Source organism: Marinococcus sp. LNHM3E3-2.2, assembly GCF_056034385.1.
Genome location: NZ_JBQLIC010000001.1, coordinates 399,395 through 485,751 on the forward strand (window position 1 = coordinate 399,395; position 86,357 = coordinate 485,751).

The following is an 86,357-nucleotide window of genomic DNA, read 5'->3' on the forward strand; positions in this document are numbered from 1 at the left end:
GGCATACACAGCTGAATGTGCAGGCTGCAGCGGCATCACGGCAACTGGCGTTAACCTGAACAACGACCGTGACGCGAACGTTATCGCTGTGGACCCAGACGTTATCCCACTCGGTTCTACAGTGAAAATCGAAGGCATGGGTACGTATGAAGCAGCAGACACTGGCGGTGCGATTAATAACGACCGCATTGACATCCACGTGCCGACTAAATCTGACGCTTATTCCTTCGGCCGTCAGGACGTCGAAGTAACAGTAGTCGACTAATCAATAGCACTAAGCAGAAATCCTCTCCAGAGCTGGAGAGGATTTTTTTGTGTCACAGTTCAATAGGTTTGTATCATAGGAAATTTTTGTTAATAACAGTATAATATTTTATACCGAAAATATTATACTGGAGGCACGAATGTGAGTGATCTATGCAAAATAATGTGTGTAGTCGGAACCCGGCCGGAGGTTATAAAAATGGCTCCGCTCGTACATAAAATTTCAGGAAATGAGCAATTTGAATTGACCCTGGTAACGACCGGTCAGCATAAAGAAATGGTTGAGCAGGCGCTGGAGCTGTTTGAGCTGCAGGTGGATGTAGACCTGAAGGTGATGGAGAAAAGCCAGACACTTACAGGTATTACCTCCAAAGTACTGGAGCGTCTGGAGCCGGTCATGCAGCGCGAACAGCCTACTGTCGTTTTGGTGCACGGGGACACAACGACGACGTTAGCTGCCAGTCTGGCGGCTTTTTATCAAAAGGTAGATATCGGGCATATCGAGGCCGGGCTTCGTACATATGATAAATATGCGCCGTATCCGGAGGAAATGAACCGACAGCTGGTGTCGAGATTGGCGGATTGGCATTTTGCACCGACGGAATTAGCCAAACAAAATTTACTGGCGGAAAATATTGATGCTGCGGGCATACATGTGACCGGCAACACGGGCATTGACTGCTTAAGTTTCACATTAAAGAAGCAGTATAAGCATGAACTGCTGGAGCATATAAACGGGCATGATTTTATACTGGTTACCGTGCACCGCAGAGAAAACCTCGGCGTTAATATGAAGAATATTTTCCTGGCCCTGCACGATATTCTCGACTTTTTTCCGGATATTCATATCCTGTTTCCGGTTCATAAAAATCCTGCTGTTCGTGAGCTTGCTGAACAAATGCTTCAAAACCATCCGCGGATCCATTTAACAGAGCCGCTAAATACGGTTGATTTTCATAATATTGCCTCCCGTTCGATGCTTATTTTGACAGATTCCGGAGGCGTTCAGGAGGAAGCACCCTCCCTGAATAAGCCGGTGCTTGTGCTCAGGGATCAGACCGAGCGCCCGGAAGGGGTTGCTGCAGGCGTGTTAAAGCTTATTGGAACAAATCGTGAAGCCATTGTTCAGTGCGTCGTGAACCTTTTAACCGATGAACAAAGCTATCAGCAGATGGCAGGCGGCATTAACCCGTATGGCGATGGCAGAGCCGCAGAACGAATTATCAGCATGCTGGAAAAGCACTACGCTTCCGCGCAGGCTGCGGGGAGAGAATAATATGAGAATTATTCAGTCTATGGTGCTGTTGTCCGGTCTTATGGCTCTGTCTATGCTGGCGCTGATATGGTTCAGCAGCTCCGTGCTTAGTTTGATGGTGACATCTGTCATCGGCCTGCTGCTGGGGGTCGTAATTTTACTTCCCACACGGTTGATTTTTCCCGCTGCCCTCGTGTCAGTACTGGTGTATGGATTTTTTCTGACGGGGTGGAGCATGTTTTTTGCTGCAGCGCCTCCCCAGGAGGAATTAATTCTTCATCATATTCTTTTCAGCATCTTTGTTATTTCGTTCTGGCTGTTTTTCGTTTCGGTGAAAACAGCTGTGGAGGAAAACCATTCGCTGCGCCAGAAAGTAAGGGAGCTGGAAAAATACCAGGGTGAGCTGATGATGCTTTCCAACAGTGAATTTAACAATCAGGCGGAATTGTTTTTAACAGGTATGCAAAGGCGCCGGGAGCAGGGATTTCTCGTTGAAGTCATGCTCCGCAGCTCTGTCTACACGCAGGATGCACTGCAGGAGGTTATGAGCGGCGTGTTAATCGATTCGATCCGGAGCCGGTTTGATCTGGTAACCAATAACGGGGACCAAAGCTTTACGATGTTTTTGCAGAACACGGATGAAAAGGGGCTGCGCATTGTGCTCGAGCGGATTAACGAAAACTGCAAGGAAAAGGTATCAATGATAGAACCACCGTATGAGCTGCGTTACGCCGAAATACAGAGCTACAGTCTCGAAGCAACGCGGGAGCATTTACAACAGCAGAAGGCGGGGGCCTGAAGTGACAATATTTTTTATATGCGTGATGAGCTTTTTCTGGGCCCTTTTGCTGTATTATTCGTGGCTGGCGGTAGGCGGCGTTATTCACAGACGGCGGCTGTATCCTTATAAAGAACTGAATGACTATCCTTCCGTTTCGATATTTATCCCTGCCCATAATGAAGGTGTGGTTATGAAGGAAACGCTGAAGGCGATGAATGCGCTGGATTATCCCGGGGAGCTTCGGGTATTTCTGCTTGATGACAATTCATCTGATGAAACGGAAGAGATCGGCCTTGCTTACAGCCGGATGTTTTCCCGTATTCACTACATTCAGGTTCCCCCGGGGGAGCCGAAGGGAAAGTCGCGGGTGCTGAACTACGGCCTGAGCTTTATCGACACGAAATATTTTCTTGTGTATGATGCCGATAATCAGCCGGAGCCCGGGGCGGTTAAACAGCTGGTGGAGGCTGCGGAACAAACCGACAGGGCAGTAGGAGCGGTAGGCTATGTGAAAACGATCAATGCCAGGAAAAATTTACTGACGCGGATGATCGCCCTTGAGTTTCAGGTGTTTCAGCTGCTGATGCAGAGCGGCCGCTGGTACTGGTGGAAAATGGGGTCCCTGGCTGGTACGAATATGCTGCTTGAAGTAGACGCGATGAAACAGCTTGGCGGCTACGATGAATATGCTCTCGCCGAGGATGCGGAATTAACCATCCGGGTGGCGGCGAAAGGATGGAGACTCCCGGTAGTGCCGGAGGCTAAGACGTGGGAACAGGAGCCGGAAACGATCTCCATTTTTCTGCGTCAGCGCACGCGCTGGTTAATTGGCAACATTTATCTGCTCGAAAAATCGTTCAAGGATTTTTCGTTCTGGAACAGAACGACCATGCTGCATTCGGTTCAGCATATTATCACCTACCTGTTTTTTGTGCTCCTGTTGTTTTTATCCAATATTTTATTTGTGCTCAGTCTTTTTGATGTTTTTACCACAGCGATTACAGTTCCGCTTTTGATGATCTGGTTTATGAGCTATATTGTTTACACGAGCCAGATTTTCAGCGCCCAGGTGCTGGAGCGGGATGTGACGACCAGGCAGGTCGCCGTAGGAAGCGTGATGTATTTCACCTACGCTCAGCTGTTTTTGATTTTGCTCGCTAAAAGCTTTTATGCCTATGTGGGAAGCCGTCTGCGCCATAAAGTGATTAAATGGGACAAAACGGAACGGTTTAAAGGCGGGAGCTCGTGACACGTAAACAATTAATGATAGGGATAGCCAGTATTATGATGGCTGCAGCGGTGTTTGCTTTCATCAACGCGTACAATCAGACGGATACGGTAGTAAGTACGGTGGAGGAGCAGTATCGGGGCGACAATGGCTTAATTCAGAATTACCCGAAGACCGGCGGGGCGGAGTATTTATCTGAAGCGGAGGGTCTGTATTTGGAGTATCTGCTGCTGACCGGCCGGGAGGAACTTTTTCAGGACGAAGCAGAACGGCTGGAACCGCTTCTGCAAAAGGTTCCTTCCGGGAAGCTGGTTCAGTGGAAGAAGGGGAGCAATACATTCACCAATGCGTTGATTGATGACGTTCGTATTGCCTCCGTGCTCGATCAGGCTGGCGCCGAGTTTAATAATAGCAGCTATACGGAGCTGTCCAGGGCGATTCAGGACGGCCTGAGAGCCAGTAATTTTTCGGAGGGAAGCTGGCGGGATTATTACGACTGGCAGGAGCACCAGGTATCACCGGAAATTCATTTTAGTTATTTTTCCATTGAAATATGGAAGCAGTTCGGGTGGCCGCTGAAGGAACTTCAGATCATTCAGCGTGCGGAGGACAGCGGCAGCGTGTTTTATCTGGAATCGTATAATGCTGTAGAGCAGCAGCCGGAGGCGTACAACCTGGAGGAAGTGAATATGATTGACCAGGTGCTGATTATGCAGCAGATGAACCCGGAAGCACCTGAAAAGGAAGCGCTGGCACAGTGGATTGATGAAAAGTACGAAGAGGAAGGTAAAATTTACGGCCGTTACGACCGGACCTCAGAGGAACCATCCGTTAATTATGAGGCGGCAAGCGTGTATGCCCTGCTTTTAATCCAGGAAATTGATAATGGCAGCATTCAGGAAGCAGAAAAATGGGAGAAGCCGTTGAGAGAGCTTTACGAGGCTTCAAGCCCAGCAGAGGATACCCATTTTTTCGATTACATGCTGGCAGCAATTGCGCTCGAACGGCTGGAGCAGGCACAGGACAGTAGATAAAAAGAAAATATTACCAACTGCCTCTGACGGATGCTTTACCGTCGGAGGTTTATCTTTAGTAATGACTCAGGGCACCTGCTGCTAATCTTTCCCTTGTAACATATATTAAAAAGCAGGAAAAACGTTTAGAATATGATAGAGACCAAAAGAAAAGCTTTAATAAAATCGTTATGCCGGAGGAAAAAGATGATACATATCAAACAGGCCGGACCCTCACATGTCTCCGGCATTATTTCTGTCTGTACGAAAGCGACCTGGGCGACGTACCGAAAGCTGTGCAGCGATGATTATCTCGATCGGGTGTGCCGGGAGTTTTATAATGAAGCCAGAGTGCTCGATGAGGTGAAGCATACAAGCCTCGACTGGGGCGGCTATTTTACAGCTTTGGAAAATGAAACAGTAGTAGGGGCTGCGGGCGGTGGCATGACTGGGGAGAAGGAATCCGAACTGTATGTGCTGTATCTGGACCCGGCCCGCCGGAATGAGGGTATCGGCACGAAACTGCTCGGCGCGGTAACCCGCCAGCAGCAGAAATGGGGATCGGCCGAGCAGTGGGTGTCGGTGCAGAAGGACAACCAGCTGGCGATTCCCTTTTATGAAGCCAGAGGCTTTACGTACGAAGGAGAGCGTATCGGGTATGCGAACACGGAAGACGAAGATTATGTATCGCTCCGGTACAGGCGCGCTATTTAAATAGAAGAAAAACAGCTGCGAACCGGGCAGCCCAAGGAGGAAGAACATGCTTATCATGCTCATGGTGCTGGGCTTCGCCGGTGTATTGACAGCGGTCAGCTTTATTCCCAACAGCCGGGTGAGGAAAATTGCCGTTTACAGCAGCTATGCGTTGTTTCTTACAGCGCTCGCGATTTTAACGCTGGGATAGCTGTGGCGAAATTTAAAAAGACAGTCGTTTTGTTGTACTATATGTAACTGTTTTGGTTATAATTAACAATAGAAATGGAGGAATGACAAATGAAAGCACTAGTAACCGGAGCAACAGGCAAATTAGGATCCCAGGTGATGCAGTCGCTGCTGAAAAAGATGCCGGCTGATCAGCTGGCCGTCAGCGTACGGAACCCGGACAAGGCCCAAGATTTGAAGGAAGCAGGGGTGGACGTGCGCCGCGGCGATTTTGACGATCCGCAAAGTCTGGACGAAGCGTTTGCCGGCGTGGACCGGCTGCTGATTATTTCAACAGACGGAGATAATGATACAAGAATCCGACAGCATACGAACGCGGTGGAAGCTGCGGCGCGGGCGGGTGTTTCCTTTATTGCCTACACAAGCATCGGCCATGCAGAAAGCAGCACGATGTTTTTGGCTCCGCCGCATCGAGCAGCCGAAAATGCAATCATTGAAACCGGCATTCCGTACGCATTTCTTCGCAACAACTGGTACCTTGAGAATGAAGTGCCGGGTATTCAGGGAGCCATGAACGGGGCGCCGTGGGTTACTGCTGCCGGGACCGGCCGGACAGGATGGGCGCTGCAGCTCGATTACGCAGAAGCAGCGGCTGCGGCTCTCGCTGGAGAAGGTGTACAGCAGTCGGTTTACGAGCTTTCCGGCCGCCCGCACACCCAGGACGAACTCGTAAGCGTACTCGGAAAAGAAATTCCAGTGCAGCATGTGGATGACGATGAATACGCGGAAATCATGAAGGAAGCCGGGATGCCGGAGGCGGTTGTACCAATGCTTGTAAGCATCCAGCAGGGCATCCGCAGCGGATCGCTCGACATTGAAAGCAATGATTTTGAAAAGCTGCTCGGCCGTCCGGCCACGCCGATGCATGACGCGCTTGAACATCTCGTGCGGACACTTCCAGCCGAGTCTTAATTACGACAACGCCTCAAGCTGTACGCTTTTGGAGCGCGGGAGCTGATAGCAGCCTCCCGCGTTTTTTCGTGAAAAGGGAAAACGCGGTGCATCCGCCGATGACGATGGCGCTGCCTGCCGCCTGCGCCCAGGTGAGGTGTTCGCCAAAAAGGATAAAGGCAAGCAGGGCGGTAAACAGCGGATTAAAGTTTAAAAACAGCCCGGAGGTTGTCGCTCCCAGATGCTTCACACCTATTCCCCACAGCACCATACAGACAATCGTGGCAATGATGCTTAAAAACAGCATCGATCCGATAAATGCGGCATCGATCTGATGGACGGGAATCTGAAAGCCGTTGACTGGAAGCAGCAGGAGTACGCCGAACAATCCGGAGTAGCAGACCGACATCATCGGAGACACCATGGTGGTCGCCCAGCGGCTGCAGATTGAGTAGAGCCCAAAAACCAGAACTGCCGCAAGCATCCACACATCGCCGGAGGCAAAAGAGAAGCCAGTGAGACTTCCGCCGCTCACGACGAGCAGTACGCCGGCGGTGGAAATGAGCATGGCCATGATCTGTGCGCCGCGCAGCCGTTCACGGAGAAGAAGCGCTGAAAACAGTGCGATCGACAGCGTATTCATCGTCGAGATAATGCTTACGCTGGTGGCATTGGATGAATCAAGCGCGGTAAACTGCAGAATATTAAATAGTGCGACGCCTGTAATTCCCATCAGAAGCAGTGGTACAATCGCTTTTCTGTCAGGAAGCAGGCGTTTTTCTGTGAACAGAATGATGGGGAGCAGGCAGAAAACAGCAATGCCGTAGCGCAGAATCGTCAGCGTCACGGGAGAAGCGTAGGCGGTCAAGCCTTCGCCAACGATGAAATTGCTCCCCCAGCATAGGCTTGCGAGCAGCAGCAGTGCGGTGTATTTCATGATTGTTCCCTCCCGTAATATTGTACGAAATAAATGTATCATGTAAAATGATTGTATAAAATATTATTTTGTATAAATTGATAAATACAAAATATTTATTAATAAAACGATCATGAAAAAGAATTTATTTTTGTTTAAGGAGAAGAAAGCACTTGATAAACGAATATTATTAAGGAGGAAAACGCATGTTAGACGATGTGGACGTACATATTCTTGATTTACTGCAGACGGAAACGAGGCTCAGCAACCTGGAGCTGTCCCAGCGGGTGAGCCTTTCGGCGCCGGCGACTCACGCCCGGGTCAAACGGCTGGAGCAGGAAGGATATATTGATTCGTATACGGCGATCCTCAACCAGGAAAAGCTCGGGTATGATCTTTTGTGCACGGTATTTATGAGTACGAGCATTCACCAGACGCAGGAGTTAAACGAGCTCGAACATCGTTTATCGGAAATGCCGGAGGTGATGGAGTGCTACTGCATGACCGGCTCGTTTGATTATATGCTGAAAACGATCCACCGCAGCCGCAAGGAGCTAGAGGCGTTTATCCGGGAGCTGAACCAGCTCGGCGTCTCCCAGCTGCAGACGAGCATCGTGCTTAGGGAGGTCAAGGCTTCGACGGTGCTGCCGCTCAGGAAATAAAAATAGATTCAGAGATTAATATAGAAAAAACGGAATAGCCAAAACCGAGCAATTAATACGTTAAAATGCCTTTAAAAAAAGCGGATATGTTTTCGTAGTGGGGCTGCATAGAGCGGAGGAGAATAGCAATGATACCGGATGGTTTTCGAGAGTATGATCCGATTAAATACGCTTCAACAATTCGAGCAATTCAAAAAGGCTTTTCAGGAAATGGGAAGTTTATTCTGGATGATAAATATTTGCTGAAGACTTTTCCGGTCGGGAGGCTTGAGGAACGAAAGCATGTATTCAAAGTGTTGAATACGCTTGAAAATTATTCTTCCTTTATTCCACGTGCAATAGATATCGGAAAACGGAAGTTAGATGATGGAAATGAACAGGCGTTTATGCTGATGACATATCTGCCGGGAGTTGATGCAGAAGCAGTGCTTTCTTCTCTTTCCCAAAAAGATCAGTACAAAGCAGGTTTTGAAGCATCCAAAGAGCTTGCAAGGCTGCATGAGCTTGAAGCACCACCTGAATATCCTGATTGGAAAACGGTGAAAACAAAAAAGATCGACCGGTACTTCGAGCAGTTGAATAAAACAGGGGTGGATCAGGAAACGGGGCATCTGCTGTATACTTATATCAAAAAGCACGAACATTTAATGGCAGACCGCCCAAATAGATTCCAGCACGATGATTTTCATCCCTCCAATCTGTTAATAGCAGGAGGGCGGTTCCAGGGAATTATAGATTTCGACCGGATGGATTGGGGTGACCCGGTGCATGATCTGCAAAAAACCGGCTTTTTCACGAAAAATGTAAGTCATGCGTTCAGTAGGGGAAGTATCGATGGTTATATTCAAGCAACAGAATTTGATGAAAACCTTTTTTGGAGGCTGTATGCATTGTATTCAGCCGTTCATGTCGTATCAGCGATAGTATGGGCATACCGGGAAAGTAACGTGCAGCATGACAAGCTGCTCAGGTACAGTAAAGAAGTTATTCAGGACCACCATTATTTTGATAGAAATATACCGGAATGGTATTGGAAATAGAGCTTATAAAGTTACTCGCTTTAACTGTTCTTTTTAAATCCATCAGTCAACGGAGGAATTCAGATGCATACCGAAGATTTTATCAGCATTATGATCCATCAGACCGATTTGAAATTAACGAGCTTTATTAAAGAAGAACTGCAGGCGTTTAATCTTACTCCGGAGCAGAACCTTATCATGATGCTTTTGTGGGAAGAAGACGGCCGCACCCAGAACGATATCGCCCGCAAGCTGCAGAAGGATAAAACCAACGTTGCCCGGATGGCTGCCCAGCTTGAAAAAAAGCAGTTCGTACGGCGGGCGGCGGGGACTGAGGACCAGCGGGCCATGCAGCTGTTTGTGACAGAAGAAGGAAGGCATCTTCAGGAAAAGGTACGCCCGGCGGCCGAGCGTTTCAACGCTGCCGTGACGAAGGGAATCAGCATAGAAGAGCTCAAAGCGCTTGAACAGACGCTTGCCAAAATAAATAAAAATGTTTCGGGGAGTCTCTGGGGGGAGTAGGGGCTCTCGGAGTAGATTCTTTGCAGGAGCCAGAAAAATATGTTGTACTAAAGATGCAGATTAAATGAATTGAATATATTTTTTGAGTAAATAGTTGCTATGCATACTAAATTGAAAGTGAGGGATTATTCATGGCGCATCAACAGCATTTGTTTCAGCGCCGGATCCGTGATAAATGGACGGTACAGTACGAGGAATTCGGTTTTCCTTCCATTCAGAAGGGGTGGGTGCTGCCGGTGGACCGGTGGAAGGAGTTTGATCCGTTCATTTTAATGGCCGAGGACTGGTTCAAGAAGGGCACGTTCCCGGATCATCCGCACCGTGGCTTTCAAACTGTTACGTATGTGGTGGACGGAAGGCTTGAGCACATTGACAACGGCGGCGGCCGCGATATTCTCGAGCCCGGCGACGTGCAGTATATGAATGCCGGCTGGGCGGCCCGCCATGCAGAGGACGGGGTGGAAAATGATATCGCCCATACCCTGCAGCTGTGGCTGAACCTGCCGAAGGACCAGCGAAATACCGATACCATCTACCAGAATGTATACGGAGAAGAGGCTCCGACCGTACAGATTGACGGCGGAAATTTAAAGGTTTTTTCCGGGACCGTCGCCGGGGAAGAAGGGCCGCTGAACTCGCTCGTCCCCATCACGCTGACCGAAATTAATTTATCGGAGGGGGCGGAATACGTGCATCATCTGCCGGAAAACCATAATGCCTTTTTATACACGCTCTCCGGCAGTGCCGATGTGGCGGATGGTACCGTCAACAAGCATGACGTGGCGACGCTCACCTTCGAGGATAACGGAGATCCGGAAGCGCTCTCGACGCTCCGCATTAAAGCCCATAAGCGCCGGACGAGACTGCTCGTGTATTCCGGTGAACCTATCCGTGAAGAGATTGTACCGTACGGTCCGTTTGTGATGAGCAGTATGGAAGAAATCAGGCAGGCGTACCGGGACTTTCACGAGGGAAAATTCGGCCCGCCCGCAGAGTAAGCTGAACAGAGTGTCATTCAATATGAAGGAGATGGAGCAGAATGGATGTACTGACAGCAATTCATTCACGCCGCAGTAACGGACTCGTAGAAGAAACTGAAGTACCGGAGGATATCATTGCGCAGGTGCTCGAAGCCGGCACCTGGGCGCCGTCTCACCACAAAACGGAGCCGTGGCAGTATTTCGTCATGACCGGTGACGGGCGCAGGCAGCTCGGGGAAGCGATGGCCGCCATTGCCGCGGAAGGTATGACGCCGGAAGAAAAAATGGAAAAGCAAAAGAATCTCGAAAAGCAGAAGGAAAAGCCGATGCGTGCACCGGTCGTGATTGCAGTGGCAGCCGAGCCGTCTGAGGAAGAGCGGGTGGATACGCTTGAAGAGTACGGCGCAGTATACGCCTCGATCCAGAACATGCTGCTCGCTGCGCATGCCCTCGGGCTGGCGGCCTTCTGGCGCACCGGGGCGCACTGCTATCATCCGAAAATGAACGATCTGTTCGGCCTGGGGCGGCGGGGAAAAGTACTCGGACTGATTTATATCGGCTATCCGATGCGGGAGATGAAGAAAGGGCACCGGAAGCCGGTGGAACAGGTGACCACCTGGATAACGGAATAATAGCGGCATATAAAAAGCAGGCAGCGGCTTCCTCCCGCTGCCTGCTTTTTGTTATTTTTCATCGTGCCTTTTGTTCAGCTGCTGACGCAGATTCAAACGCTGCTGTAAGTATTCCCGAAGAGAAATTTCTTTTTGGACCCATTGCTGTTTTAGAGCATTAAGCTGGTTTAAAAGATGATGTTTGTTCATGCGATCCTCCTGCAACCATATTTCAATTATATTGTATCCGCTTAACAATTATTTAAAACCTCGAATTATATGTGAAAATGAATGAAAATTATAAAAACACAATATTTTTAGTTTGAGTATTGAAACCGCCTGGGAATATGGTAACAAATACAAGCCATAGCGGCGGAAATGTCGGGAATCCATAAGCCTGCAACATAAGCCAAAAAGTACTAAAGGGAGACCTCTGTGCTTTTTGGCTTTTATTTTATAAAAATTTAAGAGGTGAAATGGATTGAAACAATACAGCCATATCCTGGCAGCGCTTGATGTGCTCAGTAACCCTAATGTTGATGCCTTTGACGAAGCGTGCCGTGTCGCGGTTAAGCACGATGCCGACCTGACGCTCGCCTATGTGTTTCATTATAATGAATATTCCTCGCTCGGATGGATGGACCCGATCGGTATCAGGCGGCTGCACGCAGAAGCAGAATACCGGCTTGAAGCGTACCGGAAAAACGCCGAAGAAAAAGGCGTACCGCGGGTAAAGACCGTCCTGGACAATGGAGTGCCGAAAAAACGTCTCGTGAACCAGCTCTGTGAAAGGGTTGACCCGGATCTTATCATTCTCGGGCAGTCCGGCGGCAATGCCCTCGGCCAGGCGATACAGGGAAACACCACCACAAAAACGGTGGTGAAGCACGCTCCCTGCGACGTTCATGTCGTTGACCCGGCGATCGCTTCGATCCAGCGAGCGCACACCGCACCGCTTCAGTAAAACAAAAGATCCCCGGGGGGAGTAATCCCGCCGGGGATCTTTGTGCGTCATTAAAGAGTGTATTGGTTTTTATCGTCCCATTTTTGTTTAATCACTGGAAGGTCACTAACGGTAGTGATGATAAGCTCTTCATCGCGAAAGGCGTTTAAGCTGGCGAGCAGTTCATCCTCGGAACAAAAATAAACGGGTTCCGAGCTGCCGAAGCGTGAGCGGATATCGGCGGCTGTTCCTATGTATACCTGGTTTTTGGGACGTTGAAGTACATATGCAAAATGGTCGATGGCAATGACCTCCTTTATAGGGACTTATAGTAAGAATAGCACGTCAGGGGTGAAACAGAAAGCAGAATGCCTGGAATTTAAATAGAATATGAACAGTAAAGAAAACGGCTTGAGCCTGGCGGGAGCCATAATCAAGCCGTTTTTGAGTTGTTTCAGGGATTTACGTTTCATTGGGCCTTGGAGAAATAAAGCAGAAAATGCCTAAAAGAAGGGCGGAAACCGCTATAGCCCAGTACGTAAACAATAAGCTGACGAGAGTGAGAGTACCGAACCAGATTTGAAAAAAACGGCGTTCGTTCATAGCTTCACCTCTTATGTGGAATTTAGAGCCCGGGATTCATAAGCTGCAGGGCCGCTGAAACAACCTCCGGGCGGCTTCTTTTCCCGTCGGGGTCTGGGCAAGCCCTCCTTCAGCAGTCTCTTTCAGGCTGCCCGGCATGTCGCGGCCGATCGTATGCATCGTCTGAATAACTTCATCGCAGGGGATGCGGCTGGTTATGCCCGCTAAAGCCATATCGGCCGCTGAAAAAGCGATGGAGGTGCCGATGACGTTTCTTTTCACGCACGGCACTTCGACGAGCCCGGCAACCGGATCACATACGAGTCCGAGAAGGGACTTCATTGCTATTGCGGTGGCGTGGGCTGCCTGCTCCGGGGAGCCATGCTGCAGCTCCGTAATCGTGCCCGCAGCCATGGCCGTCGCTGAGCCAATTTCCGCCTGACAGCCGCCTGCCGCGCCGGAAATAAAGGCGTGATTCGCAAATACGTAACCGATGGCACTTGCTGTGAACAGCCCCATCGTCAGGGTGTCATCATCGATGCTGCGGTTATCCTGGAGAGAGACCAGAATGCCCGGTAGTATACCTGCGGACCCGGCCGTGGGAGTTGCGACGATAAGGCCCATTTTTGCGTTGCTTTCCGACGTGGCCATCGCTGCTTCCATCGCCGTGCTGATGACCGGTCCGGATAACGGGTCGGTGTTTTGATTATACTGATGCATCCGGTAAGCATCACCGCCCGAGAGCCTGCTCTCTGTTTCCGTAATGTCACTCACTCCGTCCCGGACCGCCTGCTTCATTACCTGCAGCCGCTCCTGCATGCGTCCGAAAATCTGCTCCCGGGAAAAATTGGAGCGGCGAACCTCACGGCGCAGCATCCACTCGCCAATGGAAATGTCCTGAGCCATGCATTCCTGTACAATACTTTCAATGGTATCGTTCATATAAATGACGCCTCCTTTTTCGTGCGGGCTGCAATCGATAAAATATCCGGACCCGTTCCCAAATTAATGCTGGTGTCATGACCGTTAATTCCATAAATGCAGGCCACTCCGCCGCCGATGGAGGCGCCGGATACGCGGACGGTTTCTATGCCGGACGATGCCTGAAGATGTACAGTGTTCGGGTGGCATCCGCCTGGAGTGCCCGGACAGAACTGGAAGTCGTAACGAAGGCCTTCGTCTTTGGCCAGCGCATACGCACTCCGGACGTTGGTGTCGTGGGCGGATAATCCGAGCAGGCCGCCGATTATGGCTTTGTCCGAGCCGTGTCCCTGATAGGTGGAGGCGAGAGAGCCGTAGAACGTGATTGTCACATCTGTGACCTCTCCCAGCCAGTCGTGCACAAATTTCCCGATCGATACGACCCCCGCTGTGTGAGAGCTCGAGGGACCGACCATAATCGGGCCGATAATATCAAAACAGCTGTCAAACTCCATAGCGATTCCTCCAAATTTGAATTGAAAACGATTACATTAATGCAAAAAAAGACAGAGAAACGGCCTGAATCGCCGTTTCTCTGTCTGTGTGCCTGAAAGATTTCATTCTTTGACAAGAATTTTCTTCTTCGGCAGGTACGCATACCTTCTCCAGAGGTGCATCCTGTACTGGTCCTGGTACCTGAGAGTTTTTTCTTCCCGGCTGGTGGGAAGAATTGCTCCTTCGGTGCTGTAATATTCTACAGGCTCTCCCAATACATTCATCTGCAAAACCAATATTTTGTTACTTTTAGTGTAAACATCCGGTCTGGAAAAGTAAACCTATTTTTTGACAGCTGGCATGAGAGCGATATACTGGATGCAGCCTGTTAGCCTGGAATAATAAACCAATTTACCGAAAGAAATGAAGGGATGCGACTATGAGCGAACAAATTATTCTGCGCCCCGTCATGGCAGAAGATGAAAAAGACATTAATATTCTCCGGCGCCAGCCTTCTGTCATGCATTATACGCTGGGACTCCCTTCGGAGCGAAGAACCTCCAGCCAGTCATTTATTGAAGGGCTGACGGCGAACGATCATGTGATTGTTGCCGAGTACGGCGGCCGGGTCGTCGGTATCGGCTCTCTGGAGGTGCTGAGCGGTAAGCTGCATTACTACGGCATGACTGCCATGGCGGTGCACGATGAGTTTCAGAACCGGGGGATCGGCAGCCGTCTGCTTGATCATCTGCTGGATATCGCCGATAATTATTTAGGCTTATTCCGGCTGGAGCTCGATGTGGTGGAAGAAAACACGCGCGCAGTACAGCTGTATAAAAGCCGCGGGTTTGAACCAGAAGGTACGCTCCGTAAAGCCCATTTTGCCCGTGGCGCGTTTTACAATGTGCTGGTGATGGGCCGGCTGAACACTGCGTTGTTCCCGACAGACTGAGAACCTCGTTGGAAAATTAAGGAACCAGGGAGATTGTCACTTCCAAAAATTAGATTATTATGAAAAAATAGAAAAGAAGAGCTTACAACAAGAGTGATTAAAGGAGTGTATGTATGCAACAGGAACCTGCCGGTTTTGGCAGCAGGCTGCTCGCTATTGTTATTGACGGCCTCCTGCTTTCTTTCCCCATTCTTCTCATTAGTATGCTGGCCATGCTATGGATCAACCCCGATGAAGTGAATGTCGATATATTTTCCGGTGCCGGATCGCTTCTATATTCCATGATTCTGCCGATAGTATGGCAGGGCCAGACGGTCGGGAAGTATGCCATGGGCATTCAGATTGTGAAAATGGACGGAAGGAAGCTTGGCATCGGGGCAATGCTGATGCGCGTGCTCGTAGCTAATATTTTGTACGGAATTACTCTATACATACTGATGATCACGAGTATAATTATGGTGCTTGTCCGTAAGGACAAACGGGCCCTGCACGATTTTCTTGCGGGCACCCGGGTGGTGAAAAAAAGCCGGTAGCTTTACTATCGGGATGGTAACGCCAATCATGCGAGCGGAGGAAATACATGATAAAAAAGATCTTTTCTGCCGGGGCAGCTGGCATATTCATCCTTTTAAGCGCCTGTTCCGTACCTTCTTACTATACGGAGGAAGAGGAAGAGGTCCCTGGAAATATAGAAACGGAATGGGGAGAAGAAGTGCCGCTTCCGTTGTTGAACGATGCACCGGTTTCGAGGGCGCAGATTAACGAGAATGAAGAGGGGGAGCCCGAGGAAGTGGAGATTTGGTACAGCGAGGAAGAAGAGGACGAGCTTCTTCCTTATTTTCAGGACGCGGGCAACCGGCACCGGTATGAAGAGGACTACAGTACACGGCTTGTGTACGGCATCAACAGCAACGACATTCACATTATTTTAAATTACGAAGCGGGCGATCAGATGGTATTCGGCGCTCACGATGACGTGCTCAGTATTGGGGGACGTCCGGTGGGCCGGGATATCCAGAGTGGGCCGATTACGTACACGTTTTACGCGAAGGGAGGCACCTATTCCCTCTCCTATTCAGAAGAGGCCAGGGCGGACACCGACGCGCACCGTGAACAAATTAAAGCCTTTTTACAGAACAGCGGCTAGGTTGAAGTCACGTTGTCTTGAGGAGGGAAGAGCCGTGGACTTGCTTATGGATATGCTGATCGTCGGCGCTCTGCTGATGATTGCTTTCAACATAAAAGCATTTGGTAAACGTTTGCTTCGTGTAAAGAAGAAACAGATGGATGAAGCCGCATATGAGCAGTTGAAAGCCGAAATCAAAGAAGAGCTGAAAAACGAATGGGAAAAATAAGGCAGGGACCTCCGGGTGTCTGCCTTTGTGTTGCTGGCGGCGTTAGTCTGTTTTTACAAAAAGGTACGGCGCGGGCTTTTCTTTTAAGCAGTTATGGTTCATGATTTATAAGAGAGAGATTGAACACTTTGCAAGTTCACGGAGAAAGAAGGAAGGATTTATGCGCCGGAGGACAAAAAACATATTAAGCATGCCGCAGGAATACAATAATCAGTCGCTGAAAAAGGATATGGCTGCGGGCTTTACGATTTTTATTATGATTGTGCCGCAGGGAATGGCCTACGCCGTTCTCGCCGGCCTGCCGCCGGTGATGGGGCTGTATGCCTCGCTGCTTCCGCTTTTAATCTACGCCCTGTTCGGCGGATCAAAGCATCTGGCTATCGGGCCGGTGGCGATGGCGTCGATTCTTGTTTTTTCCGGGGTGTCGCTGTACGCTGAGCCGGCGACGCCGGATTACGTGGCACTCGTGCTGCTGCTGACGGTCATGGTCGGGGTGATGCAGGTAGCGCTTGGCCTGCTGAATGCCGCCGCGTTTGTGAAATTTATTTCGCCGAACGTAATCAGCGGTTTCACCTCGGCGGTGGCGATTGCGATCGGCATGAGCCAGCTCGGGCAGTTTATGGGGATCAGTGTCGGCAGCCAGACGCAGATTATCCCGCTTTTGCGGGATGTGATCGTTCATCTGCCCCAGGTACATATCCCGACCCTGCTCGTTGGAACCTTGAGCCTGCTGGTTCTGATCGGGGGCCGGAAAGTAAAACGCAATCTCCCGGTTTCTCTGATTGTCGTCGTACTAAGCATTGCGGCAGTCGGGATTTTCCGCCTCGACAACCAGGGAGTGAGTGTCGTCGGGGAAGTGCCCCAGGGCCTTCCGGATTTTACCGTGCCGGGCTTTAACCTTGCGGATGTGCAGGTGTTAATCCCGACTGCCCTGACGATTGCATTGATTGCGATGATGGAGACGCTTGCGATCACAAAAACGCTGAGCGATAAAAACGATTTTGGTGTGAACCTGAACAAAGAGATCCGGGCGATCGGGTATGCCAATATTGCCGGTCCGTTTTTTTCCTCCTACGCGGTGACCGGAAGCTTTTCAAGAAGTGCCATCAGCTACCGTACAGGAGCAGCTTCGCAGGCGGCGATGATTATTACCGCTGCCGGGGTGCTTGTCACGCTTCTCTTTTTCACGTCTTTATTCTACTTTCTGCCGTACGCGGTACTTGCAGCCATTATTCTCGTTTCGGTCGCCGGGCTGATTAACATCCGGTCACTAAAGGACGCCTTCCGGGTGAAGCCGGAGGACGGATGGATATGGGTGGTGACGTTTGCTGCGACGCTTCTCGTCGGCATTCAGTGGGGGTTGTTAATCGGTATCGGTTTTTCCATCCTGCTGCTGCTGCGCCACATTTCCCGGCCGAACATCGTGGAGATCGGCTATGAGGAGGATACCCACAGCTATCTGGACCTGCAGCGGTTCCCGAATGCTAAGCGGGTGCCGGGTACGGTGCTCGTCCGGGCGGACACGCGTATTCATTTTTCGAACGTCGGCTATTTTGTGAAAATGGTGGAAAAAACGATTCAGGACCGCCGTAAAACAGAGAGCGGCGGGCTGAAGGCCGCGATTGATATGTCCGGGGTGAATGACATTGACACGACCGGCATCGGCGCTCTCGAACAGATCATTGAAATGTTCCGCCGGGAGCCGGACGTGCAGGTATGGTTTGTCGAGCTCAAGGGACCTGTCCGGGATCTGCTGCTGCGGGCCGGATGGGATGAAAAATACGCTGAAGCAATTAAATACCAGACCCTCGAAGGCTTTCTGGAACACGAGGGCAACGTCCCGTTTAAAACACCCGCGGAGCCGAAGCAGGACTCCTGGGACTACATGATTTAACAAAGAACGAGGCCGGCAGGGAAGAGGATCCTGCCGGCCTCGTTCTGGTCTCAGGAATATTATATACTCCTTGAAAGACTGCTGTGTTAGGGTATATAGCTATATACCTTGAATTTAAAAAATTCAAAAAAATCGTTTAAATCATAATAACCCCGGGTAAAAATCAATAGATTTATAAAGGAGGTATATACATTGAGTAAAGATCGCGATAATGAACGCGAACAAGACGAAGAAAAAAACAACGATAAGCAGAATACAAATGAAGACGGAACACTCACGACCAGGCAGGGTCATCCTGTCCGGGACAACCAAAACTCGAAAACCGTCGGTAATCGCGGGCCAACAACGCTTGAAAACTATGAATTCCTTGAAAAAATCAGCCATTTTGACCGCGAACGTGTACCGGAGCGGGTAGTGCACGCCCGTGGCGCAGGCGCCCACGGCTATTTTGAAGCGTACGGTTCCTTTGGCGATGAACCGATTTCCAAATATACACGCGCAAAAATCTTCCAGGAGGAAGGCAAGCGGACACCTGCGTTTGTACGCTTTTCCACTGTTATCCACGGCGGGACTTCCCCAGAAACACTCCGTGATCCGCGCGGATTTGCCGTGAAATTTTATACAGAGGACGGCAACTGGGACCTCGTCGGCAACAACCTGAAGGTCTTTTTTATCCGGGACGCTATCAAATTTCCAGACGTCATTCACGCATTAAAGCCCGATCCGGTAACGAACGTGCAGGACAGCGAGCGGATCTTCGACTTTATGTCGCAGACGCCGGAATCAATGCACATGCTGACGTTTTTATTCTCCCCGTGGGGCATTCCGGCCAACTACCGGCAGATGCAGGGCTCCGGGGTGAACACGTACAAATGGGTGAACGAAGACGGAGAAGCGGTGCTCGTGAAATATCACTTTGAACCGGTTCAGGGCATCCGCAACCTGACCCAGGAAGAAGCGGACAGCATCCAGAGCAAAAACTTCAACCACGCCACCCAGGATCTGTACGAAGCGATCGAGGAAGGCAATTATCCGGAATGGGAGCTTCGCGTGCAGGTAATGAGCGACGACGATCATCCGGAGCTCGACTTTGACCCGCTCGACGATACGAAGCTGTGGCCGAAGGAGCAGTTCCCGTGGATCCCGGTCGGCAAGCTCGTGCTTGACCGCAATCCGGAGGACTATTTCAACGAAGTGGAACAGGTGGCATTCGGTACCGGGGTCCTTGTCGACGGCATGGATTTCTCCGATGACAAAATGCTGCAGGGACGTACGTTCTCATACTCCGATACGCAGCGGTACCGCGTCGGTGCGAACTATCTGCAGCTGCCAATCAACCAGGCGAAGAAAAAAGTCGCCACCAACCAGCGCGGCGGACAGATGTCGTATAAAGTCGATAATGACGAAGGACAGAATCCGCACGTGAACTACGAGCCTTCCACGCTGAATAATCTGAAGGAAGCGGAGATGAGCGGCAAGCCGCACACTCCTTATACCGAAGGAGAAGTGAAAAAAGAAGCCATCGACCGCCAGAATCCTTACCGGCAGGCGGGAGAAACATTCCGTAAGTTTAAGGAATGGGAAAAAGATGAATTAATCAAAAACCTCGTTGATAACCTGATTCCGTGTAAAAAGGAAATTCAGGAGGAAATGATTGCCCACTTTAAAAAGTGCGATGAGGATTACGGCCGCCGGGTCGAAGAAGGGCTGAAAAACAGCAGCTCCTCTGACGGCGCTGACCAGGACGCCACGCACGGAGGACCGGCAGGCGCCACGAAAACAGAAGAAGGCGTCAAGCAGGCTGAAGAGCATGGTATTCCGTCGGACCCTTACTAAGAGGGAAGCCTAAAAACAATAAAAGAGCTGAAGCTGGAGATCATCCTCCGGCTTCAGCTCTTTATTAATTTTCCGTTATTTATTCGAAAAGCGGCTGGCCGTTATCGTCGTCAAACGTATGGAAGCATGGCGGCGTCTTCGTGTTGTGGCTTAGATCATATGAGGCCCACGGGGCTTTCAACACACGGGCATCAGACAGAAAACATACAGGAGTCCCGTTCACCGCGAATGGATGAAGCGCCTGAAACAATTTGTCGATGCTTTCAAACATGTGTACTTCCTGTCCGTGAAGGTAAGGATCCAGGCTCACCGCTGTCCCGATGATCAGCTCCTGTTCATAAAAAGTATAACCGAATACGATGGAAGACATATTTTAAATAACTCCTTTAATAAAGTGAAAAGGGCGTTCCAATCCATAGAATGGAAACCCTAAAAAGCATTTTTTCTTTTACCTGAATCAGGTGCAGAGAAAAATGAATATTATTCAGTCAGCTGTAACTATAAGCAATTCTATACAGGGTTAATCCCCGTATCTGAAGAAATACCCCTTTTTTATAATAATTACTCATGCCAAAAGTGCTAATTTAAAACGATGTAGGCTGTAAGCTTTGTCCTAAGTAGTAATCGAATACACTGCAGAATTTATTAAAGACGTACCGTCAGCGGACCGTTCATCATTTTTAAATATGCCGTCCAACTGAAAGCCGGCCTTCTCAAGCAGGGCGGTGCTTGGATAATTCCGCTCATCTGTCCAGGCTTCGATCCGGTTCATTCCCAGATCCTCCAAAGCGTAACGGACAGCTTCCATGACAGTCTCGAGTGCAAATCCTCTGCGCTGATAAGGGTCCAGGATCCAGTAGCCAAGCTCACAGCGCGGAATGTGCCAGTCAATTTCCTGAATAACAACGCTTCCGACGAAGGAACAGTGCTGTTTTTCGAATAAAAGATAGCGCAGCTTCTGCTTTTTGGAAAATTGTGCGCAGGCTTCCGTTAAAAAGGCTTCAGTACCCGCAGGCGTTGGAGGCTCCTGAAAGGCGCTCATCCAGGTTTTAAGACTGGAATGGGACTGCCGGATGCCCTGGAAAACAGTGTCTGTATCCCTGGAAGGATCCGGAATTCTCATCAGCAGCCGTCCGGTCTCCAGTTTTTCCTTCATAATGTCACCTCCTAAAACGCGGCAATGCAAACTTTTAATCCAATAAAAGGAAATTAAATAAAATCATACCATAGAAGCGAGTGTAAAGCATCAAAAGCTGAAGCATTTTATCCTGGTCTGAATTTAAAAAGTATTCGTTTACAAATGTTTGCAGAAAAATCATTCAAGGTATAAGAACAAAGTAATTGAAAGTACAGAAGGTGACCGGACAGTCAGAGGAATGATTTAACACACAGGAGGCTTTAACTATGGAATATATTTATCTTGGAAACTCTGGCCTGCGCGTGCCGAAGTATATACTCGGAACCATTCCCTTCAGCGGAACGAACGGCTTTGAAGCGACCGGAAGCATTAATGAAAAGGACGCCCGCCGTATCGTGGATATATCGCTTGAGGCAGGCATGAACATGTTTGATACCGCGAATCTGTATTCGAAGGGCGATGCCGAGCGCGTTTTGGGGTCTGCCATTAAAGGCCGGCGGAACGAAGTGCTTCTGACATCCAAAACCGGCTTTCATTTTGATAATGATCCGAACGCTTTCGGTGCATCCCGAAGCAACATTCAAGCGTCCATCGATCGGACGCTGGAACGGCTGGGCACCGATCATCTGGATGTATATTTTGTCCACCTCTGGGACGGCCGCACGCCGGTGGAGGAAACCGTGGAAACAATGACCAACCTCGTGAAATCCGGAAAAATCCGGTACTGGGGCGTTTCTAACTACAGCGGATGGGCGCTGGCAAGAACGTTTACCGTCGCAGAGCGTCCGGGCTACATTCCGCCGGTCACTCAGCAGATCTACTACACGCCGGAGGCTCGTGAAGCGGAATATGAGCTGCTGCCGGCAGGCCGGGAGCTTGGCGTGAGTTCAATGATCTGGAGCCCGCTTGGGGAAGGACTGCTGACGGGGAAAATCGGGCGGAACAAAAAAGCACCGGCGAATACCCGCCAGGGCGGCGGGTGGCCGGAGCCGTGGATTCAGGATGAAGAACGCCTGTATCAGGTGATTGACGCGCTCGAGGAAGTAGCCGAAGGGCGAAACGCCACCGTGCCGCAAATCGCCTACGCGTGGGTGAAGCATCGCCCGAATGTCGGCCCGATCGTGATCGCAGCCCGCAACGAAGAGCAGCTGCGCGAAAATCTGGCTTCGGCAGATATGTATTTAACGCAGGATGAGCATGACCGGATCGAATCCGTCGCGCGTCCGGCACCGATTTACCCGTTGTGGCACCGGACAATGGGCGGCTTTGAGATGGGGAGCCCTTCCGAAATGCCGTATCTGGAAGGATACAAGAAGTCGATGGGGATGGATGAACAATAAAAAAATGTACCGGCATTAGAATATCCGATGCCGGTACATTTTTTTTATTGTGCTTTAAATTACTTAAGCTTGAATATCTTTTAGGGAAGAAAATCTATCGGGCGGTTACAGAAAATCCGCTATTTTTAACAGAAAAGATGAATTATTGATATTTTATGAATTATAATTAATAGATTATGAACGCGAAATGTAGTATGTTTATAAGGACAGACTAATACATAAGACAAAGGAACATCTGCGATGAGCATGAATTATGAACGGTTCCGTTCGCTGTATGATCGGGAGATAGAGAAAATGGAACAGGCTGAAAACGAAGATCTGGTGCAGCTGTATATGGCACAGAACCGCTTTTTCGACTGCATCTTCCGCAGCCGCAAAAACGAGGCCAAAAAAGAACTGGCAGCCATTTACCGGATCATTTTGCTGGAGCCGGAGGACGACAAACGCCTGCTGGTGCTGAAGCAGTATTACTTCTTTCTGATTGGCGGCTTTCTGGACCGGTACACCCAGACATTTTCTTATAATAAAAAGGCGCTTGCCGCCTCGGTAGCCCTGATCAATGTCATGGAAGAATGGGAGCGGGAAGAGGATTTTTATGAAGGAATCAACGTGCTGGTAGACGGTATGCTTGATACGACCTGGAACGATGATTTCCAGTCCTACAATAACCCGATTATTTCAAGGTTTATTACACTCGTAAATCAGCAGATCTACCAGGAATTGAACACGGAGATACTGGCCAATCAGCTCGGCATCTCCCATAGTCATATTTCCCGGCTGGTCAACGAAGAACTGGGGACGTCTATTCCGAACTACGTGACTTATAAACGGACCGAGGAGGCGGCATACCTTCTGCAGGCGACCGCCCAACCGGTGAAATCAATCGCTGAGCGCCTGCGGTTTTCGAGCGCCAGCTATTTTGGGGTGTGCTTTAAAAGCATTCATGGCTGCACGCCAAGGCAGTATCGTATATTTGCAGCCCAGCGGTAAAAAAGGTTAACGCAGCTAATAAGGATAAAGATAGGAGCGGTCAGCCGCTTCTGGCAAAGAAAGAGAAAGAGGGAAAATGAATGCGCACGCAGGATTTAAAACAGGCGGTCATTACCTGCCTGGAAGCAAATGATGGTGAAATGGAAATGTCTGCGCTGGTGAGGCAGGTAACCCGCAAGCTGTCATTTCCCGTACACGCCAAGGAACTAGACGATTGTGTCAATGGATTAGAGCAGACTGGTGCTGTCAAAAAACTGAGATCTTCGTCAGGGTCAGCAGCGGTAGTTTTACGAAAAGACGCATCCAGCATCGCTGGTTATTTTATAGAAAGCATACATAAGAGCCGTCTCTAACTAATAGAGGTGGCTTTTTTATATTATTGTCATCTAAGTATTTAACTTTCTAAGGAAGGAAGTTCCTTCGTCTTAATAAAGTCGGTTTGCTTCTCATAGTTCATATAGAAGGAGCGGCACAGGTTTGAACGCATCCGAGCTTCATGCAGCAGACGAGGAATTGCTTGCCCATTTTTCCATTGCGCTTAACTATACTATATGATTTGTTTTATTTTGCAACTGTTTTTTGAATTTTTGTATTTTCAGTTGAAAAAATAATCGATATGTTTTATATTTCAACATGTAAGCGCTATTATATATACTGTTGCAAATTGCAAAAATAAAAAGGAGGTTGTATAATGCGTATTAAAGCGAATATGGAGAAAATTCCTGGAGGCATGATGGTAGTTCCTTTGTTACTTGGGGCCCTGATTAACACCTTTTTCCCTGGTATGCTGCGTATCGGAGGTTTTACTCAAGAACTTTTTGTTGACGGCGCGTTAGTGCTAATTGCATTATTTTTACTTTGTGCGGGAGCGCAAATAAACGTAAGGAACGTAGGAACCACGATAGGTAAAGGTGTCACGTTATTGACAGTCAAATGGGCGGTAGGGGCTGCTTTCGGCTTGATTGCTTATGCTTTTGCCGGTACGGATGGTTTATTTCTAGGGCTTGCCCCTTTAGCTATTATCGCAGCCATGACAAATAGTAATGGTGGATTGTATGTAGCGCTTGTCGGGCAGTACGGCAAAGGAGACGACAGGGCGGCCTACTCCATACTGGCGCTTAATGACGGCCCTTTTCTTACGATGGTGGCGTTATCGATTTTTGGTGCAATGGGCTTTGTAGACGGTTTATTTTCGGTCATTGATTTCGTTGCGGTGCTTTTGCCAATTGTGATTGGGGCGGTTTTAGGAAATCTGGATGAAGAAATGAGAGACTTTCTGGACTCTGGGAGCAACATGCTGATTCCGTTTTTCGCCTTCGCGCTGGGTATGGGAATTAACTTTGCGGACATTTTAGCGGGGGGACTCGGCGGCATCGTCCTTGGATTTATGACTGTATTTCTAACCGGAACCGCTGGCTACTGGGTGTTCAAGCTGTTCAACTGGAACCCGATTGTAGGGGCTTCGGAGGGCTCCTCAGCAGGTAACTCAGTTGCGACTCCGGCAGCGATAGCTTCCGCCAATGCCGCCTTCGCCAGTGTGGAATCCGTGGCTACCGTCCAGGTGGCAGCCAGTGTCGTGACTACTGCTATACTATTGCCTATTTATGTAGGCTTTCTTGTAAAGCGTTTGGAGAAAAAAGGAAAGCTTCAAACGTATCTTCAATGATATTTAACGTAAAATGAGAGGATTTCAAAACATGAAGTCCTCTTATTTTTGCCAGACGAGGTGATCTTAATATGGATATATGTATAATCGCTGATGATCTAACGGGAGCGAATGACTCGGGGGTACAGTGCGTTCAATACGGTTACCGCCCCTCTGTTGCCATTAAGGCAAGCGATACAAGTGATTTTGTGAATAAAGAAGCACTTATCATTGACACAGATTCGAGGGAAATAACCTCCGAAGAAGCCTACCGGACGGTTAAAGAATCTGTCGGGCCAATTACTGTGAATCCCCCGGCATTAATGTATAAAAAAATTGACTCTACGATGAGAGGGAACATTGGACATGAATTGGACGCGCTGTATGATGCGTTTTTACCGGATTTTATCCTGCTCAACCCTGCTTATCCCGAGAATGGAAGAACAGTTAGAAATGGAAATTTATATGTAAATGACAAAGCTTTAAAGGAAACCGGCATATCTACTTTTCCTAATCAGAGCGTCAGTTCTTCAAAAGTTACTGCTCTTCTTCAATTGCAAAGCAGTTATAAAGCTTATCATCTAAATGAAGATGATCTATACTCCGGTGAACTTGCAGAGCTGCTTAAACGTCTGAAAGGGGAGGGCGTGGTATATCTTAGCTTCGACGGGGAAACGGAGGAGCTGATGTTAAGCCAGAGCCGGGCGCTTGCAGCCACCGGGAACGATTTTATCTGGGCTGGTTCTGCCGGCCTCATGAAATTTTTACCTGATGTTTACGGATTAAGCGGGAGCGAAGCCTCCTCTGAAAAAGCAGAAAGGTTAAATGAGTGTGAGTCCGTTTTGGTTGTAGCTGGAAGCCGCAGCGGTATAACTCAAAAACAGAAAGCCCGCCTGGAGGCGGATTACCCCGGGTGGTCGGTACCACCGGAAATTTTTTTGGATCCCGGATGGCAGTATGATCCTTCCATCAAAGAAATTCTTCGGGCTGTTTCAGAGCGTAGTCATCCAGTAATGCTTATTTCCACGGATACAACTCAAACGGCTGTAGAGAATGTTAAAGAAAAAGCGGAAGAAATAAATATACCGATGGCGGAAGCCACGAAAAAAATTGCTGAAGGATTGGGCAGGTTAACACGCATGATTTTCGATATTGAAACGTTTGATTCGATCTTAATGACGGGCGGGGACGTAGCCAGATCGGTGTGCCTTTCACTGGAAAGCATAGAATTTGAATTGTTTCAGGAATTTGAACCTGGTATCCCCCTGGGAAGACTGCGCGGATATTATAATCCTATAGCCATTACGAAAGCAGGGGCTTTTGGTACGGAAAATACGTTCATTCATGCGATCGAAACACTGAGAGGAGAAATTTTAAAATGACAAAGCCAGTTATTGGGATTACGATGGGAGATGCTGCAGGAGTAGGACCAGAAATTATTGTAAAAGCTCTGGCAGGTGCTTCTGTTTATGAATATTGCACGCCAGTGGTCATCGGTGACACCGGACGTCTAGAGGACGTAATAAAAATTACGAATACCGGCCAGACAGTAGTGTCCATATCGGATCCTTCAGAGGCGAAAGTGGATCCTTCAGTAATTAATTGCCTCCAGGTAGGGGATTTAGACCCTGATCTTCCCTTTGGTCAGTTATCGTTCGAGGCGGGCAAGCATGCATTTTTATATTTGGAAAAAGCAGTGCAGCTTGCCATGGAGAAGCGTATTGATGCTATCTGTACGGCTCCGTTAAATAAGGAAGCTCTTCAGGGAGCAGGATACAATTATCCGGGACATACAGAAATTCTTGCTGATTTGACAGGCACGAAGGATTATTCCATGATGCTTTCTGCTCCCAATCTGAAGGTTATTCATCTCACAACCCATCTGGGGTTGAAGGATGCCATTGAAGCAATAACGCCCGAACGCACGTATAACGTCATTCGTCTCGCTCACAGCACACTCTCAAAGGCCGGCTTTTCCAATCCTAAAATTGCTGTATGCGGTATTAACCCACATGCTGGGGAGAACGGTTTGTTTGGATATGGAGAAGAAGAAAAGCAGCTGCTCCCTGGCATTCAGAAGGCTCAGGAGGAAAATATCAACGTGGAAGGGCCTTATCCGGCAGATACGCTGTTTTTTCGTGCAGGCCGGGGCGATTTTGACGTTGTCGTAGCATGCTATCACGACCAGGGCCACGCTCCAGTGAAGGTTCTTGGACTTGAAGCTGGAGTGAATATTACGGTTGGTTTAAATTACGGGGTCATACGAACCTCGGTCGATCATGGGACAGCTTTTGACATAGCCGGAAAAAATATCGCGGATGAGCGGAGTCTTCTTGAAGCGCTCACTATCGCTGCGGAGCTGGCACCTAAATAACTTGTTCTCCGAATCTTGCATTTTCATGTAAAATATGAAGAAATTGCATTAAAGGGAGTAAGAAAATGTTGAAAATAGGGATTATAGCTCCGTATCAAGGCTTAAAAGAAGTAGCAAACAAGGTCAGTGAAGCTCACCAGGAAGTGATTATAGACGTACAGTTAGCTGATCTGGAAGAAGCTGTAGAACCTGCCCGCCAGTTTGAGGAGCAAAACTACCATGTATTGATCAGCCGGGGCGGAACGGCACAAATTTTGCGTGAACGAACTTCTCTTCCAGTAGTTGAAATAGATGTTTCCGGCTACGATATACTGCGTACGCTGCTGCTCTTCAAAGACTCTAAAGAGCCTATAGAATTAATCGGGTTTCCCAACGTCTGCCATGGGGTGAATCAGGTGGCGGAACTATTGGGTATATCCATTTCCTATCAGGTTATTCACAGCTCTTTAGAGGTGCATCAGGCAGTAGAAAATGCTATCAGCCGAAACATACAAGTTATTATTGGAGATACAGTAACTTTGACGACAGCCCGGCGTTTTGGACTGGAGGGGATTATGATAACCTCTGGGCCGGAGTCTGTGGAACAGGCTGTCTTTCAGGCAAAAGAAGTTGGAAGGCTAATGCTTTATCAGGACTCGATGAACAGAAGCTATCATCATTTACTGGAGCATTTACCGGAAAATATTGCTTTAATCAAAGATACCGGGGAATTAATATTTGCCAATCAGTCATTTTTAAATCTCTTTCGATTGACCTCGTATGTAAATCAAAATGCTGAGAAGAGCAATACATTGCAGAGCTTGCATCAAAAAATGCTGAATTATTCTTTTCTTCAGGAGACGTTCGTTTTTGAGGGACGCAGTGTAATTGTAGAAGGAGAATTTTTAGTTGAAGGAAAAGAACGACTGTATTTTTTGAAAATCAGTGATGAAAACAGATACAAAATAGAACAAAATGGTTTATCCATTCAGCCGTTACAATCAGACATTGTTTCCTTTGGCCAAATTTCTACAGCTGATGAACGAGTACGTTCCGTGGTGGAAAAGGCGAAAAAGTTTACTGAATCCGTATATTTTATCCAAGGGGAAAATGGGACGGGTAAGCGTTCCATTGCTACCGCGCTGCATCATTACCGTAATAACTATATTGAAAATCAATGGGAAGTAAGACTGGACGAAGATTTCGGCGAAATTGCGATGAAGCGGCTCGAAGCTATGATTGTATCGGGAAGTGGCACATTTTACATTAAAAGTTGGGAGGCTCTTTCAAAAGATAGGCTTGAACAACTTTTTCAAATTGCCTCTGCTTCCGCCTCTGTAATTATATTTGCTGCCAGGCAAACTGAGCTGCCTTTGCTTCAAGAGAAATTTCAAAAAGAAAGCCTGGTGCTTTCACTGCCTCCTTTACGTGAGAGAATCGAGCACTTACCGGAATATATACGCACATTCATTGCCAGAAACAATTCAAAACACGGGAAACAGATTGTGGGAGTGGAAAGCGGCCTTTTGTTAGAATGGAAAGCCTATCACTGGCCGAGGAATCTGCATGAACTGCAGGAACTGGTTGAAGTGGGTGTACGGAACTCCGACGGTCCGTATATTTCCAGAGAAGCCATTCTGACTAATGCTGAATCCACTGATGGAAGGGGTGAAGTGCTGGATCTGAATCAGCCACTGGATAACATTGAGAAACAAGTGATCAACTTAGTGCTTCAGGAAGAAAACATGAACCAGACCCGGGCTGCCAAACGATTGAACATTAACCGATCAACATTATGGCGTAAGCTCAAAAGCTGAAGATTAAATGGAACGAAATAAGAATAAGTAAAACACCTCTAACGTCGTTTTCCAAGTGAAATCGGCAGATGGAGGTGTTTTTTTATGGAAATGAAATGACAGGAAGATTATGACGTAAAGAAGGGTAACCCCTTTTTCTTGCTTTAAATCCCGCTTCCCGGGTTACACTGTACGCATCACTCATCTATAAATTTTAGAGAAGTGAGAATAAGAGAAAACATATTTATGACAAGGTGGGAATCAGCTATGAAAGCAAATATCATGTACGAAGCGGGCGATGTCCGTGTGGAAGACGTACCGAAGCCAGAGGTGCAGGAGCCGACGGACAGCGTGTTGAAGGTTGTTGCTGCGTGCATCTGCGGAAGTGATCTGCATCCGTACCGTCACATGCATGCCCATGATCACGGGGAAGGCGAGCCGATGGGCCACGAAGTAATTGGCCGCATCGATGAAATGGGCTCCGGCGTCACAGGTTTTAAGCAGGGCGATCTTGTCGTCGTGCCATTCGCGTATGGGGACAATACGTGCCCGTACTGCCAGGAAGGGCTGCAGACGTCGTGCGTGAACGGCGGATTTATGAGCGGCTGCCAGGCAGAATATGTACGCATCCCGCAGGCGCAGGGGAGCATGTTTAAGCTGCCGGACCACATCGATGACGATTCACCGCTGCTTCCTTCCCTGTTGACCATTTCGGACGTTTACGGCACCGGCTACCATGCAGCCGTTATGGGCGGTGTGAATGAAAACACGACCGTCACCGTGGTGGGTGACGGAGCCGTCGGACTGCTTGCTGTGCTGTCTGCGAAAAAGCTCGGCGCACCGAAAATTATTTTAATGGGACGCCATAAGGAACGCACCGACCTCGGAGTGGAATTCGGTGCCACAGACGTCGTTTCAGAGCGCGGGGAGGAAGGCATTGCCAAAGTCCGTGAGCTGACAGACGGTGAAGGGACCCACGTCGTACTGGAGTGTGTCGGGCTGATGCCGGCCTATGACATGAGCGTGGGCGCTGTCCGTCCGGGCGGTGTGATCAGCCGTGTAGGCGCGCCGCAGTATGAAGAGGCGCCGGTCGGGTTTACAAGTCTTTTCCGTCACAATATCACATTGACGGGAGGCCCAGCTCCGACCCGTGCCTACATGGACGAGCTGCTGCCGGACATTCTCGACGGCACCCTCAATCCGGGCCGCGTGTTTGATGTCACCATGGGAATCGAAGACGTTCCGGAAGGCTACCGGGCGATGAATGACCGTGAAGCACTTAAAGTACTGGTGAAGCCGTAAGATAAGCGAATAACCGCTAAAGGGGAGACACATTCATTTGTGTTTCCCCTTTAATTGTTCTATGAAGAGCTATTTTTTTGCATCACTGGTATTAAACATATATTTCATCATTGGAACATAAAACGTTACCCGGCCAGTAAATATACGCCTGGGGATTTATATTAAGGAAGCAGCATTATAGTCCTTGGATACAAGTATAAACAAGATAGTTATTTTCAAATTAATCATCTTCACGTTTTCTTTACATGTTGGTGTCATTATATAGGTACGTCTAGATTAATTTTTAATCCGTTCACGAATTGGTAAAAATTCATTGATTTTAAAGTATTTCTATATACCCTATTAGGGTATATAATAAAAATAGGAGGAGGGGTAACTATGATGAATGGAAGCATGGCGGTAATGTCTCTTGGCATGTGGATTTGGATGCTTTTTCTCATCGTGCTTGCAGCTGTGGGTATCTATGTTATCGTTCGATTAGCAGTAAAATCGCAAAACAGCAGCAACGATACTTCATTAAGTACACTTCGACAGCGTTTTGCCAACGGGGAGCTGACGGAAGAAGAATTTGAGCAAAAAAAGCGTGTTCTTCAAAACAATAAATGAATGCCGCCTGGGAGCCTTTTTCATCATGGAAGAGGGCTCCCCCTCATTTCGCTTCGGGATATTGTTATACCTGGACCGGACGCATGGCCCGTTACATAGGGAAGGGATGTGAAAATTTGCGCAGGATGCTTCGAATGTTTTCCGGACATATTACCATAAAATTAGCAGCTATTTTGTTTTCATTGTTTTTAGTAGTATTGATCCCTCTCGCTTTCGTCATCCATGAAGTGATTTCCGGTTTTTTCTTCGAGCATGAAGTGGAAGAAATGAAGCAGAGCGTTTCTCATTACGAATCCATGTACGAAGAAAATGGCACGATTGCGACCGGAGTGCTGAAAACGTTAACGAAAGACCACCAGGACGCCTATGTGTTAAATAACTCCTTTCAACCAAGCCGTCATGTTGGAGAAAATACCGGTGATTTTACTTCCGGTATTCCGGACGGGGAACGGGAAGAAATACGTGCTGGCGGGACGGTCGAACGGGAATATACCGACGAAGCGACGGGGGAAAAGTATTTTGTAGTCGGCAGTGCCCTGCAGGACGGTGGCGCTGAGTCAGAAAGCATTTATCTTTTCTCATCCCAGTCTGCGATAGAAGGGGAAATCCAGGAGGTCCAGCGTCTTATTACGCTCGCAGTCATCGGAGCTTTCCTTCTTGCGTTTGCCTGTATCATTATTCTTGTGCGGCGGCTCACACTTCCTTTATTGCAGATGGAACAAGCAACCCGGAAAATCGCAAAAGGGGAACTGGAGGTAAGGGTCCACCATCCGCCTAAAGACGAGGTAGGATCACTTGGTACAGCAATTAATGATCTGGCTGAAGATTTAAAACAGTACCGGGATGCCCGGAGAGCTTTTTTAGCGGATATCTCCCATGAGCTACGGACGCCGGTCACATATATTAAAGGCTATTCCCACATTCTGAAGGAAAAACTTTACGATCAGGAGGAAGAGGAAGATGCATACCTTACGATTCTCTCCGAAGAAGCTGAGCGGTTAAATCGTTTGGTGGAAGAATTGTTCGATTTGGCGCAAATGGATGACGGACATATGAAATTAACCAAAAAGGATTTGGCGTTAGCCCCAATGCTTGAACGGATTGTTAAAGGCTTTGCTCTGCCGGCCCGCCAGCAGGGACTGGAATTGGACATGGACGTAGAGGAAGGACTGATCGTCCACGGAGATGAACTGCGATTGGAGCAGGTGTTCATGAATCTGATGACAAATGCCCTGCGTTATACGGAAAAAGGAAGTATCTCAATTCATGGCGGCCGCAGCTCCACTCATCAGCCGGTCATCACAGTCACAGATACAGGAATAGGAATCCCAAAAAAGGAGCTGCCATTTATTTTCGACCGGTTTTATCGTGTAGACAAGTCCCGTTCCCGTGAAGGCGGGGGCACAGGCCTGGGACTTGCGATTGTGAAGCAGTTAATGCATGCTCATGATGGAGATATTCAGGTTTCGAGTGTCCCGGGGGAAGGCACGTCATTTATATTAACGTTTGCCCGGCCCGGAAAAAATGAGCAGTAAAGAAAAAATTCAATGCTCTTCACAGTTTCTTCACATTAAGCGGGCACAATGAAAACAGGCAGGCGGGAGAGGGAAAATCAAAAAGAGAGGATGGTTTCAATGACCTACGAAGAATGCGTACAAGAATGTCTTCGATGCATGGAGCAATGCAACCGCTGTTTTGATGACTGCCTGAAAGAAGACGATGTGAAGATGATGGCAGAATGTATCCGTCTCGATCGTGAATGTGCAGATATGTGTGCCTTTGCAGCAAAAGCGATGCAAAGCAATAGTCCATTTGCGAAAGAAATCTGCGCCCTTTGCGCAAAAATCTGCCGCGCCTGCGGGGATGAATGCGCGAAGCACGGCGATCATCATCAGCACTGTAAAGATTGCGCGGATGCGTGCTACCGCTGTGCAGAAGCATGCGAACAAATGGCAAAATAGCATTAAGGAACGGGGAACCGTTGGACCACGTCCAGCGGTTTTCTTCTATTATTATATCAACAATGTACATAGAGTGCTGAAGGTAAAAGGAAGTGAAAAAATGAAGCATAAGGAAACCTACCGCATTCTGGTAGTGGATGATGAGTTTCCAATGAGACAGATGCTGCGGATCTACTTGCAGCACGGAGGCTATCAGGTTACAGAGGCAGCCGGAGGAGAAGAAGCGTTAAACCAGTGGCGAAAGCAGTCATATGACCTGTTAATATTAGATCTTATGATGCCTGGCACTGATGGCTGGGCGGTTTGTGAAACTATCCGGTCCTCCAGTGCGGTGCCGATTTTGATGCTCACAGCCCGGGCAGGGCTTGAAGACAGAGTGGAAGGTCTGGAGCTGGGGGCGGATGATTATCTGGCCAAACCATTTGAAGCCAAAGAGCTGCTTGCCCGCGTGCAGGCGCTGCTCCGTCGTTCGTATGATTTTCCCTTCTCATATGAATCGTCACAGGAAATTGAACGGGGGTCGCTGCGGGTGGATCCGGAGAAACGGTCGGTGTTTGTCTCGGATGAAGAAGTCGTATTGACCCCGAAGGAATTTGACCTGCTTCATACACTGATTGTGAAGCCGGGGAGGGTGTTCAGCCGGGAATTGCTGCTCCAGCAGATTTGGGGCATGGATTACATGGGGGATGTGCGTACAGTAGATACACATATGAAAAATCTCCGGCTCAAGCTAAACGCCTTCTATCACGAAAAAAATCCTGTTCACACTGTCTGGGGCGTCGGATATAAGTTTGAAGAATCATAGCACAGCTGTGCCAGAGCACTCAGAAGAGGGAAGGGGGAAAGGACAATGAAGTGGTTGGAATGGATAACGGCAGGAGTATTAATCATTGTTGGCCTGGGCTGCTTGACGATGTCTGCAGCATGGGCTGCGCCTTTTACGAACGTGCATACGTTTATGCATCAATTGTTTCTGGTGTGCTCCTGGGTGTTTCTGCCGCTTGGTGCTTTCCTGCTTATTTATTACACGCTGATGAAAAAATGAGGAATTTAGAAAGAGGACTGCGTGTATTAAAGCGGATCTATCCATTGGCTGATCTGTACGGTTTGATCGACAGGAAGGTAATAGGTTTCATGTGTTCGAATGTCTCTCACAAGCGGCAGGGTGGGAAGAGCTTCATCAATATCGACGATAACTGCCGTGGCACCGTTCGTTAATTGGACGGCGGCGCCTTTAGGAAAGATCCCGAGAAATTCGCAGAAAATGCGAATATATTCAGGATCCAGCGGCCCGGCTTCCTTTCGTAATAGATGCACTGCCTGAAGCGGGGATACAGCTCGAAGGTAAGGCCGGTCCAGCGATAGAGCGGAATAGACGTCGAGCACAGATAACAACCGGACAGCATCTGCAAGTTTGGATGCCGAGGTTCCACTCGGATAGCCGCTCCCGTCCAGGCGTTCGTGATGCCGGAAAGCCATGGAAGAAATAGATTCAGAAAATCCGCGGTCTTTTAATATGTTATACCCTTGTCTGGCATGATTTTTTAACATTTTCCATTCGGCCAGGGTAGGGGCTTTTTGTTTTGTTAAGACAGTACGGGGAATAGCAGTTTTGCCAATATCATGAAGCAGCAGCCCGCAAGCTATTTCACGTATATTTGGCCATTCCAGCTGACGGGCAGCCAAAGAACCGAGAAGAAAGACGTCAAACGAGTGGCGGTAGGTATACATATCCCAGGCTGCCAGCTGTTGAAATAACTGCCGAACACCCTGGTCCTTCATCAGCGAATGGAAAAGATGCTCCAGCCAATAATAATGGGAGGGCTGTTGTAATTTTCCGCCTAAACGAAAGCCGTCATCGAGGCCTGATGTATTTTTCAAAAACAAGCGGCGGTCTTCAGGACTGATCGGCATATCTATCTCACCTCATTTTCTGTGGGGTATAAGTATTACTGGAGCCTCGTTCGGCGGTTTAAATAAACCAAAAGCCCTTGGCTGAAGGGGCTTTTGGTCTGACAGCGATGCCACTTTCTGCAAAACGCCGGTTAGTGGCTGCTTAGTTCACTTTCCGTAAGCCATTTGTGATTTGTTACTTCTTCACCGTCCGTCGTGGTAAAGTCGACCATATAAACAGTAGTGCTTTCAGCTCTGTCAATATTGGCGGTGGCTCCGTTCATTCCCTCCATATGAGTGGCTTCAATTTCCGCTGTGTCTTCCGGCTGTAGCGATCCTTCTCCTGCGTTACTTAATTCTTCATAAATGATCCATTTATGATTTTCCACAGGTTCTCCGCCATCTGTGGGCTGAAAGGTAACTGCATAGGCGGTGGTGTCGTAAGCACCGGCGATAGTGGCGGTGGCACCTTCCATGCCTTTCATATGGCTGGCTTTAATTACTGCTTTATCGCCTTCCTCGAATTTAGGGTTTTTCGCCTGCTGCAGATCCTCCGGCACCTCTCCCGAACTGGAATGATTCATACCGCTGTGTCCTTCCATGGAGTCCCTCATTCGGTGATGAGAATCGTTCCGGTCATTGTTCATCATGCCCCTCATTTGCTGATGGCCTTGATGATCCATGTTTTCCATCATGTGCCCCTTAGTTTCCGGGCCGACGATACCATCAACCTGGAGGTTGTGCTCCTGCTGGTAGTGATTAATGTTCTCTTGTGTTTCCGGACCAAATATCCCGTCTGTTTCAGTTTCAATGTTCTGATTGGTTAATAGGCGCTGAACATGGTATACGTGCATGCTGGTATCTCCAGTGCGTAAAAGCTGCGTGTTTTCGGTCATGTGGCTTTGAAACGCCATCATGGTTTGGGGGCCTACAATGCCGTCCGTTTCGATACCCGCCTGTTCTTGAAAGCTTTTTACGCTTTGTTTCGTTTCATGGCCAAACAGGCCGTCCGCTTTGGTGGAAATCCCGTAATCCTGCAGCGTTTGCTGGAGCACGTGCACCATTGGTCCCTGCATGCCTTCCTCCATCATGCCGGAAGAAGACATCTCTTCATGGTGGTTAGACATGGAAGTGTCAGCATCCGGGGAATCACTTTGAGAAGCGTCGATCGTTACCGGGGCAAGCAAAAGGCCAAAAGTAACTGCCGTAGCCGCCCATTTTGTGTGTGTTTTCATGTATTGTTTTCCTCCCTGGTGTATAAAAGTGGGTACGCTAATAGTTGTACCTCTCAGGTATGGAGAAACTGTGAAGATCCCGTAAAAATCTTTATTTCAAGTTTTTTCTCTTCCTGTAATTGTGCGCGGCCGGTTTTCTGCAAATCACTATGTGCCAGGCCTGCAGGCAAAGCGTAAATGTACTGCAGTGTTGTTATTAAAGCAAAGCTGCTTCCATGATTATCTGGAAGCAGTTTTTTATGTTTTTAGTTGTTGGCAGGTATCAGGAACGGAAGTCCTGATCGCGATGGGGACGTTTGCGAATTATCGGCACCCATTTCATGTGTGTGCCGGTCCGCCAAATCCACTCCAAGGGGCCGTAGTAGAAATACTTCAGCCACAGCGGGCTGACGAGCATCTGTGCTGCAAACACCAGCATTCCGATGATGAACGCGAATACGTAGCCTGGAGGCTCCCATATGCCCATACCATTAAAAAACGTGCGGCCGCTCTCCCGGAACAGGCTCACAAAAATGACCGACTGCAGAAGATAGTGGGTGAATGTGATTTTCCCGACAGCGGCAAACGACGTCAGCACAGTAAAGGTGCCTTTGCTGCTTGTGCTTATCAAAAGCAGGCCCTGAGCAATTCCCACACTTACGAGGAAGGCATAAAAATCGTCCAGATGCTGAAGCAGGGGGGTGCCGGCACCGATATACATGCCGGTTTTTCCGATAATGCCGATAAGAAGAGATCCCAGGGTGAACAGCCATTTGCGGTCCCGGTTCTCCTGCGTACGTGAAAAGATGCCGTTTTGGTAGGCGTACATTCCAAAAAAGAAATAGCCAAGATGATCGATCATCGATGACCATTCAATCAACAGATATTCGACGCCGGTCGGATAAGTCCGGTCTGTGGGCAGGGCGTCCTTCAACCATTGCGCCGGGTTCATCTGCACAGACGTGTAGCCGTCCAGCAGGTCGATGCCGGTGGAGTAGCCGAGCCAGAACAAAAACGCGAGCCCGAGCAGCCGTATAAGGGTAGGATAGGGGTTCGTACCCTTCGTATGCAGTCGTCTGTAAATAAGCACGAGACTGATGCCAAACATCATTGCAAACAGCGGCCGGGCGCTGTCCTTAAATACGATGGCGACAGTTGTGTCAATGGAGGTACCTAGCCAGGTCGGATTTGCGGGGTTCACTAGCGCAAGCCCAAAGATATTGACGATAAAAATTGCGAACAAGGCAAAGCCGCGTATTTGATCGAGTGTGCTGATGCGTTGGGTTTGCTTATTAGGATATGTGGTAGTCACTGAAGATCCTTCTTTCTTATAAGGAAAATTTTTCTCTAAGAAGCCGGTAAGATACAAAACGTTTACATCAAGCCCTTAATATCGTAAGAGAAAAATGTGAAGAAAGTATGAAGCCCTGTACTTTAACGCTCAAAGGCAAAAATAATGTAAATGCGCTTGGAAGCGATTCCATATTATGGGATGATAAACGAAATGATGGATAAAGGGGAGGGGCATCTATTGACTGCTGATACTATATTTTTACGCTTTTTGCTGTTGCTTTTATCAATTTTTATTGTCATTGGAGTATTGGTTCCCTGGCTCGCCCGCAGATGGTATACCCGGCGAAACGGACATCCGAGAGAGAAAAGGCACGCCAATGATACTCATCGAAAATTGACATTTGGGATTGTCACAGCAAACCTTTTGATTTTGATATTTGCGAATGTCTCTGATTTGCTGCCCTGGGTTTTGGTTTTAATTCTGCTTCTTGGCTGCTTGGTCATTTACATTACAGGGAGCGCGTATTTATGGAAAAAAGAGAGCGCCAATAAAGACGATTACCGCTACGAGATGCTGGTTAACGGGGGATCAGTGATCGGGGGAGGCCTGCTTATACTGGTATGGACCGTATTTATATTTTGACGTGGCTGTTTACGTATATTATCCAGAAGCACGTACCAGCAAAGGAGAGTATGCATGGTTACTATTATATTGCTCTGTATCATGTCTGCGGGAGCAGGGCTGTGGGTTCGCGGCCGAAAGAAAGGATCACGGAGGAGAGTGTTTGTCGGAGCCCTGGGCACAGTAGCTCCGCTGCTGTACTTAGCCGGAGGCGGACTGCTTCTGCCGCTGGTCCCGCTGATTGCGTTAGGGGCTGTTTATCGGACGGGGAGCGCATCGAGTAGTTAGTGCCAATACCTCAAACTTAATAAAGAAGAGGGCGTTATTATACTGGAGAAGCTGGCTTACGCTTTTACTGCTTATCATGCCATTTATTACCTTAGGAGTCTAAATGCTGCAGGAAATGTCTGATAAATATCCAGCTATAACAAACGTTCAGTTTACTGCATAAAAAATTTAATTATTCCATTTCCTGGCGAACTTCTTCCAGTTTTTATCGGTTGCGGATATTTTTCAAATGTGCATTGTTGAAATCACTAATAAACCTGTGAGAGTATATAAAAATACTAAGCAGCCAAGCTTCTCACCCGGCATATTATTCCAGTAAACTCCCTGCCTGTCACTGAATAAACACGCTATCATAATTATCATGTTTACTTATATTCATCAGAGGTTATATATAAAGATATTAAAGTGAGCAGACAACGGAGCTGGAAGACGAAGGAAATTAAGCAGGCGCGCATTATACAAATATGACGATGGGGGAGCGGAAAAGACATTACGTAAAAAGTAATGGGAAACAAAGAAGCATGCGAATCGTGCTATAGCTTTGTGCTATGGAAAGGGGTATTTTTTATGCAGGAGCAATGCGAAAATATCACGCTGGACGACATTATGTTAACGTGTGACGGATACTTACATGTAGTAATGGAAGGAGAGCGGTCACTGCACTTGAAGGACAATGACGGCTTCCGCTATTACTACGATAAAAAAACGCAATGGATTTATGCAGATAACGGCCGGGGCGGCTGGAATTTTCTGAGCGTTGTTGAAAAACCACAAACCGCTTCATATAGAAGCAACCTGCTCGAGCGGGTGAAGCTAAGACTTAAAAAGTGGAAGTGGGCTTTTGATAATTAATAAAAATAGAACGAAGTATTTAAATGAAGATTAATGATAGACAGGCAGAGGCTTCCTTCCGGGGGCCTCTGCTTTTTATATGCGCAAAAAAGCGGCCCCCGTTTTGGAGGCCGCTTCCTGAAAAGGTGAGTTATTTCATTGCCTGCTGCATGGCGTCAAATACTTCCGTGTTCTGCAGGTTTCCGGAGAACGCTTCCTCGCCCGGGCCTTCAGCATAAACGGTAATATCCACCGCGGTATGGTCCTTGCTCGTCCAGTCGAAGCCGGCGCGTTCGCTCAATACGTGGTTAAATCCGGTCTCGAGCGTTTCGGCTTCCTCCACAATGGTTTGTTCCTCGCCGGTCAAGGTCATGCCGGTATGCTCTTCAAATACTTCGGAAGGAGTCTCCTCACCGAGAAGCACCTGCTCCTGCATGTCTGCGCCGGTGGCCTCCACGTTATTCAGAAGCGACGGATGGTTATCCTCCGTAGCCTCGCTGGCGCTTCCCCCTGTGTCGTGGTCACTCGCGACGATCACGAGAGTGTCCTCGTGCTCCTCGGAGTAAGCCGTCGCTTCTTCGACCGCCTGTTCAAAAGCTTCGGTATCAGACATCATCCATGCCGGATCGTTGGCATGCCCGGCCCAGTCAATCTGGCTTCCCTCCACCATGAGAAAGAAGCCATCTTCATCCTGGGACAGGTGGTCAATCGCCGAGGAGGTCATTTCTGAAAGGGATGGCTGAACGGGGCTCTGCTCCAGAGAAGTGTTTATGGCATCATCGGCGAACAGCCCGAGGATCCGGTCACCGTCTGCATCATTCATGGCGCGCTCGGTTTCCACATATTCAAAACCGGCGTCCGTGGCGTGGTCAATGTAGTTTTCGCCGTCCTCCCGGATGCCGCCCTCCGATTCCGGCAGAAAGTGCTCACGGCCGCCACCGTACATTAAGTCCAGGTTATCATTTTCAGTCATCTGCTTCGCGATTTCGGTGTAGTTGTTCCGGTCATCCACCGAGGAAGCAAACACAGCCGGAGTTGCGTGGGTAATTGTCGAGGTCGCTACGAGCCCGGTGGATTTCCCCATGTCGGCCGCCTCATCCAGAATTGAGGATTTGGATTCGCCGTCCGGTGTCATGCCAACCATTCCGTTATTCGTCCGTTCGCCGATGGCATAAGCCGTACCGGCAGCCGCAGAGTCCGTCACGACAGCGTCAGCAGAAGAGGTATCCACCTTGCCGGTCGTCATGTCCCGCTCTTCCCACACCGGCTCGCCGTCCTTATAAAGACTGTAGTTTTTCGATACGCTGTCCGAGAATCCGTCGGGAATCATGAGAATAACGTTTTGTGCCTGCGCTTCTTCAGCAGCCGGCTTCGTACTCCCTGCTGAATCGTCTTTTTTGTCGTTTTCCGATGCCATCGCGGTGCTTGCAACCAGTCCGCTTGCCCCCAGCAGTAAGGCTGCTTTCGTCGGACGCTTCCACTTCATCATTCAATGACCCCCTAAATAGTTTTAGCCGTGGATAACTCCACGTCCCCCACTATAGGGTTATTTTATGAAGCGGGTGTTAGCGGTGTTTAAACTTCCTGTAAAGGAAATAATGGAAATGTGTTAAATAATTTACATTTGAAATTTATTGCTTCAATTAAACAGATGTTTGACTGTTTGATCAAAGAAGTATAAGATTCAATTAAACAAACATTTAATTGTAAGAATGAAAGGAAGATTTGTATGGCTAAAACTAACGATCAGTGTGAAATATACTGCTTTGATCCGGAAAAGGTGGCCCGCGTCCAGAATCAGGTCGGGCAGGTGGATGCGCGCAGCGCTTCGCAGTGGTTTAAAGTGCTTGCCGACGAAACCCGGTACAAGGTAGCCTACGCCCTCAGCGTCGAAGGCGAGCTTTGCGGCTGTGATCTGGCCAATATCCTGGGAACCTCGACGGCCACGGTCTCTCATCATCTGCGGATCCTCCGCCAGGCAGGCGCCGTCACCTACCGCCGGGAGGGGAAGCTGGTGTTCTACACACTCGCCGGAAATCAGATTACTCACCTGCTCGGAGGCATGGCACCGGGAATGGAGGAGAAGCCGCTTGGCATCTAAAGAAGAAACCCTTGAACGAAAATCAGAGGAGAAAGGATGCTCGTGCTGCAGCGAAGAAAATACTAGTTCCTCATCAGCAACGGGCACTGGCTCCCGCAGCTTTTCGATCAATTTAACCCCGGTCGAAGAAACGTCCTGCTGCAGCTCGGATGATGCAAACGAAGAGGGAAGCTGCTGCACCCCAGAAGAGCACACAGACCAGAGGGAGCCAGGCAAAAATGCTCCAGCGAACGAATACACCTTTCAGGTGGAGGGGATGGACTGTCCTTCATGTGCGTCCACACTGCAAAAGGGCGTGTACCGTCTGCCCGGGGTGCAGGAGGCAAAGGTTCAGTACACGACCGGCAGCATGCAGGTGTCCACCGACGGGACGCTGGCTCCGGCAATGATCAGGCAAACGGTGCAGCGGCTCGGATATAATACCCAGCTGCCGGCAGCAGATACAGGAGAAGCCTATAACATTTACGGCATGGACTGCGGCTCGTGCGCCGCGACCGTCAGCAAACACTTTGCGCAGCTCGACGGCGTGAGGGACGTGCAGGTGCAGTTCGCGACGGGAAAAATGACGCTCGATCACGAGCTGCCTCAGGAAACGGTGAAAAAGGAAGTCCGCCGGCTCGGATTTGAAGCGGAGCCAGTCAACGACCGCAGCTCGCCTGCGAGCCGGCCGGAAGCCTCTCCGCTGCGCGGAATGACGAATACGATCGTCTCCGGCGTGCTCCTGCTGGCCGGTATTGCCAGCTCGCTGATGCCGGTCCCGGCGATCATTTCAATCATGCTGTATCTTTCTGTTATTGTCGTCGGAGGCTACAAGCCGGCGAAAAGCGCGTATTTTGCCATTAAAAGCCGGTCGCTTGATATGAACGTGCTCATGATGGGAGCTGCGATCGGAGCTCCGCTCATCGGGGAATACTTTGAAGGGGCGCTCGTCGTCTGGCTGTTTGCGCTCGGCAACGCCCTGCAGCAGTACTCGGTTGCTAAAACGCGCAAATCGATCAGCCATCTGATGGATCTGGCGCCGGCGGAGGCCTGGGTGAAGGCTGGGGACACATGGGCCCGGCGCCCGGTGGAGGAGGTCCGGCTTGGCCAGACGATGCTCATTAAGCCGGGAGAAAAGATCCCTCTGGACGGCACGATTCGCGAAGGACAATCGATGGTCGACCAGTCCCCGATTACCGGGGAATCGCTCCCGATCGATAAAGCATCCGGAGATAAAGTATATGCCGGTACGCTGAATGACTTCGGCAGCCTGGAGGTCGAGGTGACCGCACGTCCGGAGGATACGACGCTTGCACGGATTATTCATTTAGTGGAAGAGGCGCAGGAGCAGCAGGCACCGACCCAGAGCTTCGTGGACCGGTTTGCCGCCGTGTACACGCCGATTGTGTTTGCCGCTGCGATCGCCGTTATTGTCGTACCGCCTGTAATTGGCTTTGGCGGGTGGGCGGACTGGGTATACCGCGGACTGGCGCTGCTAGTTGTGGCCTGCCCGTGTGCGCTCGTTATTTCGACTCCTGTCGCCATCGTGTCTGCTATCGGCAATGCGGCCAAGCAGGGCGTGCTGATTAAAGGCGGAGCCTTTCTCGAGGCGGCCGGCACGCTGAATGCCCTCGCCTTTGATAAGACGGGGACGCTCACCGAAGGCAGGCCTGTCGTGGAAAAAGTATACGCCAAAGACGGCGATGCTGACCGGCTGCTGTCGGTTGCGTCGACCCTGGAGGCATACTCCAACCACCCGATCGCCCGCGCGATTACGACGCACGCCAAGGAACAAAAGGTGTCTTCCCTTGAAGGGGTGAACTTCTACGCTGAGCCTGGGAAAGGTGTATCTGGAACGATCCAGGGCAAAGCGTATGCTGCCGGGAAGCCCGAGTGGCTGAAGGAACAGGGCATTCAGACAGAGCAGCTCCAGGAGGAAATCCAGAAACTGCAGAACGAAGGCATGACCGTCGTTTTAATCGGAAACGGGGAGAGCGTTTTAGGCTACGTGGGCGTCGCCGACAAAATCCGGCCCGTGTCCTCGGAAGCGGTACGGTCGCTTCACAAAAACGGCATCCGTGAATTGACTGTCCTCACCGGTGACAATGAAGGCACCGCCGCTAAAATTGCCGGCCAGGCGAACATTGACCGGTATATGGCCGGGCTGCTGCCGGAGGACAAAGCAAAAGCAGTGCGAACGCTGCAGCAGGAAGGACGGAGAGTCGGCATGGTGGGCGACGGCATCAATGACGCGCCGGCGCTTGCCACTGCGGACATCGGTATTGCCATGGGAGGAGCCGGGGCGGATACGTCGATGGAGGCGGCCGACATTGTTCTGATGGCGGATAATCTCGAGAAGCTGCCGTATACGATCCGCCTCAGCCGCAAGGCGCTGCGCATCATAAAGCAGAATATCTGGTTTGCGGTACTAATTAAGGTGGCCGCCCTGGCGCTGATTGTGCCGGACATGTTAACGCTCTGGATGGCAGTACTCAGTGACACCGGAGCGGCACTCATCGTTGTCGCGAACAGTCTGAGGCTGTTCCGGCTGCGGGGATAAATGATTGTAATATAGGTACAAAAGCCAGGCGGACGCCCGCCTGGCTTTTTGCTGTCTACTGATTTAACGCCTGCTCGAGGCTTTCAATATTATCCTGCATTAAAGATACATAGGTGGCGTCGTTTTCAATGTCTTCTTCCATTACGGTTGAAAGGTTGTGCAGGTAGGCTACGTCTGCGCCAATTTCTTCCTGTACGGTTTCAGCCGTTTTGGACGGGATGTTTTGCTCCAGCAGCACCGTGTGAATATCGTTTTCCTCCGCGACGGCGACAATATCGTTGATTTCCTGGACGGAAGGCTCATCCTGGGCATTGATGCCGCTGACCGGGATTTGTTCGAAGCCGTACCGCTCCTCCCAATAGCCGTAAGCCGCATGGGACACAATAAACTGGTTGTTGTCACTGGTTTCAGCGACGTCTGCGAATCCCTGGTCAATATCCTCAAGATCAGATACAAGTGCCTCATAGTTTTCCTCAAACGTTTCCTGCTGCTCCGGCATTTGCTCGACTAACTCGTTTTTAATACTTTCCGCAGCCTCCTGGGCACGGACCGGATCGAGCCATACGTGCGGATCGACGCCGCCGTGGCTGTGATCATGATCTTCCTCGTGGCCGTGGTCATGGTCTTCATCATGACTATGATCGTGGTCCTCGTCACCGTGGTCATGATCGTGGCTTTCTTCCTCATGGCTGTGATTGTGTTCCTCCGACGTTTCCAGCAGGTCCATGTTATTTGTGAGCTCGAGCACCTTCACATTTTCGCCGTCTACGGTGCTTTTCGCTTCATCCGCGAAGCCTTCCATCCCACTGCCGGTCATAATAAACATATCGCCCTCGGCAATACTGGTCAGGGTCTGGGGTGTCGGGTCAAAGGAATGGGCATTGGAGCCGGGAGGGACTACGTTTTCCACGTTTACATAGTCACCGCCGATTTGCTTCGTAAAATCCTCCCAGGCAAACAGGGTCGTATAGACGTCGAGCTTTTCGTTTTGCGCCTGCTGATCTTCATTACTATCGCCGGAGGCGTTTTGCTGGTTATTGTCACTTGTACTGCAGGCCTGAAGAAGAAAAGCTCCTGCTATAATAGAAGTACTCAAAGATATTTGCTTCATCATTTATATTCGTTCCTTTCGTAAGCAGTATGCTGGCTGGGGGAATGATTAATGCGCGATCATTTCATGAGCAATTTCTTCGCCGTCCATGTCTGAGGGATAGTAGGTTGGCCAGTTTTCCACCTCCTCGAGCAGTTCGTCGTTGTCATCGCCCCAGTAGAGGTGATAGTGGCCGGCATCGGTCGGGTTGATATCGTGGTCGCTGAACTGGATATACTGAGGCATGCCTTCGTCGCCTTCATCGAGTTCAAAGATGTACCGGACCCCGCGGTTGCCCGCTTCATACTCTAAAATTTCATGGCCGCCCGAAACGTATTCGCCGCTCATTTCCTCGCCGTCCTTAAAGAAGGTAACGGTGCCGTTCTCAATCGTAATGCGGTCGACATCCGTCTGATAGCCTTCCTCGTAGTAGTCCTTATATTCTTCCTCCGACATTTCTTCGTCTTCCTCTGCCTTATGGGCGAACACGTCATCGAGGGTTCCGTCCTCCAAATACGGGTGAACGGACTGCCAGTCACCTTCCCAGTCGGATAAGGAACGATCCTCTACTTCATCATTGTAAAAAAAGCCGTCGTAAATGCGCTCGGATTCGGCGTCCTGGCCGTGACTGTGATCATGGCTGTGGCTTTTTTCCTCATCGTGACTGTGATCATGGCTGTGGTCGTGATCATGTTCCCCGCTGCCTGCGTCCTCATCGTCATTTTCCTGGTTCTGCTCCTCGGACTCCGCAGCATTTTCGCTACCGGAGCCTTCCTCCGAGGCGTTACCGCATCCTGTAATAATCATCGCGCTGACAGTCAGGGCGCTCAACCCTTTTAATGGAAATTTTTTCATAAATATCACTCCCTGTATTTAATCGGAATCATTACGATTTATTGGTTAAAAAATATACATGTATTAAAGGGAATTCGGAGAAACAAGCCAGGGGAAAGGATCGTAAAAGGTGCTTCCGTCCAGCTGCTGTTCCTCGTTCGTTAACAAACACGCCGTAAGCTCCCGGGTCACTTTCTGCTGATCCAGATGCTGGCCGATAATCACCAGCTCGGTGCCCTTGTCACCGACGACCGGGTCCCAATTGTGCTTTAACTCCAGCTGCTCCTCGAGCACGCGCTGCTGATCACCGGCAGGAAGGGAGGAGACCCAGTACGACACCGGCTCGAGCTGTATGGAGGTGCCGGCCTGCGAAAGTAAAAGCGCTGTCTCATTGCGGGTGACGCACCAGATTATGCCTTTGGCCCGGATCACCTGGTGGGGGAAGGCCTCCAAATATTCCAGCAGCCGCTCAGAATGAAAGGGGACCCGGCTCCGGAAAACGAAGGAGGAGATATGATATTCCTCCGTTTCCGGCTCGTGCTGCTGTTCGAGCTCCTGCAGCCAGCCCGGGGCCTGGAGAGCTTCATCAAATGAAAATTTCCCTGTCCCCAGGACCCTGGAGGGATCGACGCGGCCATACGCCGTTTCAATAATCTCTGCTTTCGGCTGAAGAGCCCGAAGCATGCCTGTTAAATGCTCGATCTGCTTTTGGGTCAGCAGGTCTGTTTTGTTTAAAATCAGCACATCGCAAAACTCGATCTGCTCAATCAGCAGGTCGGCAATTTCACGCTCATCATCGTCTCCGGTGCTCTGCCTGCGCTCCTGCAGCGTTTCGCCCGATGTATAATCGGCCCAAAAGCGGGCTGCATCGACCATGGTGACCATTGTGTCGAGCCGGCAGCTGCCGGTAAGGTCGATCCCCGACGCCTCATCCTGATATGTAAACGTCTGGGCGACAGGAATAGGCTCGCTGATGCCGGTGGATTCGATCAAAATATAATCCACGCCGCCGCGCTCCGCAATCTGGTGAACCTCCTGAAGCAGGTCATCCCGAAGCGTGCAGCAGATGCAGCCGTTCGACATTTCCACCAGGTTTTCCTCAGTGCGGGAGAGAGAAGTGCCGCGTTCAATCAAATCGGCATCGATATTGATTTCGCTCATATCGTTGACGATTACGGCTGCTTTCCAATCCGACTGCTCGTGAAGCAGGTGATTCAACAGGGTCGTTTTGCCTGAGCCCAAATAGCCGCTCAGGACAGTTACCGGGATGGGTGAAGACATAGCTGACGCCTCCTTATGTGTAATATAAATCGTAATTGTTACGATTTGTGTGCTTCAATTACTTTATAAAATATTTTTCGAGATGTCAACGGCGGTTTATGCATTTTTTTACAGAAGACTATCAGTGCAAAAAGAAAAACCCCTGTACAAAAGGGGTTCACCAGAAACTTGTGCAGAATCAAATTTTTAATCAATGGAGAGGGCTTCATCATTCTGGCTGATGCTGATTCCGCACGACTAAAACATCACAGGAAGCGCGGCGGACGGTGTTTTCAGAAACGCTGCCGAGAATAAAACGCTGCGTGCGACCCATTCCCGAAGCTCCGGCGACAATCAGATCCGTCTGATATTTGCCGGGAGCTTCGCTTGGGATCACTGTTTTCGGGGTGCCGTATTCGACGGAGTAGTGCACAGACTGAAGGTCATGGATTTCCGCCTGACTTAACGTCTGGTACTCCTCGAGCAGCTCATTGGCCCGCGCTTTATACTCGCTGATGATGTCTTTGGTGTAGGGCTCAAGCGATGAGAGGGACTGGGTATTCAGGACGTAAATGACCTGCGTGCGGCTCTCGTGTTTCTGTGCCATGTTCAGTCCGGCAAAAAAGGCGCTTTTAGAAACGTCGGAGCCATCGACAGCAATTAATACCGAACGGTACACCGCGGAAGTATCGCTGTTTTTTACAATCCATACATCACAGGAAGCACGCCGGACGATGCCGGCAGAGACGCTGCCGAACCGCTTTTTTTCAGAGGTGCCGGCACCCGAGCCGCCGGAGATGATGAGGTCCGGCTGAAACGACTTTGCGATATCTCCGGTGATGATCGTTTTGGGTATGCCTTCTTTTATAAAGATGCGTACATTTTCGATGCCTGCGTTTTCAGCTGTTTCCTTCCCCTCGGTGATGATCGCGCTTCCCTGTTTATTCAGGGCATGAAGCATTAAATCCGGGTACTGCTTCCGCAGTTCTTTGATGCTGTGGTAGTCGACGATATGACAGAGGGCGAGCGTACTGCCGTACGCCAGGGCAGTCTCAATGCCTTTGGCGAGGCCAGCTTTCGATTCCTCCGAGCCGTCAAGAGCGACAAGTATCCGCTGGTAAGGGAGGGACATAAGGCTTCTTCCTTTCTTGCATCCATCATCTGTGAATTGGTGGAAAGGGCTGCTTATTTTCCGTTACTGCCGGTACACATTTTGCGAAAGGTAGTGTACAGAATATAAATGAAGGAGGTTAGGGCAGTGCTCTGTATAAAACAAAGCCTGGAGCGGAGAGGCCGTGCGTACACTATACCGGTCCAGAGACCGATCGCAAACAAGCATATTTTTAAAACGCCAAAATCCAGAACAGAATACGTGCGGGCGGCCTTATGCACACGTTCGATCAGCTGTTTCATTATTCTCCCCCTTTTTCAAAGTATAGAGAAGCATTGACGCGGGTTAAATCACATGAGAGGGAAATCCTCCGAGGCCAAATAGTACGTAATCAATTTTTCATCCGCCGAGTATGAAGGACAGGAGGAAAGAGGCACGGCTTCAATAGCCACCACGCGCATCACCAGTTGCCGGAAACGAATTTCCTCTCCCAATTCGAAGCTGACCTCTGTGTAATGCTCGAGAAAAAGCTCCTCCTGCAATTCCAGGGCGCTGCCGATAAACCACAGTTTATTCGGCTGTTCTGCATTCTCTGCAAGATAGACGAATCGGACGAGCGAGTACCGTTCTGCCTGAAAGGGCTCAGGCGGATGTTTTTGTTCCGAGAGATTCATACGAAGTACTCCTTCCGGTGGTTGATTAGCGGCTTAGGCGAGCCAGGATAAAAAAATCATATAGGTTATGTAAAAAGCAGTAATAAGTGCCAGGGTCTTAATACCTCTGTAATTACCAGTATACACTGAAAATAGGGAATTGCATCGATAAAAAGTCCCTCAGCAATTACTCACGACTAAATGCACAGATAAAATAATTACTTTACCGAATGTATGCTTTAATGCAAAGGTGAATTTTATTCAATGAAGGCCCGTGGCAAAAGAAATAAGAAGAAGTTATGGCACTGAAAGCGTCTAATAAAGATTGGATTCTGTGTAAAAATAATGGCAGTATGGAACAGTTTACTGGCTGAGCCAGACGTGGTACATCAAGAGAAACGGCGGCCTGAGAAAGAAAAGCTATGCGAACAGGATGCACGTTGTCATCAGGTACACCTTCTCCGCTTTGTTTCTGGCGGGAACCGTCCTGGTAAACGTCTTCCAGGAGTTTTTTGAGCCTTCCATTTATATCATCTTTTTACTGTTTTACGCCATTTATACGGGGATAAGCGTACATATGTGGAAGCGGGAAAGCGATAATCCCGATGATTACCGGTACGAGTGGTTCGTGCAGGGAGGGACACTGGCCGCCGCAGCCATTGGTCTTACTGCGGTCCTGCTGGCTCTGGAATACGTGTAAAATGCAGCAGAAAAAATTAAAAAGAAAGCCCGGCTGCGCAATGCTGCAGAGGCTTTCCTGTCGACTGGGAAAAGCGTGGAGTAAAGCTGGTGGAGCTGCGGAGGTGTTAGGACTCCTGCTTTTCCGGATGGTATTTGCGGTCATATTCTCTTCCGTAATGCTTCCGGGCATGGAATTCATGGATCAGCCGGATGGACGGCCGAATAAGAAATTGAAAGCTCGCCACCACAAACAGGGTCACCCCAAGAATGCGCCACGGGCCTTCAAAATAAAAGCAGATACTGCCGATAAAAAACCATAAGCCTAAAAGAAAATCGTTGATCGTATAGAGCGTGTGGTAGATTTTTTTGAAAAAAGGAGTATGGTTTTTCATTCGGCTTTCCACATACGCCTCGCGGGACGAGTTTTCCTGCACGTTGTTATGCTCTGTTTCTTCCATGTGCACTAAAAGCCCTCCTTTTTATTTTTTAATGCATCCAATATGGATATTAACGAATTCCCGGGGAACGAAACGTTTTTATTTTAAAAAAGGCATTGCACATAAGGTGGGCACAAAAGGTTTTCCAATAAAAAAGTTTATTTTTTCTGCAGTGTCCGGCAGTGACGCCGGTGGGATCGAAGCGGAGTATCTCAGGGCCAGTCCAATGACTTTCTGGACAGGTCCTGAGAGCATGAGGAAACCCAGACACATGCCTGCTGTACCTATACAGCAGGCATGGGAAACAGCTGAAGACGAGCAGGCAAGCTTCCGCCGGTAAACGAAGGAGAAAATAAAAGGAATAGAATAAATATGCTTATTTACTTAATCAACACTCTGAATTCTTATAAGCATGAAATTGATTCTATGAAGTAGCTGATTAATTTATCTGTTATAATAGCACTGCTGGCGTAAGCGCTTTATTTTTTAAGGGAATGAGGAATAGTGATGAAAAAAGTTGTAGTAACAGGTGGAAGCGGCCTGCTCGGCACATGGGTGTTAAAAGAATTTGTATCTCATGGCTATCAAGTACTGAATGCGGACGTGAAAAAGCCGGAGGGAAATATCTGTGATACGGTAATCGTAGATCTGACCGATCTCGGGGAAGTATACGGGGCGCTTCAAGGTGCTGACGCAGTGGTGCATCTTGCAGCAATTCCAGTCGCCTATTCGCATCCAAATGAAGTAACGTTCCGCAACAATACCTTGGCTACTTATAACGTGCTGGAAGCAGCAGCAGGGCTCGGGGTAAAAAATGCGGTTCTGGCTTCCAGTGAATCTTCTTACGGCATATGCTTTGCGAAAGAACGATTCGATCCGCAATATGTGCCTATTGACGAGGCGCATCCGCAGCTTCCGGAGGATTCTTATGGTCTTTCTAAGATAGTGAATGAAGAAACAGCCAAAATGATGCACCGCCGCACTGGCATGCAGGTAGTAAGTTTCCGTCTCGGAAACGTGATTGCTCCTCCTATGTATCAGAATTTCCCTTCCTTTATCCATGATGCTTCCCAGCGGGACCGTATTCTTTGGAGTTACATTGATACACGAGATGCTGCTGTAGCATGCCGCCTGGCGGTAGAGAAGCAGGGACTTGGTGCAGTTGAGCTGAATCTTGCCGGTGACGACACAAGTATGGATATTCCTAGCCGTGATTTAATGAAAGCAGAATTTCCAAACGTGCCGATCAAAGAAAATCTCGGCGAATTTGAAAGTTTACTGAACAGCGATAAAGCAAAAGAACTGCTGGGCTGGAAGCCGGTTCATTTTTGGCGTGACAACGTGAAAATTAAGTGAAACACTCATATCACGCTGTGTAATTACAAATCAGGCTGTTGATATTTTGGAGATGCTTCTGGTAATAATAGTAAATCAACACTCTATAGAACGAAAAGGGGCTGCCCTATTTTTGGGACAGCCCCTTTTTCTATGCGCAAATAAAGAAAGAGATGATCCCTTAATGATATGGTTAAGTCACGACAGCCTCCATACGAAAAGAATGATCTCTTATGTTTCCAGATGATAGACACACCGATGGCCACCATTCCAACCTCCCTGGAAGCCAGAATCCCCGACGGTGATCTGGTACGGATCGTTAATGATACGATTGACCGCCTGGCCGAGTGGTTGGAGAGCCCTCCGGAAACCTCCCAGGGGCGGCCGGCCTGCCAGCCTCCAACCATGACGAAAATCGTCATCTATGCTTACGCCCTGGAGTGGTATTTGGCCCGGGCGATCGCCCGACGGGCGTTAACAAGCGAGGAGGGAGCATCGACCTATGCCCGGCGCAAGATCGAAGCGGAAAGTGTGTTTGGGCACCTGAAAGCGAACCGCCGCTTTCGCCGGTTTGCGCTAAGGGGCACCGCCAAGGTGACCACAGAATTTGGGCTGTTAGCCGTCGCCCATAATCTGCAAAAGAAAGCGGAAACCATGAAAAAAGAAGCCGAAGAGTATTCTCCAGCTTCCGCTTAAACGAGCTATCGTTCAATTTTTGGGACAGCCCCGTCCCGAAATCGATCGAAGGATATCAGAAGACTGTACAACTCGGCGACGGTGCTTACGATCGGGTTCGGGGTAATATGCTACTACTGTATCCTGTTTGTGCTGTTTTTCCTGGTTGCATTTTTGTTTATTCCGACGTCGATGCTGCAGTCCAATTTAGGTGTAGGCCAAAACGTCGAATTCCCGTACTATCTGTCGCTTGCCTGGCTGGCAGCATCGCTTGCGACATGCATCGGGGCGCTCGGAGCAGGACTTGAAAACGAGGAAACGGTGCTTACGGGGACGTACGGCCACCGGCAGCTGCAGCGGAAAAAAGAAGTGCAGCGGGAAGAGGAAGAAAAGCAAAAACAGAACCGGGAACGTTAAATGGTGAAAAAGAAGCTGCCAGCTCAGCCGGCAGCTTCTTCATTAACATAGCGGATGTATTTGGTCAGCGTCAGCATGGACTGCAGCCCGAGCCGGTCCATCAGCGCTTCCGGCGTGACGCCGTTCTCCAGTTCACGCACGATATAGCTGTTGCGGAAATGAGTGGCGGAAATCGCCCGCTCGATGCCTGCGCGCTTTCGTTCCTCGCGGATCATTTTCTGAATCGCGACCTCGGTTAAATTTTTCGGCTGATCGTTCTCATAGCTCCAGCGGTACGTCTGGCGCTGAAAGTCGAACGCCACAAACAGCGGCTCCCCGTCAAAGGACGGCCGCACCGCCTGCGGAATCACGTCGAGGTAATAGTACAGCTGCTTCTGCAGCTCCTTCGTCAGCTGGAGCGTCCGCGGGTTGCCCTCGGTAATGTCGAGCTCCCCGCGGGTCAGGTGCAGGTGCTCGATCCGGATTGAGGCAAGCTCGTGCATGCGGAGGCCGTAGTCGTAAAACAGCCTTAAAATCACGATGTTTCGCGGGGCAAGCATCGGGCGCACGGCCTGCTGCTTATCCGACAGCCCGGAATCAGACTCGAGCGTGTCCATGAGCCGCTTCATTTCCTTCGGGGCAATCAGCTCTTCCTCCTTTAACACGTTCCAGACGCTGTCATCGACCGGAAGCTCCGCCATCGGGTTGGAGGCGATCCGTTTTGTATCGCGGAGAAAGCGGAAGTAGCGGACGAGCACAGTCTGGATGCGCTTCAGCGTCCGGAGCTGGTAGTGGCGCTCCTCGGCCAGTATATGAAAATAGGTGGTAATGTCGTCGGGTTTGACGGCCGCTTCCTCGCCGTCGAGCACTACATCGATGAACCGGTGAAAGTCGGCCAGGTCGTATTCGTAGCGCTTCAGCGTGCTCGGTTTGCGCCCCCGGGACTGCAGGAAGGAAAGAAAGGCCTGCATGCCGTCCGGAAGAAGCTCGGGTTGCAAATTCATCATCATTCCTCCTGCTTTGTCTGTCGATCAAGCATCGCGGCTTGTTTGTTTGGCACTTAACCCATATTATAGTATGTAGAGGACAGGAAAAACAGGAGGATCTAAACTATTGCAGGAATTTGAGAACCAACAGGTAGATAAAGAACGTGTTGTACTAATTGCCGTCCATAAGGATGATACTGATCAGGAAACATTTGAAGCGTCCCTTACCGAGCTTGAACAGCTCGTGGAAACGGCAGGGGGAACGGTCACGGCTGTGCTGACGCAGAACCGGCGTTCGCTCGATTCGAAAACGTACGTCGGCAAAGGCAAGCTCGAGGAAGCGGTGGCGACCGCTGAAGAGCAGGAGGCGGATCTTTTGATCTTCAACGATGAGCTCTCGCCCGGCCAGATTTCCACGATTACAAACCAGACCGGACTATACATTATTGACCGCACCCAGCTGATACTCGATATTTTCGCCGGACGTGCGGCGTCGAACGAAGGGAAAATGCAGGTGGAGCTTGCGCAGCTGAACTACATGCTGCCGCGCATCCGCGGGCAGGGCGAATCGCTCTCCCGGCTCGGCGGCGGAATCGGTACACGCGGACCGGGGGAGACGAAGCTTGAGACCGACCGGCGTCACATCCAGAAGCGGATGGACGACGTGCGAAGCAAGCTCAAGCAGGTGAAAAACCGCCGCGAGCAGTACCGCGAACGACGCAAGGAAAAGAACGTGCTGCAGTTTGCACTCGTCGGCTACACGAACGCCGGCAAATCCACGATTTTAAACGCGCTCACCGAAGCGGATACGCTCGAAGAAAACGCGCTGTTCGCGACGCTTGACCCGTTAACGCGCCGGGTGGAGCTGCCGTCCGGTCTGGAGGTGCTCGTCACCGATACGGTCGGGTTCATTCAGGACCTGCCGACGGCGCTGATTGCGGCGTTTCAGGCGACCCTTGAGGAAGTAAAGGAAGCAGACGTGCTGCTTCATGTGATTGACGGCTCGCACCCGAGGGCTGCCGAACAGGCGGCCACGGTGCGCCGGCTCTTAAAGGAGCTCGAGGCAAGCCACATTCCGGCGCTTACGGTCGTTAACAAGCGCGACGCCGCCGAGGACGGCCCGGTCGTCGCGGTGGACAAGCCGTCGATCTCCATTTCGGCCCGTAAGGACGAAGACGTGGAGCTGCTGCGGGAGTCGATGGAGAACGTGCTGCTCGAGCAGCTTCAGCCGTACCACGTGAAAATTCCGCTCGCCGACGGCCACGTGATGCAGCGGTTTAAGCATGAAACCGTCGTGCGCGAGGAAACGCTCGATGAAGAAAACGAAAGCTGGATTCTTTCCGGGTACGTGCAGAGTGACCAGGCGATCCACCGGGAGATCAAGCAGTATGCTAAAGGAGATGCAGGGGCAAAATGACACGCGATACGATGGAAAAAAAACAGCTGCAGCGGGCCGAGCACCGGATTGCGCCGCAGCTTGAAGCCATTGCGGAACGCGAGCTTGTGAACCAGCAGCGGGTGCTCGATATTTTCCGTGCGCACAACGTGTCGGCGTTTCATTTTCAGCACTCGACCGGGTACGGCTATGACGATACGGGGCGCGAGGTGCTCGACCGGGTCTACGCCGATGTGTTCGGCACCGAAGCAGCTATGGTGCGCCAGCAGTTTATTTCCGGTACGCATGCGATCAGTACGGCGCTGTTTGCGGCGCTCCGTCCGGGTGGACGGCTTTTGTACGCAACCGGCACGCCGTATGACACGCTGAACACGGTGATCGGCCTCGACGGCAGCGAAGCAGGGACGATGAACGAATGGGGCATCGGCTGCGACGTGGTGCCGCTCGGCGGCGGCCGGGTGGACATGGGCGCCGTGCACAAGGCGGTGACGCCAGACACGCAGGTGATTGCGTTTCAGCGCTCGCGCGGCTACGAAGATCGTCCGTCGATCGGCCTCGGGGAAATGAAGGAGTACATGGCGGAGCTCAAAGCGGCGTATCCTAACATTGTGCTGTTTGTGGACAACTGCTACGGAGAGTTCGTGGAAACGACCGAGCCGGGCCATATTGGCGCGGACCTGATGGCGGGCTCGCTCATTAAAAACCCGGGCGGCGGTATTACCCGTACCGGCGGCTACATTGCCGGCCGAAGCGATTTGATTGAAAGGGCGGGCGCAAGCTTTGCCGCTCCCGGCATCGGCCTTGAAGGCGGCGCGACGCTCGGCATGCTCCAGGAAATGTTTCAGGGGCTGTTTCTCGCGCCGCACGTCGTAGCGGAGGCCCATAAGGGAGCGGTGCTGACCGCAGCGCTGATGGAGGACGCCGGCCTGCAGGCATCACCGTCCTCCGGGGAGGAGCGGACCGACCTGATACAGTCCGTGCAGTTTGGCGACCGGGAGAAAATGATCCGGTTCTGCCAGGCGGTGCAGAAGTATTCCCCGGTCGACTCCGGCGTGACCCCGCAGCCGAGCGCCATGCCCGGCTACAGCGATGAAGTGATCATGGCTGCCGGCGCGTTCATTCAGGGCTCGAGCATCGAGCTTTCTGCCGATGGCCCGATCCGGCCGCCGTATACGGCCTTCGTTCAGGGCGGATTAACGTATACGCACGTGAAAATTGCCGTAAGTGAAGCGTTAAAAGCGATACAATAACGATAGAAGGACAGGTTCTCCGTGAGAGGGCCTGTTTTTTCTGTACATTTGCCGGAAAATAGGTGAAAATGTAAAAGATACAATAAGTTCTGAAAATTTTGATGTAAAAATAGCTTACATGAACTTGACGGAAAAGCTTACATCATGTAGGATATACTTAGTTTCAACGAAAGGGGGCGTAACGCATGAATGATCATGTACGCCGAAATACCCCTTTATTTCCGATTGGTATCGTCCAGAAACTGACGGAACTCACCCCAAGGCAGATTCGTTATTATGAAGAACACGGCCTGGTGTTTCCGACACGGACCGAAGGCAACCAGCGGTTGTTTTCCTTCCGCGACGTGGACCGTCTGCTTGAAATCAAAGCGATGATGGAGCGGGGCGTAAACCTTTCAGGCATCAAGGAAATCTATGAGTTAAAAACGTATTCAGAGGAACCGAAGCAGCCCTCAGCACCCAGAAATCACGATATGACCGACCGTGAACTGCGCAAGCACCTCCGCAAGGAAGTGATGATGGCAGGCAAATACTCACGGCCGTCGATGATTCAGGGACAGCTGTCGCGGTTTTTCGACTAACAGCAGGATTAACTTTTTTCCGGCTGCGGCCGGGGGAAAGATATAATAATTCACTATTCTAGTTTTTTAGAGAGGAGTCACAATTAACATGGCAAACACGAGAAAAGACATTTTAAAGTTTGCAGAAGAGGAAAACGTTAAGTTTATCCGTCTTCAGTTTACTGACTTGCAAGGAATTATTAAAAACGTAGAGATTCCGGTGGACCAGCTTGATAAAGCCCTGGACAACCTGATGATGTTCGACGGTTCTTCCATCGAAGGTTTTGTTCGTATTGAAGAATCCGACATGTACCTCTTTCCGGATCTTGATACCTGGATCGTCTTCCCATGGACCCCGGAAAAAGGCAAAGTCGCACGTTTAATTTGTGACATATATGAGCCGGGCAAGCCTGGCGAAGATCCAACACCATTTGCGGGTGACCCGCGCGGTATTTTGAAGCGTGTACTTAAAGACGCAGAGAAATTAGGCTTCAACGCCTTCAATATCGGGCCTGAGCCTGAATTCTTCCTTTTCAAAAACGATGAAAAAGGCGAGCCGACCACAACCCTGAACGACAAAGGCGGTTACTTTGACCTTGCGCCGACAGACCTCGGTGAAAACTGCCGCCGCGACATCGTACTTGAGCTTGAAGACATGGGATTTGAAATCGAAGCTTCCCACCACGAAGTGGCACCGGGACAGCACGAAATCGACTTCAAATACGCAGATGCTGTAACGGCGTGCGACAACATTCAGACGTTTAAGCTCGTTGTTAAAACGATCGCTCGTAAGCACGGCCTGCACGCCACCTTTATGCCGAAGCCATTGTTCGGTGTGAACGGCTCCGGTATGCACTGCAACATGTCCCTGTTCAAAGGCAAAGAGAACGCGTTCTACGACAAGAAGACCGATTCTCAGCTGAGCACAACGGCCATGCAGTTCTTGGCAGGTACACTCGAGCACGCGAAGGCGTTCACAGCGCTCACAAACCCAATCATCAACTCCTACAAGCGTCTTGTGCCAGGCTACGAAGCACCAGTATACGTTGCATGGTCCCTGCGTAACCGCAGCCCGCTCGTACGTATTCCGTCCTCCCGTGGCATGAGCACGCGTATTGAAACGCGCAGCCCGGATCCATCTGCGAACCCGTATCTTGCTATCGCAGCAATGCTTGCAGCTGGCCTGGACGGCATCAAGCGGAAGCTCGACGCTCCAGAGCCGACAGACCGCAACATCTACGTGATGGAAAAAGCAGAACGTGAAGAACTCGGCATCGAGGACCTTCCAGCAGACTTGAACGAAGCGCTTCAGCACCTGCTGAACGACGAAGTTCTCGTCAATGCGATCGGCCCTCACGCCATCGAGCACTTCGCCGAAGCAAAAGAAATCGAGTGGGACATGTTCCGCAGCCAGGTTCACCCTTGGGAAAGAGAGCAATACCTCTCCACTTATTAATCATCAGAAGTCCTGCAACCATAGGGTTGTGGGGCTTTTTTTGTGTTTGATAAAGAATAGTATTTTTCGGGCTGATCCAACGAATTTGCTCCGACTGCCGCAAAACTGCCCTAAAAATTTTTAGGACGATTCAAAGTAACGTATCGATGCAACTGGAACCTCGAACGAGCAGTGACAGAACCGATTCGAAATAAAAACAGGGGAACTGCTCCGTTTCCACAATGTATTAAGAAGGAAGAACATAGTGGTAAAAGCATTGACACAGTGTCAAAAGAATATGACGTCGAATCAAGTCTTATGCGGGATATATGGCGGTATTATGTATGAAAAAAAGCAGTGTTAACGAATATACACTTACCTGATTAAAGGGAGAATGGGGGAATGCATAAGGACTGGAATGGTATTATGCGAAATTCACGGCAATTCGCTCCGGCCGGCTGTACTTGAGTGAGATCTGTGGACCAGGCGAATTGTTTGCGGATTATTGGGATCAGTATAAGATAAGGCAAATTTAGGTTTTTATTTTTTTAAATTGTATTGTTTTTTATACTCTTTTAATGGTGGGTTCTTACGAAATAAAAAATAATCATAAAAGTGTTTTCGCATTGCTGAATTGAAGGTCACTATAGCCGTATCGAAATTTCTTTTATCCACAAATATTATGTCTAGAACCAAACTAGAATGAGCTTTTATTGTAAAAGCATCACTTGGAGGGAGACGAATGAGCTCTTGTTGCCCTGACATTGGTTTTTTAAATATTAAACGATTATTTTCAACTTCAGAAGGTTCGATCGTTTCTTGAGTATAAATTTTCACTGGTATATTATTTTTAAAAACTTTTAAATCGAATACCCCAATATCGATACTGCTAGGATTAGTAATTTGTACTTGAGTTTTCCAACTAGCTTCAAAAATAATATTTCTGCCGTCAGATTCTATAAAATCATAGAATATCTCTCCTTTTTGTACGTCTTGCACATAATCGCTAAAAGCAACATTTAATGTTTTTCTTGTTCGTGCTAGAGAAAGTATTGAAATGAATAGAGCGGTCAGGGCGAGAAAAGAATCGAAATTATTATTTATAAGCTCAGTCAAAATGAAAATCCTTTCACATTTTTTCTGGATTTATTTTAGCACAAGGAGACATTTTGATTAACAAACGAATGAGAGAAATCACAAAATCACATAGGATAAACATATAGAGTAGTTAAATTTTGATATACTGAAAGCAGAAGAACCGATGGTGTTAGTGGTCGGGCAGGGACGTGTACGCTGCCGGCTCATGGCAAGACCAGAATTGTCACACACCAAGGGAAAGTCAAACGGGTGGAATGGGATGAGGGGGAAGAGTTTTGAGTGAGTTCGCCGTAATTACTAAAGATTTAGAAAAAGAGTATATAAAATTGATCGAAAGAAACATGGAGAATTATAAAAACTTAATAAATTTTTCTAGGTATCAAAATAACCATCACTCAAGGATAACTTTTGCTGAAGCAGATGAAAATGACAAAAGTGTTTTAGCTGAAATCATATTCTTTGATTGCCTGGAAGAAATAATAACCTCCTTGAGTTACGCAAATGCAGCTTTTCAAAATAAGGATTTAAGCATCTCATTTTCTCTAATAAGAAAGCCATTTCGAGATTTACTCGCATGTATAGAATATCTAAGTTTTAATGCTGTAGAAGTAGTAGAAGCAATGATCTCTAATGACCTTAATGTTATAGACCCTTCAAAGAAAAAAGTGAAAGAAAAAATAAGAGATAACATGATACAACTAGTGGAAGCCAATCAAGATACATTTAACGGGATAACTGGAGAGGAAGTTAAAATTCTGCATAAACAGAGGTACGCTCTTGATAATGAGCCTGATACACTTTCTACTTATTTGAATCAATCTTTGCATTTAATTACTACGCGAGAAGCCTATAGAACGAAAAAAAATCAAATGAATTATTTGCCATCTTTGACCAGTCAAAAGGATGCTGATATTAGTAAAACAATCTATGTGGCCTTTGTCCCTTTCATTGTGAATTATATTAATCGGTTATTATATTTTAATATAATAAATAAATTTAATTATAGACAAAATATGATCGTAAACGAAGTTAAAAAAATTAGTGAATTAGAAAAAGAACAAGCTATTTTCATAAACAAAGTAATTCATTAATAAGTTTTACCAGCCCACTGGAGGATACTGAATGACGGAACAACGCTGTGGTTTGGTGTCCTATTTTTTGTTTTATCGTACTTAATTATAAGATTTATTTCAGCAACTTTGCTTTTTCTGTTTCAAATTCCTTTTCCGATAGAATTCCTTTCTCTTTGAGGTTGTAGATGCGCTCAATTTCGTCGTATTTATCGTAACTTGTGTCTTTTTCCTCGGAGTCGCCAAAATCTAGTTGGGCGGATGTTTTAAACTCAGATAATTTGCTGAACTTTTTACTGTCGCACTTGGCAATAACCACATGCTTCTCTTTCGTTTCTTTATTAACGAGAAAGAGGGCAGCAGTGGATAAATCTTCACCTGCTGTGGAACCAATAGCCATGGCATTAGCCCCTCGCTCTCCGCGAAGAAAAAGCCCTAAATCAGCGCTCTGAAGCGCTTTGTACTGTGATCTTTTAATATTCTTAGTGCGATCATAGTCATAAAATTCAAAAAAGCTAGTGGCGTTTCTCCCTAACTCTTTAAAATAAACATCCCCAGTTTCCAGTTGAATCAATTTAGCTGCTTTACCATAGAGACCAACCTCTTTATGTCCATTTACGCATTCTAACGATACTTTTTTAGATATTTTACTCTCAGGAAGTTCAGAAGCAGGAGCTGCCAAATTTTCTTCTATGTTTTTATCTGTTTCATTCGCTATAATTTGAGCAGCCTGGTAGTTCGATTCATTCTTGGGAAAGTGCAAAACCATTTCTTCATTTGCACCATTAAAAACAAACTTAATCTTTTTTGAATCAAAATGAATATTAGCGAATATCCCTTCGGAAGTAGAATAATTAATTACTTTTGGTTTTTTGATCCCTGTAGTAAAAATATAAACAAATCGAGAATTTGTTAAAGCGAGCAATTTAAAATCGTCCATCATTTTTGAAGATACACATAGAGCAATTAATTTTTCATCATTCTCTAACTCTTCCGATAGAAGTTTTGCTTCTTTTTCTAATGTCTTAAAAGCGAATTTCCCATGTTTCTTTAGCTCTGTATCTACTGCCTCGTAGTTATTCACAGCTATTCACCCCGGCTCTTTCTGGAATATTAATACTTTGAAACATACTCAGATTCAAAATATTTATAGGATTAGAATAAAACCCCTGCCGTAAAGCAGGGGAGTGGATATTTTATTCAAATGTAATGGTCTGTTCGATCGATTCCCCAACTTCATTAAAATCTTCATCGGTGGGTGCACCTATGCGGACAGTGATTTCTTCAATCTCTTCTGCCTCTGAGTTTTCAAGCACATACACGTTATATCCTTCTTGCGTCACTGCATCCAGGAATTCTCCATTAATGTGTTCGCCAAAAAAGGCATCTGGATCCAGCTGTTCACCGCTATTTGTCGTAATAGTAGCCTGGGACGGATAAAAATTAACAGGTTCTTCCTGAGTGTTTTCGACAGACATATCTAACTGGATGTAAGTAAGATCTTCGCTGTCAGTCTCTAAGATATCCTGGTATTCTTCTGTTAACTCACCATCAATCACTTTTGCAGATTCAAAAGTAGCTTCAAGGGGACCTGTCTCAACCGTGCCAATATCGTCAGTGCGTTTAACCATATTGAACGACCCAGCTTCACTTTCTACGGTATCGCCTGGCTGTGCTTCTTGATTCTCGTTCTCTTCTTCGCTCATGGTTTCGCCTTCGCTGTCATCGCTATCAGAAGATTCATCCCCCGATGATTCTTCCTGGTTGTTCTCTTCGTCGCTTCCGCTCTCTTCATTAGAAGAATCCTCGTTTCCATTTTCTGAGCCAGAATCCTCACCACCGCCACAGGCGCTTAGCGCAATCGTCGTAGTAGCAATCCCCGCCATTAATAAATACTTCTTCATGGAATTTCCCCCCTGTATATGTAATTTATTGAATCTATTTCATTTTAACAGCAAACGTACGTACCCTCAAAGTATTTCCTGCATCATAAGTCCTTGATTTTAAATTAAAATTATTTGATCTTAATGGTGGGCAAAGCTATAAAAAGATATTTTCTAACACTTCTCTGCATGACTTTCATACTGAAGTTGAATTAAGACGTTTGCTTCCCCTTTATAAAAAGGTAAAGAACCATAATTAAAAAATAAGGAATGATAAAAATGAATAAAGCCCATTTAATTACGGAGAAACTGGCGCTGGAGGAGGAGTACGATAAAGGCGAGGTTCCGCACGATGAATACACCGAGCGTGTGGAGGAGCTGCAGCAGCTGGAGCAGCCAAACTTTGTAAAATAAATGTAATGATAAAAAGGTAGAATACTATGATAATGTGTAGGCAGAAGGTGATAAAATGAGTAACTTTGCTTACACTAAGCGTGGAAAAACCAATGAAATTCTCATTGGAGCGTACAAGGAAATCGTCAATGCGTATTACGGGGAAGAAATTTATTCATTTAAAACCGAAGAGGAATTATTTTACAGCATTCAAACGTACCGCCAAAAAGAATATATTATCACCCGCCTGAGTGAATTACCCATCATCGACGCGATGTGGAAGAAGGAAGGGGCTGCCCGCTACGATACCGAGTAGCGGGTTTTTTCATGCTTAAATGAAGGCCGGGTTGAACCAGGGCTTCCACGTGAGGCAGGTATAGAAAAAATTCCTCTTACATAATATTTTTTTATCCCCCGAAACGAACAATCCATACAATATACAACATGGGGAAGATGAAAAATAAACTCGTTGTTTTCTCTAACATTCACAAAGAGGTGAAAAGCGTGAGCAAGCATCAGGAACTGCGGGCCATCATAAAAAAATGAGCGGACAGGATCATATTATCACGGTGCCGCGTATCTTTATCGAATATTTGGACGGGGATTTGAATACGGCGCTGGTTTTAAATCAGCTCGTGTTCTACGCCGACAAAACAAAGCGCACCGACGGCTTCTTTTATAAAAGCTACGGAGAATGGGAGGCGGAGACTGGATTAACCCGGCGCAAAATCAAAGGGTCGATCGATAAGCTGATCAACAAAGAGCTGGTCACCACCAGGCTGAAAAAAGCGAACGGGGCGCCGACGCTTCACTACGCACTGGATTACGACAAAATGTTGAATTCTATTATGACAAAGTGCTCTATTGCATCCGAACAATCTGTCACTAAACCGGATTTGGACAAAGTGTCGGATTCCATAACAGATGATTTGCAGTTGAATTCGACAGATGAATTAAACAGTAGTCCCCGCGCCGTCGGCACTGTTGTCCGGTTTTACGAAGAGAGTTTTGGCGGGACGATGACGGCCTATCACCGGGAGCGGCTGGGTGACTGGTGCGAGGCTATGTCCCCGGAGATCGTTCTTCGGGCATCGGAGACTACCATTCTTCAGGGCGGCCGCAGCCTGAAATACGCCGAGCGGATCCTGAATGATTGGCAGCGGTTCAGCTGCCGCACGCTTGATGATGTAGAGGAATACGAAGAAACGAAAAAACAGCAGAAGGAGGCACGCCGACATGGACGGAACAGCCAGAGGCATGCAGGAGGTACTCGACAGTCTCGAAAAGAAAGCAGCGGAAGTGAAAAGCAATCCGCTCTCGGCCGCGGATGGCACCGACCGGGAGGATGATTACCAGTGCCCGGTATGCAAGGACCAGACCGAGTGGCTGGAAAAGGTGGATGGAGTGGAAAAATGGGTCATATGCCCATGTATTCGCGAGCGCCGGACACAGCGGCTGCTCCAGTTCAGTGAAATTACTGAAAGCTTTCGGAACGTTACCTTCGGGCAGTTTCAGACCGACAACGTGGATCCGCAGGTAGCGAGTATGAAGGAAGCTGCGCTCGCCTATTACAGCAATTATCAGGATCTCCGGAAGCAGCGGGAGAACAGCATGCTGATTATGGGGGCTCCGGGCTGCGGAAAAACGCATATTCTGACGGCGCTCAGCAATAATCTCATGCAGCGTAAAAAGATCGAGGACGGGGACGAACAGCAGCAGGGTGTATCCGTCCAGTATTTTCCGTACGTTGAAGGGTTCAACGATCTGAGGGACGACTTTAATCTTTTGGAGCGGAAAATGGAGCGTATGAAAAAAGCGGATGTGCTGTTTATCGATGATTTGTTCAAGCCGGTGAAGCAGTGGACGAAGGACGGGTATCAGCGAATTCCCCGGGCCACTGCCTGGCAGATCGAGCAGATGTACGCCGTGATTAATCACCGGTATCTGAATCACCTGCCGATTCTCGTTTCCACGGAGCTGATCATGGAAGAGCTCGTGGATGTGGACGACGCGCTTGCATCCCGGATCGTGCAGATGTGCAAATCCTTCCTGGTGACGATCACCGGACCGAAGAATGACTTAAACTACCGACTGAGAGGGGTGTATTAAATGGTGCCAGCGTGTGGGATAGTAATGCAGGGAAGAAAGCTAAATGAAGCGGAGGAGCAGCTGAGGCGGGAAAGGGTGCGGAGGAACATGGAGCGCTTTAAAGAAGCGGAACGGAACTTTGAAAAGCAAAACTTGCAGCGAAGTAATGAAGCACCCAAATTAGTATTATTATGAGCTACATATTCAATGGAGAGCTGGATAAAACGTTTGTTACCGGCCAGACAATCGGGGGCATTACCATCGGGTTATTTATAGCCCCACACTTTCGGCAGGATCCTGAGGAAAAGGCCCACAGGATGATACGCATTAACAGGATTATCACAAACACGATATATATTTTTCTCGTAATATTTTTAATTATGTTCAGCCTGTATTATATTTCGGATTCTATCGATGGGAGAGCGCTGTCGTTCTTTGCGATTCCTTTAATCCTAACGTTAATAATCAAACTTATTTATCGGTGGCGGGTGAAGAAAATTTCAGGGTAGAAAAAACTGCAGCATGTATTCGCTCAAATTAACTGGCGCATACTGCATTAACCCCCGAGCACCTCTGGCCATCCACATTCATTTAATCCGACGATTCGAGTTCAACATCCTGATGCGGTTCGTTTTCAATCTCAATATCGCTATCCTCCGCGATGTCCCCTAAAACCAATGGAACTTCCGTAATTTGGGGCAAATCCATCGAAGCCGCCGTACAAAGCTATTTGGATTTTCATGCTTTTGCGCAGCTTCTTTTGTTTGTAGGGCAAAAAACCTTAAGAAATTTGTTAGGACTTTTGCATTCATATGTTTGGGAATAGAACGTGCGCTGCCACTACAAAATTCTTCGGCACTCCTGCGATCGTCCTTTTTTATGAATTAATGTAAGGAAATAGAAGGAAATCCTCCGGAATTGGCGAAAGGTATGTAGTGACACTACTATTTTAGGGGGATTGAAATGACAAAGACGATACAGGTAGGAGACACGTACCGCGATAGGAACAGTGGAAAGGAGTATAAGGTCACGAGTTATAATGGCAATTCAGTCCTGCTCACCAAAGAAGAAACGTCATTGGCTGTGATACCAGTTATCGACGAAGAGGTTCTTTTACCAGGATTTATCAAGGTATAAGCTGCTAATATTTTCGACGCTTTGGCGCTCTGCCAGGAGCGCTTTTTTATGTGTCCAAAGAAAAGATGCATATTTTTTAATCTGACCCCGGCCGGTGACAATGAGTACGTATTAGAAAATTAAAAAAACAAAAGGTTTCTTCCGGCCGGTTAAAGGCAATAGTGACCACTACTAGTAGTGGGAGGGATTTATATGAAAGAGGAAGAAATAACTGCAAAGATAGAGGAACTCGAAATGGGACTGGATCGTTCAAGTGATACGCTGGAAAACGATCACGACGTGCCTGTGAATAAAACAAAGGCGGAGAGCGGAGCGTCTGTAGTTTATGAATACGGCAGCAGGGACAAAACCAATGCCACCCAGGAGCCGACCAATCTTCGCGTGGAATTTGACAGGGCACAGAGCGAGGAATTTAATGCAAAAGCTGTTTTTCAGACAAACAGGCATAACAAGGAAATTGCAGGCGGGGAAAAGCCGTTTGACACGCTGTATTTATCGAATGGAAACGAAGGCACGTGGAGAATTGATGCAGCTGACGGAAAAGAGCTGGAACAGAATGATCTGGAAAAAATCATCGCCTATACCTTTCAAAGCTATTTACTGGAGTAAGTCACTGAAGCCGGTTTTCTGCTTAGTAAGCTTTCCTGCATAAAAACGAAAAAGACCCTGTGCGTACACAGGGCAAACTGAGGGAATATACCTTTGCAAATTCCAGTCGTATCTTTCATCCAGGGAGATGTTAGAGAAGTGGTACAATTTTAATTTTAAAGCGCTTACATTTTAAAATCACGAGGCAATAGTCCTTTTTTTGCAGATTGAGGCTTTTCTGTTGATAAAAAAGCCCCGCGGGGAACACGGGGCTGGTCTCAGGAGCGGGATGAAACGTTCATCCCACAAGTACTTTATCGGATGAACTGTATTCATTAATGAGTCCTTGGATAGAAATAATGTCAAAAATATTAAAAGAGCGGACTTCCTGCTGTTAACGGTTGCTCGCTTTTTGAACGGCCCGCTCCACCTCTTTTTCGGAAACGTCAAATTTGTCGGCGGTAGTTTCTACCGGGCTGGTACCCGTGCTTTCGTCGTATGCAGGCCCCGCCCAATAAAAGTACATGTCCAGCTGTTTTTTGGTCGGGTATTCCTCCCGCTGCTTCGGCAGCCCTTCATTGTTCATGGAGCCATAAAACGTGTTGATCTCGTGGTCGCTGTAATCGCCAGGTTCGTAATTTTCTGCCGCCGCGATTTCCCCGTTAGGGAAGTAATCCGTTTTTCCGTAAATGTAGCTGCCGTAATCCATCGCTTTTTCGGCATCCACAAAATTGATTGTCAGCAGGTGAAATTCTTCCTGGTCTTTTATATCCATGATCACTTCGTCACTGATGGTATCAATGTCCGTTTCATCAATCGACACAGGATCTGCGTCCGGGATTACATAATAATTCAGGTAAACGCCATGATCGTACGTGGCGTTTTCACCTGCGTGCACTGTGTACGAAGGCACTTCTGCTTCAGGAGCCCCGCCGGTCTGTTCTTTTTCATAAGCCGTGAATTCATCGTTCATGTCTTCGGACAGTACTGCGCAGGGTACGCCGTCGTTATTAGCATCAAGACCGCCGGGATCATTTTCAGAGCTGAACTCGTGCTCCGTCCAGTAGTCATATAAGTGTTGGTCATCTTCAAAATCGCTGCAGCTTTTTAACGCTGCTTCTTCATCCGCCGCTTCTGTTTCTTCTTCACGGAGGTTCTCTTCCGTGTTGCTTGCCGGTTCTCCCCCTAATACAGCGGCGATGACGCCGACAAGAAGAAGAGCGTAAACCAGTGAGGCTGTGACAAGCTTCCACCTCGTGCCTGTCCGGAGCCCGGGCAGGCGCCGCCATTTTCTTTTTTTCTGCATGAAACTCCCCCTGGATAAACTGCTTATCCCAATGTCACTATAGGCGGTTCGTCTGTTTAATAATTTTTAAGAAATGTTCTTCTTTCGATTTGAATTCAAGCTCGCTGACTTTGCTTAAAATAAAATGGTATTTAGAGATTTCGCCGCTGATTTTTAAGCCCCTTAAAAAGGCATCCGCCACCTGTCTGATTTCTGCTGTCTCCCGGGAGCTTTCAAACACGATGACGTTCCGGGTAACCTGTCTTGCGTTGTCGTTTGAGGCCAAGTGCGTAATTAAATCAAGCAGATTGTCGTAGTTGCTGGTTTTGGTGTTGTTGATTAAATCGACACTAATCAGAAAAACGCCCACTAAGCATCCCCCCTCGAAAGAATGAGCAGGCACATCTATGCCGTTTTAGTGCCGGCCCGCAGAAAACCCCGTTTCCCCTCCAACGGGGTCAGTCCTGCTTTGCCTGTTTCTTTTTCGCGTAAGCTGTCCAGCCGAGGTATATAACAATTAAAGCGGCAATTATGGAAGCCATTGCATTCCGCCTCCCGTCATTTGTTAAGCCTATTGTACCACAGGAAAATAGAGGAGGGGGTTGTCAAATACGCCTGCGGAGTGCCTTTTGAACGTACAGCTAAAATGAAGAAGGCAAAGGGGCGGTTACTGTGAATTACGAACCAGGTATGCGCTTGTTCAGCGAGACGAGGAAGCAGTGGGGTGTAATGATGCTTCAGAATCACCATCAGGGACCGGAGTGGTACTATGTTAAATTTACGCCGGTCCGCTCGGGGTGGCATCATGAAAGCGATCTGTGGGAGGCAGGGGAGGTGTTCGCCTGCAGCTGGATGCGTCACCGGGCCGGACAAATCTGATTGCGGCGGCGCCATTTTTTCTTAATTGGTGGTCGTTTTTCCTGATTAAATGTAAAATGGATGGCGGCGTTAAAAATTTGGGAGGGATCGTTATGTACACATCTATTATCTTTTTCATCGAAGACGGGGACCGGCTGATTGTGCCGAAGTCCAACGAGACCCCGAGCGTGGATGAAATTATTGAAAAGCTGAAAAAAGGAAAAAAGCAGGACCTGAAAATGTCCGAAGCATTCAGCGAATGGTTCAACACCGAAGTGGAATGCAAAAAAGTAACAAGCGTCAGCGTCAATTTCATTTAAGTGCGAGCATCTGCCTGCGGGCGGATGCTTTTTTCAATCGATTAAAAAAATTTCGGCGGATGGTTGTAAAAAAGAGCATCCGGACTCCTTTACTGTGTAGGACGGCAAAAAGCCGGCACCTACTCGCTTCAGGAAAGGATGATGAGCATTGGCACAAACATTGGGGCATCAGCTGATTACGTACGGGGAGGATCATCTCGGCACGCCATATGAATTCGGCGGCGACGGCACGGACACCTTTGACTGCAGCGGCTTTGTCCGCTACGTGATTGAGTACGTCACCGGCGAGATTATTCCGAGGACCGCAGCCAGCCAGTCGGAAACAGGCACGCCGATTTCAGACGAAGATCTGCGAACGGGAGATCTGCTGTTCTGGAAGGATACCCGCTCGGAGGATCTGAACCATAACGACGTGACCCATGTCGGCTTCTATGTGGATGGACAGACGTTTCTGGGCGCGCAGGGCTCCACCGGAGTGGCATTCGCCGATTCCACGCGGGACTACTGGCAGTCGCGCTACGTCGGGGCCCGCCGTGTCGTCGACAGTACAGCGGGGCCGCTCACCAACGTCGGCGGAAAGGGAGACCTGCTCCGGGTGATTGCCAGCCAGGTGAATTACCGCAGCGAACCGTCCTGGGACAGCGAAGCCGTTGCGGGTAAAGTTACCGAAGGAGAGGCGTTTACGATTGAGCGCCGCGTGCCGATGGAGGAACGCTCGGATCTGTTTGAGCTCCTGTCCGGCACGTATATTACGACGCATGAAAACTATGTGGAGGTACTGCCTCAGAGTTAAGGGAGGCCGTTTCCACAAATAGAAAGCAGGCCCGGCATATGCTGCCGGGACCTGCTTTCTATTTTTACTTTATTTACGTTTCACAGCCGACGCCGTCCCCGTCACGGTCCAGGTGGCCGCCGTAGCCCGGGTCGCCTTCGCGCACAGGGGCAGCTCCGGCTTCACGGGCAGCGTCGCAGTTTTCATAATACACGTCTTCAGAGGAGCTTTCGCTGTCGGAGGACCCGGACTCTTCCGCAGAGCCGGAATCCCCGGAGGACTCCTGTGATTCCTCGTCCTGTTCCTCGTACCCGTCGTCGGTCACATAATCCTCGAGCGACCAGATGCCGATGCCGGCCGACCGGGCTTCCTCCTCCGCGGCTTCAAATTCGTCAAGATATTCGGTGTTTGGCGGATAGACGGCTACCCGGGCAAGGCCTTCCTCAATCAGCTGCTGGTTGAAGTTTTCACCATCGACGAATACGTAGGCAAGCAGCCGGCCGTAGTAGTCCCGTTCTTCGACGCCGAGCTCAAGCCGCACGTCTTCACCGTCCAGCTCGCTTGTCGTAAATTCTGTAGCTTCCGGGCCGAATGGCTGCACGCCCATCTGTGGATGCTTCGTCTCCGGTGTGTCGACGAGAATGAGACGAATGCGCTCCTCGCCTCCTTCGTAATCCACATCGATGGTGTCGCCGTCGACAACGTTGGTTACTGTCGCGTTGGTATCTTCTTCAGCAGAGTCGGACTCGGTGTCTGATGCTGCTTCCTCATCGTTGCTTTCACTGTTATCAGAGGAATTACCGTTAGATGCTTCTTCGGTGTCGCTGGCGTCCTCTTCATTCGAAGCGTCCTCCGGCTGTTCTTCTTCCGCTGTTTCGTCGTTTTCACTGCCGGAAGCGGCCCCGTCCTCCGCACTCTCGTCATTTTCTTCTGCCTGCTCTCCGGCGTCTGCAGCACCTTCCTCTTCTGCTGCTTGTTCGCTCGTCTGTTCTTCCGATTCGTTACCGCCGCTCTCCTGGCCGGGCTCTTCGCTGCATGCAGTAAGAAAGAGCGTCAGCGCCAGGGTAAAGGACAAAAGCCTGACTGGTTTTTTCAATAGAATCACCCCGCTGCATAATTGGTTAGCATATAGATAGGAAATAGATGGACGTAATCTGCGTAAAAAGTAGCGGTTATTAGAGTTATTAACAGTGTACAAGAAAGCATGTGAAAAGAAAATAACTAATCCAGCAGTGCTTTTCGTTGCCTGTAGGCAACAGAATATAACTACAATAAAAAATACACGTTTTATATAGGGAAGGGGCTTTTTCCTTTGAGGCTGGAAGAGAACAAAAAGAACCCTGCGCCTGTGCAGCGCAGGGTTCGTCACCGATATTATTTCGGCAGGTAGTCGTTTCGCACAATCAGCACGTCGCAGGTGACCCGCCGCACAAGGCTCTCCGAGACGCTTCCGAGAAACAGGCGCTCAGCGCGCCCCATCCCGGAGGAGCCGGCAACGATCAGGTCCGCTTCGAATTTTTTGGCTGCCTCGGTTGGAATCACTACCTTCGGCGCTCCGTATTCGACGGAAAAATCAATCGCCGAAATGTCTTCTGCGGCACTTAAATTCCGGTATTCCTCAAGCAGTTCTTTTCCGCGTTCCCTGTACATCTGAACAATATCCTCGGTATGGTATTCGGCTGACGAAATAAACGGCGTATTCAGCACGTACACAACCTGCACGCGGCTTTTTTCCCGTTTAGCAATGTCGAGCCCGGCATACAAAGCGCTGGTTGAGACCTCGGAGCCGTCGACAGCGATCAGAATAGAGCTGTACGGCTTTGGCGGCTCTTCGTTTTTGACAATCCAGACGTCGCACGAGGCGTGGCGCACGATGCTTGCGGCAACGCTTCCAAAAACCCTTTTTTCAAACGTACCGGCTCCCGAACCCCCGGAAAGAATCAGGTCGGCTCCGAACTCATGAGCTATTTCGCCGGGAATTAACGCTTTGGGAGGCCCTTCCTTCATAAATGTCAGAACGTTTTTCACGCCCTGATCCTCCGCGCTTTTTTTAGCACGGTCCAGAATGTCGGTGCCAATACGTTCTGACGCGCTTAACAGATCCGGGGACTCCCGGCGGAGCTCGCGGATATTGTGGTAATCGATAATATAGCAGAACGCGAGCGCGCTTCCATAGGTGAGGGCGGTTTCAATCCCTTTTTGAAGTGCGTATTCTGCTTCGTCCGAACCGTCGAGAGCGACGAGGATGCGTTCGTAGTGCAGTGCCATTGCAATCAGTCCCTTCTGGCTTTTGGTGGTGTGTCTATAGTTTAGCTCATTTTTTTCTTCCTGCGTGTGAGGAACCTCACATCCAACGGAGACTTTTCAATTTATACTGGCCTCGTAAGCAGCTATAAGTGAAAACTATTCCAGCCTGAAGGGGCGTTGAAAATAAAGCACAAAGGAGTTTCGGTATGATGGATGGATTAAAGCAGATTGTCTGGAAGGAAATGCTGAATGAATGCGGCGGGGCCATTCCGCAAACCCTGCCGGAATTAAACGGAAGAGCGGAGCGAAACCAGGAAATCGCCTGCCTGCTTCCGTTTTATGTGTACTATTTTCATACGTATGAATGGCAGGAATACTCGTTAATGACAGAGCATGCGCTTCCGGGGACGCTGAACCACGCTGCCTTTATAGCGATCGACACGCCGTCGCTGCAGGCTTCGGCACAAATGAAGCGGTACTTTTACGGGCTGTCGTTTATCAGCAGGCTCCCGGCGGACGGGGAGACGGCGTTTACCCTGGAGGAATGGACGCTGCATGTATTCCGGAAATACTATTACTTAACAACAAAAGCAGCCCTTCCGGCCGGGGATGCGGCCGTAAAACAGAGGCGGACCGGCACGTGGACCTTCCGGGTTATGTAGGTACTGACGGCAAAAATGAGAGCGTTTGCGAAGCGTACAAGTAATAAAGGAGGACTGCTTGAATATGCAGAAGCACTACTACGGATATGCGGGAGAAAGCACGGCAGAAGTGAGGGAGGAGGAGTATATACGGTTTGTGTATATTTTTGACGAACCGGACCGGCGGGAGGAAGTGCTCTACATCGGCACGAGGGAAAATGTTCGAAAATGTGCCCGGGGGATAGACCTTTTAAATATCGAACTGGAGCTTGCGGACGCTGTCACGGTGGGAAGCCGGACGTTTAAAATTATCGGAATTGAACGGGTGCCTCCGTGTGAAACGGTGGAGCGCACGTTCCAGGGCGGCATGGTGACGTATTATTTTTCGGAAGCGGATCTGCCGTTGTCCTGAAGGGTGAAAAAACGGGCAGAAAATAAACATACAAAGGAGATGCGATATGTATAAAACAATTCTTGCTGCTGTGGATCCATCCGAGGAAGCGAAACGGGCTGCCCGGACGGCTATGCTGCTTGCCGGCAGGTTTGAGGCCACGCTCGTTTTCGCACATGTGGTTAATGAACGGGATTTCAGTGCGTTTCAGTATTACGTGCCGTCAGCATGGGACGAGACGAAAAAAAAGAACGAAGCAATGCTGCAGCAGTACGCATCCGAAGCCGAACATGCGGGAGTGGCGAAGGTGGAGACGGTGCTGCGCTCCGGGGCCCCCAAGTCGACAGTTCCAGCGGAGCTCGCCCCTGATTTCGGGGCCGACCTGATCGTTACCGGAGCTTCCGGCATGGGCACGGTGGAAAAATTAGTGATGGGGAGCGTATCGAGCGGTGTTCTCCGCCGGGCCAGGGAGGATGTGCTTATCGTCCGGAAGGAAAGCGAGGGCGGACATAAAAAAATTCTGATAGCCGTGGACGGCTCCGAGGAAGCGGCCCTGGCATTTGAAAAGGGCGTCCAGCTCGCGCTGCAGACGGAGGCGGAATTGTTTATCGTGCACGTGTACAACTCCAACCTTCTGTATTCTACCGTACTAAATACTGATGTGCAGAAGTTCATGGAGGACGATGACCGGAAAATGCTGGAGGATTACAAAACCCAGGCGGAGCGTCTCGGCGTCGCAAACGTAACGACGTCTCTGCTGTACGGCTCGGCAAAGCTGATTATTCCTCAGGAATACGCCGTGCAGCATGAAATTGATCTGATTGTGAGCGGGGCGTCCGGCAGAAACAGGACGGAGCGGCTGCTGCTTGGAAGTGTGGCGGAGGGCATTGCCCACCGGGCGATCTGTGATGTGCTGATTGTGCGGCAGCCGCTCGAGCATAGAGAGCAGTAGAATTATTTTCTGGAGTGAATCAGCCCGGTTTGATAGGCGTACTCCACCAGCTCCCTCCGGGTTTTCATCGCGAGCTTTTCCATTAAATTAGTGCGGTGGGCCTCGACGGTTTTCACGCTGATCACGAGCGTCTCGGCAATTTCTTTATTGGCGTAGCCAAGCGTTATATAATAGAGCACCTCCCATTCCCTCGGGGAGAGCCTCCTCGGATTGCCGAAGGCAGGAGGCGTGTTATGGGCCTGCACCAGGGCCTGGAAGGAAGCAGAGGCGTAGCGGTTATGCCGGGCGGCCGCCCGGATGGCCCCGTATAAATCGTCCAGGGGATCGGTATGCAGCAGGCACCCGGTGGAGGCGCGTTCGTACACCTGCTGCAGGAAAGCAGGCGTTTCCTCCCCGGAGACTAGAAAAACGGACGGAAGCAGAGGGCGTTCGAAGATAGCTGCTTCCGGTGAAAGCGTGCCCGCATCAATGACATAGACGGGCTTGCGGCCTCCGGTTGGTAAAGCCTCTGCAGACGGCCATCCGGCTGTTTCCTTAATGACGGTACAGTCAGGAGCTTCTTCGAGCAGTATTTTTAACGCTTTCTGGTAGATCGGACGTCTGCTTACTAAAACGATCGAAATCATGCGCTCACCTTCTTACGCTGGGGTTAGACGTTCATGCACAGAGCCTTTCGGGAATACATGCCTATAGCATTAACCATCAAGTGTAAAAAAAACAGGAGAAAATAATTAAGGGTTTTCCCTTATATTTTTTAGAAAACTCCTTTGATAGTATCATGGTAATACTATCGAAGGAGATGGAAATAATGAGCAGGCCCCTTCAAAGTCTCCCCGTGAACGAGAAGCCGAGCGGATCTTTTGCAAGTATGCTTTCTCCTGAAGAGTTTGACCGTTTTCAGGAGCGCACGCAGCTGGCGCACAAACGGGCCGGAACGTACCTGTATTTAGAAGGAGACCCTTCTGATTATTTCTATTTTCTCTACGAAGGAACCGTGAAAATTCAAAAAAGCACAAGTGACGGAAAAGAATTAACAATTACGCTGCTTGGAAGCGGGGACCTGGCCGGTGAATATGGCAATCTGAATGCGGTGCGCCATGATTTTTCGGCGAAGGTGTCAGCCGCCAGTACGATAGGTGTGATTAAAAAAACAGAAATGGAGGCATTGATTAAAGAATCCGGCGCCTTCTCCCTCAAGATGATGCAGTGGATGGGCAGCAACACGTTAAAGGAGCAGTCAAAATTCCGGGATCTGCTGCTGTACGGAAAAAACGGCGCCCTGGCCTCAACCCTGATCCGCCTCAGCACAACGCACGGCAGGGAGGTGGAGAGCGGCACCATCCTGCAGCTGAAGCTGACCAACACTGAGCTCGGAGAATACATCGGCTTATCCCGGGAGGGCGTGAACCGCTGCCTGAACGAGTGGAAAAAGGCCGGCGTCATTTCCTATGAGAACGGCCTCATTGTTATTCATAACATGCTCTATCTGCGCAGGCTGTGCAACTGCCCGCTTGACAACCTTTGCTCCAGCGAAATATGCCGTCTTTAGCCACGCCTAACGTCATAAAACCATGGTCCCCCGGTGCCTTTTTCAGGCGCCGGGTTTTTGGCGTTTTCCGGGATTATAACCGTACGACCATTACACTGCAGTCGGCATTTTTTGTAATATGCTCGGAAACGCTGCCAAGGAAAATTTTCTCGACGGCATTTAACCCGGTAGCGCCCGTGATAATCAAATCAACGTTGTATTTTGGCACAAGATCGCGCGGAATAGCTGTTTTTGGCGATCCGTATTCGATATCAGCCACCACATTCGTGATACCAAACTCCTCCGCCTGCTTTTTGTACTTGTCGAGGAGCTGGCGCGCTTCGTCCTCCACTTCACCGATGAGTGAGGAGTCATAGTTACTCATCGGGCGGTAGGAGTTACGGTTGATGACGTGGGTGATTACAAGCTGCGACCCCTGTGATTTGGCAAGCGGAAGAGCTGTTTCAAATGCGTAATCTGCCTCTTCAGAGCCGTCCACAGCAACTAAAATAACGTCCATTGTATGCATGATATGCCTCCTAAAGAAATTATTGTGTTTTCACTGCGTACTTCTAGCTGGTAAGCATATTTTCCTTTTAACGAACGCAAAAATTGTCCTGGGACCGATTAAGAGACGGTGCTGCCGGGAATTAAAACAAATAAAAGCTCGCTGGAGGTGCGTTAACGTGCTGACCGTTATTTCGGCAGAAACAGGCCATATGATCGAGATGGAAATCAGCGGAAAGATAACAGAGGACGATTATGAAACGTTCGGGAAATCGTTTGACGCCGTGAAGCAGGACGACACTCCGATCAATCTGCTTGTAGTGGCGACGGACTGGAAAGGAATGACGCCGCAGGCGGTTATGGAGGACCTGAAGTGGCTGAAGCGCATAAAGGAATTTCAAAAAATGGCGTTTGTCAGTGATGAAAAAGGCATCAAAGCAGTGGAATCCTTTGGTAAGCTTCTGCCTGGAGTGGAAACAAAGCATTTCGGGCACACAGAAAAGAAACAGGCACGGAAATGGCTGGCACGCTGACCAGTACCGCTTTTATTCATATAATATAATTATGTTAACTAAAATTATTGATCGAATTTCAGCCGTCGCAGAAAAAGGATTACCCCGGCAGTAAAAGCGGGTAAAAGTGACTAACGGCTATAATACGCACGTCAAAGGAGGCACCAACGTGAATAAAAAGCAGAAAAAACAGCTGGATAATTTAATTATCGAATATTTGAAGGACAGGGGAAAATCCCACGAACTAAAGGTGGCAGACGAGCTGTCGGAGCGGTTCGAAGGAAAGCTCCATGCTGCGACAGTACTTGTGAGAATCGACAGAATGAAAAAAAGCAACGAACTGCGTCATGAGGCCAAGGCTGTCCATGACACAATCGTCTGGGCAAAAAAACTGTAGTTTCATCACAAAAATAGGCGATCGCGGTTTTTAATCCGGCGACAACAGGGAAAGACAGGAATAGAAAGAATGGCAGATGAAAGCTTTGCTGTCGCACAGCATATGGAGGAGGACAATAGGAATGGAAAAACTGGAATTCCTATTTATAACATGCGATAAACGGGGAGAAATCCCGATAGAAAGCGGCATATTGACGATCGAAGACGACAATACATGGCAGGCGGAATTGATTAATTTTACCGGAGGCATGGATTTGTTTTCGGATCAGGGCAACGAGTTCCGGATTAAGGATAACAGCCTGGTGGAGTATGAAGGAAAAGGCAAAGCCTCAAAAACAGGCGATGAAGAAGCAGAAGGAAATATTGTTATTAAAGGCCAGGGGAAAATTAGCAAGTACTAATAAAGCATCCCGCCCGGGGTGCTTTTTCCATGAACATGCCAGCTTTAAAGGAGGAATTTTTATGGACACGTATTATAACCATCCTGAATACCGTCCGTTTTTCCCGAACGCACTGAACGCTTCGCATTCCATAGAAATAATGGATTTTGACGGGCTTGCCCTGCTTATTCAGATGACTGATAGGGCAGTGGAGTCGCCGCACCGGCCGGATAAAGCGAACCTGCTGCACTGGCTGTGGGACACCGGGGTCGATTATTTGGAGAAAAATGATCCCGGCGACCGCCAGCGGATGGTAATTACAGAAAAAGATCTGGATAACGGCAAGTTGATTACTCCCTATGAAAATCTTCTAAAAGAATTCGATGCTTCCGGCTACTGACCAGCAGCTTAAAAAAATTTCCCCCCAGGAGGTAAATATGTCATTTCGAAATTCAATAGGAAAAAATGTTAGAATCGCCCTCGCAGATATAGCTAAAGAAGATAAGGTTCTGCAATTGATTCTTGCGCCTAAAACGATGGAAAAGTTTATTATCGTCAAAATCGATTCCATCGATGAAATGGGCATATGGATCGAACACGAAATTGAAGCCGAGCTCGATGAAGATGAAGACGGGGAAAAGCTGCTGCAGACGCAGCGCGAGAAAAAGTTTGTCCGCTCAAAATTCTTGATTAAGTGGCACTACATCGAAGGGGCCTACGCGCCGCTTGACGATGACGTGAACAGCAAAATGAAATTTCTGCGCTAAAGGGAGGAGTCTTACATGGACGATTGGATTCATCAATTATCAAGCACGGCCCGCCAGAATAAAAAACAGGCGTCCACCGTGGAGGAAGAAAAACAGATGGAAAGCATACGCGCCTGCTCCGAGGAGCTTACAGGCATGTTTGATGAATTAATGGGAACCATTAACGGCCGGTCGGATTTAAAAGTGGAAAAAGTAAAAAGCAACAAGCATGTAAAATATTTTTACGGCGTTTCTGAGCTTATTATTGAGACCGGCGAGGTGTTCACCCGCAAAGGCTTTCTGGAAATGAGCTTTAAAATCCGTATCAACGACTCTGCCTACAACGTCAGCGACGTCCGTCCCCGCAGTGCTTATCTGAAGGACTTGAACACCTGCAGATGGGAAACGGAAACAGGCACTGTTTTTAATGACGAACAGGCATCAATGTTATTTAAGCAGGCTCTGCTTCCTTATATCGAAGAATAAAAACAACAGTTGTAGCCCGGATATGTTCCGGGCTTTTTTTGTGACTTTATTTCGATAGGCGTAGTTTAAAACAATCGAGTGTAGTAAAATATATCGCTTTGTATCAACACATAAGACAACGGAATATATACAGCGGTAAAAAAATGCTGGATCAGGTTAAAAGAACCAGAAAATAAATTCTGTAATTTTAGAAAAATAATAGTACTTTATTACTTGAAATTGAAGTATTATAAAGGAGAGGGGGATAAACGATGGCTACCGTGTATGTCAACCGTCATGTCCGTTATGTGCAGGTACTGTTAAGCGATGAGGGGAGTCTTTTGCACTGTTTGACCTGGGAAACCGATGACGGATTTGTCTTTGACATCCACGCGCTTGATGACAGCTCGTTTTCCCCGAAGTACGACAGGATTTATATGCCATTTGACCAGGAAACAATGACGCTTCACGGAAACACATATATTTTATATTAACCATCCGTCTGCTGATAATAAATGAAGGGTGCTCAGTGTTTTCGAACGTTTTATGTATTTTAAAATATACACTACAATATGTTGTGTGGAATAATTATTTGTAGTGATGTAATTGTTCCGATATCCGTTTTGTTTCTTTTTATATACATGTGTACCGGGGCAGAGTTAATGTAATTTCAAAAGGGTGTCGCTTGTATACCGCGGTGGTAATGTTTGTTTCCTATGCAATAGGGCGGAGGAGTGTTATGCTTTGGGCGGAACAGAAGTTGAAAGGAGCATGCGCTATCTCTCAATTTTCTTATGTGATCGATGAAGAAGGAAATGAAGTGTTCGTAGGGACTAAAGAAGACATTAGGGAAAAATTTCCGGCTAAAGAAAAGCATATTTTTAACACTGAAGAGGAATTGCTGAAAGGCATACGGGATTTTCGGGAAAATGAACGAATCATATCTGTCGTAAGCGACCTGCCGGTGTTAAACGAACAGTGGAAAGAGAAGGACAATATGTAACATGATTCGTTCAGGCCGGGACCGGACCGGGGGATATTTTTTATTACTTACAAGGGGACCGGACTTTTTCCAGGAAGTCCGGTTTTTTATTGGGTGGGGGAGTATTAAAGGCATTGGCGTAGTATAATGAATAAAGCACCTCCCAGTCTTTGTCAGAGAGGAAGATGATGATGAACAAAAAAAGAAATACCGCCTGGCTGCTGGCTCCGCTGCTTTTGCTTCAGGCCTGGTGGCTTTACCGGGAAGCCGAAAAGCAGGGCAAAGCCAAATGGAAGTGGGGTCTGTGGGGATTAACACAGTTTCCGACCCCGGCAGTGGCTTTTTACGTCATTCATAAATGGAAGAAGTAAGCCCGGCTGCTGCTCTTCCGAGGTTTCAAACCGGCGTCGAGGTGTAATAGCATAAAAAGAAGCCGGGACTTCTGCCGGCACATGCAGCACCTATTAGAGTGAAGGGGCGACAAAAATGAAACAGGAAACCCAGGAAATTAACGAAATTGTACTCGACGAATCGGAGCTGCGATTTGAGTCTGCATACTTGTATCTCGAAACGTCCGATCCGGACCGGATCGGGGAAAGCGCCTGGACGATGGCCATTTATAATGCAGAACAGGAGTTTTCCGAAGAGTTTATCAATCGAAACAGCATCAGTATACGGTTCAAAACTGAAGAAGCAGAGTATCAGGGGATCGTTCAATTTAAAAACATTGAAGGCGGCGGGAAGAAGCATTGCCACCTCGATGGTCTTGATGAACTGGTGCAGATATAAAGCAGGTATGACAACGGGTGACAGCGGAAGCTGGCGCCTGTTTTTTTATATGCACGAAAACCGGAAATCGGGGGAACGTTTAATACGTGCGAATTCGGGGATTATAGCTGTGAAAAGATGCTCAAAGATTGGAAAGGAGAGAAAGTCATGAGTCCGAGAAAAGAAGCAATGGCCCAGCTGGCCGGAAGAGTCGAGCGGGGGGAAATCGGCGCCGAATGGTCGCCGGTGGATGAGATCGAGCAGGATCGTTTTCAGGAGCTTGCGGAGCATGGATATGTTACGTATGACGATGCCTCCGGAGAAAAAGACCAGGCGGTTTACAGCGGTATTAAAATCACAAAAGAAGGCCGCGAGCTTTATGAAGAATACAAACGGCAGGTAGACGAATAGAAATTAACGCATCCCGCGGGCGGTTTTATACAAGCCGCCCTTTTAAAAGAATGAAATTCAGGAGGACGCGATGCCGACACTAGCACTAGAAGCTGTTAAAACAGTCTCCACAAATGAAGTTATTCAGGTAAATGAAGGTCACCTTCAGGCAGGCGGTGGACCGCTTGAACGTTGGACCGTTTCCATTACAGACTGCGACAACGAGGAATTTTTCCACCAGGCATTCGACAGTGCTTCTCCTGCGCTGGATTTATATTTTTACACCCGGGAAGGGTTTCAGTTTGGCGGACAGGCCTACATCACCCGGTCGGATCAGAAAAGCATAGAGCTTGAAGGAAGCAGTGCCCTTCAGGAACAGTCGTAATCGAATAAAAGGAGGATGATGATGACACAGGAAGCGGATTTTTCCCAGGAAGGGCTGAAAGGCTACCGCATACGCCCGCTTCATTTTGCCGGGGAATCAGTCGAAGTGTATAAGGACGAAGAACTCGTGCTGCTCGTCCAGGTGACCACCTCAGCGATGGCAGCCGAAGCGAGTTTAAAGGAAGAAAACGTACCAGACTGGCTGTGGAGCATCGGCCTGGATTATCTGAAACAGGAAGCGCCGGCGGAAAGGAAGCGTCTTGTTATTACCGTGCAGGACGTGACGGACGGAGAAATAAACAAAACGTACGACAATTTATTGAGAGATTTCGAAGCGCCCTCGAGCTGAGAGGGTGCTTTTTGTTTTTATTTATATAGAAGAAAATGGCTAAAGGCTTCTTTTCCGGCAGGCAGAGAGAGAAACGGTTTTCACTCATTTGGGAAGGAAATTCTTTCGGAAAAAAACGGCCGGGTGTCTTCTCGAACCGAAAAAACTGTGGTATAAATAAGTGGAGGGGGTGGATGACAGTGGCTTTAGTGGAATTCAAATGCAGAACGCAGCCGCAGGTGACCTATAGCAGTGACGGTCATGAAATTCATTACAAGGTGATTGAATACGCCGATGGCTATGAAGTGGTGCTTCATTCGATGAGTGATTTTCAGCCGGCCGATGAAAAACTGTTATTTCATCAGGGAAGTCAGGTCATTCACGCCAAAGAGCATACTTACGTATTAGATACCTGCGATTGTGTGTACAGCGGTGAACCCGATGAAACCATCGATCATTCGATCTGTCACAAACCGTATTCTAAATCCATGTAAACAAACGCTAAGCGGAGCTTTCCTTCCCGGGAGGCTCTTTTTTGTGGCAGACGCAGGGACAAAAAACATTCCGGAAAATAGAAAGGGGCATACAAATGCTGCATTTTGAAAAGAAAGATCTTCACAATTTAAACCACGCGGAGGCGCCGTACGTATCCATTTACCAATACGGAAAAACGGACATCAGCAGCCATCCATCCGACAGCAGCCGGGTGGGGCTCTCCAAGCAGGGCATGATGAAGCTGATGAATTACTGGATTGAAGAAGGCAACCTTGATGATAACGATAAGCAGCAGATTAAAGAGTGGCTCGACCAGTAACCTTTCAGGAGACGGGGAAGAAATTCGGGTTTAGCAGCAAAGGTGCAGGGAAAAGGAATCACAATTCACCAATAGAAAAACGAACTTCAGGCACGTATCGGCGCCGAAGTCGTTAAAGGGGGAATCGTGATGGCACGCCTGCTTGACTTTTACCACGGACCGTATGAAGGCAGCCCGGGAGAGTCTGAACATTTTAATGGACCGGTGCTTCACATCTTTGAGCGCGACCAGCTGCTGCTGTCGATGCAGATTACGGCAGAAGCGCTGGGGACAAATGAACTGAACGTAGACATGACAACGGTGTATGAATGGCTCTGGCACCGGGGGCTTGAATTTATCGAACAGGAAAATATTACGTCAGCCACAGTGATAGTGATTACGGATAGAGATGTTGAAGGAAATAAAATTGTTACGTCGTACCGGACGCTTGCGTGCCGGGCATAATAGAAACGGGGCCGCCTGCTTTAATGAAGCAGGCGGCCCCGTTTATGTGATTAAAAGATGGTGCGGAAAACGCCGGTGACTCTGCCGAGTATCGTACAGTTTTCTAAAATGATCGGGTCCATGGTGGCATTTTCAGGCTGCAGGCGGATAAAGTTTTCTTCTTTATAAAACCGTTTAACCGTTGCTTCCATTTCATCGGTCATAGCGACAATAATATCGCCGTTATCAGCGGTCTGCTGTTTTTGAACGACAACAAGATCCCCGTCAAAAATGCCGGCCTCTATCATGCTGTCCCCCTGAATGGTAAGCATGTATACCTGTTCTTCGTCGGTCACCATGCGCTCCGGAAGAGGGATGTATTCTTCTACATTTTCCACCGCAGTGATAGGCTCCCCGGCCGTGACTTTACCGATCACCGGCACGTACACAGCTTTGCTTTCGTGAATCGGCTCGCTGCCCTGGTCTTCAAGCTCAAGCACTTCAATTGCCCGCGGCTTAGTCGGGTCGCGGCGGATTAAATTTTTGTTTTCAAGACGGGCGAGGTGCCCGTGCACCGTTGAACTCGAGGCGAGCCCCACGGCTTCTCCGATCTCCCGGACCGAAGGCGGATAGCCTTTTTCTTTTACTTCTTCTTTTATATAATCAAGAATTTGCTGCTGGCGCTTGGATAGCTTCATCTCCGCACCTCCTTTTGAGGAATTTTTCTGAGTAAAGTATAGCATGAGGGGAACAAAAACGCAAACACCCGTTCTAATATTTCTGTTGACGGGAACAGGTATTCTGGTATACTGAATGAATATAAGAACATACATTCTCATTCAGGGGGAACATGCATATGAATAAACTCAAAACCTTCACTTCAACGGACTGGACGATGCTTGCTTTATTTGCATTCGCGCTTTTATTTTTGGTATATTCAGCGGACGCTTCGATCACTCCGGACACGCTGGGCGGCACGGAAGCAGACCGGCCGGCAGAAATCGTCTATGAACAGGAGCATCCGGTTTTGAAGGACAGGCCGGGCTATCAGGAACAGCCGTGGGAACGAACGGTTTCGTTTGACGCTGCCGAACAGTAAAACACGAACGGAAAGGAACGCAGACAAATGAAAGCATGCATCATTTACGCCCGGGTAAGTACGGAAAAAGAAGAACAGCAGTCCTCGCTTGCCAGGCAGCAGGAGGAGCTGGAGGCTCTTGCTGCAGCGAACGGTTGGGCGGTGCAGCAGACCGTGACAGAACAGGAGAGCAGCTATTCCGTGGAACGGGACGGGCTTCTCCGTGTGTTTGAGCTCCTCGATGACACCGGGGCGGATACACTGCTGATTACCGATGATACGCGGCTTGGACGCGGAAATGCTAAAATCGCCGTGCTCCATGAGCTGCAGAAAAGGGGCACGTCCATCTATACAGTAAAGGATGACGGGGAGCTCGAAATTGCGGATACCGATCATATGATTATGGAAATTTTGTCCATTGTGGAAGAGCATCAGCGCCGGCTGCATAATTTTAAAATTAAGCGGGGGATGCAGCGGGCGGTGGAAAACGGGTACCACCCGGAAGAAAACTTCGGATTAAACCGCAGCGGCGGCCGGAAGAAAATAGAGGTGCCCATTGAAGAAATTGTTAAGCTGAAACAGCGGGAGCTGACGTTTAAAGATATCGCTCTGACGCTCCGGGGCCTTGGCTATGATATTTCTAAAGCGACGGTGCACCGACGTTATAAAGAATATGAACAGCAGCGCGCGGAGATAGAACCGCAGTGATTTGTTTGCGGTACGGCGCTGTTTTTAATATAATAAAAAAGGAACGCCATTTTAAGGGAGGCAACTTATGCTTTCGAAAGAAAAAATTGACCGGATTAATGAGTTAGCCAAACGTCAAAAATCGTCGGGGCTGACTGCAGAAGAACAAGAAGAACAGCAGGCGCTGCGTCAGGAATATTTAAGTAAATTCCGTTCCTCGTTTAAAAACCAGCTCGAAAACGTAAAAGTGGTGGATGAAGAGGGCACGGATGTAACTCCAAGTAAGCTCGAGCGTGTCAAACGACGGAACCGCAGCTTCCGGCATTAAGATAAAAGAGAGGCCTGGTCTTAACAAAGAGCAGGCCTTTTGATTTTCTTCTTTCTCTATTAACACGCTTGTGTAATCGTTTTAAAACCTTTATCATAAAAGCGTACTAGAACACGGAAATTCCCGCGGGGTCAACTCATAAGTGCGGGTTTCCACCCAAAAATACATACAGTGGAGGGACATATGCATGGCAATTAGCACAGAACAGTTAGCAATTAACACGATTCGGACGCTGTCCATCGAAAGTATTGAAAAAGCCCAGTCGGGTCACCCGGGGCTTCCGATGGGAGCGGCGCCGATGGCGTACGCGCTCTGGACCAAATCCATGAACCACAACCCGGCCAATCCGGACTGGTTTAACCGCGACCGCTTCGTGCTGTCCGCCGGACACGGGTCGATGCTTCTATACAGCATGCTGCACCTGAGCGGCTACGACCTCTCGCTCGAGGAACTGAAAAACTTCCGCCAGTGGGGAAGCCAGACGCCGGGCCACCCGGAATACGGGCATACCGCCGGCGTGGAGGCAACCACCGGCCCGCTCGGCCAGGGACTGGCCATGGGCACCGGGATGGCGATGGCGGAGCGCCATCTGGCAGCCAAGTACAACACCGACGACCACGCCGTGGTGGATCATTTCACGTACGTGCTCTGCGGCGACGGCGACCTGATGGAAGGCGTTGCTTCGGAATCGGCGTCCCTCGCCGGCCACCTGAAGCTCGGCAACTTGGTCGTGCTGTACGACTCCAACGACGTGTCGCTCGACGGCGCGCTTCACCAGTCGTTCTCCGAAAACGTGCTGCAGCGCTATGAAGCCTACGGCTGGCACACGGTCTTTATCGAAGACGGCAACGACGTCGATGCGTTGGAAGCAGCGATCGAAGAAGCGAAGCAGTCCCCGAAACCGTCGATGATCGAAGTGAAAACTGTCATCGGCTACGGAGCACCGAACAAAGGCGGCACGAATGCGGCCCACGGCGCGCCGATCGGCGACGAGGAGTACAACCTGGTGAAAGAAGCCTACCAGTGGGACTACGACGCGTTTCATATCCCGCCGGAGGTGACCGAGCTGTTTGACGAAGTCAAGCAGGCCGGTGCGAAGGCCGAACAGGAATGGAACGAGCGGTTTGATGCCTACAAGCAGGCGAACCCGGAACTCGCCGGCGAACTCGAACAGGCGATTGCCGGCGAGCTGCCGGAAGGCTGGGATGCCAATCTGCCGGTCTTTACGGATGAAAAAGTAGCGACCCGTGCCGCCTCCGGCGATGTGCTGCAGGAAGTAGCGGCCGCCGTGCCGTCTCTGTTCGGCGGATCGGCCGACCTGGCCGGCTCCAACAAGACACTGATCAAAGCGGAGCAAGATTTCAGCCGCAACGACTACACCGGCCGCAACATCTGGTTCGGTGTCCGCGAATTCGCCATGGCGGCAGCGGTGAATGGCATTCAGCTGCACGGCGGTCTGAAGCCGTTCGGTTCGACCTTCCTGGTCTTTTCCGATTACCTTCGTCCGGCGCTGCGCCTGAGCGCGTTGATGGGGCTGCCGCTGACGCAGGTATTCACGCACGACAGCATCGCGGTCGGCGAAGACGGCCCGACGCATGAGCCGGTGGAACAGCTGGCGGCGCTCCGGGCGATTCCGAACCTGAACGTGATCCGCCCGGCGGACGGCAACGAAACGGTCGCTGCGTGGCGCGTGGCGATGGAAAGCGAATCGACGCCAACGGCGCTCGTCATGACCCGCCAGGGCGTACCGACGCTCGAAGACACGAAGGAAAAAGCGGTGGAAGGCGTCCGCAAAGGAGCCTACGTGATCGGCGAACAGGCCGAAAAGCCGGATCTCCTTCTCGT

111 protein-coding genes and 2 riboswitches (1 of these 113 cut by a window edge) are annotated in these 86,357 nt (G+C 49.0%); of the genes, 82 read left to right on the forward strand and 29 right to left on the reverse strand.

Annotated features, from left to right (window positions below):
* The 8 genes from ACTRXF_RS02005 to ACTRXF_RS02040 all read left to right on the forward strand — a co-directional run.
* Positions 1-265: the 3' portion of a 3D domain-containing protein gene (locus tag ACTRXF_RS02005; RefSeq protein ID WP_474277595.1), read on the forward strand. The gene continues 404 nt to the left of window position 1, outside the view; 265 of the gene's 669 nt are visible here — the last part of the coding sequence; the start codon falls outside the window, past its left edge; the stop codon is at positions 263-265.
* 141 nt (positions 266-406) lie between these two features.
* Positions 407-1,540 (forward strand): non-hydrolyzing UDP-N-acetylglucosamine 2-epimerase, encoded by a 1,134-nt coding sequence (gene wecB / locus ACTRXF_RS02010; protein ID WP_474277597.1) that lies wholly within the window; start codon positions 407-409, stop codon positions 1,538-1,540.
* 1 nt (position 1,541) lies between these two features.
* Entirely contained in the window at positions 1,542-2,318 is a 777-nt protein-coding gene (locus tag ACTRXF_RS02015; protein ID WP_474277599.1) for a hypothetical protein, read from the forward strand.
* 1 nt (position 2,319) lies between these two features.
* Entirely contained in the window at positions 2,320-3,549 is a 1,230-nt protein-coding gene (locus ACTRXF_RS02020; RefSeq protein ID WP_474277601.1) for a glycosyltransferase family 2 protein, read from the forward strand.
* Positions 3,546-4,562 (forward strand): hypothetical protein, encoded by a 1,017-nt coding sequence (locus ACTRXF_RS02025; RefSeq protein WP_474277603.1) that lies wholly within the window; start codon positions 3,546-3,548, stop codon positions 4,560-4,562. The genes ACTRXF_RS02020 and ACTRXF_RS02025 overlap by 4 nt, the downstream gene beginning before the upstream one ends.
* Positions 4,563-4,748: 186 nt before the next feature.
* On the forward strand, positions 4,749-5,255 hold the full coding sequence (locus ACTRXF_RS02030) for a GNAT family N-acetyltransferase (protein WP_474277605.1): 507 nt from the start codon (positions 4,749-4,751) through the stop codon (positions 5,253-5,255).
* Between the two features lie 46 nt (positions 5,256-5,301).
* Positions 5,302-5,445, forward strand: a complete 144-nt coding sequence (locus ACTRXF_RS02035) for a hypothetical protein (RefSeq protein WP_474277607.1) — start codon at positions 5,302-5,304, stop codon at positions 5,443-5,445.
* An 89-nt stretch (positions 5,446-5,534) separates the two neighbouring features.
* A complete protein-coding gene (locus ACTRXF_RS02040) occupies positions 5,535-6,395 on the forward strand; it encodes an SDR family oxidoreductase (protein WP_474277609.1) in 861 nt (286 codons plus the stop codon).
* A 13-nt stretch (positions 6,396-6,408) separates the two neighbouring features.
* Here the strand turns inward: ACTRXF_RS02040 and ACTRXF_RS02045 are convergent, their stop codons facing one another.
* Entirely contained in the window at positions 6,409-7,311 is a 903-nt protein-coding gene (locus ACTRXF_RS02045) for a DMT family transporter (RefSeq protein ID WP_474277612.1), read from the reverse strand.
* Between the two features lie 185 nt (positions 7,312-7,496).
* Here ACTRXF_RS02045 and ACTRXF_RS02050 point away from each other — a divergent pair, with 185 nt between their 5' ends.
* The 5 genes from ACTRXF_RS02050 to ACTRXF_RS02070 all read left to right on the forward strand — a co-directional run bounded on the left by ACTRXF_RS02050 (position 7,497) and on the right by ACTRXF_RS02070 (position 11,105).
* Positions 7,497-7,952 carry an Lrp/AsnC family transcriptional regulator gene (locus tag ACTRXF_RS02050; protein WP_474277614.1) on the forward strand — a complete coding sequence of 152 codons (456 nt, stop codon included), beginning with the start codon at positions 7,497-7,499 and terminating at the stop codon, positions 7,950-7,952.
* 128 nt (positions 7,953-8,080) lie between these two features.
* Positions 8,081-8,992, forward strand: coding sequence for an aminoglycoside phosphotransferase family protein (locus tag ACTRXF_RS02055; RefSeq protein WP_474277617.1), 912 nt, complete (start codon positions 8,081-8,083; stop codon positions 8,990-8,992).
* Positions 8,993-9,055: 63 nt separating this feature from the next.
* Positions 9,056-9,493, forward strand: coding sequence for a MarR family winged helix-turn-helix transcriptional regulator (locus ACTRXF_RS02060; protein WP_474277619.1), 438 nt, complete (start codon positions 9,056-9,058; stop codon positions 9,491-9,493).
* 131 nt (positions 9,494-9,624) lie between these two features.
* Entirely contained in the window at positions 9,625-10,491 is an 867-nt protein-coding gene (locus ACTRXF_RS02065) for a pirin family protein (protein ID WP_474277621.1), read from the forward strand.
* A gap of 41 nt (positions 10,492-10,532) precedes the next feature.
* Positions 10,533-11,105: a nitroreductase family protein gene (locus ACTRXF_RS02070; RefSeq protein WP_474277623.1), complete on the forward strand. Its 573-nt coding sequence runs from the start codon at positions 10,533-10,535 to the stop codon at positions 11,103-11,105.
* A 51-nt stretch (positions 11,106-11,156) separates the two neighbouring features.
* Here the strand turns inward: ACTRXF_RS02070 and ACTRXF_RS02075 are convergent, their stop codons facing one another.
* On the reverse strand, positions 11,157-11,294 hold the full coding sequence (locus ACTRXF_RS02075) for a hypothetical protein (RefSeq protein WP_474260726.1): 138 nt from the start codon (positions 11,292-11,294) through the stop codon (positions 11,157-11,159).
* A gap of 271 nt (positions 11,295-11,565) precedes the next feature.
* Here ACTRXF_RS02075 and ACTRXF_RS02080 point away from each other — a divergent pair, with 271 nt between their 5' ends.
* Entirely contained in the window at positions 11,566-12,048 is a 483-nt protein-coding gene (locus ACTRXF_RS02080; protein WP_474260727.1) for a universal stress protein, read from the forward strand.
* 441 nt (positions 12,049-12,489) lie between these two features.
* On the opposite strand, the gene ACTRXF_RS02085 is transcribed toward ACTRXF_RS02080, so the two are convergent.
* Genes ACTRXF_RS02085 through ACTRXF_RS02095 form a run of 3 tightly spaced genes read right to left on the reverse strand, consistent with a single transcriptional unit; the run spans position 12,490 to position 14,045 of the window.
* Complete coding sequence (locus tag ACTRXF_RS02085) at positions 12,490-12,630, reverse strand: hypothetical protein (RefSeq protein ID WP_474277625.1); 141 nt, start codon at positions 12,628-12,630, stop codon at positions 12,490-12,492.
* A gap of 36 nt (positions 12,631-12,666) precedes the next feature.
* Positions 12,667-13,551, reverse strand: a complete 885-nt coding sequence (sdaAA, locus tag ACTRXF_RS02090) for an L-serine ammonia-lyase, iron-sulfur-dependent, subunit alpha (RefSeq protein ID WP_474277627.1) — start codon at positions 13,549-13,551, stop codon at positions 12,667-12,669.
* Positions 13,548-14,045 carry a serine dehydratase beta chain gene (locus ACTRXF_RS02095; RefSeq protein ID WP_474277629.1) on the reverse strand — a complete coding sequence of 166 codons (498 nt, stop codon included), beginning with the start codon at positions 14,043-14,045 and terminating at the stop codon, positions 13,548-13,550. Before ACTRXF_RS02095 ends, sdaAA begins: the two co-directional genes overlap by 4 nt.
* A 78-nt stretch (positions 14,046-14,123) precedes the next feature.
* Positions 14,124-14,201: riboswitch (glycine riboswitch) on the reverse strand.
* A 3-nt stretch (positions 14,202-14,204) separates the two neighbouring features.
* A riboswitch (glycine riboswitch) is annotated at positions 14,205-14,309 on the reverse strand.
* A gap of 155 nt (positions 14,310-14,464) precedes the next feature.
* On the opposite strand from ACTRXF_RS02095, the gene ACTRXF_RS02100 reads away from it, so the two are divergent.
* The 6 genes from ACTRXF_RS02100 (at position 14,465) to ACTRXF_RS02125 (ending at position 20,062) form a co-directional block, all read left to right on the forward strand.
* Positions 14,465-14,977 carry a GNAT family N-acetyltransferase gene (locus ACTRXF_RS02100; protein ID WP_474277631.1) on the forward strand — a complete coding sequence of 171 codons (513 nt, stop codon included), beginning with the start codon at positions 14,465-14,467 and terminating at the stop codon, positions 14,975-14,977.
* Between the two features lie 113 nt (positions 14,978-15,090).
* Positions 15,091-15,510 (forward strand): RDD family protein, encoded by a 420-nt coding sequence (locus tag ACTRXF_RS02105; RefSeq protein ID WP_474277634.1) that lies wholly within the window; start codon positions 15,091-15,093, stop codon positions 15,508-15,510.
* A gap of 47 nt (positions 15,511-15,557) precedes the next feature.
* Positions 15,558-16,124, forward strand: coding sequence for a hypothetical protein (locus tag ACTRXF_RS02110; RefSeq protein WP_474277637.1), 567 nt, complete (start codon positions 15,558-15,560; stop codon positions 16,122-16,124).
* 34 nt (positions 16,125-16,158) lie between these two features.
* On the forward strand, positions 16,159-16,332 hold the full coding sequence (locus ACTRXF_RS02115; protein WP_474277639.1) for a hypothetical protein: 174 nt from the start codon (positions 16,159-16,161) through the stop codon (positions 16,330-16,332).
* A 160-nt stretch (positions 16,333-16,492) separates the two neighbouring features.
* On the forward strand, positions 16,493-18,226 hold the full coding sequence (locus tag ACTRXF_RS02120; RefSeq protein WP_474277641.1) for a SulP family inorganic anion transporter: 1,734 nt from the start codon (positions 16,493-16,495) through the stop codon (positions 18,224-18,226).
* Positions 18,227-18,418: 192 nt separating this feature from the next.
* Positions 18,419-20,062, forward strand: a complete 1,644-nt coding sequence (locus ACTRXF_RS02125; protein WP_474277643.1) for a catalase — start codon at positions 18,419-18,421, stop codon at positions 20,060-20,062.
* A gap of 79 nt (positions 20,063-20,141) precedes the next feature.
* On the opposite strand, the gene ACTRXF_RS02130 is transcribed toward ACTRXF_RS02125, so the two are convergent.
* Together ACTRXF_RS02130 and ACTRXF_RS02135 are read right to left on the reverse strand one after the other, a co-directional pair.
* Positions 20,142-20,432, reverse strand: a complete 291-nt coding sequence (locus tag ACTRXF_RS02130; protein ID WP_474277646.1) for a hypothetical protein — start codon at positions 20,430-20,432, stop codon at positions 20,142-20,144.
* Between the two features lie 243 nt (positions 20,433-20,675).
* Positions 20,676-21,218, reverse strand: coding sequence for a GNAT family N-acetyltransferase (locus tag ACTRXF_RS02135; protein WP_474277649.1), 543 nt, complete (start codon positions 21,216-21,218; stop codon positions 20,676-20,678).
* Positions 21,219-21,466: 248 nt separating this feature from the next.
* Between ACTRXF_RS02135 and ACTRXF_RS02140 the strand changes: the two genes are divergently transcribed.
* From ACTRXF_RS02140 to ACTRXF_RS02200, 13 genes are all read left to right on the forward strand, one after another.
* Positions 21,467-22,540: an aldo/keto reductase gene (locus ACTRXF_RS02140; RefSeq protein WP_474277651.1), complete on the forward strand. Its 1,074-nt coding sequence runs from the start codon at positions 21,467-21,469 to the stop codon at positions 22,538-22,540.
* A 240-nt stretch (positions 22,541-22,780) separates the two neighbouring features.
* Positions 22,781-23,530, forward strand: coding sequence for a helix-turn-helix transcriptional regulator (locus tag ACTRXF_RS02145; RefSeq protein WP_474277653.1), 750 nt, complete (start codon positions 22,781-22,783; stop codon positions 23,528-23,530).
* An 80-nt stretch (positions 23,531-23,610) separates the two neighbouring features.
* Positions 23,611-23,883 (forward strand): hypothetical protein, encoded by a 273-nt coding sequence (locus tag ACTRXF_RS02150; RefSeq protein WP_474260747.1) that lies wholly within the window; start codon positions 23,611-23,613, stop codon positions 23,881-23,883.
* A 338-nt stretch (positions 23,884-24,221) separates the two neighbouring features.
* Positions 24,222-25,196, forward strand: a complete 975-nt coding sequence (locus tag ACTRXF_RS02155) for a 2-keto-3-deoxygluconate permease (protein WP_474260748.1) — start codon at positions 24,222-24,224, stop codon at positions 25,194-25,196.
* Between the two features lie 71 nt (positions 25,197-25,267).
* Positions 25,268-26,557, forward strand: coding sequence for a four-carbon acid sugar kinase family protein (locus ACTRXF_RS02160; RefSeq protein WP_474277655.1), 1,290 nt, complete (start codon positions 25,268-25,270; stop codon positions 26,555-26,557).
* A complete protein-coding gene (gene pdxA, locus ACTRXF_RS02165) occupies positions 26,554-27,549 on the forward strand; it encodes a 4-hydroxythreonine-4-phosphate dehydrogenase PdxA (protein ID WP_474277657.1) in 996 nt (331 codons plus the stop codon). The genes ACTRXF_RS02160 and pdxA overlap by 4 nt, the downstream gene beginning before the upstream one ends.
* Before the next feature lie 65 nt (positions 27,550-27,614).
* Positions 27,615-29,345, forward strand: a complete 1,731-nt coding sequence (locus ACTRXF_RS02170; protein ID WP_474277659.1) for a PrpR N-terminal domain-containing protein — start codon at positions 27,615-27,617, stop codon at positions 29,343-29,345.
* 246 nt (positions 29,346-29,591) lie between these two features.
* On the forward strand, positions 29,592-30,626 hold the full coding sequence (locus ACTRXF_RS02175) for a zinc-binding dehydrogenase (protein WP_474277661.1): 1,035 nt from the start codon (positions 29,592-29,594) through the stop codon (positions 30,624-30,626).
* 378 nt (positions 30,627-31,004) lie between these two features.
* Positions 31,005-31,232, forward strand: a complete 228-nt coding sequence (locus ACTRXF_RS02180) for an SHOCT domain-containing protein (RefSeq protein WP_474260753.1) — start codon at positions 31,005-31,007, stop codon at positions 31,230-31,232.
* Between the two features lie 134 nt (positions 31,233-31,366).
* Positions 31,367-32,767, forward strand: a complete 1,401-nt coding sequence (locus ACTRXF_RS02185) for a sensor histidine kinase (protein WP_474277664.1) — start codon at positions 31,367-31,369, stop codon at positions 32,765-32,767.
* A gap of 90 nt (positions 32,768-32,857) precedes the next feature.
* The gene (locus ACTRXF_RS02190; protein WP_474277715.1) at positions 32,858-33,193 is read left to right on the forward strand and encodes a four-helix bundle copper-binding protein; all 336 of its coding nucleotides are present in this window, start codon (positions 32,858-32,860) and stop codon (positions 33,191-33,193) included.
* 100 nt (positions 33,194-33,293) lie between these two features.
* Positions 33,294-33,998 carry a response regulator transcription factor gene (locus ACTRXF_RS02195; protein ID WP_474277666.1) on the forward strand — a complete coding sequence of 235 codons (705 nt, stop codon included), beginning with the start codon at positions 33,294-33,296 and terminating at the stop codon, positions 33,996-33,998.
* Between the two features lie 45 nt (positions 33,999-34,043).
* Positions 34,044-34,238: a hypothetical protein gene (locus tag ACTRXF_RS02200; RefSeq protein WP_474260758.1), complete on the forward strand. Its 195-nt coding sequence runs from the start codon at positions 34,044-34,046 to the stop codon at positions 34,236-34,238.
* A gap of 26 nt (positions 34,239-34,264) precedes the next feature.
* Here the strand turns inward: ACTRXF_RS02200 and ACTRXF_RS02205 are convergent, their stop codons facing one another.
* From ACTRXF_RS02205 to ACTRXF_RS02215, 3 genes are all read right to left on the reverse strand, one after another.
* The gene (locus tag ACTRXF_RS02205; RefSeq protein ID WP_474277668.1) at positions 34,265-35,107 is read right to left on the reverse strand and encodes an HD-GYP domain-containing protein; all 843 of its coding nucleotides are present in this window, start codon (positions 35,105-35,107) and stop codon (positions 34,265-34,267) included.
* Positions 35,108-35,238: 131 nt separating this feature from the next.
* On the reverse strand, positions 35,239-36,321 hold the full coding sequence (locus ACTRXF_RS02210) for a DUF1541 domain-containing protein (RefSeq protein ID WP_474260760.1): 1,083 nt from the start codon (positions 36,319-36,321) through the stop codon (positions 35,239-35,241).
* A gap of 262 nt (positions 36,322-36,583) precedes the next feature.
* Positions 36,584-37,612, reverse strand: coding sequence for a DUF418 domain-containing protein (locus ACTRXF_RS02215; RefSeq protein ID WP_474260761.1), 1,029 nt, complete (start codon positions 37,610-37,612; stop codon positions 36,584-36,586).
* 192 nt (positions 37,613-37,804) lie between these two features.
* On the opposite strand from ACTRXF_RS02215, the gene ACTRXF_RS02220 reads away from it, so the two are divergent.
* From ACTRXF_RS02220 to ACTRXF_RS02230, 3 genes are all read left to right on the forward strand, one after another.
* Positions 37,805-38,236, forward strand: coding sequence for a hypothetical protein (locus ACTRXF_RS02220; protein ID WP_474260762.1), 432 nt, complete (start codon positions 37,805-37,807; stop codon positions 38,234-38,236).
* A gap of 54 nt (positions 38,237-38,290) precedes the next feature.
* Positions 38,291-38,503: a hypothetical protein gene (locus ACTRXF_RS02225; protein ID WP_474260763.1), complete on the forward strand. Its 213-nt coding sequence runs from the start codon at positions 38,291-38,293 to the stop codon at positions 38,501-38,503.
* Between the two features lie 567 nt (positions 38,504-39,070).
* Entirely contained in the window at positions 39,071-39,355 is a 285-nt protein-coding gene (locus tag ACTRXF_RS02230; RefSeq protein WP_474260764.1) for a hypothetical protein, read from the forward strand.
* A gap of 130 nt (positions 39,356-39,485) precedes the next feature.
* Here ACTRXF_RS02230 and ACTRXF_RS02235 read toward each other — a convergent pair whose 3' ends face one another.
* Entirely contained in the window at positions 39,486-40,823 is a 1,338-nt protein-coding gene (locus ACTRXF_RS02235; RefSeq protein WP_474260765.1) for an alkaline phosphatase, read from the reverse strand.
* Positions 40,824-41,063: 240 nt separating this feature from the next.
* Here ACTRXF_RS02235 and ACTRXF_RS02240 point away from each other — a divergent pair, with 240 nt between their 5' ends.
* Both ACTRXF_RS02240 and ACTRXF_RS02245 read left to right on the forward strand, forming a co-directional pair.
* Positions 41,064-41,435, forward strand: coding sequence for an ArsR/SmtB family transcription factor (locus ACTRXF_RS02240; protein WP_474260766.1), 372 nt, complete (start codon positions 41,064-41,066; stop codon positions 41,433-41,435).
* Entirely contained in the window at positions 41,425-43,974 is a 2,550-nt protein-coding gene (locus tag ACTRXF_RS02245) for a heavy metal translocating P-type ATPase (RefSeq protein WP_474260767.1), read from the forward strand. Before ACTRXF_RS02240 ends, ACTRXF_RS02245 begins: the two co-directional genes overlap by 11 nt.
* 55 nt (positions 43,975-44,029) lie before the next feature.
* On the opposite strand, the gene ACTRXF_RS02250 is transcribed toward ACTRXF_RS02245, so the two are convergent.
* The 6 genes from ACTRXF_RS02250 to ACTRXF_RS02275 all read right to left on the reverse strand — a co-directional run bounded on the left by ACTRXF_RS02250 (position 44,030) and on the right by ACTRXF_RS02275 (position 48,943).
* Positions 44,030-45,088, reverse strand: a complete 1,059-nt coding sequence (locus ACTRXF_RS02250) for a metal ABC transporter solute-binding protein, Zn/Mn family (protein WP_474260768.1) — start codon at positions 45,086-45,088, stop codon at positions 44,030-44,032.
* A 45-nt stretch (positions 45,089-45,133) separates the two neighbouring features.
* Complete coding sequence (locus ACTRXF_RS02255; protein WP_474260769.1) at positions 45,134-45,919, reverse strand: ZinT family metal-binding protein; 786 nt, start codon at positions 45,917-45,919, stop codon at positions 45,134-45,136.
* 63 nt (positions 45,920-45,982) lie between these two features.
* The gene (locus tag ACTRXF_RS02260; RefSeq protein ID WP_474260770.1) at positions 45,983-47,179 is read right to left on the reverse strand and encodes a GTP-binding protein; all 1,197 of its coding nucleotides are present in this window, start codon (positions 47,177-47,179) and stop codon (positions 45,983-45,985) included.
* Between the two features lie 208 nt (positions 47,180-47,387).
* Positions 47,388-48,290 (reverse strand): universal stress protein, encoded by a 903-nt coding sequence (locus ACTRXF_RS02265; RefSeq protein ID WP_474277670.1) that lies wholly within the window; start codon positions 48,288-48,290, stop codon positions 47,388-47,390.
* A 53-nt stretch (positions 48,291-48,343) separates the two neighbouring features.
* Positions 48,344-48,571 carry a hypothetical protein gene (locus ACTRXF_RS02270; RefSeq protein ID WP_474260772.1) on the reverse strand — a complete coding sequence of 76 codons (228 nt, stop codon included), beginning with the start codon at positions 48,569-48,571 and terminating at the stop codon, positions 48,344-48,346.
* Positions 48,572-48,619: 48 nt separating this feature from the next.
* Complete coding sequence (locus tag ACTRXF_RS02275; protein ID WP_474277672.1) at positions 48,620-48,943, reverse strand: hypothetical protein; 324 nt, start codon at positions 48,941-48,943, stop codon at positions 48,620-48,622.
* Positions 48,944-49,499: 556 nt separating this feature from the next.
* Between ACTRXF_RS02275 and ACTRXF_RS02280 the strand changes: the two genes are divergently transcribed.
* On the forward strand, positions 49,500-49,622 hold the full coding sequence (locus ACTRXF_RS02280) for a hypothetical protein (RefSeq protein ID WP_474277674.1): 123 nt from the start codon (positions 49,500-49,502) through the stop codon (positions 49,620-49,622).
* A gap of 106 nt (positions 49,623-49,728) precedes the next feature.
* Here ACTRXF_RS02280 and ACTRXF_RS02285 read toward each other — a convergent pair whose 3' ends face one another.
* Positions 49,729-50,061 (reverse strand): YrhK family protein, encoded by a 333-nt coding sequence (locus ACTRXF_RS02285; protein ID WP_474277717.1) that lies wholly within the window; start codon positions 50,059-50,061, stop codon positions 49,729-49,731.
* 486 nt (positions 50,062-50,547) lie between these two features.
* On the opposite strand from ACTRXF_RS02285, the gene ACTRXF_RS02290 reads away from it, so the two are divergent.
* From ACTRXF_RS02290 to ACTRXF_RS02300, 3 genes are all read left to right on the forward strand, one after another.
* Positions 50,548-51,396: an NAD-dependent epimerase/dehydratase family protein gene (locus ACTRXF_RS02290; RefSeq protein WP_474260775.1), complete on the forward strand. Its 849-nt coding sequence runs from the start codon at positions 50,548-50,550 to the stop codon at positions 51,394-51,396.
* A 168-nt stretch (positions 51,397-51,564) separates the two neighbouring features.
* Positions 51,565-52,071: a transposase gene (locus ACTRXF_RS02295; RefSeq protein WP_474260776.1), complete on the forward strand. Its 507-nt coding sequence runs from the start codon at positions 51,565-51,567 to the stop codon at positions 52,069-52,071.
* 81 nt (positions 52,072-52,152) lie between these two features.
* Positions 52,153-52,467, forward strand: coding sequence for a hypothetical protein (locus ACTRXF_RS02300; protein ID WP_474260777.1), 315 nt, complete (start codon positions 52,153-52,155; stop codon positions 52,465-52,467).
* A 23-nt stretch (positions 52,468-52,490) separates the two neighbouring features.
* Here the strand turns inward: ACTRXF_RS02300 and ACTRXF_RS02305 are convergent, their stop codons facing one another.
* Positions 52,491-53,450, reverse strand: coding sequence for a tyrosine-type recombinase/integrase (locus ACTRXF_RS02305; RefSeq protein ID WP_474260778.1), 960 nt, complete (start codon positions 53,448-53,450; stop codon positions 52,491-52,493).
* 109 nt (positions 53,451-53,559) lie between these two features.
* On the opposite strand from ACTRXF_RS02305, the gene hflX reads away from it, so the two are divergent.
* The 4 genes from hflX (at position 53,560) to glnA (ending at position 58,094) form a co-directional block, all read left to right on the forward strand.
* Positions 53,560-54,849 carry a GTPase HflX gene (gene hflX, locus ACTRXF_RS02310; RefSeq protein ID WP_474260779.1) on the forward strand — a complete coding sequence of 430 codons (1,290 nt, stop codon included), beginning with the start codon at positions 53,560-53,562 and terminating at the stop codon, positions 54,847-54,849.
* A complete protein-coding gene (locus ACTRXF_RS02315) occupies positions 54,846-56,078 on the forward strand; it encodes a methionine gamma-lyase family protein (RefSeq protein WP_474260780.1) in 1,233 nt (410 codons plus the stop codon). The genes hflX and ACTRXF_RS02315 overlap by 4 nt, the downstream gene beginning before the upstream one ends.
* 185 nt (positions 56,079-56,263) lie before the next feature.
* Positions 56,264-56,659, forward strand: coding sequence for a MerR family transcriptional regulator (locus ACTRXF_RS02320; RefSeq protein ID WP_322524914.1), 396 nt, complete (start codon positions 56,264-56,266; stop codon positions 56,657-56,659).
* A gap of 88 nt (positions 56,660-56,747) precedes the next feature.
* Positions 56,748-58,094 carry a type I glutamate--ammonia ligase gene (gene glnA / locus ACTRXF_RS02325; protein ID WP_322524915.1) on the forward strand — a complete coding sequence of 449 codons (1,347 nt, stop codon included), beginning with the start codon at positions 56,748-56,750 and terminating at the stop codon, positions 58,092-58,094.
* Between the two features lie 519 nt (positions 58,095-58,613).
* Here glnA and ACTRXF_RS02330 read toward each other — a convergent pair.
* Positions 58,614-59,189: a hypothetical protein gene (locus ACTRXF_RS02330; protein WP_474260781.1), complete on the reverse strand. Its 576-nt coding sequence runs from the start codon at positions 59,187-59,189 to the stop codon at positions 58,614-58,616.
* Between the two features lie 201 nt (positions 59,190-59,390).
* On the opposite strand from ACTRXF_RS02330, the gene ACTRXF_RS02335 reads away from it, so the two are divergent.
* The gene (locus ACTRXF_RS02335) at positions 59,391-59,450 is read left to right on the forward strand and encodes a hypothetical protein (RefSeq protein ID WP_474260839.1); all 60 of its coding nucleotides are present in this window, start codon (positions 59,391-59,393) and stop codon (positions 59,448-59,450) included.
* Complete coding sequence (locus ACTRXF_RS02340) at positions 59,447-60,262, forward strand: hypothetical protein (RefSeq protein ID WP_474260782.1); 816 nt, start codon at positions 59,447-59,449, stop codon at positions 60,260-60,262. Before ACTRXF_RS02335 ends, ACTRXF_RS02340 begins: the two co-directional genes overlap by 4 nt.
* A 94-nt stretch (positions 60,263-60,356) precedes the next feature.
* Here ACTRXF_RS02340 and ACTRXF_RS02345 read toward each other — a convergent pair whose 3' ends face one another.
* Together ACTRXF_RS02345 and ACTRXF_RS02350 are read right to left on the reverse strand one after the other, a co-directional pair.
* Positions 60,357-61,325 (reverse strand): hypothetical protein, encoded by a 969-nt coding sequence (locus ACTRXF_RS02345; RefSeq protein ID WP_474260783.1) that lies wholly within the window; start codon positions 61,323-61,325, stop codon positions 60,357-60,359.
* A 112-nt stretch (positions 61,326-61,437) separates the two neighbouring features.
* The gene (locus ACTRXF_RS02350) at positions 61,438-62,145 is read right to left on the reverse strand and encodes a hypothetical protein (protein ID WP_474260784.1); all 708 of its coding nucleotides are present in this window, start codon (positions 62,143-62,145) and stop codon (positions 61,438-61,440) included.
* Positions 62,146-62,403: 258 nt separating this feature from the next.
* On the opposite strand from ACTRXF_RS02350, the gene ACTRXF_RS02355 reads away from it, so the two are divergent.
* The 6 genes from ACTRXF_RS02355 to ACTRXF_RS02380 all read left to right on the forward strand — a co-directional run bounded on the left by ACTRXF_RS02355 (position 62,404) and on the right by ACTRXF_RS02380 (position 66,351).
* Entirely contained in the window at positions 62,404-62,538 is a 135-nt protein-coding gene (locus ACTRXF_RS02355) for a hypothetical protein (RefSeq protein ID WP_474260785.1), read from the forward strand.
* 55 nt (positions 62,539-62,593) lie between these two features.
* A complete protein-coding gene (locus ACTRXF_RS02360) occupies positions 62,594-62,833 on the forward strand; it encodes a hypothetical protein (RefSeq protein ID WP_474260786.1) in 240 nt (79 codons plus the stop codon).
* A gap of 226 nt (positions 62,834-63,059) precedes the next feature.
* Positions 63,060-63,866 (forward strand): DnaD domain-containing protein, encoded by an 807-nt coding sequence (locus tag ACTRXF_RS02365; protein WP_474260787.1) that lies wholly within the window; start codon positions 63,060-63,062, stop codon positions 63,864-63,866.
* A complete protein-coding gene (locus ACTRXF_RS02370) occupies positions 63,754-64,626 on the forward strand; it encodes a DnaA ATPase domain-containing protein (protein WP_474260788.1) in 873 nt (290 codons plus the stop codon). Before ACTRXF_RS02365 ends, ACTRXF_RS02370 begins: the two co-directional genes overlap by 113 nt.
* Positions 64,627-65,568: 942 nt before the next feature.
* Positions 65,569-65,742: a hypothetical protein gene (locus tag ACTRXF_RS02375; protein ID WP_474260790.1), complete on the forward strand. Its 174-nt coding sequence runs from the start codon at positions 65,569-65,571 to the stop codon at positions 65,740-65,742.
* Between the two features lie 192 nt (positions 65,743-65,934).
* Entirely contained in the window at positions 65,935-66,351 is a 417-nt protein-coding gene (locus tag ACTRXF_RS02380) for a hypothetical protein (RefSeq protein WP_474277676.1), read from the forward strand.
* A gap of 373 nt (positions 66,352-66,724) precedes the next feature.
* On the opposite strand, the gene ACTRXF_RS02385 is transcribed toward ACTRXF_RS02380, so the two are convergent.
* On the reverse strand, positions 66,725-67,636 hold the full coding sequence (locus ACTRXF_RS02385; protein WP_474277678.1) for a hypothetical protein: 912 nt from the start codon (positions 67,634-67,636) through the stop codon (positions 66,725-66,727).
* A 37-nt stretch (positions 67,637-67,673) separates the two neighbouring features.
* The gene (locus ACTRXF_RS02390; protein WP_474277680.1) at positions 67,674-67,985 is read right to left on the reverse strand and encodes a hypothetical protein; all 312 of its coding nucleotides are present in this window, start codon (positions 67,983-67,985) and stop codon (positions 67,674-67,676) included.
* Positions 67,986-68,287: 302 nt separating this feature from the next.
* On the opposite strand from ACTRXF_RS02390, the gene ACTRXF_RS02395 reads away from it, so the two are divergent.
* From ACTRXF_RS02395 to ACTRXF_RS02405, 3 genes are all read left to right on the forward strand, one after another.
* Positions 68,288-68,494, forward strand: a complete 207-nt coding sequence (locus tag ACTRXF_RS02395; RefSeq protein WP_474277682.1) for a hypothetical protein — start codon at positions 68,288-68,290, stop codon at positions 68,492-68,494.
* 92 nt (positions 68,495-68,586) lie between these two features.
* On the forward strand, positions 68,587-68,793 hold the full coding sequence (locus ACTRXF_RS02400; RefSeq protein ID WP_079476428.1) for a hypothetical protein: 207 nt from the start codon (positions 68,587-68,589) through the stop codon (positions 68,791-68,793).
* A 148-nt stretch (positions 68,794-68,941) separates the two neighbouring features.
* Positions 68,942-69,586, forward strand: a complete 645-nt coding sequence (locus tag ACTRXF_RS02405; protein WP_474277684.1) for a C40 family peptidase — start codon at positions 68,942-68,944, stop codon at positions 69,584-69,586.
* Between the two features lie 73 nt (positions 69,587-69,659).
* On the opposite strand, the gene ACTRXF_RS02410 is transcribed toward ACTRXF_RS02405, so the two are convergent.
* Both ACTRXF_RS02410 and ACTRXF_RS02415 read right to left on the reverse strand, forming a co-directional pair.
* Positions 69,660-70,661: a thermonuclease family protein gene (locus ACTRXF_RS02410; RefSeq protein WP_474260796.1), complete on the reverse strand. Its 1,002-nt coding sequence runs from the start codon at positions 70,659-70,661 to the stop codon at positions 69,660-69,662.
* A gap of 278 nt (positions 70,662-70,939) precedes the next feature.
* Complete coding sequence (locus tag ACTRXF_RS02415) at positions 70,940-71,833, reverse strand: universal stress protein (RefSeq protein ID WP_474277686.1); 894 nt, start codon at positions 71,831-71,833, stop codon at positions 70,940-70,942.
* Positions 71,834-72,018: 185 nt separating this feature from the next.
* On the opposite strand from ACTRXF_RS02415, the gene ACTRXF_RS02420 reads away from it, so the two are divergent.
* The 3 genes from ACTRXF_RS02420 (at position 72,019) to ACTRXF_RS02430 (ending at position 73,796) form a co-directional block, all read left to right on the forward strand.
* Positions 72,019-72,474, forward strand: coding sequence for a hypothetical protein (locus ACTRXF_RS02420; RefSeq protein ID WP_474260798.1), 456 nt, complete (start codon positions 72,019-72,021; stop codon positions 72,472-72,474).
* Between the two features lie 64 nt (positions 72,475-72,538).
* Entirely contained in the window at positions 72,539-72,865 is a 327-nt protein-coding gene (locus tag ACTRXF_RS02425) for a hypothetical protein (RefSeq protein WP_474260799.1), read from the forward strand.
* 46 nt (positions 72,866-72,911) lie between these two features.
* Positions 72,912-73,796, forward strand: coding sequence for a universal stress protein (locus ACTRXF_RS02430; protein ID WP_474260800.1), 885 nt, complete (start codon positions 72,912-72,914; stop codon positions 73,794-73,796).
* Positions 73,797-73,798: 2 nt separating this feature from the next.
* Here the strand turns inward: ACTRXF_RS02430 and ACTRXF_RS02435 are convergent, their stop codons facing one another.
* A complete protein-coding gene (locus tag ACTRXF_RS02435) occupies positions 73,799-74,422 on the reverse strand; it encodes a response regulator transcription factor (RefSeq protein ID WP_474260801.1) in 624 nt (207 codons plus the stop codon).
* A gap of 182 nt (positions 74,423-74,604) precedes the next feature.
* On the opposite strand from ACTRXF_RS02435, the gene ACTRXF_RS02440 reads away from it, so the two are divergent.
* Positions 74,605-75,345 (forward strand): Crp/Fnr family transcriptional regulator, encoded by a 741-nt coding sequence (locus ACTRXF_RS02440; protein WP_474260802.1) that lies wholly within the window; start codon positions 74,605-74,607, stop codon positions 75,343-75,345.
* 73 nt (positions 75,346-75,418) lie between these two features.
* Here the strand turns inward: ACTRXF_RS02440 and ACTRXF_RS02445 are convergent, their stop codons facing one another.
* The gene (locus ACTRXF_RS02445) at positions 75,419-75,853 is read right to left on the reverse strand and encodes a universal stress protein (protein ID WP_474260803.1); all 435 of its coding nucleotides are present in this window, start codon (positions 75,851-75,853) and stop codon (positions 75,419-75,421) included.
* A 157-nt stretch (positions 75,854-76,010) separates the two neighbouring features.
* Here ACTRXF_RS02445 and ACTRXF_RS02450 point away from each other — a divergent pair, with 157 nt between their 5' ends.
* From ACTRXF_RS02450 to ACTRXF_RS02530, 17 genes are all read left to right on the forward strand, one after another.
* Positions 76,011-76,364, forward strand: a complete 354-nt coding sequence (locus ACTRXF_RS02450; protein WP_474277689.1) for a SpoIIAA family protein — start codon at positions 76,011-76,013, stop codon at positions 76,362-76,364.
* 148 nt (positions 76,365-76,512) lie between these two features.
* Complete coding sequence (locus ACTRXF_RS02455) at positions 76,513-76,740, forward strand: hypothetical protein (protein ID WP_474260805.1); 228 nt, start codon at positions 76,513-76,515, stop codon at positions 76,738-76,740.
* A 121-nt stretch (positions 76,741-76,861) separates the two neighbouring features.
* Positions 76,862-77,140, forward strand: coding sequence for a hypothetical protein (locus ACTRXF_RS02460; protein ID WP_474277691.1), 279 nt, complete (start codon positions 76,862-76,864; stop codon positions 77,138-77,140).
* A gap of 61 nt (positions 77,141-77,201) precedes the next feature.
* The gene (locus ACTRXF_RS02465) at positions 77,202-77,519 is read left to right on the forward strand and encodes a hypothetical protein (protein ID WP_474260807.1); all 318 of its coding nucleotides are present in this window, start codon (positions 77,202-77,204) and stop codon (positions 77,517-77,519) included.
* A 37-nt stretch (positions 77,520-77,556) separates the two neighbouring features.
* Entirely contained in the window at positions 77,557-77,886 is a 330-nt protein-coding gene (locus ACTRXF_RS02470) for a hypothetical protein (RefSeq protein ID WP_474277693.1), read from the forward strand.
* 15 nt (positions 77,887-77,901) lie between these two features.
* A complete protein-coding gene (locus ACTRXF_RS02475; protein WP_474260809.1) occupies positions 77,902-78,351 on the forward strand; it encodes a hypothetical protein in 450 nt (149 codons plus the stop codon).
* 251 nt (positions 78,352-78,602) lie between these two features.
* Positions 78,603-78,824, forward strand: a complete 222-nt coding sequence (locus tag ACTRXF_RS02480) for a hypothetical protein (RefSeq protein WP_462867031.1) — start codon at positions 78,603-78,605, stop codon at positions 78,822-78,824.
* A 245-nt stretch (positions 78,825-79,069) separates the two neighbouring features.
* On the forward strand, positions 79,070-79,333 hold the full coding sequence (locus tag ACTRXF_RS02485; RefSeq protein ID WP_474260810.1) for a hypothetical protein: 264 nt from the start codon (positions 79,070-79,072) through the stop codon (positions 79,331-79,333).
* 1 nt (position 79,334) lies between these two features.
* Complete coding sequence (locus ACTRXF_RS02490) at positions 79,335-79,460, forward strand: hypothetical protein (RefSeq protein ID WP_474260811.1); 126 nt, start codon at positions 79,335-79,337, stop codon at positions 79,458-79,460.
* Between the two features lie 43 nt (positions 79,461-79,503).
* The gene (locus tag ACTRXF_RS02495) at positions 79,504-79,683 is read left to right on the forward strand and encodes a sigmaY antisigma factor component (RefSeq protein ID WP_474260812.1); all 180 of its coding nucleotides are present in this window, start codon (positions 79,504-79,506) and stop codon (positions 79,681-79,683) included.
* 115 nt (positions 79,684-79,798) lie between these two features.
* Positions 79,799-80,101 (forward strand): hypothetical protein, encoded by a 303-nt coding sequence (locus ACTRXF_RS02500; protein WP_474260813.1) that lies wholly within the window; start codon positions 79,799-79,801, stop codon positions 80,099-80,101.
* 147 nt (positions 80,102-80,248) lie between these two features.
* Positions 80,249-80,491 carry a hypothetical protein gene (locus ACTRXF_RS02505; protein ID WP_022792118.1) on the forward strand — a complete coding sequence of 81 codons (243 nt, stop codon included), beginning with the start codon at positions 80,249-80,251 and terminating at the stop codon, positions 80,489-80,491.
* 70 nt (positions 80,492-80,561) lie between these two features.
* A complete protein-coding gene (locus ACTRXF_RS02510) occupies positions 80,562-80,855 on the forward strand; it encodes a hypothetical protein (protein WP_474260814.1) in 294 nt (97 codons plus the stop codon).
* Positions 80,856-80,876: 21 nt separating this feature from the next.
* A complete protein-coding gene (locus ACTRXF_RS02515) occupies positions 80,877-81,203 on the forward strand; it encodes a hypothetical protein (RefSeq protein ID WP_474260815.1) in 327 nt (108 codons plus the stop codon).
* Between the two features lie 173 nt (positions 81,204-81,376).
* Entirely contained in the window at positions 81,377-81,676 is a 300-nt protein-coding gene (locus ACTRXF_RS02520; protein ID WP_474260816.1) for a hypothetical protein, read from the forward strand.
* Positions 81,677-81,717: 41 nt separating this feature from the next.
* On the forward strand, positions 81,718-81,996 hold the full coding sequence (locus ACTRXF_RS02525) for a hypothetical protein (RefSeq protein ID WP_474260817.1): 279 nt from the start codon (positions 81,718-81,720) through the stop codon (positions 81,994-81,996).
* A 129-nt stretch (positions 81,997-82,125) separates the two neighbouring features.
* A complete protein-coding gene (locus ACTRXF_RS02530) occupies positions 82,126-82,440 on the forward strand; it encodes a hypothetical protein (protein WP_474260818.1) in 315 nt (104 codons plus the stop codon).
* Between the two features lie 50 nt (positions 82,441-82,490).
* Here the strand turns inward: ACTRXF_RS02530 and lexA are convergent, their stop codons facing one another.
* Positions 82,491-83,117, reverse strand: a complete 627-nt coding sequence (gene lexA, locus ACTRXF_RS02535) for a transcriptional repressor LexA (RefSeq protein ID WP_022792125.1) — start codon at positions 83,115-83,117, stop codon at positions 82,491-82,493.
* Between the two features lie 158 nt (positions 83,118-83,275).
* Here lexA and ACTRXF_RS02540 point away from each other — a divergent pair, with 158 nt between their 5' ends.
* The 4 genes from ACTRXF_RS02540 to tkt form a co-directional block, all read left to right on the forward strand.
* On the forward strand, positions 83,276-83,518 hold the full coding sequence (locus ACTRXF_RS02540) for a hypothetical protein (RefSeq protein ID WP_474260820.1): 243 nt from the start codon (positions 83,276-83,278) through the stop codon (positions 83,516-83,518).
* A gap of 27 nt (positions 83,519-83,545) precedes the next feature.
* On the forward strand, positions 83,546-84,205 hold the full coding sequence (locus ACTRXF_RS02545; protein WP_474260821.1) for a YneB family resolvase-like protein: 660 nt from the start codon (positions 83,546-83,548) through the stop codon (positions 84,203-84,205).
* Between the two features lie 67 nt (positions 84,206-84,272).
* Complete coding sequence (locus ACTRXF_RS02550; protein WP_474260822.1) at positions 84,273-84,512, forward strand: DUF896 domain-containing protein; 240 nt, start codon at positions 84,273-84,275, stop codon at positions 84,510-84,512.
* Positions 84,513-84,699: 187 nt separating this feature from the next.
* Positions 84,700-86,357, forward strand: a 1,658-nt coding sequence (gene tkt, locus ACTRXF_RS02555; protein ID WP_474277695.1) for a transketolase, incomplete at its 3' end; no start/stop codon positions are given.

Bases quoted from the DNA above. Each gene is read 5' to 3' on its own strand.
- ACTRXF_RS02015 (WP_474277599.1), top strand. From the start codon at position 1,542: ATGAGAATTATTCAGTCTATGGTGCTGTTGTCCGGTCTTATGGCTCTG.
- ACTRXF_RS02030 (WP_474277605.1), top strand. From the start codon at position 4,749: ATGATACATATCAAACAGGCCGGACCCTCACATGTCTCCGGCATTATT.
- ACTRXF_RS02035 (WP_474277607.1), top strand. From the start codon at position 5,302: ATGCTTATCATGCTCATGGTGCTGGGCTTCGCCGGTGTATTGACAGCG.
- ACTRXF_RS02040 (WP_474277609.1), top strand. From the start codon at position 5,535: ATGAAAGCACTAGTAACCGGAGCAACAGGCAAATTAGGATCCCAGGTG.
- ACTRXF_RS02045 (WP_474277612.1), bottom strand. From the start codon at position 7,311: ATGAAATACACCGCACTGCTGCTGCTCGCAAGCCTATGCTGGGGGAGC.
- ACTRXF_RS02050 (WP_474277614.1), top strand. From the start codon at position 7,497: ATGTTAGACGATGTGGACGTACATATTCTTGATTTACTGCAGACGGAA.
- ACTRXF_RS02055 (WP_474277617.1), top strand. From the start codon at position 8,081: ATGATACCGGATGGTTTTCGAGAGTATGATCCGATTAAATACGCTTCA.
- ACTRXF_RS02060 (WP_474277619.1), top strand. From the start codon at position 9,056: ATGCATACCGAAGATTTTATCAGCATTATGATCCATCAGACCGATTTG.
- ACTRXF_RS02065 (WP_474277621.1), top strand. From the start codon at position 9,625: ATGGCGCATCAACAGCATTTGTTTCAGCGCCGGATCCGTGATAAATGG.
- ACTRXF_RS02070 (WP_474277623.1), top strand. From the start codon at position 10,533: ATGGATGTACTGACAGCAATTCATTCACGCCGCAGTAACGGACTCGTA.
- ACTRXF_RS02075 (WP_474260726.1), bottom strand. From the start codon at position 11,294: ATGAACAAACATCATCTTTTAAACCAGCTTAATGCTCTAAAACAGCAA.
- ACTRXF_RS02085 (WP_474277625.1), bottom strand. From the start codon at position 12,630: ATGAACGAACGCCGTTTTTTTCAAATCTGGTTCGGTACTCTCACTCTC.
- sdaAA (WP_474277627.1), bottom strand. From the start codon at position 13,551: ATGAACGATACCATTGAAAGTATTGTACAGGAATGCATGGCTCAGGAC.
- ACTRXF_RS02095 (WP_474277629.1), bottom strand. From the start codon at position 14,045: ATGGAGTTTGACAGCTGTTTTGATATTATCGGCCCGATTATGGTCGGT.
- ACTRXF_RS02100 (WP_474277631.1), top strand. From the start codon at position 14,465: ATGAGCGAACAAATTATTCTGCGCCCCGTCATGGCAGAAGATGAAAAA.
- ACTRXF_RS02105 (WP_474277634.1), top strand. From the start codon at position 15,091: ATGCAACAGGAACCTGCCGGTTTTGGCAGCAGGCTGCTCGCTATTGTT.
- ACTRXF_RS02110 (WP_474277637.1), top strand. From the start codon at position 15,558: ATGATAAAAAAGATCTTTTCTGCCGGGGCAGCTGGCATATTCATCCTT.
- ACTRXF_RS02120 (WP_474277641.1), top strand. From the start codon at position 16,493: ATGCGCCGGAGGACAAAAAACATATTAAGCATGCCGCAGGAATACAAT.
- ACTRXF_RS02130 (WP_474277646.1), bottom strand. From the start codon at position 20,432: ATGTCTTCCATCGTATTCGGTTATACTTTTTATGAACAGGAGCTGATC.
- ACTRXF_RS02135 (WP_474277649.1), bottom strand. From the start codon at position 21,218: ATGAAGGAAAAACTGGAGACCGGACGGCTGCTGATGAGAATTCCGGAT.
- ACTRXF_RS02140 (WP_474277651.1), top strand. From the start codon at position 21,467: ATGGAATATATTTATCTTGGAAACTCTGGCCTGCGCGTGCCGAAGTAT.
- ACTRXF_RS02145 (WP_474277653.1), top strand. From the start codon at position 22,781: ATGAGCATGAATTATGAACGGTTCCGTTCGCTGTATGATCGGGAGATA.
- ACTRXF_RS02150 (WP_474260747.1), top strand. From the start codon at position 23,611: ATGCGCACGCAGGATTTAAAACAGGCGGTCATTACCTGCCTGGAAGCA.
- ACTRXF_RS02155 (WP_474260748.1), top strand. From the start codon at position 24,222: ATGCGTATTAAAGCGAATATGGAGAAAATTCCTGGAGGCATGATGGTA.
- ACTRXF_RS02160 (WP_474277655.1), top strand. From the start codon at position 25,268: ATGGATATATGTATAATCGCTGATGATCTAACGGGAGCGAATGACTCG.
- pdxA (WP_474277657.1), top strand. From the start codon at position 26,554: ATGACAAAGCCAGTTATTGGGATTACGATGGGAGATGCTGCAGGAGTA.
- ACTRXF_RS02170 (WP_474277659.1), top strand. From the start codon at position 27,615: ATGTTGAAAATAGGGATTATAGCTCCGTATCAAGGCTTAAAAGAAGTA.
- ACTRXF_RS02175 (WP_474277661.1), top strand. From the start codon at position 29,592: ATGAAAGCAAATATCATGTACGAAGCGGGCGATGTCCGTGTGGAAGAC.
- ACTRXF_RS02180 (WP_474260753.1), top strand. From the start codon at position 31,005: ATGATGAATGGAAGCATGGCGGTAATGTCTCTTGGCATGTGGATTTGG.
- ACTRXF_RS02185 (WP_474277664.1), top strand. From the start codon at position 31,367: ATGTTTTCCGGACATATTACCATAAAATTAGCAGCTATTTTGTTTTCA.
- ACTRXF_RS02190 (WP_474277715.1), top strand. From the start codon at position 32,858: ATGGTTTCAATGACCTACGAAGAATGCGTACAAGAATGTCTTCGATGC.
- ACTRXF_RS02195 (WP_474277666.1), top strand. From the start codon at position 33,294: ATGAAGCATAAGGAAACCTACCGCATTCTGGTAGTGGATGATGAGTTT.
- ACTRXF_RS02200 (WP_474260758.1), top strand. From the start codon at position 34,044: ATGAAGTGGTTGGAATGGATAACGGCAGGAGTATTAATCATTGTTGGC.
- ACTRXF_RS02205 (WP_474277668.1), bottom strand. From the start codon at position 35,107: ATGCCGATCAGTCCTGAAGACCGCCGCTTGTTTTTGAAAAATACATCA.
- ACTRXF_RS02210 (WP_474260760.1), bottom strand. From the start codon at position 36,321: ATGAAAACACACACAAAATGGGCGGCTACGGCAGTTACTTTTGGCCTT.
- ACTRXF_RS02220 (WP_474260762.1), top strand. From the start codon at position 37,805: ATGATGGATAAAGGGGAGGGGCATCTATTGACTGCTGATACTATATTT.
- ACTRXF_RS02225 (WP_474260763.1), top strand. From the start codon at position 38,291: ATGGTTACTATTATATTGCTCTGTATCATGTCTGCGGGAGCAGGGCTG.
- ACTRXF_RS02230 (WP_474260764.1), top strand. From the start codon at position 39,071: ATGCAGGAGCAATGCGAAAATATCACGCTGGACGACATTATGTTAACG.
- ACTRXF_RS02235 (WP_474260765.1), bottom strand. From the start codon at position 40,823: ATGATGAAGTGGAAGCGTCCGACGAAAGCAGCCTTACTGCTGGGGGCA.
- ACTRXF_RS02240 (WP_474260766.1), top strand. From the start codon at position 41,064: ATGGCTAAAACTAACGATCAGTGTGAAATATACTGCTTTGATCCGGAA.
- ACTRXF_RS02250 (WP_474260768.1), bottom strand. From the start codon at position 45,088: ATGATGAAGCAAATATCTTTGAGTACTTCTATTATAGCAGGAGCTTTT.
- ACTRXF_RS02255 (WP_474260769.1), bottom strand. From the start codon at position 45,919: ATGAAAAAATTTCCATTAAAAGGGTTGAGCGCCCTGACTGTCAGCGCG.
- ACTRXF_RS02260 (WP_474260770.1), bottom strand. From the start codon at position 47,179: ATGTCTTCACCCATCCCGGTAACTGTCCTGAGCGGCTATTTGGGCTCA.
- ACTRXF_RS02265 (WP_474277670.1), bottom strand. From the start codon at position 48,290: ATGTCCCTCCCTTACCAGCGGATACTTGTCGCTCTTGACGGCTCGGAG.
- ACTRXF_RS02270 (WP_474260772.1), bottom strand. From the start codon at position 48,571: ATGAAACAGCTGATCGAACGTGTGCATAAGGCCGCCCGCACGTATTCT.
- ACTRXF_RS02275 (WP_474277672.1), bottom strand. From the start codon at position 48,943: ATGAATCTCTCGGAACAAAAACATCCGCCTGAGCCCTTTCAGGCAGAA.
- ACTRXF_RS02280 (WP_474277674.1), top strand. From the start codon at position 49,500: ATGTGGAAGCGGGAAAGCGATAATCCCGATGATTACCGGTACGAGTGG.
- ACTRXF_RS02285 (WP_474277717.1), bottom strand. From the start codon at position 50,061: ATGGAAGAAACAGAGCATAACAACGTGCAGGAAAACTCGTCCCGCGAG.
- ACTRXF_RS02290 (WP_474260775.1), top strand. From the start codon at position 50,548: ATGAAAAAAGTTGTAGTAACAGGTGGAAGCGGCCTGCTCGGCACATGG.
- ACTRXF_RS02295 (WP_474260776.1), top strand. From the start codon at position 51,565: ATGGTTAAGTCACGACAGCCTCCATACGAAAAGAATGATCTCTTATGT.
- ACTRXF_RS02305 (WP_474260778.1), bottom strand. From the start codon at position 53,450: ATGAATTTGCAACCCGAGCTTCTTCCGGACGGCATGCAGGCCTTTCTT.
- ACTRXF_RS02315 (WP_474260780.1), top strand. From the start codon at position 54,846: ATGACACGCGATACGATGGAAAAAAAACAGCTGCAGCGGGCCGAGCAC.
- ACTRXF_RS02320 (WP_322524914.1), top strand. From the start codon at position 56,264: ATGAATGATCATGTACGCCGAAATACCCCTTTATTTCCGATTGGTATC.
- glnA (WP_322524915.1), top strand. From the start codon at position 56,748: ATGGCAAACACGAGAAAAGACATTTTAAAGTTTGCAGAAGAGGAAAAC.
- ACTRXF_RS02350 (WP_474260784.1), bottom strand. From the start codon at position 62,145: ATGAAGAAGTATTTATTAATGGCGGGGATTGCTACTACGACGATTGCG.
- ACTRXF_RS02355 (WP_474260785.1), top strand. From the start codon at position 62,404: ATGAATAAAGCCCATTTAATTACGGAGAAACTGGCGCTGGAGGAGGAG.
- ACTRXF_RS02360 (WP_474260786.1), top strand. From the start codon at position 62,594: ATGAGTAACTTTGCTTACACTAAGCGTGGAAAAACCAATGAAATTCTC.
- ACTRXF_RS02365 (WP_474260787.1), top strand. From the start codon at position 63,060: ATGAGCGGACAGGATCATATTATCACGGTGCCGCGTATCTTTATCGAA.
- ACTRXF_RS02370 (WP_474260788.1), top strand. From the start codon at position 63,754: ATGGACGGAACAGCCAGAGGCATGCAGGAGGTACTCGACAGTCTCGAA.
- ACTRXF_RS02375 (WP_474260790.1), top strand. From the start codon at position 65,569: ATGACAAAGACGATACAGGTAGGAGACACGTACCGCGATAGGAACAGT.
- ACTRXF_RS02380 (WP_474277676.1), top strand. From the start codon at position 65,935: ATGAAAGAGGAAGAAATAACTGCAAAGATAGAGGAACTCGAAATGGGA.
- ACTRXF_RS02385 (WP_474277678.1), bottom strand. From the start codon at position 67,636: ATGCAGAAAAAAAGAAAATGGCGGCGCCTGCCCGGGCTCCGGACAGGC.
- ACTRXF_RS02400 (WP_079476428.1), top strand. From the start codon at position 68,587: ATGTACACATCTATTATCTTTTTCATCGAAGACGGGGACCGGCTGATT.
- ACTRXF_RS02415 (WP_474277686.1), bottom strand. From the start codon at position 71,833: ATGGCACTGCACTACGAACGCATCCTCGTCGCTCTCGACGGTTCGGAC.
- ACTRXF_RS02420 (WP_474260798.1), top strand. From the start codon at position 72,019: ATGATGGATGGATTAAAGCAGATTGTCTGGAAGGAAATGCTGAATGAA.
- ACTRXF_RS02425 (WP_474260799.1), top strand. From the start codon at position 72,539: ATGCAGAAGCACTACTACGGATATGCGGGAGAAAGCACGGCAGAAGTG.
- ACTRXF_RS02430 (WP_474260800.1), top strand. From the start codon at position 72,912: ATGTATAAAACAATTCTTGCTGCTGTGGATCCATCCGAGGAAGCGAAA.
- ACTRXF_RS02435 (WP_474260801.1), bottom strand. From the start codon at position 74,422: ATGATTTCGATCGTTTTAGTAAGCAGACGTCCGATCTACCAGAAAGCG.
- ACTRXF_RS02440 (WP_474260802.1), top strand. From the start codon at position 74,605: ATGAGCAGGCCCCTTCAAAGTCTCCCCGTGAACGAGAAGCCGAGCGGA.
- ACTRXF_RS02445 (WP_474260803.1), bottom strand. From the start codon at position 75,853: ATGCATACAATGGACGTTATTTTAGTTGCTGTGGACGGCTCTGAAGAG.
- ACTRXF_RS02460 (WP_474277691.1), top strand. From the start codon at position 76,862: ATGGAAAAACTGGAATTCCTATTTATAACATGCGATAAACGGGGAGAA.
- ACTRXF_RS02465 (WP_474260807.1), top strand. From the start codon at position 77,202: ATGGACACGTATTATAACCATCCTGAATACCGTCCGTTTTTCCCGAAC.
- ACTRXF_RS02470 (WP_474277693.1), top strand. From the start codon at position 77,557: ATGTCATTTCGAAATTCAATAGGAAAAAATGTTAGAATCGCCCTCGCA.
- ACTRXF_RS02475 (WP_474260809.1), top strand. From the start codon at position 77,902: ATGGACGATTGGATTCATCAATTATCAAGCACGGCCCGCCAGAATAAA.
- ACTRXF_RS02480 (WP_462867031.1), top strand. From the start codon at position 78,603: ATGGCTACCGTGTATGTCAACCGTCATGTCCGTTATGTGCAGGTACTG.
- ACTRXF_RS02485 (WP_474260810.1), top strand. From the start codon at position 79,070: ATGCTTTGGGCGGAACAGAAGTTGAAAGGAGCATGCGCTATCTCTCAA.
- ACTRXF_RS02490 (WP_474260811.1), top strand. From the start codon at position 79,335: ATGATTCGTTCAGGCCGGGACCGGACCGGGGGATATTTTTTATTACTT.
- ACTRXF_RS02495 (WP_474260812.1), top strand. From the start codon at position 79,504: ATGAACAAAAAAAGAAATACCGCCTGGCTGCTGGCTCCGCTGCTTTTG.
- ACTRXF_RS02500 (WP_474260813.1), top strand. From the start codon at position 79,799: ATGAAACAGGAAACCCAGGAAATTAACGAAATTGTACTCGACGAATCG.
- ACTRXF_RS02505 (WP_022792118.1), top strand. From the start codon at position 80,249: ATGAGTCCGAGAAAAGAAGCAATGGCCCAGCTGGCCGGAAGAGTCGAG.
- ACTRXF_RS02510 (WP_474260814.1), top strand. From the start codon at position 80,562: ATGCCGACACTAGCACTAGAAGCTGTTAAAACAGTCTCCACAAATGAA.
- ACTRXF_RS02515 (WP_474260815.1), top strand. From the start codon at position 80,877: ATGACACAGGAAGCGGATTTTTCCCAGGAAGGGCTGAAAGGCTACCGC.
- ACTRXF_RS02520 (WP_474260816.1), top strand. From the start codon at position 81,377: ATGACAGTGGCTTTAGTGGAATTCAAATGCAGAACGCAGCCGCAGGTG.
- ACTRXF_RS02530 (WP_474260818.1), top strand. From the start codon at position 82,126: ATGGCACGCCTGCTTGACTTTTACCACGGACCGTATGAAGGCAGCCCG.
- lexA (WP_022792125.1), bottom strand. From the start codon at position 83,117: ATGAAGCTATCCAAGCGCCAGCAGCAAATTCTTGATTATATAAAAGAA.
- ACTRXF_RS02540 (WP_474260820.1), top strand. From the start codon at position 83,276: ATGAATAAACTCAAAACCTTCACTTCAACGGACTGGACGATGCTTGCT.
- ACTRXF_RS02545 (WP_474260821.1), top strand. From the start codon at position 83,546: ATGAAAGCATGCATCATTTACGCCCGGGTAAGTACGGAAAAAGAAGAA.
- ACTRXF_RS02550 (WP_474260822.1), top strand. From the start codon at position 84,273: ATGCTTTCGAAAGAAAAAATTGACCGGATTAATGAGTTAGCCAAACGT.